The 112445-nt window shown below is 59.7% G+C and carries 102 protein-coding genes, 7 pseudogenes, 1 CRISPR repeat array and 1 riboswitch (1 of these 111 running past the window's edge); of the genes and pseudogenes, 60 read left to right on the top strand and 49 right to left on the bottom strand.

The features are described from left to right. A partial coding sequence (locus ACVWXC_RS03265) for a helix-turn-helix domain-containing protein (RefSeq protein ID WP_143597138.1) occupies positions 1-308 on the bottom strand: 308 nt, incomplete at its 3' end. A gap of 332 nt (positions 309-640) precedes the next feature. Here ACVWXC_RS03265 and ACVWXC_RS03270 point away from each other — a divergent pair. Further along, entirely contained in the window at positions 641-1018 is a 378-nt protein-coding gene (locus tag ACVWXC_RS03270) for a hypothetical protein (protein WP_457391150.1), read from the top strand. 14 nt (positions 1019-1032) lie between these two features. On the opposite strand, the gene ACVWXC_RS03275 is transcribed toward ACVWXC_RS03270, so the two are convergent. From ACVWXC_RS03275 to ACVWXC_RS03285, 3 genes are all read right to left on the bottom strand, one after another. After that, positions 1033-2157: an FtsW/RodA/SpoVE family cell cycle protein gene (locus ACVWXC_RS03275; RefSeq protein ID WP_049749724.1), complete on the bottom strand. Its 1125-nt coding sequence runs from the start codon at positions 2155-2157 to the stop codon at positions 1033-1035. Then, positions 2102-3511 carry a UDP-N-acetylmuramoyl-L-alanine--D-glutamate ligase gene (murD, locus tag ACVWXC_RS03280; protein ID WP_457391148.1) on the bottom strand — a complete coding sequence of 470 codons (1410 nt, stop codon included), beginning with the start codon at positions 3509-3511 and terminating at the stop codon, positions 2102-2104. The genes ACVWXC_RS03275 and murD overlap by 56 nt, the downstream gene beginning before the upstream one ends. Positions 3512-3587: 76 nt before the next feature. Continuing rightward, positions 3588-4283, bottom strand: coding sequence for a type 1 glutamine amidotransferase (locus ACVWXC_RS03285; protein ID WP_457391158.1), 696 nt, complete (start codon positions 4281-4283; stop codon positions 3588-3590). Positions 4284-5565: 1282 nt separating this feature from the next. On the opposite strand from ACVWXC_RS03285, the gene ACVWXC_RS03290 reads away from it, so the two are divergent. After that, the gene (locus ACVWXC_RS03290; RefSeq protein ID WP_346426103.1) at positions 5566-5769 is read left to right on the top strand and encodes a PD-(D/E)XK nuclease superfamily protein; all 204 of its coding nucleotides are present in this window, start codon (positions 5566-5568) and stop codon (positions 5767-5769) included. 73 nt (positions 5770-5842) lie between these two features. Then, the gene (locus tag ACVWXC_RS03295) at positions 5843-6793 is read left to right on the top strand and encodes a DNA adenine methylase (RefSeq protein WP_011429841.1); all 951 of its coding nucleotides are present in this window, start codon (positions 5843-5845) and stop codon (positions 6791-6793) included. Positions 6794-6802: 9 nt separating this feature from the next. On the opposite strand, the gene ACVWXC_RS03300 is transcribed toward ACVWXC_RS03295, so the two are convergent. Continuing rightward, a complete protein-coding gene (locus ACVWXC_RS03300; RefSeq protein ID WP_049749723.1) occupies positions 6803-7990 on the bottom strand; it encodes a glycosyltransferase family 2 protein in 1188 nt (395 codons plus the stop codon). 191 nt (positions 7991-8181) lie between these two features. On the opposite strand from ACVWXC_RS03300, the gene ACVWXC_RS03305 reads away from it, so the two are divergent. Further along, the gene (locus ACVWXC_RS03305; RefSeq protein ID WP_168174244.1) at positions 8182-8442 is read left to right on the top strand and encodes an STAS domain-containing protein; all 261 of its coding nucleotides are present in this window, start codon (positions 8182-8184) and stop codon (positions 8440-8442) included. A 15-nt stretch (positions 8443-8457) separates the two neighbouring features. On the opposite strand, the gene ACVWXC_RS03310 is transcribed toward ACVWXC_RS03305, so the two are convergent. The 5 genes from ACVWXC_RS03310 to ACVWXC_RS03330 all read right to left on the bottom strand — a co-directional run bounded on the left by ACVWXC_RS03310 (position 8458) and on the right by ACVWXC_RS03330 (position 15921). Then, entirely contained in the window at positions 8458-9279 is an 822-nt protein-coding gene (locus ACVWXC_RS03310) for a tetratricopeptide repeat protein (protein WP_099835590.1), read from the bottom strand. A 115-nt stretch (positions 9280-9394) separates the two neighbouring features. Beyond that, positions 9395-11173 (bottom strand): NADPH-dependent assimilatory sulfite reductase hemoprotein subunit, encoded by a 1779-nt coding sequence (locus ACVWXC_RS03315; RefSeq protein ID WP_457391144.1) that lies wholly within the window; start codon positions 11171-11173, stop codon positions 9395-9397. A gap of 168 nt (positions 11174-11341) precedes the next feature. Continuing rightward, entirely contained in the window at positions 11342-13336 is a 1995-nt protein-coding gene (locus tag ACVWXC_RS03320; RefSeq protein ID WP_457391142.1) for an ABC transporter ATP-binding protein/permease, read from the bottom strand. 211 nt (positions 13337-13547) lie between these two features. After that, on the bottom strand, positions 13548-14741 hold the full coding sequence (gene larC, locus ACVWXC_RS03325; protein ID WP_457391140.1) for a nickel pincer cofactor biosynthesis protein LarC: 1194 nt from the start codon (positions 14739-14741) through the stop codon (positions 13548-13550). A gap of 76 nt (positions 14742-14817) precedes the next feature. Then, complete coding sequence (locus ACVWXC_RS03330; RefSeq protein WP_099812285.1) at positions 14818-15921, bottom strand: RNA-guided endonuclease InsQ/TnpB family protein; 1104 nt, start codon at positions 15919-15921, stop codon at positions 14818-14820. Positions 15922-15956: 35 nt separating this feature from the next. Between ACVWXC_RS03330 and tnpA the strand changes: the two are divergent. From tnpA to ACVWXC_RS03350, 4 genes and pseudogenes are all read left to right on the top strand, one after another. Continuing rightward, a pseudogene (gene tnpA, locus ACVWXC_RS03335) lies at positions 15957-16351 on the top strand (IS200/IS605 family transposase). A gap of 94 nt (positions 16352-16445) precedes the next feature. Beyond that, on the top strand, positions 16446-16943 hold the full coding sequence (locus tag ACVWXC_RS03340; protein ID WP_457391138.1) for a pentapeptide repeat-containing protein: 498 nt from the start codon (positions 16446-16448) through the stop codon (positions 16941-16943). A gap of 92 nt (positions 16944-17035) precedes the next feature. Beyond that, complete coding sequence (gndA, locus tag ACVWXC_RS03345) at positions 17036-18454, top strand: NADP-dependent phosphogluconate dehydrogenase (protein ID WP_457391136.1); 1419 nt, start codon at positions 17036-17038, stop codon at positions 18452-18454. Positions 18455-18539: 85 nt separating this feature from the next. After that, positions 18540-18974, top strand: coding sequence for an allophanate hydrolase-related protein (locus ACVWXC_RS03350; protein ID WP_457391134.1), 435 nt, complete (start codon positions 18540-18542; stop codon positions 18972-18974). Here the strand turns inward: ACVWXC_RS03350 and ACVWXC_RS03355 are convergent. Further along, on the bottom strand, positions 18967-20202 hold the full coding sequence (locus tag ACVWXC_RS03355; protein WP_457391132.1) for an amidohydrolase family protein: 1236 nt from the start codon (positions 20200-20202) through the stop codon (positions 18967-18969). The genes ACVWXC_RS03350 and ACVWXC_RS03355 overlap by 8 nt on opposite strands. A 271-nt stretch (positions 20203-20473) precedes the next feature. On the opposite strand from ACVWXC_RS03355, the gene ACVWXC_RS03360 reads away from it, so the two are divergent. From ACVWXC_RS03360 to ACVWXC_RS03385, 6 genes and pseudogenes are all read left to right on the top strand, one after another. Further along, on the top strand, positions 20474-21628 hold the full coding sequence (locus ACVWXC_RS03360; RefSeq protein ID WP_457391130.1) for a BMP family ABC transporter substrate-binding protein: 1155 nt from the start codon (positions 20474-20476) through the stop codon (positions 21626-21628). After that, complete coding sequence (locus ACVWXC_RS03365) at positions 21628-22722, top strand: ABC transporter permease (RefSeq protein ID WP_457391128.1); 1095 nt, start codon at positions 21628-21630, stop codon at positions 22720-22722. The genes ACVWXC_RS03360 and ACVWXC_RS03365 overlap by 1 nt, the downstream gene beginning before the upstream one ends. A 68-nt stretch (positions 22723-22790) precedes the next feature. Then, positions 22791-23738: an ABC transporter permease gene (locus ACVWXC_RS03370; protein WP_457391126.1), complete on the top strand. Its 948-nt coding sequence runs from the start codon at positions 22791-22793 to the stop codon at positions 23736-23738. A 46-nt stretch (positions 23739-23784) separates the two neighbouring features. Further along, positions 23785-24426 carry a restriction endonuclease subunit R gene (locus ACVWXC_RS03375; protein ID WP_457391124.1) on the top strand — a complete coding sequence of 214 codons (642 nt, stop codon included), beginning with the start codon at positions 23785-23787 and terminating at the stop codon, positions 24424-24426. A 33-nt stretch (positions 24427-24459) separates the two neighbouring features. Further along, entirely contained in the window at positions 24460-25488 is a 1029-nt protein-coding gene (locus ACVWXC_RS03380) for a formamidase (protein WP_414357565.1), read from the top strand. Between the two features lie 51 nt (positions 25489-25539). Further along, positions 25540-25806, top strand: a pseudogene (locus ACVWXC_RS03385) (NADP-dependent phosphogluconate dehydrogenase); the annotation flags it as partial. Here ACVWXC_RS03385 and ACVWXC_RS03390 read toward each other — a convergent pair. The 3 genes from ACVWXC_RS03390 to nadC form a co-directional block, all read right to left on the bottom strand. Continuing rightward, a complete protein-coding gene (locus ACVWXC_RS03390; RefSeq protein WP_457391122.1) occupies positions 25803-27296 on the bottom strand; it encodes an L-aspartate oxidase in 1494 nt (497 codons plus the stop codon). The pseudogene ACVWXC_RS03385 and the gene ACVWXC_RS03390 sit on opposite strands and share 4 nt — an antisense overlap. A 29-nt stretch (positions 27297-27325) precedes the next feature. Then, the gene (gene nadA, locus ACVWXC_RS03395; protein WP_011429831.1) at positions 27326-28258 is read right to left on the bottom strand and encodes a quinolinate synthase NadA; all 933 of its coding nucleotides are present in this window, start codon (positions 28256-28258) and stop codon (positions 27326-27328) included. A 156-nt stretch (positions 28259-28414) separates the two neighbouring features. Continuing rightward, positions 28415-29257: a carboxylating nicotinate-nucleotide diphosphorylase gene (gene nadC / locus ACVWXC_RS03400; protein WP_011429830.1), complete on the bottom strand. Its 843-nt coding sequence runs from the start codon at positions 29255-29257 to the stop codon at positions 28415-28417. Between the two features lie 18 nt (positions 29258-29275). Between nadC and ACVWXC_RS03405 the strand changes: the two genes are divergently transcribed. Continuing rightward, complete coding sequence (locus ACVWXC_RS03405; RefSeq protein ID WP_099812296.1) at positions 29276-30352, top strand: ABC transporter substrate-binding protein; 1077 nt, start codon at positions 29276-29278, stop codon at positions 30350-30352. Positions 30353-30552: 200 nt separating this feature from the next. Here ACVWXC_RS03405 and ACVWXC_RS03410 read toward each other — a convergent pair whose 3' ends face one another. The 5 genes from ACVWXC_RS03410 to mrdA form a co-directional block, all read right to left on the bottom strand. After that, positions 30553-31317 (bottom strand): ECF transporter S component family protein, encoded by a 765-nt coding sequence (locus tag ACVWXC_RS03410; RefSeq protein WP_240527877.1) that lies wholly within the window; start codon positions 31315-31317, stop codon positions 30553-30555. Between the two features lie 380 nt (positions 31318-31697). Beyond that, positions 31698-32363 carry an RNA polymerase sigma factor gene (locus tag ACVWXC_RS03415; RefSeq protein ID WP_011429827.1) on the bottom strand — a complete coding sequence of 222 codons (666 nt, stop codon included), beginning with the start codon at positions 32361-32363 and terminating at the stop codon, positions 31698-31700. A 26-nt stretch (positions 32364-32389) separates the two neighbouring features. After that, complete coding sequence (locus ACVWXC_RS03420; RefSeq protein ID WP_011429826.1) at positions 32390-33535, bottom strand: pyridoxal phosphate-dependent aminotransferase; 1146 nt, start codon at positions 33533-33535, stop codon at positions 32390-32392. Positions 33536-33605: 70 nt separating this feature from the next. Further along, positions 33606-33923 carry an HU family DNA-binding protein gene (locus ACVWXC_RS03425; protein ID WP_011429825.1) on the bottom strand — a complete coding sequence of 106 codons (318 nt, stop codon included), beginning with the start codon at positions 33921-33923 and terminating at the stop codon, positions 33606-33608. A gap of 332 nt (positions 33924-34255) precedes the next feature. After that, a complete protein-coding gene (gene mrdA, locus ACVWXC_RS03430; protein ID WP_099884555.1) occupies positions 34256-36136 on the bottom strand; it encodes a penicillin-binding protein 2 in 1881 nt (626 codons plus the stop codon). A gap of 121 nt (positions 36137-36257) precedes the next feature. On the opposite strand from mrdA, the gene ACVWXC_RS03435 reads away from it, so the two are divergent. After that, positions 36258-37523 (top strand): lipopolysaccharide biosynthesis protein, encoded by a 1266-nt coding sequence (locus ACVWXC_RS03435; RefSeq protein ID WP_457391118.1) that lies wholly within the window; start codon positions 36258-36260, stop codon positions 37521-37523. On the opposite strand, the gene ACVWXC_RS03440 is transcribed toward ACVWXC_RS03435, so the two are convergent. Both ACVWXC_RS03440 and ACVWXC_RS03445 read right to left on the bottom strand, forming a co-directional pair. After that, a complete protein-coding gene (locus ACVWXC_RS03440) occupies positions 37520-37882 on the bottom strand; it encodes an FHA domain-containing protein (protein WP_011429822.1) in 363 nt (120 codons plus the stop codon). The genes ACVWXC_RS03435 and ACVWXC_RS03440 overlap by 4 nt on opposite strands. Before the next feature lie 112 nt (positions 37883-37994). Then, entirely contained in the window at positions 37995-38837 is an 843-nt protein-coding gene (locus ACVWXC_RS03445; RefSeq protein WP_011429821.1) for an SDR family oxidoreductase, read from the bottom strand. Between the two features lie 118 nt (positions 38838-38955). Between ACVWXC_RS03445 and ACVWXC_RS03450 the strand changes: the two genes are divergently transcribed. Continuing rightward, entirely contained in the window at positions 38956-39447 is a 492-nt protein-coding gene (locus tag ACVWXC_RS03450) for a YajQ family cyclic di-GMP-binding protein (protein WP_099884135.1), read from the top strand. 175 nt (positions 39448-39622) lie between these two features. Then, the gene (locus ACVWXC_RS03455) at positions 39623-40303 is read left to right on the top strand and encodes a DUF3318 domain-containing protein (protein ID WP_457391116.1); all 681 of its coding nucleotides are present in this window, start codon (positions 39623-39625) and stop codon (positions 40301-40303) included. Between the two features lie 33 nt (positions 40304-40336). Here the strand turns inward: ACVWXC_RS03455 and ACVWXC_RS03460 are convergent, their stop codons facing one another. The 4 genes from ACVWXC_RS03460 to ACVWXC_RS03475 form a co-directional block, all read right to left on the bottom strand. Then, positions 40337-41617 carry a BREX system ATP-binding domain-containing protein gene (locus ACVWXC_RS03460; protein ID WP_457391114.1) on the bottom strand — a complete coding sequence of 427 codons (1281 nt, stop codon included), beginning with the start codon at positions 41615-41617 and terminating at the stop codon, positions 40337-40339. After that, the gene (locus ACVWXC_RS03465; RefSeq protein ID WP_457391112.1) at positions 41590-42540 is read right to left on the bottom strand and encodes a hypothetical protein; all 951 of its coding nucleotides are present in this window, start codon (positions 42538-42540) and stop codon (positions 41590-41592) included. Before ACVWXC_RS03465 ends, ACVWXC_RS03460 begins: the two co-directional genes overlap by 28 nt. Beyond that, a complete protein-coding gene (locus ACVWXC_RS03470) occupies positions 42537-42806 on the bottom strand; it encodes a hypothetical protein (protein ID WP_238376915.1) in 270 nt (89 codons plus the stop codon). Before ACVWXC_RS03470 ends, ACVWXC_RS03465 begins: the two co-directional genes overlap by 4 nt. A gap of 574 nt (positions 42807-43380) precedes the next feature. Then, positions 43381-44334 (bottom strand): asparaginase, encoded by a 954-nt coding sequence (locus ACVWXC_RS03475; protein ID WP_457391110.1) that lies wholly within the window; start codon positions 44332-44334, stop codon positions 43381-43383. 142 nt (positions 44335-44476) lie between these two features. Between ACVWXC_RS03475 and ACVWXC_RS03480 the strand changes: the two genes are divergently transcribed. The 4 genes from ACVWXC_RS03480 to ACVWXC_RS03495 all read left to right on the top strand — a co-directional run bounded on the left by ACVWXC_RS03480 (position 44477) and on the right by ACVWXC_RS03495 (position 47698). Then, positions 44477-45232 carry a sirohydrochlorin chelatase gene (locus tag ACVWXC_RS03480; RefSeq protein ID WP_041438185.1) on the top strand — a complete coding sequence of 252 codons (756 nt, stop codon included), beginning with the start codon at positions 44477-44479 and terminating at the stop codon, positions 45230-45232. Between the two features lie 67 nt (positions 45233-45299). Beyond that, entirely contained in the window at positions 45300-46058 is a 759-nt protein-coding gene (gene cobA, locus ACVWXC_RS03485; protein ID WP_457391108.1) for a uroporphyrinogen-III C-methyltransferase, read from the top strand. Then, on the top strand, positions 46055-46843 hold the full coding sequence (locus tag ACVWXC_RS03490) for an ABC transporter permease (RefSeq protein WP_011429813.1): 789 nt from the start codon (positions 46055-46057) through the stop codon (positions 46841-46843). The genes cobA and ACVWXC_RS03490 overlap by 4 nt, the downstream gene beginning before the upstream one ends. A 183-nt stretch (positions 46844-47026) precedes the next feature. Beyond that, on the top strand, positions 47027-47698 hold the full coding sequence (locus tag ACVWXC_RS03495) for a response regulator transcription factor (protein ID WP_011429812.1): 672 nt from the start codon (positions 47027-47029) through the stop codon (positions 47696-47698). 21 nt (positions 47699-47719) lie between these two features. Here ACVWXC_RS03495 and ACVWXC_RS03500 read toward each other — a convergent pair whose 3' ends face one another. Beyond that, positions 47720-47983, bottom strand: coding sequence for a sulfiredoxin (locus tag ACVWXC_RS03500; protein ID WP_011429811.1), 264 nt, complete (start codon positions 47981-47983; stop codon positions 47720-47722). A gap of 294 nt (positions 47984-48277) precedes the next feature. After that, positions 48278-48475, bottom strand: coding sequence for a hypothetical protein (locus tag ACVWXC_RS03505; RefSeq protein WP_143597040.1), 198 nt, complete (start codon positions 48473-48475; stop codon positions 48278-48280). Between the two features lie 95 nt (positions 48476-48570). Here ACVWXC_RS03505 and ACVWXC_RS03510 point away from each other — a divergent pair. Then, positions 48571-48787, top strand: a pseudogene (locus tag ACVWXC_RS03510) (RNA-guided endonuclease TnpB family protein); the annotation flags it as partial. A 272-nt stretch (positions 48788-49059) separates the two neighbouring features. Here the strand turns inward: ACVWXC_RS03510 and rpsT are convergent. Beyond that, a complete protein-coding gene (rpsT, locus tag ACVWXC_RS03515) occupies positions 49060-49362 on the bottom strand; it encodes a 30S ribosomal protein S20 (protein ID WP_099812302.1) in 303 nt (100 codons plus the stop codon). 88 nt (positions 49363-49450) lie between these two features. Here rpsT and ACVWXC_RS03520 point away from each other — a divergent pair, with 88 nt between their 5' ends. Then, the gene (locus tag ACVWXC_RS03520; protein ID WP_011429809.1) at positions 49451-50815 is read left to right on the top strand and encodes a CRTAC1 family protein; all 1365 of its coding nucleotides are present in this window, start codon (positions 49451-49453) and stop codon (positions 50813-50815) included. Between the two features lie 27 nt (positions 50816-50842). On the opposite strand, the gene ACVWXC_RS03525 is transcribed toward ACVWXC_RS03520, so the two are convergent. Further along, positions 50843-52741 carry a cation:proton antiporter gene (locus tag ACVWXC_RS03525; protein ID WP_099812303.1) on the bottom strand — a complete coding sequence of 633 codons (1899 nt, stop codon included), beginning with the start codon at positions 52739-52741 and terminating at the stop codon, positions 50843-50845. Positions 52742-52996: 255 nt separating this feature from the next. Beyond that, positions 52997-53088, top strand: a riboswitch (Glutamine riboswitch). An 89-nt stretch (positions 53089-53177) separates the two neighbouring features. Here ACVWXC_RS03525 and ACVWXC_RS03530 point away from each other — a divergent pair. Together ACVWXC_RS03530 and raf1 are read left to right on the top strand one after the other, a co-directional pair. Then, complete coding sequence (locus tag ACVWXC_RS03530; RefSeq protein WP_011429807.1) at positions 53178-53618, top strand: DUF4278 domain-containing protein; 441 nt, start codon at positions 53178-53180, stop codon at positions 53616-53618. Positions 53619-54399: 781 nt separating this feature from the next. Next, a complete protein-coding gene (raf1, locus tag ACVWXC_RS03535) occupies positions 54400-55497 on the top strand; it encodes a RuBisCO accumulation factor 1 (protein ID WP_041438181.1) in 1098 nt (365 codons plus the stop codon). Positions 55498-55644: 147 nt separating this feature from the next. On the opposite strand, the gene sppA is transcribed toward raf1, so the two are convergent. The 5 genes from sppA to ACVWXC_RS03560 form a co-directional block, all read right to left on the bottom strand. Continuing rightward, positions 55645-56451 carry a signal peptide peptidase SppA gene (sppA, locus tag ACVWXC_RS03540; protein WP_457391101.1) on the bottom strand — a complete coding sequence of 269 codons (807 nt, stop codon included), beginning with the start codon at positions 56449-56451 and terminating at the stop codon, positions 55645-55647. A gap of 74 nt (positions 56452-56525) precedes the next feature. Further along, complete coding sequence (gene fabG, locus ACVWXC_RS03545) at positions 56526-57230, bottom strand: 3-oxoacyl-ACP reductase FabG (RefSeq protein ID WP_011429803.1); 705 nt, start codon at positions 57228-57230, stop codon at positions 56526-56528. A 48-nt stretch (positions 57231-57278) separates the two neighbouring features. Further along, positions 57279-58118 (bottom strand): 16S rRNA (adenine(1518)-N(6)/adenine(1519)-N(6))-dimethyltransferase RsmA, encoded by an 840-nt coding sequence (gene rsmA / locus ACVWXC_RS03550; RefSeq protein WP_457391099.1) that lies wholly within the window; start codon positions 58116-58118, stop codon positions 57279-57281. 7 nt (positions 58119-58125) lie between these two features. Then, positions 58126-59847, bottom strand: coding sequence for a sensor histidine kinase (locus ACVWXC_RS03555; protein WP_011429801.1), 1722 nt, complete (start codon positions 59845-59847; stop codon positions 58126-58128). 53 nt (positions 59848-59900) lie between these two features. Beyond that, complete coding sequence (locus tag ACVWXC_RS03560; RefSeq protein ID WP_457391096.1) at positions 59901-60995, bottom strand: PIN domain-containing protein; 1095 nt, start codon at positions 60993-60995, stop codon at positions 59901-59903. A gap of 233 nt (positions 60996-61228) precedes the next feature. Between ACVWXC_RS03560 and ACVWXC_RS03565 the strand changes: the two genes are divergently transcribed. The 6 genes from ACVWXC_RS03565 to ACVWXC_RS03590 all read left to right on the top strand — a co-directional run bounded on the left by ACVWXC_RS03565 (position 61229) and on the right by ACVWXC_RS03590 (position 66759). Next, positions 61229-61471 (top strand): NifU family protein, encoded by a 243-nt coding sequence (locus tag ACVWXC_RS03565; RefSeq protein WP_011429799.1) that lies wholly within the window; start codon positions 61229-61231, stop codon positions 61469-61471. Between the two features lie 112 nt (positions 61472-61583). Next, positions 61584-62684, top strand: a complete 1101-nt coding sequence (gene rseP / locus ACVWXC_RS03570; protein WP_011429798.1) for an RIP metalloprotease RseP — start codon at positions 61584-61586, stop codon at positions 62682-62684. A 6-nt stretch (positions 62685-62690) separates the two neighbouring features. After that, positions 62691-63386 carry an endonuclease III gene (gene nth / locus ACVWXC_RS03575; RefSeq protein WP_011429797.1) on the top strand — a complete coding sequence of 232 codons (696 nt, stop codon included), beginning with the start codon at positions 62691-62693 and terminating at the stop codon, positions 63384-63386. Between the two features lie 49 nt (positions 63387-63435). Further along, entirely contained in the window at positions 63436-64443 is a 1008-nt protein-coding gene (rapZ, locus tag ACVWXC_RS03580) for an RNase adapter RapZ (protein WP_011429796.1), read from the top strand. Continuing rightward, positions 64436-65794: a gluconeogenesis factor YvcK family protein gene (locus ACVWXC_RS03585; RefSeq protein WP_011429795.1), complete on the top strand. Its 1359-nt coding sequence runs from the start codon at positions 64436-64438 to the stop codon at positions 65792-65794. The genes rapZ and ACVWXC_RS03585 overlap by 8 nt, the downstream gene beginning before the upstream one ends. A 233-nt stretch (positions 65795-66027) precedes the next feature. Beyond that, on the top strand, positions 66028-66759 hold the full coding sequence (locus ACVWXC_RS03590) for a protein-L-isoaspartate(D-aspartate) O-methyltransferase (protein WP_457391093.1): 732 nt from the start codon (positions 66028-66030) through the stop codon (positions 66757-66759). On the opposite strand, the gene ACVWXC_RS03595 is transcribed toward ACVWXC_RS03590, so the two are convergent. Next, entirely contained in the window at positions 66756-67508 is a 753-nt protein-coding gene (locus tag ACVWXC_RS03595) for a glycerophosphodiester phosphodiesterase (RefSeq protein ID WP_011429793.1), read from the bottom strand. The two genes, ACVWXC_RS03590 and ACVWXC_RS03595, sit on opposite strands and share 4 nt — an antisense overlap. Between ACVWXC_RS03595 and ACVWXC_RS03600 the strand changes: the two genes are divergently transcribed. After that, positions 67507-67692 carry a hypothetical protein gene (locus ACVWXC_RS03600; RefSeq protein ID WP_011429792.1) on the top strand — a complete coding sequence of 62 codons (186 nt, stop codon included), beginning with the start codon at positions 67507-67509 and terminating at the stop codon, positions 67690-67692. The genes ACVWXC_RS03595 and ACVWXC_RS03600 overlap by 2 nt on opposite strands. On the opposite strand, the gene ACVWXC_RS03605 is transcribed toward ACVWXC_RS03600, so the two are convergent. From ACVWXC_RS03605 to ACVWXC_RS03625, 5 genes are all read right to left on the bottom strand, one after another. Further along, positions 67689-68222, bottom strand: a complete 534-nt coding sequence (locus tag ACVWXC_RS03605; RefSeq protein WP_011429791.1) for a peroxiredoxin — start codon at positions 68220-68222, stop codon at positions 67689-67691. The genes ACVWXC_RS03600 and ACVWXC_RS03605 overlap by 4 nt on opposite strands. Before the next feature lie 77 nt (positions 68223-68299). Further along, positions 68300-68830, bottom strand: coding sequence for a GNAT family N-acetyltransferase (locus ACVWXC_RS03610; protein WP_041438176.1), 531 nt, complete (start codon positions 68828-68830; stop codon positions 68300-68302). Positions 68831-69154: 324 nt separating this feature from the next. Then, positions 69155-69301 carry a hypothetical protein gene (locus ACVWXC_RS03615; protein ID WP_011429789.1) on the bottom strand — a complete coding sequence of 49 codons (147 nt, stop codon included), beginning with the start codon at positions 69299-69301 and terminating at the stop codon, positions 69155-69157. Positions 69302-70109: 808 nt separating this feature from the next. Then, positions 70110-70826, bottom strand: coding sequence for a precorrin-2 C(20)-methyltransferase (locus ACVWXC_RS03620; RefSeq protein ID WP_099812307.1), 717 nt, complete (start codon positions 70824-70826; stop codon positions 70110-70112). Between the two features lie 20 nt (positions 70827-70846). Beyond that, complete coding sequence (locus ACVWXC_RS03625; RefSeq protein ID WP_255322534.1) at positions 70847-71263, bottom strand: STAS domain-containing protein; 417 nt, start codon at positions 71261-71263, stop codon at positions 70847-70849. A 225-nt stretch (positions 71264-71488) separates the two neighbouring features. Between ACVWXC_RS03625 and ACVWXC_RS03630 the strand changes: the two genes are divergently transcribed. From ACVWXC_RS03630 to ACVWXC_RS03645, 4 genes and pseudogenes are all read left to right on the top strand, one after another. Continuing rightward, the gene (locus ACVWXC_RS03630; protein ID WP_457391089.1) at positions 71489-76387 is read left to right on the top strand and encodes a translocation/assembly module TamB domain-containing protein; all 4899 of its coding nucleotides are present in this window, start codon (positions 71489-71491) and stop codon (positions 76385-76387) included. 305 nt (positions 76388-76692) lie between these two features. Continuing rightward, the gene (locus ACVWXC_RS03635) at positions 76693-76986 is read left to right on the top strand and encodes a nucleotidyltransferase family protein (RefSeq protein ID WP_011429785.1); all 294 of its coding nucleotides are present in this window, start codon (positions 76693-76695) and stop codon (positions 76984-76986) included. Continuing rightward, positions 76976-77329, top strand: a complete 354-nt coding sequence (locus tag ACVWXC_RS03640) for a HepT-like ribonuclease domain-containing protein (protein ID WP_011429784.1) — start codon at positions 76976-76978, stop codon at positions 77327-77329. Before ACVWXC_RS03635 ends, ACVWXC_RS03640 begins: the two co-directional genes overlap by 11 nt. A gap of 284 nt (positions 77330-77613) precedes the next feature. Next, a pseudogene (locus ACVWXC_RS03645) lies at positions 77614-77832 on the top strand (nucleotidyltransferase family protein); the annotation flags it as partial. Between the two features lie 35 nt (positions 77833-77867). Here ACVWXC_RS03645 and ACVWXC_RS03650 read toward each other — a convergent pair. Further along, positions 77868-78170 (bottom strand): Mo-dependent nitrogenase C-terminal domain-containing protein, encoded by a 303-nt coding sequence (locus ACVWXC_RS03650; RefSeq protein ID WP_011429783.1) that lies wholly within the window; start codon positions 78168-78170, stop codon positions 77868-77870. A gap of 593 nt (positions 78171-78763) precedes the next feature. Here ACVWXC_RS03650 and bchB point away from each other — a divergent pair. Beyond that, entirely contained in the window at positions 78764-80296 is a 1533-nt protein-coding gene (gene bchB / locus ACVWXC_RS03655) for a ferredoxin:protochlorophyllide reductase (ATP-dependent) subunit B (protein ID WP_099887224.1), read from the top strand. On the opposite strand, the gene ACVWXC_RS03660 is transcribed toward bchB, so the two are convergent. After that, positions 80262-81203: a tocopherol cyclase family protein gene (locus ACVWXC_RS03660; protein WP_457391086.1), complete on the bottom strand. Its 942-nt coding sequence runs from the start codon at positions 81201-81203 to the stop codon at positions 80262-80264. The two genes, bchB and ACVWXC_RS03660, sit on opposite strands and share 35 nt — an antisense overlap. A 220-nt stretch (positions 81204-81423) precedes the next feature. Between ACVWXC_RS03660 and ACVWXC_RS03665 the strand changes: the two are divergent. From ACVWXC_RS03665 to ACVWXC_RS03680, 4 genes and pseudogenes are all read left to right on the top strand, one after another. Beyond that, a pseudogene (locus ACVWXC_RS03665) lies at positions 81424-82728 on the top strand (ABC transporter substrate-binding protein). Positions 82729-83195: 467 nt separating this feature from the next. Beyond that, on the top strand, positions 83196-84023 hold the full coding sequence (ntrB, locus tag ACVWXC_RS03670; protein WP_099834626.1) for a nitrate ABC transporter permease: 828 nt from the start codon (positions 83196-83198) through the stop codon (positions 84021-84023). Positions 84024-84182: 159 nt separating this feature from the next. After that, positions 84183-86180: an ABC transporter ATP-binding/substrate-binding protein gene (locus ACVWXC_RS03675; RefSeq protein ID WP_099812313.1), complete on the top strand. Its 1998-nt coding sequence runs from the start codon at positions 84183-84185 to the stop codon at positions 86178-86180. 62 nt (positions 86181-86242) lie between these two features. Next, on the top strand, positions 86243-87079 hold the full coding sequence (locus ACVWXC_RS03680; RefSeq protein ID WP_099812314.1) for an ABC transporter ATP-binding protein: 837 nt from the start codon (positions 86243-86245) through the stop codon (positions 87077-87079). A 37-nt stretch (positions 87080-87116) separates the two neighbouring features. Here the strand turns inward: ACVWXC_RS03680 and crn3 are convergent, their stop codons facing one another. Continuing rightward, on the bottom strand, positions 87117-88046 hold the full coding sequence (gene crn3 / locus ACVWXC_RS03685) for a CRISPR-associated ring nuclease Crn3/Csx3 (RefSeq protein ID WP_457391083.1): 930 nt from the start codon (positions 88044-88046) through the stop codon (positions 87117-87119). Positions 88047-88175: 129 nt separating this feature from the next. Here crn3 and ACVWXC_RS03690 point away from each other — a divergent pair, with 129 nt between their 5' ends. Both ACVWXC_RS03690 and ACVWXC_RS03695 read left to right on the top strand, forming a co-directional pair. Beyond that, the gene (locus ACVWXC_RS03690) at positions 88176-89567 is read left to right on the top strand and encodes a TIGR03985 family CRISPR-associated protein (protein WP_041438172.1); all 1392 of its coding nucleotides are present in this window, start codon (positions 88176-88178) and stop codon (positions 89565-89567) included. An 11-nt stretch (positions 89568-89578) separates the two neighbouring features. After that, positions 89579-89818, top strand: a pseudogene (locus ACVWXC_RS03695) (CRISPR-associated endonuclease Cas1); the annotation flags it as partial. Positions 89819-89830: 12 nt separating this feature from the next. On the opposite strand, the gene ACVWXC_RS03700 reads toward ACVWXC_RS03695, so the two are convergent. Further along, complete coding sequence (locus ACVWXC_RS03700) at positions 89831-91024, bottom strand: RNA-guided endonuclease InsQ/TnpB family protein (RefSeq protein ID WP_457391081.1); 1194 nt, start codon at positions 91022-91024, stop codon at positions 89831-89833. A 67-nt stretch (positions 91025-91091) separates the two neighbouring features. On the opposite strand from ACVWXC_RS03700, the pseudogene cas1 reads away from it, so the two are divergent. Together cas1 and cas2 are read left to right on the top strand one after the other, a co-directional pair. Beyond that, positions 91092-91577: pseudogene (gene cas1, locus ACVWXC_RS03705) on the top strand (CRISPR-associated endonuclease Cas1); the annotation flags it as partial. After that, entirely contained in the window at positions 91577-91855 is a 279-nt protein-coding gene (cas2, locus tag ACVWXC_RS03710; RefSeq protein ID WP_011429772.1) for a CRISPR-associated endonuclease Cas2, read from the top strand. The pseudogene cas1 and the gene cas2, both read left to right, overlap by 1 nt. 274 nt (positions 91856-92129) lie before the next feature. Then, positions 92130-93393: a CRISPR direct-repeat array (repeat unit 37 nt; unit sequence GTTGATCCCTACCTTTTCCCCGCAAGGGGACGGAAAC). Between the two features lie 355 nt (positions 93394-93748). Here the strand turns inward: cas2 and cas6 are convergent. Further along, positions 93749-94900 carry a CRISPR-associated endoribonuclease Cas6 gene (cas6, locus tag ACVWXC_RS03715; RefSeq protein WP_457391078.1) on the bottom strand — a complete coding sequence of 384 codons (1152 nt, stop codon included), beginning with the start codon at positions 94898-94900 and terminating at the stop codon, positions 93749-93751. 529 nt (positions 94901-95429) lie between these two features. Here cas6 and cas10 point away from each other — a divergent pair. The 11 genes from cas10 to ACVWXC_RS03770 are packed head-to-tail and all read left to right on the top strand — an operon-like array spanning position 95430 to position 105739. After that, positions 95430-97625, top strand: a complete 2196-nt coding sequence (gene cas10, locus ACVWXC_RS03720; RefSeq protein WP_457391155.1) for a type III-B CRISPR-associated protein Cas10/Cmr2 — start codon at positions 95430-95432, stop codon at positions 97623-97625. Beyond that, the gene (locus tag ACVWXC_RS03725; RefSeq protein WP_099812319.1) at positions 97625-98338 is read left to right on the top strand and encodes an RAMP superfamily CRISPR-associated protein; all 714 of its coding nucleotides are present in this window, start codon (positions 97625-97627) and stop codon (positions 98336-98338) included. Before cas10 ends, ACVWXC_RS03725 begins: the two co-directional genes overlap by 1 nt. Beyond that, on the top strand, positions 98338-99561 hold the full coding sequence (gene csx10 / locus ACVWXC_RS03730; RefSeq protein WP_457391076.1) for a type III-D CRISPR-associated RAMP protein Csx10: 1224 nt from the start codon (positions 98338-98340) through the stop codon (positions 99559-99561). Before ACVWXC_RS03725 ends, csx10 begins: the two co-directional genes overlap by 1 nt. Beyond that, positions 99558-99998: a hypothetical protein gene (locus ACVWXC_RS03735; RefSeq protein WP_457391074.1), complete on the top strand. Its 441-nt coding sequence runs from the start codon at positions 99558-99560 to the stop codon at positions 99996-99998. Before csx10 ends, ACVWXC_RS03735 begins: the two co-directional genes overlap by 4 nt. Before the next feature lie 3 nt (positions 99999-100001). Beyond that, positions 100002-100649 carry a hypothetical protein gene (locus ACVWXC_RS03740; RefSeq protein ID WP_414329367.1) on the top strand — a complete coding sequence of 216 codons (648 nt, stop codon included), beginning with the start codon at positions 100002-100004 and terminating at the stop codon, positions 100647-100649. Positions 100650-100668: 19 nt separating this feature from the next. Further along, complete coding sequence (csx7, locus tag ACVWXC_RS03745; RefSeq protein WP_457391072.1) at positions 100669-101511, top strand: type III CRISPR-associated RAMP protein Csx7; 843 nt, start codon at positions 100669-100671, stop codon at positions 101509-101511. A gap of 54 nt (positions 101512-101565) precedes the next feature. Then, positions 101566-102546 (top strand): RAMP superfamily CRISPR-associated protein, encoded by a 981-nt coding sequence (locus ACVWXC_RS03750; protein WP_099887204.1) that lies wholly within the window; start codon positions 101566-101568, stop codon positions 102544-102546. Then, positions 102543-103019, top strand: coding sequence for a hypothetical protein (locus tag ACVWXC_RS03755; RefSeq protein WP_099884153.1), 477 nt, complete (start codon positions 102543-102545; stop codon positions 103017-103019). Before ACVWXC_RS03750 ends, ACVWXC_RS03755 begins: the two co-directional genes overlap by 4 nt. Beyond that, complete coding sequence (locus ACVWXC_RS03760; protein WP_414401797.1) at positions 103016-104062, top strand: RAMP superfamily CRISPR-associated protein; 1047 nt, start codon at positions 103016-103018, stop codon at positions 104060-104062. The genes ACVWXC_RS03755 and ACVWXC_RS03760 overlap by 4 nt, the downstream gene beginning before the upstream one ends. A gap of 10 nt (positions 104063-104072) precedes the next feature. Beyond that, on the top strand, positions 104073-104789 hold the full coding sequence (locus tag ACVWXC_RS03765; protein WP_414388361.1) for a hypothetical protein: 717 nt from the start codon (positions 104073-104075) through the stop codon (positions 104787-104789). Between the two features lie 53 nt (positions 104790-104842). Next, positions 104843-105739, top strand: coding sequence for a putative CRISPR-associated protein (locus tag ACVWXC_RS03770; protein WP_099812327.1), 897 nt, complete (start codon positions 104843-104845; stop codon positions 105737-105739). Here the strand turns inward: ACVWXC_RS03770 and ACVWXC_RS03775 are convergent. From ACVWXC_RS03775 to ACVWXC_RS03790, 4 genes are all read right to left on the bottom strand, one after another. Beyond that, the gene (locus tag ACVWXC_RS03775) at positions 105736-107214 is read right to left on the bottom strand and encodes a hypothetical protein (protein WP_457391069.1); all 1479 of its coding nucleotides are present in this window, start codon (positions 107212-107214) and stop codon (positions 105736-105738) included. The two genes, ACVWXC_RS03770 and ACVWXC_RS03775, sit on opposite strands and share 4 nt — an antisense overlap. A 73-nt stretch (positions 107215-107287) precedes the next feature. After that, positions 107288-107983 (bottom strand): alpha/beta hydrolase, encoded by a 696-nt coding sequence (locus ACVWXC_RS03780; RefSeq protein WP_457391067.1) that lies wholly within the window; start codon positions 107981-107983, stop codon positions 107288-107290. 31 nt (positions 107984-108014) lie between these two features. Beyond that, positions 108015-109028, bottom strand: a complete 1014-nt coding sequence (gene hemF, locus ACVWXC_RS03785) for an oxygen-dependent coproporphyrinogen oxidase (protein ID WP_457391153.1) — start codon at positions 109026-109028, stop codon at positions 108015-108017. A gap of 121 nt (positions 109029-109149) precedes the next feature. Beyond that, positions 109150-109392: a Ycf34 family protein gene (locus tag ACVWXC_RS03790; RefSeq protein ID WP_011429756.1), complete on the bottom strand. Its 243-nt coding sequence runs from the start codon at positions 109390-109392 to the stop codon at positions 109150-109152. Positions 109393-109606: 214 nt separating this feature from the next. Here ACVWXC_RS03790 and ACVWXC_RS03795 point away from each other — a divergent pair, with 214 nt between their 5' ends. From ACVWXC_RS03795 to ACVWXC_RS03805, 3 genes are all read left to right on the top strand, one after another. After that, a complete protein-coding gene (locus ACVWXC_RS03795; protein ID WP_011429755.1) occupies positions 109607-109900 on the top strand; it encodes a hypothetical protein in 294 nt (97 codons plus the stop codon). Between the two features lie 445 nt (positions 109901-110345). Further along, entirely contained in the window at positions 110346-111596 is a 1251-nt protein-coding gene (locus tag ACVWXC_RS03800) for an MDR family MFS transporter (protein ID WP_457391064.1), read from the top strand. Positions 111597-111645: 49 nt separating this feature from the next. Further along, positions 111646-112445 carry the 5' portion of an NAD(P)/FAD-dependent oxidoreductase gene (locus ACVWXC_RS03805; RefSeq protein ID WP_011429751.1) on the top strand. The gene runs 415 nt beyond the window's last position, so the window shows 800 of its 1215 coding nt (coding positions 1-800); its start codon is at positions 111646-111648; its stop codon lies beyond the right edge, outside the window.

A 112445-nucleotide genomic window follows, 5' to 3' on the forward strand; every position in this document is an offset into this window, starting at 1 on the left:
TGTATCGTGACGATGCTTACATTGATTCCTAAGCGCTCGCGCAACAGTTCTTGATACTGCCACAGGTAGAAGTCTGGGTGTTCTGTAATAATTGCCATCACTTCCTGCCGATGTTGTTCCAAAATGCCCACTCGCTTGGTGCCTGCTTTCTTAGGGGCTAAATCTTGAGTTTGTTGGTACTGACGCACCCAGCGGTGTACTGTTCTTTTGGTAACCATGAAGCGTTTAGCTACCTGGCGGATGGAGGTGTTACCTGCCTGGTAGGCTGCTACAACTCTTTGCCGCAAATCCAAAGAATGAGTCGGCATTCCTTTCTCTCCTTCCTCTTGAATACCTGTACCCTATTTTAATTAAAAGGCTGTAAGGAGCTGAGGTCGTGGCTACTTAACCTCGAGAACAGCATCGAGGAAGGACAGGAAATATCCGAATTTTTTTCTCTGACCAAGCCCATCAGATCCCTGTTGAGCGCCAGGTCCACTGCCTATTGCTCAGCGATATTGCTCTCAAGGGTTGGGCGGTTTCCCTAGCGGCGGAATCCCAGCTTCTGCTTAAACATGGGTACCTTCAAGATGCTGTTGATGTCCTAAACTTCGAGGTCCCTCGTTTCCGGGAACTGAGCGAAAGGTGGTGTGCAGCTCTCTTGCCAGCAGATCGGCCTCAGCTCCGGACGGCCTATACGTACAAGGCTTCTGGCTTCGCTGGCCGCATCTCTAGCGAGCGCATCCAGCGCATTGCTCGTCTTTCTCCCTTCGACCGAGCCCTTACGCCGGAGCAGCGCTTCCTCAGAGAAAAGAACCTCTCCGTCGAGTTCCAGATGACCTATTTCCAGGAGCTGGACAAGTCTTGGCACCTTTCCCAAGCTGCTTTAGCCGAATACCTAGATACCCTCAGCGAGCTCACCGAGCGCCTTGAAGGTCTCCAGTCTTTTGCTCACCTCTGTCGAGAGCTTAACCAGGCGGATCCCTACCGATTGATCCCCTCTGAACCCCCAAGTCTTTATCTACTGGCTGCTGAGTGAGAAGCTTACAGGCCTTAGCCCACCTCGCGGGCGGCCCGGACCAACAGCCCCGCCATGATCAGCCCCGCCAGGATCGAGCTGCCGCCGTAGCTAAACAGGGGCAAGGGCACCCCTGTAGTCGGCAGTAGGCCGCTGACCACGCCGATATTCAGCAGTGCCTGCCCTACCAAAAACATCAGACAGCCGCAGACCACCAGCCGGGCAGGCAGGTCGAGACAGCGCCGCATAACCCGCAAGCTGACCCAGGTGTAGGCGCTCAATAGCCCCAGGAAGAAAAGGGATCCCACCAGGCCAAACTCTTCTGCATACACAGCAAAGATGAAGTCCGTGTACTGGATGGGCAGGTAGAACAGCTTTTGTAGGGAAAGACCATAGCCTTTGCCCCACCAGCCACCTGAGCCAATAGCCAAAAGGCTCTGCACCAACTGGTAGCCGTCCCCCTGAGCATTCCCCCAGGGATCCAAAAAGGCTAAGATGCGCCGCCGCTGGTAGTCTTTGCTGAGAATGCTCACCCCAGCCGCCAAGATCCCCAGTCCCGCGGTAGCCAAGAGGGTAAAAAGGGGGAGCCCAGCCGTCCAGGCCATGACCCAGAGGGTAAGGCCGCAGATGGCGGTGGTACCCAAGTTGGGCTGGATGAGGATCCCCAGCAGCGCTAAAGCAAAGAGCCCGACCCAGACGCCGCGAAACCAGAGGGGATGGTAAAACCAACGGCCAAACACCCAGGATCCCTGCAGCACCAACAGGGGCTTGAGCAATTCCGCAGGCTGAATAATCGGGATCACCTTTAGATCCAACCAGCGGCTGGCATCCAGGCGGGAAACCCCCAGCCCTGGCACGTGGGTGGCCCAGACCAAGCCAATGCCCAGCAGGCAGAGGATTCCGGCCCAGGGGAACCAGCGCTGCAAGGGGATGCGCACTAGGATGGTGAAGCAGACCAGCCCCAGCCCTGACCAGAGCACCTGGCGCTTAAAGAAATAGAGGCCATCGCCGGTAGTCTGCTGCGCCACCGGGTAGGAGGCGGAAAACAGCATCGCTAGTCCCATCCCCAACCAGACCAGCGTCAGCCAGCGCAGCCAGCGGGCTTCAGCATTCCAGGGATCCCACAAGGGCTTGGCAGCAGGCGCGGAAGTGGTGGCCACGGTGCTCAAAGCTGGAGTACTGGTCAAAGCTGGCACAAGCAGGCGAGAGCAAGACGGTGATGGGCTGGGCCGGATTGTCCAGGGCTTGCGCTAGGGAGCAAGCAGCTACAAAAGCCCTTTCCACCGCCACATCTAGCGTTGGCAGGATCTCGAGGTCAGTATAGCGGATCTCCTGGAGGGCCTGGGCCAGGGCAGGGGCAGCCTCCCCAATCAGCAACACGCGGGCCACCTTAGCCTGAATAAGCCGCAGCCAGGCTGAGGGGTCCCCCTGTTTGGCCCTTCCACCGGCAATGAGGATGATGGGCGGGGAGAGGGCGTTGAGGGCCACCCAGCCGGCCTCGTAGTTGGTGGCTTTGCTGTCGTTGACAAAGCGGATGGGGGTGGATCCCACCTGGATTTGGGCTACCCGCTCCAGGCGATGGGGCATGCCGGCAAAAGAGCGGATGGCTCCTTGAATGGCAGTGTTGGGGATCCCGGCCAGATGAGCAGCCGCTGCCGCTAGGAGCAGGTTCTGCAAGTTGTGCGAGCCTGGGCAGCGCTCGGCAAAATCCTCCAGCTCGGCTACCGCTTCTCCCTGGATGTAAAGAGTGCTCCCCCGCAGGAAAACATCCGCTTGCGGATCTTGCAGCGAAACCCAGTAGGTGTTTTCCCAGTCCTGCCGGCGGCGAAAGAGGTAGGGATCCTCGCCGTTGACCACCCGCCACTGGGCCCGCTGCAGCAGCCGCGCCTTAAAGCCGGCGTAGCGCTCCAGGGTGCCGTGCCGCTCTAGGTGATCGGGGGTGAAAGTTGTCCACACCCCAATGCGGGGCGGGCTGCCGGGGGAGCTCTGCATCAGGTGGTGGCTGGCTTCTAGTTGGTAGCTGCTCAGCTCTGCCACGATCCAAGCCGGCTGCCGCCGCCCTTGCCAGGTTTCTAGAGCCACTTGCGACAGAGGTAAGCCGATGTTGCCGCAGGGGATCCCTTCGAGCCCTGCCGCCTTGAACATCTCCGCCACCAGGGCCGTGGTGGTGCTTTTGCCGTTGGTGCCCGTGATCCCCACCCAAGGCAGGTGCTCAAGAAACGGCCAGGCCAGCTCCGCCTCTCCCACCACCTCGATCCCTTGCCGCCGCGCCTCTTGCAGCAGCGGGTGATCCCAGGCAATGCCCGGGCTGACCACCACCTGCTTCACTCCCGGCAGCAGTTGAAAAGGCTGGCCCAAGTGGACAGGGATCCCTTCCCGTTCCAGCTCCGCCTGCCGTTGCCGCAAGAGCTCCGAATCCTGCTCGTCCCAGACCCACACCTCTTTTCCCTGGGCCCGCAGCAGCCGTGCAGCCGACCAACCCGCGATCCCCAGTCCCAAAACCTGATGGCCCACGTCTATCCTCTTGGAACTTTGGCTTGCAGATCTGCATCTTACGGCTTTGGCCGCTCTCTAGAGCGCAGCGCGGGGCCTAGGGATCGGAGCGACAGAGAAAGGAGAGAACCTCGCCCATTAGACGGTTTATGGCTTGGTACTTCTCAGGGGAGGCTGAGAGGATCTCTGCTTCCGACTGCACATAGGTAGATGGCAACAGTTCGTTGCGGCAGTGGGAGACAAGCCCTTGCACCAATTCTGGCGTGGTTTCCAAGTGAAACTGGAGGCCGATCACTGAGCGTCCAAGCTGAAAGGCCTGGTTCTCACAGCCTTCGCTCTTGGCAAGGTGAATTGCACCAGAGGGCAGCTCGAAGGTTTCCCCGTGCCAGTGAAAAACCTCAATCGAGGGCGGGAAGCGAAAGGTTAGCTCATCAGGGGGCTGTACCCCTCGTACCGGCCACCAGCCTATTTCCTTAACACGATTTGGAAACACTCGGCTACCCATTGCGCTGGCAATCAGTTGCGCCCCCAGACAGATGCCCAAAATGGACTTGCCGGCCTCGATGGCATTGCGGATAAACTCCTTCTCCTGACCTAGCCAAGGAAATGCACTTTCGTCATTGGCACTCATGGGGCCACCCATGACGATGAGCATGTCAAATTCATCTAGGCTCGGCAATCTCGTCGATTCAAAAAACCTTGTGCCCGTTACAGGGTATTCCTTGGCTTTGAGCCAGGACTCTATATAGCCCAGACCTTCAAAGGGCACATGTTGTAAGTAATGGACACGCATGCTGATTTCGATGACTAACACCCCAGCATAGCATAGCTCCTGTAACTTCCCTGCTGATCGTAGCATTCCTAAGATATTCATGATAGGAAAATCAAAATTCTGTTCCGTTGTATAAGGAACAAAAAGAATGCACCTGACTGGCCACTCCTCTTCTCTTAACCTCTGGCTCACTTCTTCTAAATACGCCCTAACCTATTTACAGCAACGATAGTCCGACCCATCCCAAAAAATCGCTATCCTTTGTTCTTTTTTCTCAAGTCTTAAGTACTCTATAAACGCTCTCATGCTTTGAGAATCTGCCTTATTATATACTTGCAACAGAAACTCTCTCTTGTCATAATCTAATGCCCCAAAGTAACTTCGCCTCCCCCTGATATTCTTAATATCGGCCGCAATCTGTTCTCCTTTACCCCCCACCTCTATCCACAAAGGTAACCTCATAGCGGGTGACGCTCATCTACCATAAACACTGTTAGCTCCCCCTTGTCCATCAGGAGCTTCTACTCTTTTGCCTTATGCCGTATCTCTTTTTTTGAGCAACTGCTTCCTCATTCTTCTGGGACTGCCTCTTCTAAACTTTCCTTCAGCTCATCGCAATAGCAGCAGCTTTTTATTCGGGAGAGAGATAGGGCTTTGAGCCTCGATAAGCTAGAGCAAGTCCAGCAGCTCCTTGGTTTGGGAGTATAAGTTCCGGTTGCTGATAAAGCTTGGTGACACTTGCAACACGTCACAGACCTAGGGGTGAGTATGGCCTTGGAGTGTTGTTTTGACAGCTAAGGCTTGCCCCAGCTCTCGGAGATCGGGGTTGCTGTCTACGAAATCCACGAGCCCCTGCATTAAATCCATCTTGCCCCCGATCACTAATCTGTATTAAGGTTGCTATGTGCTTCTGCAACAGCAGATGAAAACCACTGCTACTGGACTCCGGAGATCGGCTGGTTCTTGAGGGTGTGGCACCGACAAAAAGTAGAAACCACAGCCACCTACTTGCAGTGGTGGACTGCCGACGGGAATTTGCTTCTGGGGGAATTGAACAAGTAGGGCAGGAGCGGCAGTAGCAGCCCTCGCCCAAGTCCGTCAGGAACAGCAGCGCCTAGCCGCAAAGCTTCGGGAGTTGGGTGGCGATGGGAGAGCGCAGGGGTGGTGAAAACAAACGAAGCTGATTGTCTGTGAGGAGTTTTCTCTATGTCAGGAAAAAGAACAGCGCCTAAAAGTGGTGACGAATTAAAGCAGCGAGTTGTTGCTCTGGCACAATCTCTTGGATTGAAGACCAGCACGAAGGCTGTGGGGGCAACAGCGGTATATTGATGTGGTCATTAGCGATGAAAAAAGCGGCAAGCGACTGGGAGTGGAGTGTAAGTTTCAGGCGACGTCAGGCACAGCGGAAGAGAAGATCCCTGCAACCATTCAAGATATGGAGCACTGGCCTATTCCAGGGATCGAGGTAATTGACGGCGAAGGGTTTTCAAAGAACATGCAAGGATAACTGATGTCTACTGAGAAAGTGGTTTGGTTCAGCGATTTAGAAGATTGGTTACGTTTGTATTTTGGATTGTAACATGAGCGATTTGCTTCTTCCGCGACCTTTTCTAAAATGGGCCGGTGGCAAGACACAACTGACAGACGCCCTATTAGAGCGGATGCCGGTCTATTTCAGAACTTACCACGAGCCTTTTGTTGGGAGTGGCGCGCTTTTCTTTCGCCTGTATAGAGAATGCAAAATCAAACAGGCGATCCTTTCCGATATCAACGCTGAGCTGATAGATACTTACCTGGCTATTCGCGATCATGTTTGGGAAGTTATTCAACTACTCTCCGAATTTCCACACAATGAAAGTTTTTATTACCAGATTCGAGAGAAAGATCCTTGGTCAATGGGTCTTGTAGGACGAGCAGCGCGCATGATTTACCTGAACAAGACAGGCTATAATGGTTTGTATCGCGTCAATCGGCAAGGAAAGTTCAATGTTCCTTTTGGGCGATATAAAGCTCCAAAGTATCTAGACAAGGACAATCTTTTAGCTGCATCCCTTGCTCTACAAAATGTTGAAATTTTGTGCGTGCCATTTGATACGGTTGTTGAGAGGGCCAAGCCAGGCGACTGGGTGTATTTCGACCCGCCTTACGTTCCTGTCTCGCAAACATCAAACTTTACCTCCTATCATGCCAGTGGCTTCGGCCTAGAGGATCAAGAGCGATTACGAGACATTTGCATTGACTTAAGCAAGAATAAGGTGTACATCATGCTTTCTAATTCTGACACCGCAATCATTCGCTCTTTGTACGCTATGCCCTTCTTTGCTATTGATGAAGTTCAAGCAAACCGGGCTATCAACTGCAAGGGGACAAAACGAGGCAAAATCACGGAGCTAGTGATCACAAACTACCCTGTTGAAAGAGCGGTGCAGCTAGGCTTACTCGATCAGGGGTTGCCTTATTTGAGGGCCACCCAACACTCGCTTGCGCCTGCTGTCACTCCGCTGCGCTTCGCGGGGCAGGTGAGATCCTGAGGCAGTCGACTAGTAGGTGCGCCCGCGCCAAGAGCGGGGGCGGCTGAGGGCTGACAAGATCACCCGCAGGACAGCCAAGGGATCCGCCAGCGGCGAAGCCCAAAACGTCCAGGGGGGATCCTGATAAGAGCCGCGAATGCCCATCAGCACCCCCAGTCGCAGGGCCAGCAAGCCCAGGTTGAGCCCCAACAACACTTGCTCTGTTAGGGAAAAGGGGAACCCCAGCCCGGCCTTGATCCCCAGCCCCCCCACTGCCAAGAGTGGGATCCCTTGGGTAAGCACCAGCAGGGCCATATCCCCCCACAGTTGGGCCCTGGGGGTGGCGTCTTTCAAATCCAGGGATCGGCCCCACTCCCGCCAAGTTTCGGCCAAAGAGGTGTACATGCGCACCTTGAGCAGGTGCCGACCGTCGCAAAAAGCTACTTTAAAGCCGGCTGCCGCGATCTGCCGCACCAGGGTGACATCGTCGCAAAAGGAGGCCCGCGCCAGGGTATAGCCGTTCATGGCTTCCAGCACCGAGCGGCGCACCAACATACACTGCCCATTGGCCATCGTCCGCTCCGGCAAGTGGGGAGTCTCCCCTGCCGCCCCATAGCGGTAGATCAGGGTTGTCAAAAGAGCTGGCTGCAGCCAGCCTTCCCCCCAGTGCTGCAGGATAAACTGCGGCGCCAGGGTGATGAGATCCAGCTTTTTGGCCTGGGCAGTTTCCAGCAGCCGCTCCACCAGGCCCGGCTGGGGGCGGGTGTCGGCATCAATGCCCAAGATCCACTCAGAGGCGGGATCCGACTGGAGAAATCCATAGTGCAACGCCCAAGGGCGACCGACCCAGCCGCTGGGCAGGGGATCGTCGGTAACGAGGCGAAAGCGGGGATCCCGCGCGGCCATTTGCAGCACTTTTTCGCGGGTGCCATCCTGGGAGCGGCTATCCACCACCAGAACTTCGCGCACAACCGCTCCCTGGCGGTGCAGCCCTTCCAGACAGGGATCCAGGCGCTCGGCCTCGTTGAGGGTGGGCAGCAAGACGCTGACCAGGCCCGTCGGGAAGGGGATCCCCGCTTGGCCAGGGGGCAGAGGGGAAGGGCGCCACAAAGAGGGCAGCAGCCGCGCCAGCAACACCGCCGCCATCGGCATCTGCAGGGCCAACAAACCCAGGGCAGCCGCATCCCCCAACCAATCCGGGATCCCGTGCGTATCCATTAGAGCTACCTTCCCACATCTCAAATAAAAGTTGCCCGGCGGAACCCAACCCGGCGGCTTTGGTTCAGAATCAATGTGGCTCCCGCCCTTGACTTTCTCAGCCTTTTGTTAATCTTTCCACCCGGCTCAGCCCCAAGGGATCCCTTGTTACCCTCGTCAAGCTTCCGCCAGGAAAGCTGGATCCGGTTCTGGTGCGCCAAGAGCTGGGCACGGTTCTCGCCGAGAAACCAAGACATCTCTTGCTGGATCTAAGTCAGGTTCCGCTGATCGACAGTAGGGGGGTGTCGGCTTTGGTGTGGGCAAGACGCCTCTGTTCCGCTGCCGGCTGTCCTCTCAAGCTCTGCAGCCTGGGAGAACAAGCGAAGCTGGTTCTCAAGGTTACCCACCTAGATTCCCTCTTCGAGATCTATCCCTCGGTGGAAGCGGCCCTCAAGGAGGTCTCCGAGTCTTGAGGGGGACGACTCTCCTCAGGGAGCAGTCTCCTGGCTCTCAACAGCCTGAGGCTGGTTTCTTTGGGCAGAGAGCTCGGCCTCTTGCCGGATCTGCTCCCGCAGCTTGGGTGGGGCCAGGCGGGCTGCTTGCTCAAATAGCTCCGGGGCTTTTGCCCGTAGGTTTTCATCGGTGGCGGAGCTAAGGGCTATTGCTTTGCCCAACACGGGCGCAAAGTCGCTGGGATCCGCCGCAATCATCTCGTCGTAGAGGGCGACAGCCTTTTCCGTCTGGTTATTGCGGACGTAGATAAAGGCCAAGCGCAGACGGACATCGTTATCTTCCGGGACTTCCTTCAGATAGTTCTCCAGTAGTTCAATGGCTTGAGAAGGGCGGCCCAGCGCTAGTTGAACGTCGGCCAGCTCCTGCAGGACTTGGCTATCTTTGGGATCCTTCTCGTGAAGGATCTGGAGCTGCTCTAATGCCCCTTCCAGATCCCCTGTATCTTGCTGAATCTGGGCCAAAAAAGCTCGCAGTTGCCGATTTTCCGGCTCCAGTTCCACCAGCTTCTTCAGCGGCTCGATGGCCCCTTGCGGCTCGTTGAGCTGCAGTTGCGTGTCGATCAACCCCCGCAGGGCGATGGGGTTATCCGGCTCCCGTTCCAGCACAGCCCGGTAGCCGTCCGCCTGGGCCCGCAGTTGCTCAGTAACCAAGTTGGCGGTGTCTTGCGAGTCCGAAGGCCCCAGCGCCTGGAGGATGGGGCCAAAGGAGAAGCTTAGGAACATCGCTGCGCCGACCACCAGCACCAGCGCTTTGAAGACCTTGCGGACGAAAGGTTCGTCAGGTTTGGACTGAGGCATGAAGGGGCTCGCACAAAACCTCTTTGTACTCTATCATTCGCTCCCCTGGAAGCCTAGCAGCCTCCTGAACCAGTGACCCACTTTGCCCTCAGTGAGGAAGGGAGGGGCAGTCCCCTTAGCTTTGAACCTGCTGGAGCCGCTGCACCTGGGCCTGTAGGTAGGGGATCCCCACCCGGTGGCAGTAGTCGCCAAAGCGCTCTTGGGGGTGGCGCTCCTGTTTGTAGAGCTGCAGGAGAATCCTCATCAAAGGCACAATTTGGCTGATGTGCACCCGATCCTGAAACGGCTGAGCCAGGCGATCCCCTTGCGGGCTGGCCCCCAGCCAAATCTGGTAGTGATCGGGAGCGGATCCCACCAGTCCCAGCTCTGCCAAGTAGGGGCGGGCACAGCCATTGGGACAGCCGGTCATGCGCACCAAAAAGGGCGAATCCTGCAGATCTAGCTCCCGCAACACCTGATCCAACTGGCGGATCAGGGTGGGCAGGGCCCGCTCCGACTCGGTAATGGCCAAGCCACAGGTGGGCAGCGCCGGACAGGCCATGGAAAGCCGCACCAGCTCCGGGATCTCCTCTTTGGAGAGCACCCCGTGGGACTTGAGGATCTGGTTAATGGCCTCTCGCTGGCCCTCCTCGATGTCGATGAAGATCACGTCCTGCGTGGGGGTAAGCCGCAGGTGCAGGGAAAATTCCTCCACAATCTTGCGCAGGGCCGTTTTCAGCTGCCGCTCCGGCGTATCCTGGATGCGGCCATTTTCAATGGAGAGGCCCAAAAACCAACGGCCATCCCCCTGCTCGTGCCAGCCCAGGTAGTCGTCGCTATTGGGGACAAACTTGGGCATCCGTCGGAAGGGCAATAGCTTTTCCCCCAGGTACTGCTCGACCACGCGGCGAAACTTGCGGATCCCCCAGTCGCGCACCAGATACTTCAGCCGCGCCTGCTTGCGGTCGTAGCGGTTGCCGTGATCCCGCTGCACCGCCAAAACCGCCTGGCAAATCCGGTACACCGCTTCCGGCGGGGCAAAGCAGAGTTTCTGGGCCAAAAGGGGTTGGGTCTCCTCCTTGCCGTGGGTGCGCCCCATGCCGCCGCCCACCACGATGTTGAAGCCCTTGAGGTTGCCCTTGCGGTCGGTGAGCACAATTAGGCCCAGATCCTGGGCGTAGATATCGACCGTGTTCTCTCCAGCCACGGTGATGGCGGTCTTGAACTTGCGGGGCAAGTAGACTGGGCCATACAGAGGCTCCGGCCCTTCCAGCCTTACCCCATTGCCGACAAACTGCTCGGCTTCCCGGACTTCCGGATCCACCGGCGGGATGGGAACTGGCTCCCCATCCACCCACAGCTCGTAGTAGGCAGAGGTCTTCGGCGCCAGGAGATCTGCCAGTTTGCGGGCATACTCCTGGGCATAGCGGTAGGCAGGCCGGTTCTTGTAGGGGGCAGCCGGCGCCGTGATGTTGCGGTTGACATCTCCACAGGCAGCCAGGGTGGATCCCATCTGCCGGATGATGCTGCCAATGGTGGCCTTGAGGTTTTGCTTCAAGATCCCGTGTAATTGAAAGGTCTGCCGGGTGGTGGCCCGCAAAGTGCCGTTGCCGTACTCCTCCGCCAGCCGATCCAGGGTCAAGTAAAGCTGTGGCGGCACATGCCCCCCTGGAATGCGGGTGCGCAACATCATCTGGTAGGCCCGCTCCAGACCTTCCTGCTTCCGCTGCTGCCGCAGATCCCGGTCGTCTTGCTGATAGGCGCCGTGAAACTTGAGCACCTGCACCGCCGCCTCGCTGAAGTGGGTGGTGTCCTGGGCCAGCTCCTGCCGCAAGGGATCCCGCAGGAAGTGGCTATCTGCTTTGATCTGCTCCACCTTGGAGCGCTTGGCCTCAGAGGCGGCAAAGGGAGTCATGTGATTCTCCAGTAATCCGGTCGGAATACCTGTGAAACAGGGTAGCATCTCCCCTGGGTCGCGTCCAGTTCTGTGGGTTGGGGTTAGAACAGCCTGCCCCCCTCTCCCAGAGGGAGAGAGGATGGGGGTGAGGGGTGCCGCCGCAGATTGAGAGCTGCGGCAGCATCTCTAGCCGGCCAGCGCCAGGCGGGCGCCGTAGTCTGCCGCCGACCAGAGCTTCCAAGCAGCGTTGCCCTGCAGCTCCAAGACCAGATCGTGGTAGGCCAGGAGAGTGGGTCGGTGGCCGACACTGACGTAGGTGGTGTTGAGGTGCTGCAGTTGCAGGTAGAGCAGCTTTTCGTTGGCCACATCCAGGGCGCTGGTGGCCTCGTCCAAAATGGCGTAGCGGGGCTGAGTAATCAAAATGCGGGCAAAGGCCAAGCGCTGCTGTTCGCCCAAAGAGAGGGTGCTAGCCCAATCTTTCTCCACGTCGAAGCCGCCCACCCGCTCCGGCAAATCGGCCAGGTTCACCTGGGCCAAAACCCGGAGGAGATCTGCGTCGCTAAGATCCCGGCGGCGGCCCGGGTAGAGCAGTTGATCCCGCAGGGATCCCAGCAGCATGTAGGGCTTTTGCGGCAGGAAGAGCATCTCGGTGGTATCGGGGCGGGCAATGGATCCCTGGCCGTTGTTCCACAGGCCGGCAATGGCCCGCAGGAGGGAGCTCTTGCCGCTGCCGCTGGCTCCCACAATCAGCAGCCGTTGGCCCGCCTCTAAAGTCAAGGACAAATCCCGCACCAGGGTTCGTTCCGAATTAGGCGTTAGCAAAGTCACCTGCTGCAGGGCCAGTTGGGGAGCAATGCGGGTTTGGATGGTACTTTCTCGAGGGCGCAGCTGGCGCAGGGCAGGATTCTCCAAAGCTTCGTAAAAGGATCCCAGGCGGTTGATCCCGGCGGCAAAGCTGGAGATGCTCTGGATCTGGTTGGCCACAATCGAAAGGGCGCTCAGCACCTGGCTAAAGGCGATGGTAGCCTGGGTAATGGTGCCGAAATCGCGCACGCCGCTAAAGTAAAGGGGGGCCACAATTACGTAGGGCACAATGCGAGTGAAATAGTTATAGGCGTACTGAAAAATGTCGATAATGGCCTGCCAGATGATCAGCAAATTAAAGTTGCGCAAGGCGGCAGCAAAGCGGTTCAAGATCTGTCTCAGCTCCAGGTCTTCCCCTTGGTAAAAAGCAATGGACTCGGCGTTGTCCCGCACGTGGACTAGGCTGTAGCGGAAGTCGGCCTCGTAGCGCAGTTGATCGAAGTTAATTTTAATCAGCTTGCGGCCGGCCAAAATGGCGATCCCGGTGCCGATGGTAGCATAGATAACCAGCCCCACCGCTAGGGGTCGGGAAATGCTGTAGAGAATCCCAGTAAAGGCGTAGAGGGTGAGGATGGAGTCAAGAATATCCAACAAAAAAGAAAGAGTGGTGCCGGTAAAGGAGCGTACATCTTCCGAGATGCGCTGGTCAGGGTTATCGATCTCTGTGTTAGCGGCGTTGGAATCCAGCTCGTAGTAGGCCCGCCGATCAAAGTAGCGATCCAGAAAGTAGTCGGTCAGCCATTCCCGCCAAAACAGGGCCAGCTTTAGCCGTGTATATCGGTAAATAACCAAAATGGGGATGGCGGAGATGATCAGCACGCCATAGATGATCAAAAATTGCCAGAAGGTGCTCTCTTCTTTTTGCTGCAGAGCCGTGTCGATAAACCGGAAGATAAAGCTGATCATCACGTTCAGCCGGTTTACCGTTAGCGACAGGAACAGCAAAAAGGTCAGCAGCACCCATTGCAGCCAACGGCGGCAAATCTGGCGCCACACCAGCCCAAAGGCCAGGCTGCTCAGGGCCAAACTGGCTGCGGCCACCCATAGCACCGGCGAGGCTAAATTCCTCTCTGTTTGCTCGACCAAGCCTGCTGCTAGGGTGCGGAAGAACTCTGGAAAAAGAGCCTGTCCAACCAGGGTTACCCCAATCTCGACAAAAAACATGAGGGCAACCACAAACACCATGGATGCTGCTAGCAAGCCGAAGAAGATCCAGCCCCCGTAGCGCACCGGCGGGTAGAAGTAGGGTTGCGCTACGCTGATAAAGCGATCCCAGAGTTGGCGGTCGAAGTTAAATTGGGCGGCTTGGGATTCCATGGTTGCGGTTGTCGGCAAGAGCGCGGGGTATTGATATTTTTCAGGCTAGCAGGTCAGGGATCCGCATCTCTGTCCAACAGGAGCCAATCCATCGGGAATCTGAGGAAGAGCCCCGTTGCCTACTCTGGAACATTTCCGATCTGGCTCCATAAATCCTTATATCCAGCCAGATCTTATGCACGAGCATGCGCTTGTCCAAGGCCCAACCTTCTTAGGCGGGATCCCCCTGCAGCCGCTTTTGCCAGGCCGCTTGGGCTGCCAGCCACACCGTCTGGACCGGCACGCGGAACTCTTGGGCGCGGGCCACACAGTCGCGAAACTCCGGCTGGGCGTTGACGATGTGGCCGTGGCGGCAGGCCACCTTGATGTCCACCAGGCCGTAGGGGGTTTCCACCCGCTCGATCCTTCGCTCCAGGACGGTGCGCTGCTGCTGGGAGTGGCGGATGCCCAGGGTGGTGGTTTCCCGGAAGATGAGATCTTGGCACTCCGGCACCCGCTCCGGCGGGCAGATCACCGTCAGTAACACTCCCGGCCGCCCTTGCTTCATGGTGATGGGCTGGGTAAACACGTCCCAGGCACCTAGGGCCAGCAACTGCTCGCAGGTATAGGCAATCACTTGAGGGTTGAGGTCGTCAATCTGAGTTTGCAACACCGAGACGATCTCGGTCGGCTCTTCCCCCTGGGACTGGCCAATCCAGAGACGAAAGATGTTGGGAATGGGCAGCTCGCGGCTGCCGGCCCCACGCCCCACTTTTTCCAACCGCAGCGGCGGACAGGGCCCAAACGCTTCTGCCAGCGCCACCGCCAAGGCCGCGCCGGTGGGGGTGACCAGCTCGGCTTCCACGCCGTTGCTGAACACTGGCACACGCCCCATTTCCCACAGCTCAATCACCGCCGGCACGGGCACCGCTAGCTGGCCGTGTTCGGTGCTGACCCAGCCGCCGCCAATGGGGTGGGGAGAAGAGATCACCTGCTCCACCTGCAGCCAATCGAGACCAACACAGGTGCCGACGATATCCACCAGGGCATCGACCGCCCCCACCTCGTGGAAATGCACTTTTTCCAGGGGAACCTGATGAACTTTTGCCTCCGCCTGGGCCAGCTTCTCAAAGACCTTGAGGCTGCGGGCCTTGACTGCGGGGGCCAGCCGGGATCCGGCAATCAAAGCCTGGATCTCCCTCCAGGGGCGGGCGGGCGGGGACTCGTCCAACACCTCCACCACCGCTTGCAGAGCCGGCTGGCCGCACCGCTGCACCCGGCATACTTGTAGGCTGTATTCTCCTTCGAGGCCCAGCGCCTGGAGCTGCTGGTTGAGATACTCCAGGGGCACCCCGCAATCCAGCAGCGCCCCCAGGCACATGTCGCCGGCAATGCCCGCTGCGCAGTCAAAGTAAGCTACTTTCATACCAAAGCATGTTGACTTGACATACTCCCCTCGCCTAAAGGCGAGAGATTCTTGACGCTTCACAAACTGCTGCTGGCTAGCCAGTCTTACGCAGTCTCCACGTCCGTTTTAGAGTCGGGCGATGCCCCATCCCGACTTGCTTTAGGTTGTTGGCAGCGTTGACGTCCCTGTCATGCACTGCCCCGCAACCGTCGCAGACCACCACACGGGTAGCCAAATCCAACTTGCCCCAGTGCCAGCCACAAGCCGAACAGTACTGGCTTGTAGCCTCCCACCGGTCGATTAGGCGCACTTCCCTCTGGTACTTCTCACCTTTGCCCTCACAGAGAGCCCGAAAGGTATGCCACCCCTGCTGACTAATCGCCTTGGACAACCGACGGTTTTTCAACATCCCGCTAACGTTGAGGTCTTCCAAGCACACGACTTGGTTTTCGACCGTGAGCTGGGTTGACAACTTGTGCAGGAAGTCGAGCCGCATGTCGGCAATGCGGTTGTGCAGCTTGGCAATCCTCAGCCGGGTTCGCTCCCACCGATGGGATCCCTTCACCCGCCTGGCAAGCTGCTTTTGCAGCTGGGCAATACGGTTGTACAGAGGCCTATAGTTGGGACTGGGGAACTTGGCCCCATCGCTTGTGGCGGCGAAGGTCTTAATCCCCAAATCCACTCCAATACTGGGTGAGCGAGCAGGGATGCTAACAGGTTCCGTCTCCACCACAAAGCTGACAAAGTAACGCTCGGCAGTGTCTTTAATTACAGTGACGGAACTAGGGGTACTCGGCAAAGGTCGGCTCCAAATAGGCTTAATGGCTCCCACCTTGGCCAAGTAAACCCGCTTACCGTTGATAGAAAAAGCTCCCCTAGTTAGCGTTGCTGACTGCTTGGCTGCTTTCTTTTTGAGCTGCGGCGCACCTCCTTCCTGGGCAAAGAAACGCTGGTAAGCTTTGTCCAAATGTCTGAGAGATTGCTGTAAAGCAACACTTGAAACTTCGCCCAACCACGGAATCGATTGCTTGAGCTCGGTTAGGCGCTTGGCCAAAGCGTTGTACCCTGGATACTTCCCAACGGCTTGGCAGTGGGCTAAGGCTTCATTCCAGACGTACCTGACACAGCCAAACAACTTGGCAAGCTTCTGCCGCTGTTGGTCTGTGGGGTAGAACCTATACCTGTATCGAGCTTTCATGGGCTAGAGTCAAGTTAGCATTTCCAAGATAGCACATGAAATTAAGGAGAGACCGCAACAGTGTTTCTAGCCTGCAGGCCCATTTGGTGTTTGTCACAAATCCAGGCGAAAGATATTCACTCAAGAGAGTTTGAACTTGATTGCGGAGGCGTTTAAGAGTGTTGCCCGAAAGATGGACTTTGAGGTCTTGGAGTTTAACGGCGAGGCAGACCACGTCCGCCTTCTAATTGCCTACCCGCCCAAGTGGTCTATCTCTCAAATGGTGAATGTGCTTAAGGGAGTTTCGAGTCGCAAGTACGGGCAAGCTAAACTACCTAAACCTTGCGGCAAGAATGCCTTGTGGAGTCCCAGCTACTTGGCTTCTAGTGTTGGGGGTGCTCCTCTGCAACTCTTAGTGGCCTACATCCAAAACCAAGAAAAGCTGCCCTAGAGGGCAGGGTTTTAGACCTAGATTTTCTGATAAGAACTTGCGGAAGGAGTTGAGCCCTTTGAAGCGTCCTGAGGTACTAAAGGGGGGATCCCAGATGCCGTCAACACTTTGCATCCTTCTAGGGATCCTGCTGGGGGCAACGCTGCTGCTGTGGGGCCTGTGGGGATCCCCGGCGGGTGGCCAGACCCGTCTCAACTTCAACAACGCCGATCTGCAGGGGCAGGATCTGTCGCGTCAGGACTGGCGGGGCAGTAGCTTTGTCAGCGCCAACCTGCAGGGCGCCGACTTGCAGGGGGCCAACCTGGCCGGCGTGGCCTTCACCAAGGCCAACCTGGCAGGAGCCAACCTGGCGGGGGCAGATCTCAGCAACAGCCTGCTGGATCTGGCCAACCTAGCGGGCGCCGATCTCAGGGGGGCCAACCTCAGGGGGGCAATCGCCGCGCGGGCCGTTTGGGATGGGGCGCAGATTGCCGGCGCCGACTTTAGCGACGCCTACGTGGATCGGGCAGCCCTGCGGCAACTGTGCCAGCGAGCAGAGGGATCCCATCCCATAACCGGGGTTTCCACCCGCGCGAGTCTGGGCTGTCCTTGAAAGCCGGCAAAAAAAGGTGAAGAAAACAGGATCCCTGAACCCTCTTGGCCGGATCGCCCCTTAGATTGGGGGAGGTGTTACCCTGCCCCACCATGAGCAAGCCCAGCTTCGCGGTCATTGGCCTAGCGGTAATGGGGGAAAACCTGGCCCTCAACGTCGAGCGCAATGGCTTTCCGGTTGTCGTCTACAACCGAACTCGCGCCAAAACCGAGCAGTTTATCCAAGGGAGGGCCCAAGGCAAGCAGATTACCCCCGCCTACAGCCTGCCGGAGTTGGTGCAACAAATGGAGCGGCCCCGTAAAATCTTGATCATGGTCAAGGCAGGCCCAGCGGTGGATGCTCTCATCGACGAGCTCAAACCGCTGCTGGAGCCGGGCGACATCCTCATCGATGGGGGCAATTCTCTCTACAGCGACACCGACCGGCGCGCCGCGGCCCTGGAGCCTACTGGGATCCACTTTGTCGGCATGGGGGTGAGCGGCGGGGAAGAAGGCGCCCTCAACGGCCCCAGCCTCATGCCTGGCGGCAGTCTGGAAGCCTATCGGCAACTGGAGCCCATCCTCACCAAAATTGCCGCCCAAGAGCCGGATGGCCCCTGCGTCACCTACCTGGGGCCCAAAGGGGGCGGGCACTACGTGAAGATGGTGCACAACGGCATCGAATACGGCGACATGCAACTGATTGCCGAGGCCTACGACCTCATGCGCAGGGGGCTGAAGCTGTCAGCCCCCCAGATGCAGGAGATCTTCCAGGCCTGGAACGAGACGGAGCTGGAGTCGTTTTTGATTGAGATTACCGCCAAGATCTTGGGGACGCTGGATCCGGAGACGGGCAAGCCGCTGGTGGATCTCATTTTGGACAAGGCGGGGCAGAAGGGCACGGGCCTGTGGACGGTCAAGGACGCCCTGGATCTTGGGGTGCCGGTGCCCACCATTGAGGCGGCAGTGCAGGCTCGCATCCTCTCGTCGATGAAAGAGGAACGGGTGGCCGCCTCCCAGCAGTTGCCAGGGCCAGGAACAACCTTGGAAGGGGATCCCGACAGCTTCCTTCAGGATCTGCGCGCCGCCCTCTACTGTTCCAAGATCTGCTCCTATGCCCAGGGGATGGCCCTGCTCAGGCAAGCCACCGTTGCCCACGGCTATGTGTACACCTTCAGCGAGATCCCTCGCATTTGGAAGGGGGGCTGTATCATCCGCGCCCGCCTCCTGGGCAAAATCCAGTCGGCCTACCAAAGGGATCCGGAGCTAGTCAACCTCCTTTTGGATGAGGAGTTTAAGCGGGCCATCCAGGAACGGCAGGGATCCTGGCGGCGAGTGGTGGCCACTGCAGCAGCCTTGGGGATCCCGATCCCGGCCATCAGCGCCTCCCTGGCCTACTACGACAGCTACCGCACCGCCGAGCTGCCCCAGAACCTCACCCAGGCCCAGCGGGATTTCTTCGGCGCCCACACCTTTGAGCGCATCGACAGGCCGGGCGTCTTTCACCATGAGTGGAGCACCTGTTCCCGTTAGCAACGGGTAGCATGAGGAGGTCTTGGGATCCCTCTCCGGCCGGGGATCCGGAGGCGAAGGAGAATCTGTTTGAGTTTGATTTGATATGGACATTAAATTGGCCGTGAATGGCACCCTGATGCGGGGGCTACCCCTCAATGAGAACCTACTGCAAATTGGGGGTCGCTTTGTGCGGGAAGCCCAAACAGCCGCTTGTTATCGGCTTTGGTCCATCGACGGTCTTTATCCAGGCATGGTACGGGTTTGCCAGGGCGGTTCTGCAATTGCTCTGGAGATTTGGGAAATCCCTGCCCATGGGTTGGGTCAACTCCTTTTGCAAGAGCCGCCAGGCTTGTCAGTGGGCCGCATTCTTTTGGCAGAAGGGGAGGAAGTGCTGGGGATCCTAGCCGAACCCTACCTGTGTGAGGGGCAATTGGACATCACCGCTTGGGGGGGTGGCGAGCCTACATCGCTTCCAGAAATAGACAGGAATAATCGCATTTCACCAGCTTTTCCCAGTCGCAGCTTCGACATCAGTTGACCCGCTGGGGATCCCGCCACAGTACCTGGCCCTGCCGCATCGTCAGCACCACATCTGCCGGGGTAACCCGAGTGAGAATCGACGCAATTAGATGACGACTGGCCCGCAAATGAGGACGGGTGAAGTCCAGCACCACCAAATCGGCGGGCAGCCCCACATCCAAATAGCCGTACACATCGGATCCCAGTAGAGGCCGTAAATGTCGGATGTTGCTGGTCACCATCTTCAAAATCTCGACTGGATCAGGGCGCACCGCATCTCCAAACTGGCTTTTGGCCACTTTGTAGGTGAAATCCAGCTCTGCCAAAAGGTTCGGGCTATTCAAAAGTCCGTTGTCGGTGCCTAGCAAGAGATTGGCCTCACTCTCCAGCAGGCGGGCAATCGGCGGGAGAGGCAGTCCCAAGTTGGCATTGGCCCGTGGGTTCAAAACGACATTCACCCGATGCCGGGAGAGCAATTGAATTTCCGCTGCGTTGGCCACCGTTGCGTGAATCACCAAATGGGGACGGTAAAAATCAAGAGCACGCTCCAAATCTCCCCGTCCGGCGATGGCCAGACTGACCTCTCGATACCCCTCATTTTCCAGACAGTGGATGGCCCGCAGCTTGCCTATTTTCTCGGTCAGGTCGTGGATCTGCCGCCAGGCGGGTTCCGTCAAATCGTTCAGGGTGCTCTCGGAAAATCCATCTGCTACTGCCAGAATCTCTTGCAATTCTTGATAGGCTTGGGGGTTTAAGGGATCCCGATTTTGCCGCAATTGCTCCTCACTGAAAGGGAGGCTCTCAAACTGGCCCAAGATCACTGAGTGGATCCCGGTTTGGGCTGCAGCTTCCCGCAACAGTTGGCAGCCGTAGACCCCCTGCTCGCGAAAATCGATGTGTCGGATGGTGCCCGTTGCCGCCATGTAGCGCAGGTGAGCGGCGATGTGTTCCAGGTGCTGTTGCGGCGACTGTTTGGCTAACTCTCGATATTTGTAGCCGTCAGGTCGGAAGAACCCCTCTTCCAAAGTCAGGCCTGTCGCCCCATCCGGCAGACAGCTATCCCCTATGTGGGTGTGGCTGTTGGTGAAAGCCGGCAAAATCACCCAGGATCTCTGTTCCAACCCAACAATGGGATCCCCCAGTTCCATGCAGGTAACGGTGTCTTGTTCTACCCCGAAGCGGGAGCAGCGATGGGGAACCAGATCCGGGCCGGCCAGAACAACAACCTCTTGCCATTGAAAACCCATAAAACCCACTCGCAAAACTCATCAGACTTGAGAATGTTATCAGTGCCAAAAACGGGCTAACCGAACTTTGGGTGAGCGGGAAGGACTTTTGCCAGCATAAAGTGAAGCATCAAAGAATCGAGAAAACCGTAATTTAGACTACCAAAACTTCTCGATAGAGGCTATATAAATCCAGTAGTTGGTGCCAGGGGTTCAGCAGAGGTTCAGAACCTCACCGAGTCTGCTGGGTCTCGTCTTTCCAGAAAGCTTATTCACGAATAGGATTCTCAACATGAGCCGGCCATTGTTTCGTCATCTGTACACTCGTAGGCAGCTCCTTCGCTCTGGTGCTGCCGCCGCTGCCATCACCTTGACCTCACAGTTGTGGCGTGCCCAGGCCCAGAACAAGAAAGAGATCACCATCGGCTTTATTTACGTTGGCCCCAAAGATGACTTTGGCTGGAACCAGGCCCATGCAGAGGGAAAAGTTGGCTTGTCCAGCCTACCTTGGGTGAAAACCGTTGAAGAAGAAAATGTGCCGGAAACGGTGGCCGTGGAAGAAACCATGCGGGCCATGATCGAGCAAGATGGGGCAACGGTACTCTTTCCCACTTCTTTTGGCTACTACGATCCCCATATCCTGCGGGTAGCCAAGGAATATCCAGAGGTACAATTCTTTCACGCCGGTGGACTTTACATTGAGGGAGTGCATCCGAAAAACGTCGGTAGCTACTTCGGCTACTTGGATGAAGGCCACTACATCAACGGGGTACTGGCCGGTTCCATGACCAAAAGCAACCGCCTTGGGTTTATCGCCGCCAAACCCATTCCCATTGTGTTGCGCAACATCAACAGCTTTACCTTAGGAGCCAAGAGTGTCAACCCCAACATCACCACTCAGGTGATCTTTACGGGAGATTGGGCTCTACCTGTCAAAGAGGCAGAAGCTGCCAACAGCATGGCCGACCAAGGCATCGATGTGCTCACCTGCCATGTGGACAGTCCCAAAATCGTTATCGAAACAGCAGAGCGGCGAGGTCTGATGAGCTGTGGTCACAACACCAGCCAAGCGGCGCTGGCTCCCAAGGGCTATTTGACGGGCGCTGAATACAACTGGACAACCGTCTATACCCAGCTTGCCGAAGCCATCCAGGCGGGCAAAACCCTGATGAACGGTGGGATCCCCCACCTCATTCGGGGGGGTATCAAAGAGAAATTCATTAAAACTTCTCCCTGGGGACCGGCAGCCAGCGATGAGGCCAAAAAAGCTGGAGAAGCGGCCCTTGCCCAGTTGCAAGCTGGCTCGTTGGTCATTTACAAAGGCCCTCTCAAAGACAATACCGGCAAAGAGGTGATCCCTGCCGGAGTGGAATACGGCCAGCGGGCAATCGAGCTGGAATCCATGGACTACCTGGTGGAAGGCGTGATCGGGAGTATCTCTAGCTGATGGCTACCACCTCTTCTGCTGTTTCCCGCTCGGTTCCGCTGCGGTGGCGCTCCAGCCTTGAGCCGATCCTACTGCCCTTTGGGGCTTTGTTGGCCTCGCTGTTGATCTTCGGCTTGTTTTGTGCCATGGCCGGCGCAAATCCCTTCGCCGTCTATGGCTCCATCTACAGAGCTGCCTTCGGCAGTTGGTTCTCTTGGCAAAATACTCTGCAACGGGCGGCTCCCCTGATGCTCACCTCCCTGTGTACCATCCTGCCGGCCCGCATGGGGCTGGTGATCATCGGCAATGAAGGAGCTCTGGTGATGGGGGGGGTGGCAGCTGTGGCGATGGGGCTGTGGGCGGGATCCCTGGCTCCACCCGTGGTCGTTTTCCTGATGGCCTTGGCGGGCATGGTGGCCGGTGGCCTGTGGATCATGGTGGTGGGGGCACTGCGCCACTACCGGGGTGTGAATGAAACCATCAGCAGCCTGTTGATGAACTACATTGCCATTGCCCTGATGAACCATTGGGTGGGGGGGCCGCTGCGGGATCCCAGTTTCTTGAGCAAGCCCTCCAGCTTTGCCATTGACGAGGCCAACATGTTGGGTCGGCTATGGGGCACCCGCATCCACTTCGGCTTGGTCTATGGCATCGTTGCCTGCCTGGTTGCCTATGTGTTGATTCAACACACCACGTTGGGTTTTTCGGTGCGCATAATAGGGGGTAACCCAAAGGTGGCCCGAATGGTGGGGATTGCTGTCGGTAAACTCACACTGTTAATCACCTTTCTGGCCGGCTCCTGTGCCGGCTTGGCGGGCATGGTAGAGGTGGCTGCCGTACACGGGCGGGTCAATGAGTCCTTGACTGTGGGCTATGGCTACAGCGGCGTTCTGGTGGCCTTTGTCGCTCGACAAAACCCAGCCGCAGCAGTGGCGATGGCTATCCTCCTGGGAGGGATCCTGGCCAGCGGCAGCATTTTGCAGCGCTCCCACAATTTGCCGGATGCTACTGTGTTGGTGTTTCAGGGCATTGTCTTTTTGCTGATTCTCTACAGCGAATCCCTCTACGGGCGCTTCGACTTTTTTCGGGATCGAGAACCCTCAGAACCAGCCTAGATAACTGGCCCCCGAAGTAGCAATGATTTGGTCAAGTAACCAATTCAGTGGTCAGGAGAAAAACTCAGATGGAAACAGAAGCCCTAGGATGGTGGGGGATCCCCTTGGCGGTGATCGCCGGAACCTTGCGGGGAAGTGCGCCTTTTTTGTTCGTCAGCTTGGGGGAGTGTCTGACGGAAAAAAGCGGCAAAATCAACCTCGGCCTAGAGGGATCCCTGTTGATGGGGGCAATGAGCGCCTACGCCATCTCCTTCCTCACCCAAAACACGGCAGGCAGTGTGGTCGCGCCTTGGTTAGGGGTATTGGTGGCCGGGTTTGCCGGTTTAGCCTTGGGAGGGATCCACGCCTTTTTGGCCCAACAACCTCGGGTTAACGATGTTGCGGTGGGCATTGCTATGATCATCTTTGGCAGTGGAATGGCCTTTTACCTGGGCAAACCCTTCATTCAGCCCGCAGCCCCCCGGCTACCTGCCTTTGAGTTGGGAAATTGGAGCAGCAGTCCTGCCATTCAAGCTGCCCTAAAAGTGAGCCCACTTCTGCTGCTGGGGATCCTCCTGGCCTTTGTCATGCACTGGTTCTTTCGCTCCACTCGTTGGGGCCTATTCGTGCGGGCTGTGGGCGACAACCCCGATGCAGCACGGGCCATGGGGATCTCGGTGCCCAAGGTAAGGGCTCTGTGCATCATGGCAGGCAGCTTCTTGGCAGCCGTGGGAGGAGCTTACCTGTCCCTATACTACCCCGGCAGTTGGACAGAACGCATTTCCAGCGGACAAGGCTTGATGGCCGTGGCCCTGGTGATCTTTGCCAAGTGGAACCCGTTGCAGTGTTTATTGGCTGCTTTTTTGTTCGGCGGAGCTCAGGCGATTGGGCCAGCCTTGCAGTCGGTGGGTGTGCAGTCCAACTACTACCTGTGGAATGCCGCTCCCTACGTGCTGACCTTGGGGATCATGATCCTGACCAGTTCTCCGCGGCGAACCCTGGCAGGCATGCCTGGGGCCTTGGGCACCGGGAAGTAGCCGACTGGCTATAGTCGAAGTGAACCCGATTTAGGAATCCCTGGTTATGACCGCTGTACAAACCCGACCTGCCAATACCCTGACTCTGAGAGAGGTTCACGAGCTCTTAGGGCTGTGTCGGGGAGATTCTTTAGAGTTCGAGGAAAAACTGGACTTACCCCCTTTGACTGAACGGGAGATTGAGGAGCTGACCCAACTCCAGGAATTGTATTTTAGCTATCTGGCCGATGACACTCTGAATGAAGGGCAAGTCAAATTTCTGTTTGTTTCTCCACTTCTCAAACTGGCAGGCTTTCTATCGAGCGACATCAAAATTAATCTAGAAGAAAATATTGCCGATATTATCGTTGAGGAGGAAGAAGGCCAAGTTGCCATCAAAGGTCGTGTAGACTTACTCGCCATTAGAAGAGGAGCAAGAGAGAGCTTTTGGATCCTCGTGATAGAAACCAAGGGAGGAACAGTAGCTACAAGCCTGGCCATTGCCCACTTATTGACCTATGCTTACAAAGGAATAAAAAATCAAGAATTTGTTTGGGGATTAGCTACAAATGGAGAAGACTACCAATTTATCTTGTTACAGCAAGGTTCACCCATTACCTACCATTATCTACCTAAGCTGGGATTGCTAGATAGCAAATCGATACATCGGCTTTTACAAGTTCTTAAATCCATTCGACTAACTCTCTAACCCATTCCATCTTCATCAGCAAAGGATTTGATCATGAGTGGACTCGGTGGCCTGAATAAAACTCCCAACGGTGTTGTATTGGGACTGGTGCAACTGCAGCTACCCAATGTGGTTACTCCCGATGATCTGGCGGCGCAAACCCAAAAGATAGTCAGTATGGTGGGGAAGGCTCGCCGCAGCATGCCCAGCATGGATTTGGTGGTCTTTCCGGAGTACTCTCTGCACGGCCTGTCGATGGACACTAATCCGGAGATCATGTGCCGACTGGATGGACCAGAGGTAGCTGCCTTCAGTGCCGCCTGCCGAGAGAACGATATTTGGGGCTGCTTCTCAATCATGGAATACAACCCGCAGGGTAATCCCTATAACAGCGGCATTATTCTCGACAATCGAGGGAACCTACAACTGTACTATCGCAAGCTGCATCCTTGGGTTCCCGTCGAACCTTGGGAGCCGGGAAATTTAGGGATCCCTGTCTGTGATGGCCCGAATGGCTCAAAGATTGCCCTGATCATTTGTCATGATGGCATGTTTCCAGAAATGGCCCGCGAGTGTGCCTACAAAGGGGCCGAGATTATGTTGCGCACTGCCGGATATACTGCCCCCATTCGCCACAGTTGGCAAATTACCAATCAGGCCAATGCCTTTTGCAATTTGATGGTGACGGCCTCGGTGTGTATGTGTGGGTCGGATGGCACGTTTGATTCTATGGGGGAGGGCATGATCTGCAACTTTGATGGCACCCCCCTGGTCATGGGATCCCATCGCCCTGATGAAATCATTACTGGCGAAGTGCGCCCAGATTTGGTGCGGGAAGCTCGCATCCATTGGGGTGTGGAAAACAACATTTATCAATTCGGACACCGTGGCTATGTGGCCGTCAAAGGCGGAGCCCAAGATTGCCCCTACACCTACATGCAGGATTTGGTGAATGGGGCCTATCGCCTGCCCTGGGAAGAGAAAGTGATCCACAAAGATGGCAGCGCCTGTGGATTTCCTCCTGCCACCCGCCTTTACCAGGAATCCTCCCTCACCGAGGCAGCTTATACTGGCTCTACTTGAAGATTTCGTCGATACTAGAAACACTACACCCGCGTAGACTGGGCAGATGAGGAGTTTAAGCAGGCCCTCCAGGAACGGCAGGGATCCTGGCGGCGGGTGGTGTCCACAGCGGCTGCCTTGGGAATCCCGTTCGCGTCAGTGGTGCGGAGCACTTTCCCGGCCATCAGCGCTTCTTTGGCCTACTACGACAGCTACCGTACCGCCAACCTGCCCCAGAACCTCACCCAAGCCCAGCGGGACTTCTTCGGGGCCCACACCTTCGAGCGCATCGACAGGCCGGGCGTCTTTCACCATGAGTGGAATGCCTGTTGCCGTTAGCAATGCGTAGCATCAAGAGGTCTCCGGAAAAAAGTTGAACCGCGCACCTCCGTATGGAAAGGCTCCCCTTCCTGAGGAAAATCCTCGCGGAAATGGGCCCCGCGGCTTTCCTCCCGCAGCAGCGCCCCCTGAGCTACCAGACGGGCCAGCAAAAGCAGACTGCCTGCCTCGGCCTCTTCCCGGGTGGCCCAAGGCTTTTCCTGCAGGGGAAGTGCCTTGACAAAGGTCAGAAAAGCCCGCAGCCGTGTTCCCTCCCGCACAACGCCCAAAGCTTCCCCAACTCGATGCCTGAGAGCCGGCAGGATGTCGGGAGACGTCGCCAGAACGGGTAGCCTCTGCAGCTGTCGGGGAAAGCTCACCTCTCCCAAATCTTGCAAGGCAGCCAAGGCGGCCCGCTTGCCCATGACCAGCCCTTCCAAGAGGCTGTTGGAAGCCAAGCGATTGGCCCCGTGCAGGCCCGTGGAAGCCACCTCCCCAGCAGCATAAAGGCCCGGCAGGCCGGTGAAGCCGAAAGTGTCCGTTCGGATCCCACCCATCACGTAGTGAGCCGCGGGAACAACTGAGAGCAGATCCTTCGTGGGATCCAGCCCCAAGGCGCGGGCAGAGGCAACAACGGTGGGAAAGCGCTCCTCCAGATGTTCGACGACCCGCAGATCCAGGTAGGTTCCCCCTGTCTGCTGCCGCTCCCAGAAAACGGCCCGAGCTACCACATCCCGCGGCGCCAGCTCTCCCAGCTCCGCATAGCGAGGCATAAAACGCTCCCCCAAGGCGTTGAGGAGAACAGCCCCTTCTCCTCTTACTGCCTCGCTCACCAGCGCTCCATTGGGCAAGGCCGTGGGGTGAAATTGCACAAACTCCAGATCCCTGAGAGTGGCCCCTGCCCGCCAGGCCAGCACCATTCCGTCGCCGGTGGCCCCCGGGGGAGCTGTCGAGACGGGGAAAAGGCTGCCAAATCCTCCCGTAGCCAGGAGAACTGCCCCGGCCCTCACCTCCACCGGCCCTTCAGGGCCAAGCAGCAAGGCCCCCCCTACCCTGTCCCCCGCCAGCAAAAGGCTTAGGGCTGTGTAGCCCTGCAAAGGCAGCCTGTTGAGGCGAGCCAGCAAACCTCTCAGAAGCCACAGTCCGCTCCGATCCCCCCCCAGATGGCGTACCCGCGCTTGGGAGTGGCCCCCTTCCCGGACAGGTTGGGGATGGAAAGGAAGGCCCCAGCGCAAAAGTCTCTCCAGGTGCAAGGGTGCTTCCTCCACAATGGAGCGAGCCACCTTTTCTTCCACCAGGCCGCGGCCCGCTTGCAAGGTGTCTTGGATATGGGCTTCTACGTCCGCCTCATCCACAGGAAAAGCCACCCCACCCTGCGCCCAAGGGGTAGAGCCAGAGGGAAGGGGATCCTTGCTTACCACCAGAGTTGTCGCCCCCTGGGCTTCGGCCCACAGGGCTGCGTACACCCCCGCCACCCCTGCTCCCAGGATCAACAGGTCTGTTTCTAACAAGGGCGGCGCCCCGTTCTTCCCCTCCACCTCTAGGCTCCGGCGGGCACTGACAGCATGGCCAGGATGGACTTGCGGGCTTTTTCGGCCACCGCCTCCGGCACCTGGATCACGTAGCGCATCTCCACTAGGGAGCGGTAGATCTTCTCCAGGGTAATTTTTTTCATATACTCGCAGACGGCGTCCGCCTTGACGGGGATAAAGGTCTTATCGGGGGCCTCTTTTTGCAGCCGGTGGAGAATGCCCACTTCGGTGGCGACCACAAACTCGCGGCTGGCCGAAGTTCTGGCATAACGCACCATCCCCTCGGTAGAAAGGAGCTTGGCGTCCGGCTTGAGAAATAGACAACTGGAGCCGCAACTGCACTCGGGGTGGATGAGGAACTCCGCCTCCGGGTGCTTCTCTGCCATTGCCTTGAGGTGCTCCTCGCGAATGCCCACATGGACGTGGCACTCGCCGGGGAATAGATCCAGCTCCCTCCCCGTTGTCTGGGCTACATAGGCCCCCAGGAACATATCCGGCACAAAGAAGATGGGGCGATCCGGCGGCAGGCTGGCCACCACCTGCACAGCGTTGGCGCTGGTAACGCAGACATCGGCCATGGCTTTAATCTCGGCGGCCGTGTTGACATAGGCCACCACCAGCCCCTCGGGGTTGGCCTCCTTCCAGCGCAGAACGTCCTCTGGGCGGATGCTGTCGGCCAGAGAGCAGCCCGCCTCCAGATCCGGCAGCAGCACCGTCTTTTCCGGGTTGAGGATAGCCGCTGTCTCGGCCATGAAGTGGACGCCAGCAAAGACAATGACCTGGGCATCTGTCTTTTGGGCCTCGCGGGCCAGGCCCAGGGAGTCTCCCACAAAGTCCGCCACTTCCTGCACCTCGGGGAGTTGGTAGGAGTGGGCTAGGATAACGGCCTGCCTTTCCTGCTTGAGTCGAGCAATTTCCTGGACAAGGGTTTCTTGGGTCATGGTGAACCTTCTGTTTTGGCTGGGCCGGCCACGGGTGCAGAGCTGGACTGGTGCGGGGCTAAGGAGAAGTTGCCAGCAGGCAGCAACTGGCCTTCCTGCTTTAGGCGGGATCGTTACCTAGCCTAGCATTAGAAACAGCGCTCCCTGGGGCAAACCTCAGGGCCGCACCACGAGCAAGGAGAGATCCAGGGCCTTGGCCGAGTGAGTCAGGGCCCCCACACTGATGTAGTCAACGCCTGCCTCCGCCGCTTTCCGGGCGCGCTCTAGGTTCATGTTGCCGCTGGCTTCTAGGGGAACTTTCCCCCCTACCCGTTGAACGGCAGCCCGGATCTGCTCCAAGGGGAAGTTATCGAGAAGGATGAGATCGGCGCCTGCCGCCAAAGCCTCCTCCAGCTCCTGGAGGTTGCGCACCTCAACCTCGACCTTGAGGTGGTGGGGGGCACCTGCTTTGGCCCGCTGGACGGCTGCCAAGATGCCGCCGGCACCGCGAATGTGGTTTTCCTTAATCAAGATGCCGTCGAAGAGGCCAAAGCGGTGGTTTTTGCCGCCCCCTACCCGCACGGCGTATTTCTCCAGGGCGCGCAAGCCGGGGGTAGTTTTGCGGGTGTCCAGAAGCTGGGTTGAGGTTCCCCGCAGCGCCTCTACGTAGGTGCGGGTGAGGGTGGCAATGCCGGAAAGCCTTTGGAGAAGGTTCAGCGCCAGCCGTTCTGCCGCCAGAATGCCCCGCAGGGATCCCTTGATCTGGACTACCTCCTGGCCAGCGACAACAGAGGCTCCCTCCTCTACCTGGGAGGCGAACGCTAGCTGGGGATCCACCAGCCGGAAAACCCGCCTGGCAATTTCCAGGCCAGCTAGGATCCCTGGCTCCTTGGCCAGGATCACCGCCTCCCCCTCAACGCTGGGGGGCAGGGTCAGCTCGCTGGTGAGATCGCCGTGGCCGAGATCTTCTTGTAGCCAGGCACACAGGGTCTCCTCCGGGATGTATAATGCTTGTGTCATCTTTCGCTTTAGTTACCTATGGCCTCGGTTGGATCCTCTAGACCCAAGGGCGGCACCTTCAGCCGTCGTCAGCTGCTCAAAGCAGGAGCTGCCGCTCTTGGAGGCAGTTGGCTGGCCGCAGCAGGGGCTCAGGCTCAACGACGGGCTTCCCCCACTCTGATAGTGGCCCAGAGATCCAAGCTCGAGCGAGTTTCCTATGCTACCAACTGGTATGCCCAGGCCGAGCATGGCGGCTTTTATCAGGCGGTGGCCACAGGCATTTACCGCGAGTATGGGCTAGACGTCACCATCAAAATGGGTGGCCCTGGCGTCAACATCACCCAGATTTTGGCTGGCCGAGCCGCCGACTTTGCCATGGGGGGAAGCGCAGGGGTCATCAACGCTGTGCGGGAAGGGATCCCGCTTATCTGCGTGGCGGCTATTTTCCAAAAAGACCCCCAGGTTCTCCTCGCCCATCCCGGCACCCAGCGCTTGGAGGAGCTCAAGGGCCGACCCATTTTCGTATCCAAGGGGGCCTTTACCACCTACTGGCCCTTCCTGAAAGCCAAGTACGGCTTTACTGACGACCAAACCCGCCCCTACAACTTCAACCCCGGTCCTTTCCTGGCGGATCCCAGCTCGGCCCAGCAGGGGTATCTCACCTCTGAGCCTTTTGCCATTGAAAAACAAGGAGGCTTTAAGCCAGTGGTCTTCCTCCTGGCCGACTACGGCTACAACCCCTATGCCACCACCATCGAGACGCGGCGCCAACTGGTGGAAAGCAAGCCTGACTTGGTGCAGCGGTTTGTGGATGCTTCTATCAAGGGCTGGTACAGCTTTTTGGAGGATCCCCGCCCCGCCTACCGCCTCATCAAGCAGGATAACCCGGAGATGACTGATGAGCAGTTGGCCTACAGCTTTGGGAAGCTGAAGGAGTACGGCATCATTTTGTCTGGCGATGCCCTGGAAAAGGGCATTGGCGCCATGACCCACGAGCGTTGGCAAAGCTTCTTCGAGAGCATGACAGTGGCGGGTGTCTTTGAGCCAACCATTAACTACCAAGCCGCCTACACGTTGGACTTTGTCAATAAAGGCACTGCCTATTACAAAAGCTAGGTCAGGTTGCAAAAAAGGGAAGGGGGAGGGGATTGCATCGGTTTGGAGGGTGCTGCCGACCGTTCCGCTCTGCCAAAGGCCCTCACCCCCAGACCCTCTCCCTTTGGGAGAGGGGGACTAGGCATCTCACTGCTCCACTGCTACTTGTCAATGAATGGCTGTAACTAACCTTCGGGTATCCTGCCGACCGCTGGCCAAAGCTACTGCTCGGCAATGGTGACGTTGAAGCCCTTGTTCTTCAAAGTTTCAGCGTGGTAGCGGGCATATTCCAGTTGTTCAAATGCTGCCAACTGCACGAACTTCTGGCCGTTCACATCTCTTACAAAAGCGTCATTGGCAACTTGCCGAGCTCGCGCCAAGCTTTCCTCTCCGGAGTAGGTGGTCAGCACCAAAAAAGTTCCTTCGCCGCGGTTAGGCCCCAAGGAATCGAGATCGTTGCTGTGCAGGGGCACCGTGAGCAAAGATTCTGAAACAGTGGCCACTTTGGGCTGAGAGGGGCGCTCCAGGCTGGCTGCCACTTTCTCCACTGTTTTCGGGCGGGAAGGAGCAGGTTTCTGTGCAGCCGCGGCCAAGTTGGTTTGTAGGCTGTCCAACAAGTTGGCGACATCCTGAAGGGGATCGACCCGCAGCTCCTCCAGATTGGGAGTGTTGGCCAACCCTAGCGCCAACTGACTGGGATCCAGCCCACCTGAATAGAACTCTTCCCCTACCTGTCCTGGCAGCGGCTCCAGGGGAAGCAAGGGCAACCGGGCCAAATCCACCTGGGCAGGGATCCCTTTTTCCGTCTTGTGGGCCAGGACAGCGGTTTGGGGAAGCGACAGCTCTTCCGGCCAGATCAGCCAGCGCACCCCAAAGCCGATCCCCGCGCAGGAGAGGGCCCACACCAGCAAGACCCAAAGAGGGGAGAGCACCCCCGCCGGCCGTGGCGTTTCTTCCTCCTCCAAGTCTTCCACGACTTCTTGCATCAGCACAGGTGAAGAGCGCTCCACGGGGATATCGCTTCCAAGGGGATCTGCCCACGGCAAGGGGACAGATGGCCTGCGCTGCAAACGTTGCCAGAGGCGAAATCGCTCCAATTCCTTGAGCTCATCCAGATGCAAGCAGCTCAGCGCTTCCTGAAGCGTCAGTTGAGGAGTCGGCTGGGCTTGCGGGGCCCTCGGTAGGGGTCGAGTAGCATCTGAGGGAAGTGGAGAAAAACTCATAGGCAACTCACCCTCGCTAGACTAAGAGCTAGGAAGCCAGCAGAACCGATCCGGTGCTGAACCCGAGAACCGCTTAACCACAGAGCCAACCCCAGGGACAAAGGCAAGCCATCACTACCATGCCACAAGCCGAAGGCCTTCTTCTAGGGATTGGCCGCAAGATAGAGGGCGCGCACATCTGCCGGCAGATGCTGAAGCAGGAGCTGGCGAGCGGAGGCAACAATGGCATCCACCTCCTCTGGGGCGAGGTAGTACCTGTCAGCTTTGAGCTGGGCAGCGATGCGCTCCGGCGACCAACCAAACCGATCCCGTAGCAGCAGAATAAAGCGCATATCTCCCGGCAAGTTGTCCAGAGCCGCGCTCAGGTAACAGGCCAATGCCGGCGAAAGAGGGGGCTTCGCTGCACCAGCGCTCGCAGTTTGAGGAGGGGCAGCCTCACCCTCAGCAGCGCCGTCAGACCGCCCCGCAAAAGGCCAGATCAGCTCGCGGATTTGCGCCGCCAGCCAGGGTGCCAGCACCGGATCCCCGCCCCCCTCGCTCTGGAGCGTGCGGACATCGAGATGCTGAAGGCGCGCATACAGGCGCAGCCAAACCTCCTCTCGCCAAGCAGCCCGCTGCTCCGGGGGCAGATGCTCGGCCAGGATCCCATCCACCCAGGCGCAGTAGCGGCAAAACAGGGCGATGAAGTAGCGCGCCGCCTGCGGCTGCCGTTGAAAGGCTCGCAGCAGTTCCAGATCGCTGTGGTGGGCCACCCCCTTCACGATAGAGGCCTCGCACTCCCGCCAAAGGGGAGTCACCACCTCAACCATAATCCCTCTCGCCAGAAAGAAGCTCTCTAGCTATTTTCCAAGATCTCTCGACAGGCCGATAGCAACTGCTCCTGCTCCGGCAGGGTTCTTAGGCCAATGCGCAGATAGCGATCCCCCAGCTCTGGAAAGCTCAGGCAATCCCGCACCAGGATGCGGTGCTGCCGCAACAGCTTTTCTTGAATCTGCGTAGCGGAGCCAGGGCAGCGCACCAGCACAAAGTTGGCTTGGCCGGGCCAGGGATCCCAGCCGGGTAGCCCCTGTAGACCTCTCAGCAAATGCTCCCGCGCCGTAGGCAGCCAGGCCAGGGTGCGCCGGCGAAAGTCTTCATCTGCCAGAGCCGCCGCCGCCGCCACCGCCGCCAATCCGTTGACGCTCCAGGGATCCCGCCACTGCCGCCAGCGCCGCCAGTGATCCGGATGCCCCACAGCAAAGCCGATGCGCAAGCCGGGCAAGGTAAAGAACTTGGTCAGCGAACGGATGACGATGGTGTTGGGGTGGGCCTCCAGGTGAGGGATCAAAGTCTGGCTGCGGGGCAGCTCTCCCACCTCTGAGCTGGCGTCCAGAGGGGGCAGCTCCTGCGGGGCGTCTCCTGGCAAAAAGTCCATAAAAGCCTCATCCACCACCACCTGCTCGAACTGGGGCAGAAGGGGCAAGATGTCTTGCCGGAGGAAAAGCCGGCCCGTCGGGTTGTGAGGATTGTTTAGCCAGAGCACCCGGCCTGTCTTGTCCGCCCGGATCTCTTTCTGCAGCAAGGCCAAGGGGGGGGATCCCTGAGAGGGCAAAAGATCCAAACCCCTGAGGGTTACACCCGCCGCCCGCAGGGCCCGCTCATAGTCCCCAAAAGCCGGCCGGGGCAGCCAAACCTCCCGTCCCTGGGCATCGCGGGCCGCCCAGGTGAGCAATTCCGCCGCCCCGTTGCCCACGAAGATCCACTCCGGATCGACCGCCCAGCGCTGCGCCAAACAGGCCCGCAGCTCGCGGTAGTCGGGATCCGGATAGCGGCTAATCGCAACTGGATCCGACGCCGACAGGGCCCGAGCCAGAGCTTGCAAAACCGACTGCGGCGGACCCAGGGGGTTGAGGCTGGCCGAAAAATCCAAAATAGCCTCGGCAGGGCAGCCGGCAATGGCTGCCCCCCAAGCGCGATTGCCACCATGCTGAGGCCGTTGCACGCCTGTCCATCCCAAAGCCCAGGTTCGCTGAGAGAACTCCGCCTGAGGAGCGCGAACGGCTGGGATCCCGTCAAACTCCCGAAGACTTGTGGCCACCTGCCACCGCATCGCGGAAAGTTTTGCCTGCAGTGAAAGTCGGGACAATGCTGGCTGGGATCACCATCTTCTCGTTGGTCTTCGGGTTGCGACCTTCCCGTTGTTTGCGCTTGCGGGCCTCAAAGGAGCCGAAGCCCACCAGGGTCACCTTTCCTTTGGGTTCACCGTTTTCATCGCGGGATGCGACCTCTTCGACAATGATCTCCAGCGCCGCCGTCAGGACAGCTTCAGCTTCTTTTTTGGTTACGTTGGCGCGATGAGCGACGGCATCCACAAGCTCTGCCTTGTTCATCCTGATCTCCTCGTGAGTTAGGCAATAGGGTTAAAACAGACTCTGGCCGCGTACTTGCGAGGTGCTGCGAAGCAACCACGGCCCAGAGTGTTCTCAGTTTTTAGGAGCGGGGCTTGCCCTGCACTGCGCCAAGGCGCCGCTGGCGCGAATGGCAGGATTGTGGCAGTTTGGCTCCAAATCACTGACATATTCTACAGCCAAGTTAGGGCAGAAGCCGGTTGGAGAAGGGATTTTAGGGGGGCTGAGTGGAATTTTTTGGGAACAAAGAGAGATCAACCGATAATCCTAATATCCACTCCCCTCGAATGCCGGGGCAAGTCGCGCCCAGGGCCTCACGAGTCACGTTGGAAGTAGGCCCGCATCACCTCGCGAAAGATCGGGGCGGCCCGGGATCCACCCCCGCCGCCACTGTTTTCCAGAAAGACCACGACTACCAATTCGGGCCGGTCGTAGGGGGCATAGCCGACAAACCAGGCGTGGGAGCGCCGCGGCGGATCCTCGGCGGTGCCGGTTTTGCCGGCGGTGGGGGGAAAGCCCGGCCCCAGGTTGGCGTTGCCGCCGGTGCCGTAGACCACCACATCCCGCAACCCCTGCTGCAGGATCTCCAGCGTGGCGGGGGAAAGACCCACCTTCTGCCGCAGGGGCACGGGGCTTTCCGGGATCACCTGCTGCGAGAGCAAGGGGCGAACCCGCCAGCCGCCGTTGGCCACCGCTGCTGTTACCACCGCCATCTGCAGCGGCGTGGCGGTGATAAATCCCTGGCCGATGGACATGTTGACCGTATCGCCCACGTACCAGGGCTCGCGCCAGTGGCGCTGTTTCCACTCGGCGTCGGGCACCAGCCCAGCAGCTTCCCCTTTGAGGCCGATCCCGGTCAATTGCCCCAGCCCGAAGCGGCGCGACCATTCTTGCAGGGGGGCGGCCTTGGTGCCCAGGGCAATTTGGTAGAAGAAGGTGTCGCTGCTGTAGGCCATCGCCTGGCGGTAGTTCAGCCGCCCGAAACCGGCCCGGTTCCAGTCCCAGAACCTCCACCCGCCCACCTGGATGTAGGGGCCGGTCTGCAGCACCGTATCCGGGGGAAAGGCTCCCGACTCGATCCCGGCGGCGGTGGTGATGATTTTGTAGGTGCTGGCGGGGGGATAGGGCCGCAGGGCGCGGTTGAGGAAGGGGAAGTCCCGCTGTTGCAGGCTCTCCCACTGGGCTTGGGTGATGCGGCTGGAAAAGAGGTTGGGATCAAAGGTGGGATAGCTGGCCATGGCCAGGATCGAGCCGTCGCGGGGATCCATGGCGACCACTGCTCCTTTCTGCTGGCCCAGGGCCTGCTCCGCTGCCTGCTGCAGGCGTACATCCAAAGTCAGCTGCAGGGTGTTGCCCGGTCGAGGCGCTTGCTCTCCCAGCACCCGCAGCACTTCTCCCATGGCGTCTACCTCCACCTGGCGCCCGCCCCATTGGCCGCGCAGATGGCTCTCGAACAATTCCTCCACGCCCATCAGGCCGACGATATCCCCCAGGCGATAGCTGGGATCGGCCCGCAGTTGTTCCTGCGAGATCTCGCCGGTATAGCCCAGCAGGTGGGCGGCCAGGTCGCCATGGGGATAAAACCGCACCGTCTCTGCCTCCACCATCACCCCCGGCAGCTCGCGGCTCATCTCTTCCAGTTGAGTGACCACCTGGGGGCTGGCGTTGCGCAGGATGCGCACCGGAAACGGGGAGCGATAGCCCGCCCGCTCCAGTTTTTGGGCAATCTCTTCGGGAGCCATGTTCAAGGACCGGGCCAGCTTGGGGATCGTCTCCTGCCAGCCCTGCCGCGATTGCACCAGCGGCCACAGGAAGACCGAGTGGGAGAGCTGGCTGCCCGCCAACAACACGCCGTTGCGATCCACAATGCGCCCCCGTTCCGGCGGCTGGGGCAAGAGACGAATGCGGTTGGTATCGGCCAACTGGCGGTAATACTGGGTGCGCACCAGTTGCAGGTAGGCCAGGCGGGATCCCAGCCCTCCAAACAGCAACACGCTGGCCAGCAGGAGCAAGACAACAGCTCGGTAGCCCTGGCCCACCGCTTTGGCTGGCGGGGATCCCAGCCAGCGAGGGCTCCTGGGCGGCGGGGGAAGGACGCGGCGCGGGTCGGGGGGCCTGGAGTGGAGAGAAAACAGGGTCTTCGGATCCCGTCCCGCCGATGAGGCGGGGCCGCCAACAGGGTAAAGTTTGGCCATGAAGAATTGCTGCAAAAGTTGCAACTCATCCACCCAGCGCACAACGTCACACGTCTGGGCGGGCCGTCTCGGCCTCCCTCCAGTATCCCCGGCTGCGGCAAGCTTCGTCCAGGAGGGCTGCGTGGATAGGGCAGGGCAACGACAACGGCTGCGCCAGGCTGCCTGGCTGATGGTGGGCAATGGCCTGCGCCTGGGGTTGTCCGGGGCCTATTTCATCCTGCTGGCGCGGCTGTTGGGGCCGGAAGCTTTTGGAGTGTTCTCCGCGATTTTGGCCTGCAGCAACCTAGCTGCCCCCTTTGGCTACTGGGGCCAATCGGAATTGCTGATCCAGCGCCTAAGCAACCGGAGATCTGCCGCGGTTGCCCCGGAGATCAGTCCCAGCCTGTGGCTGGCCGGACTGGGCTGCGGCGGGATGGCGCTGCTGTTGGCGCCCCTCCTGAGCCTCTGGCTGACGGAGACTTCTCCCCTGCTGGTAGGGATCCTGCTGGCCAGCGACCTGCTGTTTATCGCCATTCCTGAGGTGTACCGAGGGATCCTGATTGGGCAAGAGCAAGTTGCCGGCGTGGCCCTCATCGACACCGGCATGGCGCTGGGGCGATTGGGGGCTGTGCTGCTGGCGGTGGCCTTGGGCTGGGGATCCCTAACCCAATGGGCCATTCTCTACGGGCTGATGGTGCTGGCGGTGCTGCTGCTGATGGCGCGGGGGATGGGACGGTGGAGCAAGCCTTCTCCCCCCCTGGCCTGGAGAGATCTGGGGGAACGGCTGGTGGCGGGCTGGGACTTTGCCGTGGGGCTGGCGGCGGCCAAAACCTTCACCGACCTGGACAAGCTGCTTTTGCCCCGCCTGGCCTCGGCAGCAGCGGGGGGGCTCTACAGCGCTGCCTACCGGGTGATCAACTTTTCGCAAACGCCGATGATCGCTCTGCTCACCAGCCACTTTGCCGAGCTGTGCCGCCAAGGACAGAAAAGCCTGCCGCAGGGCTGCCGCTACGCCTGGCACCTTTCCCCTTGGGTGGCGGGCTACGGCAGTTTGGCCGCCTTGGGGGTGGCATTGGGCTCTTACGGGATCCCTTGGGTGCTGGGGTCGGCTTACCAAGAGACGGCCCTCATCCTGCGCTGGCTTAGCCCGGTGATCTTGCTGGAGGGGATCCACCTGCTGCTGTCTCACCTGCTCACCGGGTCAGGGTTGCAAAAGCCCCGCAGCCGCCTGCAACTGCTGGCTCTGGGGCTCAACGGGCTTTTGAATGCGGTTTGGATCCCGAGGTGGGGTTGGCGAGGGGCGGCTTCGGCCACCTTGCTCTCAGAAGTGGCGCTGGTGCTGGCCTTGCTGCTGCTAATTCGACAGCAATTGCGCTTTCCAGAGGGAGGCCAACCCAGCTCGAACTAGGAGGTCTTGACGATGTAGGTGGCCTTGGCGTCCGGACCAAAGCTGATGACATCCCCCGACTTAAGTTGGTGGGTAGAAATTTTCTGGCCGTTGATCAGCAGGCCGTTGGTGCTGGGCCTACCCTCCAGATCGCCATCGAGAATGCGGTAGTAGTACTCTCCCTCCTTCTCAGCAGGAACGCGCAGCAGCATGGCGTGGTAGCGGGAGGCGTACTGGGAGTTAAGGCAGATGTCGTTGGCCAGGTCGCGACCAATGAAGTATTTCGCAGAGGTCAGCACCTGGCTGCGGCGGCCATCTCGATCCTCCACGACCAAGATGTGCTGCTGAGCACTCGGAGGAGAAGGCGCAGAATCAACCATAATCCCTTCCGCTGCAACTGCCCGAATCTAACCTTAGCACCATACTATAGAATAGAAGCTCGACTCCAGAATTGGCAGAGCTGCAGAATCGCCTAAGATGACCTGCCAAATCTCAAGGTCGGCCAGCGGCCCTTTGCAGCAGCGGGCCCACCAGCTCTGGGAAAAGGGCATAGGCTCCTACTGCCCATTGGGCCATGCCCACCACCACCTCCGACTTGGACTGGCGAGCGGCGTCCCAAATGGCTGCGGCCACTTCTTCTGGCCGGCTGGCCCAAAAACTCTCCAGCGCCTGTTGCATTTGCTCGCGGGCTTTCCCACCTGAGGCTTGCGATTGGCCATCGGGAGAGGACTCCGGCCCCCCCTCATCCAAAAAAATGGCTCGCTTGAGAAAATTGCTGCTGACAATGCCCGGATGGACGCCGATCACCTGGATCCCGTGGGGTTGCAGTTCCAGCCGCAGCGCCTCCGTCAGCCCACTGACCGCGTACTTGCTGGCACAATAGGCGCTCATTTGGGGCAGGGGCATCTTGCCGCCGACCGATCCCACGTTGATGATCTGACCTTTTTTGCGCTTCAGCATATCGGGGAGCACGGCCCGGATGGTGTACAGGTAGCCCCAAAAATTGACCGCCATCAGCGCCTGCCAGTGTTCCAGGGTGGTTTGCAAAAAAGGGCCCTTCAGGCAGATGCCGGCGTTGTTGATCAGGCAATCGATGCGGCCATAGCGTTCTAGGGTTCTCTCCACCAGGTTTTGCACCTGTTCTGGCTGCGTGACATCGGTGGGAACGGCCAAGACCTCGGCGTTTAGGCTTTGCTCCAGCTCGATGGCGGTTTGTCTCAGGGTTTCGGCGGTACGGGCAGCCAGCGCCAAGCGGTAGCCGCCACGGGCAAAGGTAAAGGCCGTGGCCCTGCCGATGCCTTCGGAAGCGCCTGTAATTAAAACAACATCGGCCATCCTGCTTCTCCGCAAATCTGGACTGGGATCCCTTTACCTGTTGTAGCTTCTTTGGGGGTTGGGGATCCCTGCTTGGCCTGAGGGCTTAAGATACGGAGCGGTAGCGAAGATACAGTTTATGGCCTCTACCTACTCATTCGATATCGTCAGCGACTTCGACCGGCAGGAACTGGTGAATGCCGTGGATCAAGCCCGGCGGGAGATCAAACAGCGCTATGACCTCAAGGATACTCAGACAGAAATCGAGCTGGAGGAGGGATCCCTGACCATCACCACCGCCAGCGAGATGGCTCTCAACTCCATTCGCGATCTCCTCCTCACCAAGGCGGCCAAGCGGGGCCTCTCCCTAAAGATCTTCGACTTTCAACCTCCGGAGAGTGCCGGCGGCAACCGGGTGCGCCAGGTGGTTCGGCTGAAAAAGGGCATCGATGCGGCGCTGGCCAAGCAGATTGCCAAACAAATCCGCGACAACTTCAAAAAAGTGCAGCCCTCCATTCAAGGGGATCTGGTGCGGGTTTCCGGCAAAGACAAAGATGAGCTGCAGGCGGTCATTCAAATGCTCAAGCAGCAGGATTACCCGGTGGCGCTCCAATTTGTCAATTACCGATAGAGAGCCGATACAAAGTCGGGGGGATCCCTGGTTGATGATAAGGATTGGTGCAGAGCGATCCCGGCTCTCGCCATCCCATCGCCACAGCCTCTCTTGGAACCAGTCTGCAGAAAAAGCTAGGATCCCTTACTATGGGGATGATCTCCATCTCCAGCCGCGACTCTGCCGTGCCAGTATGTACACTATCTCTGAGTTCGATCGCCTGATCCAGTTTCTCCCGGTGGAGATCCGCCCCGAGGTGCAGATCGAGATCGGCACCCCTGACCAATCTCGGGTTGTGCAGCCGCTCTGGCGCTTCCCCTGGCAGAAGTACACCCGCTTCGCCATTGACCTCAGCCGCTGGCAGAAGCTGAGCCCTGACCAACAAAAGATCTACTTTTTGCGGGAAGCGGTGATGGCCACCGAGCTGGCCTTGGGGGATAACTGGTCGGCCCTGTTGCTGTATCCCGCGCTGATCGGGGCCGGCAGCATGGGCATTTTGGTGGAGTTGCAGATGGGGGATAACCTGGGCGTGGGCTTGGCAGCCGGCTTGGCGGCGTCGGCGGTGTTTCTTTTGCGCAAAGCAGAGAAAGGCCAGAAGGCCCAGGTGGCAGCCGACGAGTTTGCCGTGCGCTACGCCTCCCAAAATGGCTACACCTCCGAACAGGCGGCTGCCATTTTGCTAAGTGCGCTGCAGCAGGTGGCCATCCTCGAAGATCGCGTTAAAACTGACTACGACACCACCATGCGCCGCCGCAACCTGGAGTTTTTGGCGCAGCGAGGCCTGGGATCCGGCACTCTAACCATCAACCCCAAGTACCGCAACAAAGGCCAGAGCTCCAGCCCGAATCCTTTCCAAAACCCTTTCCAGCGCTGAGGCCTCTCAAAGCTAGTTAGGGATTGACTGGGCTTATTCTTCGTCCTCTTCCAACTCTGGAAGCTCCTCAGTTGGGGTAGACTTGATCGCCTCATCTTCTACAATCACAATTTCTGTATCGGGGCTGTAATACCGACGCACATCCCACTCCGTAATCCAGCGGCGAATAATTGACCGCACAGTGGTTGTGCTGTAGAGCTCAGGAAGCTGTGGCAGCGATGGGCGTACCCAATCGGGATAAGCTTTCTGGTAGAGATCCGCTACCCTATGCCACATGGATTGAATGGCCTCGCGGGCTTCTAAGCAGGAACTGAGAGGGGTAGCTTGGCTAATAGCCTCCATGCCGGCCTTTACGACTTCCTCAGACATATGCTTCTGGAGAGCTATCTTAGGTGCTTTCTCCCAATCTCCTTTTTCTTGTAGAATGACCCTCTCGAAATCGCGGGTTACTGCTCCTACGAAAACCAGCGGAGCTTTCTTTATTTCTTCAGGCAGGGTTGTTGTACCAAACAAGTGCCCAAGAACGCGGTACGACTTGACCCGCTGAAGAAGACTGTACTGGGCAATAAGCTCAATCTCATCCACCAAAACCACCAAGCCCCCAAACCCTATGGCCCGACATAGCTGGGCACAGAAGGCCAGGCGCTGCCAGTGTAGGCTTTCTGCAGGGGGTAGCTTGCCAATGGGATAAGCACCTGCCAAGCCGTGATCCCGTAGGCTTCGCCTTACCTCTGAGGACTTCAGAGTGGGCTCACCAGCCCAAAAGCGGACAATGGCGTCTAGCTTCTCGTCATCGCCTCCTAACCTTTGGTACAGAGCCAAGGTGGCCGGCCACCAGCCTGACCCAAACTGCCACTGGTTAACCCAAAGCTGGAACTTCTGGAAAGAAGGCGAGGAGTACTGTAAAGAAGGCGAGGAGTACTGTAGCCGGGCTGCCATGCCTTGGATCCCACGCTCAACCATGTCAGGGAGCTCGACCTGGGCAAGGAGGCGGGGAATCAGGCGATTGGGGTTACCGAGGGGCAACTCTTTGGAGACGACAACTAGGGAGGTGGCAAAATTATTCTTCCTTGCTCGCTCCTGCAGGGTTAGTAGAAGATGGGACTTGCCTGTCCCAAAATCCCCCTTTATCAGCATTCCTGCAGGGCCTGAACTAGCACCCTTGCACAGCTCTTGAAAACGCTCCTCAATCTGACACTGCCAAGAGCCAAGTTCTGCAACTGCGAACCGGTTAGGAACGCCATTTCGTAGGGCTTCAATGGCCCGCCTAGCTGCAATCGCTACATTCATAGAAGCTGCACCATAGCTGTGCATGGATTAGGCTTTTGAAGAGAAGAAACCTCATTCTCAATTCGAGTTTGCAAAGCTCGATATCTATGATAAGACAGACGCTCAGATTCAATAAACTCTGGAGGAGCTAAGAAAATTAACACAGTTTTTTCTAGTTCACTCTCCGCATCGATAAACTCACGCAAAGTCTCGTAGAGCTCAAGGATTTGTCGACTGGTAAAGTTAGGGCGTCCACTGGGGGTCCGCTCGTAGTAGTGAAGCAAGCTGACAAGGACTGCTACTAAGCCGGATCGTCGTGTAAATAGTCTTAAGAAAGAAAGTAGAATCTCTCGAGCATTTGTCCTGTCAATCTTTCGAAAAATAGCCGCTTCACGCACCCGGCTGATAGAGCTCAGCGTACCTTTAAGCCACTCTTGAATTGCAGAGCATAGACCTTCCAGAGTGCCTGGGCTTTGAAGGGGTTCGTAGACAAGTCGGACTATGGCTTTGCGAAAGTCAAGGGCTAGTGAGTAATCCAGAAAACTACCTCTCTTAATTTCCCGATGAAACTCTAGTTTGATCTCACGGGCTTCAATCTGATAGAATTCGGCCAACTGCTCTAAAGTGCAGTCCTGCAGATCTAGCCTGGGAGGGTATCCAATTTTTTGGAGAATGTTGAAGCGCAGATCTTTGGCAAAAGTCTCCCAATCTACTCTCTGAGCAAGGGCAAACCAAAGCTGTTCGACTGAATGCAGCTTTAAGCACTCCTCTGTCAAATCAAAAATATGAAAGGAATACTGGTTAAGCTTTTCCAGCAGCGCTTTCCGCACCCAAGAGTAGGAATCTTTCGGAACAACGGCCAGCTTGACAGTGGCACCACCTTCAGGGATAAAAGAACGCAAGTAGTCTTCTTCCAGACAGCGCAGCCACAAATCAGGCTCTAGCCGACCCTGGCCCTCTTCGCTCATAGCTTCTCAAACTCCAAAAGATAGTAGGCGTGCTCCACCCCAGCTTCGTCTCGAATGCGGTAGTAGCGACCCGAGCGCGTGCCTGTAGACGCGGAGAAGATCAAGCGGTAGCCCTCCACATGGTTGGTGCCATTTCGATCCAAGAGGTAAAGATGCCGCGTAAACTCCACTTCGGTGTAGTCTGGGTTGTTGAGGTGGAGCACCTCGAAGACATCGCGAGCAGGTACTTGAAGAGAACGAGGCAGCTCTGCGCTTGACTTTCTCAAGTAACCCGCTGCAATTTTTGCCGCTTTCCAGATGCGTTCAAGAACTACCTCTGGATTAGTTTCTTTCCCTTTGGTCATTCTTGCTCGGAGAATCTTCTCTGCAATGGCACTGGGCCGTTGAGAGCGTAGAAGCTTGCGATCTATGCGCACTCCCTCCCTGGAAAAGCGCACTAAGGCGGGGAAAGCTACAAAGACATGGGGGCTTTCCGTAGGCAGCCAAGGCTGGCCGACTCGTTCTCCTACCTCGCTAGCAAGTTCTTCAAGAGAAGTTCTCTCCAAAACCTGCTGGGTTTGTTCAAGGGCTTGTCTTACCGTCTCCACCTGGGAAAGAGCCTCGCTGAGGACAGAGCTACAGCCTTGTAGCTGGCGGCTCAGGGCTGGAACTTGCCCTCCTTTACAAGCGACTTGGGCTTTCCCTGCGGTCTCCTTTGCTTTCTTAGTCAGGGCAAATAGCTTGCCTAGCTCGTCGTCAAGAGTCTTGAAGAGGGCTTCAATCATTAGTTTTTGGGCCTTTTCTTCTAGAAAACTAGCATCACCAAGAGTTTGGGTGCAAGGCCTTCCCACCTCCGGCTCTTCAAGGCATACGCAGTTCCCCTTCCACCTCAAGGCGGGTGTAAGGGCCAATGGAGAGGAAGCGCTCCCCTAACATTTCGGCAGCAGCAGGCTGAATCCAGCCCATACGCTGCAGCAGGTGCAGGGCCAGGGCATATTTGGCCCGCGCGGCCCCGTCTTGTACCTTGATGGCCAGGCCCATCCCCTCTCCGACGCGCCCGATGCACTGGATCCCTTCGGCGCCGGACTTGCTGACCAACTCTCCCTGGGTGGCCCGCATCAATTCGGTGTCGAAACATCCCTCACCAGCCACCATTTCGGGGTGGTGGGTCATGGCGCGGGCGATGGCCTCCAAGTCCGGCCGCTCGCCGGCGGTCAGTTGGGCATATAGGGAAGCCAGGTGGTTGAGTTGTAGCTGGTAGGTGGGCACGCCACAGTCGTCACGAGCAAACAAAAACTCTTCTGAGGGCATTTGCAACAAGTCGGCCAACTTGGCCCGCACCAGGGCCTGGACGGGGTGTTGCCGCTGGGCGTAGTCCTGCAGAGTCCAGTTCTGAGCGCGGCTGGCCAGGAGCATGCCGGCATGTTTGCCGGAGCAGTTGTGGCAGAGGGGGCTGGGCTTGCCGGGTGGGGTGGGGCAGACCAGCAAATCGGGAGACAGATCGGCCCGCCAGAGCATGCTGAACACCTGCCGCGCATGGGCCGTGGTGCCCTGATGGGAGGCGCACATAATGGCGATGTCTTTCTCGCTGAGGCGATAGCGCTCGCGGATGCCGGTGGAGAGCATGGCCAGCGCTTGGAAGGGTTTGAGCGCAGAACGGGCAAAAACAGGGGTGGTGCTCTTGCCGGCCATGGCCAGGGATCGCCCGCGGCTATCGGCCACGACCGCTTGGCAATGATGGATGGATTCGGTCAACCCCTCCCGCAAGACATGGATCAACAGTTCGGGGGTGGTAGAACGATTCTCAAATGACATGAAATCCTGGGAAAGGGCCGACGAGTCTGAAAAGGAGGTGTGTACTTTATCAAATCATACGCGCAGATGCGGCGCGAGACGTTGCCGGAACCTTTCCAAGTAGCAAAATAGAACAGTTGCGTCTGGATCCCTGACTGCTGCCATGTCCTCAGCCCCGCTGGTGTTTTTGGTTTGTCACGGCAGCCGGGATCCCGAATACCAGCAAGCGGCGGCGGATTTGCTGGCCCGGGTGCGGCAGCGGCTGGCTCCTCAACCGGTGGAGCTGGCCCAGTTGGAAGGTCAGCCTCTGAGCCTGGCGGAGCAGATTCACAGACACCTGACAGCCCGCCTGGAGGGGCCGGTGGTGCTGCTGTCGCTGTTTATGGGCGGGGGATCCCATGTGGAGGAGGACTTGCCGGCTGCCCTGGAGCAGGTTCAAGCTCGCTGGCCGCACCTGAAGCTGCTGTTGACACCGCCGATTGGCCAGCATCCAGCCCTGCTTGATCTGGTGGCAGCGCGGGTGGCAGCGGCGCAGCGGTTGGGGGAACTGACCCACGGCTGGATCCTGTTTGGCCATGGCAGCCGCCTGCCGGGATTTGCCGCCCAGCTCCAGGCCGGGATCCAAGCTCTGGAACAGCGCTTGCCCGGAATCCGCTTGCATGTGGCTTTTGCCGCCCAGCCCCCCACACTGGAAGCGGCCGTAATCCATTGCCTGCGCCTCGGCCAGTATCGCCTGCGGGTGCTGCCGTTTTTTCTCTTTCCGGGCGGTCTGCTGCGCGCTTTACAGGAACAGGCTCAGCGGCTGCAGCGAGAATGGCCCTTGTTGCAGATCACGGTGGAGCCGCCCCTCTGGCGGGATCCCCAACTGGTGCAGGCCATTCAGGAGACCCTGCAGACGGCCTGTCTGACCTGGAAGTAGAGTTGGTTGGTCAAAACTGTCCTGTTCCAGCAGAATAGATATCTCCGGAAAACCATTGGGACTCGAGATGGGCAAAGTGTATCTGGTGGGGGCAGGACCTGGGGATCCGGGACTGCTGACGGTGAAGGGCAAGGCCCTGCTCGCCCATGCGGACGTGGTCATCTACGATGCCCTGGTGGGATCCCCCATTTTGGATTTGATCCCGCCCACAGCAGAGCGGATCTACGCCGGCAAACACTGCGGCGCCCACACCCTTCCTCAGGAACAGATCACCGCCTTGCTGATCGAGAAAGCCCAGACGGCAGCCGTGGTGGTGCGCCTCAAGGGCGGGGATCCCTTCATGTTTGGGCGGGGGGGAGAGGAGATGCTGGCCCTGGTGCAGGCCGGGATCCCGGTGGAGGTGGTGCCGGGAATTACAGCGGGCATGGCCGCCAGCGCCTATGCCGGGATCCCCCTCACCCATCGCGACCTCAGCTCCTCGGTTGCTTTTGTTACTGGCCACGAGGCGGCAGGCAAATACCGCCCCCAGGTCAATTGGCGTGCCCTAGCCGAGGCCGTAGAAACCTTGGTGATCTACATGGGCATGCACAACCTCGGCTACATCGCTGCCGAATTGTTAGCGGGAGGAAAAGATCCCGCTACCCCAGTCGCCTTGATCCGCTGGGGCACCACCCCGGAGCAAGAGATTCATCTGCTCCGTTTGGAGTCTCTGGCCGGTCAGCCCTCGCCTGCGGCGCCGCCCGCCATTGTCGTGGTGGGGGCGGTGGTCAATTTGGCCAGCCTGTTGCCCACCTTGTACCCCCTTGCCCCTTTAGAACCTCAATGAACGCCTTTTTTCGCAAGCTGAGCGCGCTCTTTGCCGCCTACTACGCCTACATGCTGGAGTACCGGGCGGAGCTGCTCCTGTGGGCCTTGGCCGGATCCCTGCCCTTGATCATGATGGGGCTCTGGAGCGAGGCGGCCCGTTCAGGAGATTTCTCGCTGTCTTCCCTAGAGTTCATCCGCTATTTCCTGGCCGTGTTCCTGGTGCGCCAGTTCAGCATCATCTGGGTAATCTGGGACTTTGAGCGGGAGGTGGTGGAGGGAAGACTCTCGCCCCTTCTGTTGCAGCCTCTGGATCCCGCTTGGCACCATGTGGCCAGCCACCTGATGGAACGCCTGGCCCGCCTCCCCTTTACCGTGGCTTTGATTGCCCTCTTTTTCCTGCTCTACCCCCGCGCTTTTTGGATCCCGTCTTGGCAACAAGTGGCGCTGGGATCCCTGGCCATTTTGTTGGCGTTTGCCCTGCGCTTTCTCATGCAGTACACCCTGGCGCTGCTGGCCTTTTGGGTGGAGCGAATATCGGCCTTGGAGCAATTCCACTTTTTGGTGTACCTATTTCTCTCAGGGGTGATCGCCCCTCTGGAGGTGTTTCCGCCGGCGGTGCGTCAGGCCTTGGCCTGGACGCCCTTTCCCTACTTGGTGCATTTTCCCGCCAGCCTCTGGGTGGGGATCCCGCAAGATATCCCGCGCGGTTTTGCCATGGGCCTGGCCTGGCTGGTTCTGTTTTGGCTGGTCAACCGCTGGCTGTGGCGCAAGGGTTTGCAACACTACTCCGGGATGGGAGCTTAGGCCCAGTCCGCCTGAGCCGGCAGCCAGACCGCTTCCGAAACTATCATGGGGCAAGGATCTATCTATAGTTGACTGCCAGTATCCCTGTCTAAACTTCAATCTTGCGGCAAGGGTTGAACACTGCCCTCAAGTCATCCCTCTGTTACGCCTCAACCATTCCTCAACAGCCTCTCCCCGGTCATCATGAAGCGCGTATTGGTCGTAGATGACGATCCCCTCTCCTTAAAGGTGCTGAGCCGCCACCTCACCCAGCACGGCTATCGGGTTTGTACAGGCGCTTCGGGTGTAGAAGGGTTGCGCCTGTTTGCCCAAGAGCAGCCGGATGTGGTGGTATCGGATGTGGTGATGCCGGAAATGGATGGCTTCGAGTTTTGCCGCCAACTGCGCCAACAGCGGGGCGGCGAACTCGTTCCTTTCATCTTCCTCTCCTCTCGCAGCGAGCTGGATGACCGCGTTCAGGGCTACGAGTGGGGAGCCGACGACTACATCATCAAGCCCTTCGAGCCGCTGGAGCTGGTGGCCAAGATCGAGGCGCAAATCGAACGAGCCCGCCGCACCCAGTTGGAGATTCTGCGCCTAATCCAGCAGCAGACCCAGGCCAAAGCTGAAGCTGCCCCCCGTCCCACCTTGGCAGATCTCCCCCTCACCCCTGCCGAAGAGCGGGTGTTCCGGGAAGTGATCCGCGGCCTCACCAACAAGCAAATTGGCGAGAAGCTGTTCATCAGTCCGCGTACCGTGCAGACCCACTTGACCAACATTCTCAGCAAGCTCTCTCTGGAAAATCGCTCCCAACTGGTGCGCTTTGCCTACGAACGGGGCTACATCCCCCGGGAAGAGTCGAGCGACAAAAAATAGGTTGGGAGAGAGGGATCCCTTCTAGGCTAGGTGGAGTCTTAAGACGGCAGGCGTTGCCTTGCGCACCCGGCAAGGAATCCGCTCCCTACCCAAGCGGACAAATGCCTCGTAGCGGTGGCAGCCCGAGAACCCGTAGTACTCTCCCTCCACTTCCAAAACCTCGATCGGCTCCTGCAGCCCGATTGCTTCGATGGAAGCCATCAGTGCCCGCACCTTCTCCGGATCCGTCTGCCGCGGCAAGGGGCGACGAATTTGGGCCAAGGGAATCTCGCGAATTTGCGCCATGGTGAATTCTCTCCCTAGGTAAGCTCCTTAATCATACTCGTTATGACTTTGCTCTAGCAAGGCTTGCAGAGGGGGTGGATTCTCAGGTCAGAGCATGGCAGGATAGCACCATCCCTCGCTGCCCTTTCGCTCAGGAGCCAACTTAGCCATGTGGCAACTCCTCCAGGCTTTATGGGGAAAGATCGCCGGCAAGGCTCCTCCCGTACCCCCTGCCGTCAGGACAGGCAAGGCCCCACAAACCTCCCCTGGCAAGAGGCCGCCGCAGTCATCTTTCACCTGCCCAGCAGAAGCCTCTCAGCCCACGCTGGAACCTTCCACTCCAGCGGTAGCCCGGCAGGGTGGGGAAGCGGCGGTGTTGATCGCTTCCCAGGAGAAATCCCCCGACTCTGAGACAGTAGAATCTCCCCTGGGCACCTCTACGGCCAAAAGCATCGGCAGCTTCTGGGCCATGGCCGATACAGGATCCCGGATTTCCCGCATTGCTTCCGCCACCGACAGTGGCCGCGCGGTCAGTTCTATTTCAAGAAAACGCGCGGGATTCCCCATCGTCTATACGGTGGGGAGGGATAGCGCCTAATATAACCTGCATGACCCAAGTCCTGACTGTCTTCTGCAAGCTCAAGGTATCTGCCTCGCAAGCCACAAAGCTGGATGCAACTTTGGATGCCTTTGCCCAGGCCTGCCAACCAAAACACGCCAGAGAAGATAACCAACGCTCTTCAGCTTCAGTCTCTGAGCGACCGCGAAATCCATGCACGGTTTGGGCTGTCCAGCAACTTGGCTGTGCAGGTATGTAGGTCCATCCCCCCGTATACGGGGGGTGTGGGGGCGGGGGATCCAGAAGCGTGTCAACCAACAGCGGCGCAACCAGACAGATCCGAAGCAAGCAGAACTTTGAGGTTATGCCTCAAAAGACTGTCTGGGGGCGTCTTGACAGCGCCTTTACGAGTTCATTTTGGGCTGCGTAAGAATCCCCTGGGTGGGAGTGTCAAACAAAAGCTCGGTAAGCAAATGCTCAAGCTTGCTTCCGGGGCAGCAGTAGAGACCTTTGGGCCCTGCCCGTCCAAGACCCTGTCTTAGGAGGCACTTGTGGCGGCCAGGGATCGTTGCACAATCCGAGACAAACGCGCCTTCCGACGGGCGGCTGTGTTTTTGTGGAGAACCCCTGTTTTGGCCGCTTTGTCGATGCGGCTAAAGGCAGCGCTCATCGCCGCTTGAATCTCCTGCAGGGTTTCCGGTTGGGGGTTGGCGGCGTAAGCAGAGGAGAGAGAAATGACTTTTTTCATCAGCGCGCGCACCATGGCTTTGGTAGCTTTGTTGCGCAGGCGATTTCGCTCCGCAATCTTGACGCGCTTGATGGCAGATTTGATGCGTGGCATGGTTGAAAGGGAAGCGACAGCGAGGATCTAGCATACCATTAGAGTCTGGAGCCCCACCAGTTCCTGCCTCTCCTACGACGGGATCCCCATGTTCCAAGATTGCAGCTCCCTCATCCAGTTCAACCCGCCTGCTTTTTCCTATGGAGTTGCCATTTGCGATGTGGATCGGGACGGGGCTTTTGAGCTGTTTGTGTGCGGCTTCCGCGGCCCGAATCGGGTTTTGAAGTGGAACGGCCAGGCGCTGGTGGATTTGGTGGACGATACTCTGGCCGATGCAGGGCGGATGGCCATTGGGGTGGCTGCCGGCGACTTCGACGGCGACGGGCAAGAAGAACTCTACGTCTTGAATACTGATACCTTCGGCGGGCGCAAGCGCTTTGGGGATCGCCTCTTCGACTGGCAGGGATCCCGTTGGGTGGATCTGTTCTCTCTGCCCCACAACCAAGATGCCCTCAACTTGACGGCAGGTCGCTCGGTGGCCTGCGTGGATCGCTTTGGCCAGGGGCGGTACGGGTTTTTCGTGGCCAACTATGGCGGCCCCATGCGCCTTTACGAGCTGTCCGCCGGCCAGATGATCGCCGATGTGGCGCCAGAGGCGGGGGTAAACCGGGTAACGGGAGGGCGGGGGCTGGTGGCCGTGCCCCTGGTTTCCCAGCGGATGGACATTTTTGCCGTCAACGAGCAGGGGCCCAACTTTTTGTTTCGCAACCGCGGGGATGGCACCTTTGAGGAAATTGCCGCCGAGGTGGGGTTGGCGGATCCCGGCGAGCACGGACGGGGGGTGGCAGCGGTGGATCTGGATGGGGACGGGCGGTTGGATCTGGTGTACGGCAACTGGGAAGGGCCGCATCGCCTCTGGATCCAAACTTCCAGCGGCGTCTTCAAAAATGTGGCCCCTCCCGAGCTGGCCAGGCCCTCCCGCATCCGCACGGTGATCGCTGCCGACTTCGACAACGACGGTTACCCAGAGCTGTTTTTTAACAACATCGGCGAGCCCAACCGGCTGTTTGGCTGGCGCTCCGGCTGCTGGCAGGCTATCGACATGGGAGATGCTGTCGAGCCGCAGGGACTGGGGACGGGAGCGGCGGTGGCGGATGTGGATGGGGACGGTTGCCTAGAGCTGCTCGTTGCCCACGGAGAATCGGGCGCCCAGCCCCTGAGCTTCTACCGTCCGCTGGCCCCTGGCAACAACTGGCTGAGAGTTCTGCCCCTCACCCGCCAGGGATCCCCAGCCCGCGGCGCCTTGGTACGCCTGGTTACCTCTACCCGCACGCAGATCCGACCCATCGACGCCGGCAGCGGCTACCTCTGCCAGATGGAGCCGGTGGCCCATTTTGGCCTGGGATCCGAGTCGGCAGTAGAAGCCATCCAGATCCAGTGGCCGGACGGCAAACAGGTGCAGGTGGCTCACCCACCGGTCAACCAGCTCCTGCGGATCCCCTATCCTGGTTAGCTCCCCTGAGAGGGGTTTTGTCTCTATCTACTCAGCCGAGCCCGAGATCCCTGCCCATTCCGGCTGTACAGGGCGCTGCCAGTGCTCCCACCAGGCGGTCGCAGGCTCGGGTGGGCCGCTGTCGCGGCTGCCGTTGGCATGGCCGAGGAGCGGCGGGGATGGGGGCTGCGCCGGCCAACTCACGGGGGTGGGGATCAGACAACTGGGGTAAGGAGGGCGCAAATCGCGGTAGTGGCTGCTGCGGATGGCCAGAATCTCCTGCTGGATGACCTCCAGGGGCTCGTCCAGCTTCAGCAGCACATGGCTGCACAAGCCCAGGCTGGCCTCAAATTCCGGGTGGACGACTTCCCTGGCCCCCAACTGATAGAGCTGTTCGATGTCCTCTTCATGGGTGGCCCGCACCACCACATCCAGGTGGGGCGCCAGTTCCAGCGCCCGTTTCAGGCAAAGGCGCATGCTCAGGCGATCCGGCAGGGCGATCACCAGGGCGCGGGCGCGGGGCAGGCCAGCTTTCTCCAGCACCGGGGCGCTGGCGGCATTGCCGTAGAGATAGGGGATCCCACGGGAGCGCAGGTGTTGGATGACCCGTTCCGACTGGTCGATCACCAAGACGGGATGGCGACGGGCTTCCAGGATGCGCACGATGTCCTGCCCCACCTGTCCATAGCCGCACACCACCACGTGATCCTGTTGGGGAGCGTCGGGGGACAGGGCGCGGGGCCGCTCGCTCGCTTCCAGCCAACGGGCAAAGAAAGGGATCCCTTGTAATTTTGCCAGCAGCCGCGGCGCGCCCCTGAGCAGAAGGGGAGTGACCAGCAGGGTAACGGCGGTGGTGCTGACGACGAGCAAATACAGTTGCCGCGACACCAGCCCCAGCGCTTGCCCTTCGCTGGCCAGGACAAAGGAGAACTCGCCGATCTGCGAGAGGCCCAGCCCCACCAACACCGCTGAGGGGAGCGGGTAGCCGAACAGACCGGCCAAAGGGGCCACCAGGCAAAACTTGCCCACCATCACCAGCCCCACTAACCCTAAGATTAAGGGCAGGTGGGCAGCGATAAAGCTGGGATCGATGAGCATGCCGATGGCGGCAAAAAAGAGGGCGGCAAACACATCCCGCAGCGGCTCCACATAGGCCAGGGTCTGGTCGGCGTATTCCACTTCTGAGATCATCAGCCCGGCCAGGAAGGCCCCGATCTCGCTGGAAATGCCCAGCCGCTCTGTCAACAGGGCAATCCCCACGCAGAGGCTGATCACCCCCAACAAAAACACCTCCTTGCTCTCCTGCTGCGCCAAAAGGCGCAGGAAAGCGGGCACCAGCCACATCCCGCCCACCACCGCCCCCAGCCCCACCAGGCCAATCTCCGCCAGCGCCTTGGCCAGGGATCCCGCCAGCTCCGGCAAAGGACAATCCAAAGCCGGCAACACCGCTAGCATCAGCCCCACCGCCAGATCCTGCACAATCAAGATCCCCAGCATGGCGTGAGCCTGGGGCGTGCCCATCTGGTTGGTCTCGGTGAGGCTTTTGAGCACCACCGCTGTGGAAGACAAAGAGAGCACTGCCCCCAGGAAGATCCCCTGCACCGGCGTCAGCCAGCCGCTGGCCACTGCCAGCGCCGCCGTGATCGCGATGGTCAGGCCGATCTGCAAAGCGCCGCCGCCAATGGCGATCCCCCGCACCTGGCGCAACTCTTTGAGGGAAAACTCCACTCCCAGGCTGAACAGCAAAAAGGTCACCCCAAACTGGGCCAGGGTTTCCACCTGCACCAACTCCTTGATCCACCCCAGCCCCGTTGGTCCCACCAGGATCCCTGCCAGCAGGTACCCAAGCAACACCGGCTGCCTCAGCAGCGCTGCCAGAAAACCACCCGCCGCCGCTGCCGCCAACACTGTCACGATGTCCAGAATCAGGCGAAAGTCTTCCTGCACAGAGACACCCCACCAGGAGTATGAACTTTTGTAGCCAATCCTGAGGATTCTTCCACGATAATGCTTTCTTCGGCCCTGCGGACAGAGTGGAAGGCTGGGCCCAACCCAAAGCGCTGCAAACCGGCTCCCGCAGGGGATCCCGCCTCATTCAGGCTGGGTTCTTGGCCAGCCAAAGGGAGGATCAGTGGAAATTTTCGTTAAAAGTTGGTGGCAATACCTCAAAACCGTAGCTTATAATACAAAATGTAGAAAGAAATCGTTCATCCTCTCGCCTGCTGTTTGGCTTATCGTGGAGCAAGACGGCAGCCGGAGGACGGAAGTAGGGAGCTATCCCGAAGGAACGCGCCTTAACCCTTGGGACTGTCCACGGGACATCTCGGGTCACTCCTCAGGAAGTGAAGTGGATACAGACCATATACGTTTGGAGGCGAAGATCATGGAACTCTCTTACCGTGGCGTTGGTTACACCCACTCGCCGGCGACGGTGACTGTTTCTCCGGGCAAAGTGGGGGGTCGCTATCGGGGGCTGGACTGGCGATTTCGCCACCTGAGCAAGCCGGTGGTTTTGCCCACCAAGCTTGACCTGCTCTATCGGGGCGCGGCCTATCGTTCCGAAGCTGCTGCAGCGCCGGCTCAAACCGTTCAGACAGCCGAGGCACCTGCTCCTGGCCGTTCTCACGTTCTGGATGAGCTGGCTCGCCGCCTGATGATGGGCCACCAACGGGCGATTCGGGTTCGTCAGCAAGCCATGTTGGTGCGTGGCACGGAGCGGGTTGGCCTGCAGGCCAATGTGCGCAACTTCTGGAACCGCATCCAAGGAAAGGTGCATCCCACCTTCCGTCTCACCTATGACCGCAGCCGGGTCAGCATGAGCTAGTTTGCTTTGCCCACCCCAGTTCATCTTCTGGTATGGCGGGAGAGGGATCCCTTTGGATCTGGATGGGGGGTCAGGGGAGGGGAAAAGGCGCGGCTACTTCATCGAATTCAGGTGACGGAGGGCGAGTGCCGAGAGAGCGCCGAGAGCAATTGACACTCCCTCCGCCGGAAGGCGGGGGATGCTTAACGTAGTTCACAAACGGGCTCGTAAAGGCGCTGCCAAAGCGCCTCTAGCTAGACAGTTCCTTGAGGCAAGGCCCCAAGGTTCTGCTGACTTTTCTGATCGCGTCAGGGGGCAGAGTCCTTGCAGGTTGGCTGAGACGTTGGCATCTCCCAGACGCTGGCCACCGGTCGAGTTTTTCATCGTGATGAGGTGCTTGCCTGGGAACGGCACGCCTCGGTAACAACGATACCATTATGAGCAACTCAAGTTGCCTACGGGCTTTTCCGCCCCGCCCTAAAGTACGAGGCTACCGAGCTATCCTTTTGTGTTTGCAGGTTGGCCAGCGGTTGCGGGGTCACTCTTGCACGTGGGCGGGAAGGGGATGCGAGCTCCAACGCTGCCCCCCGCGTTAGTGGGCCGTAGGCCTATGTTATTTGAGGCTGCCCTTATCAACCAGCCCAGGGATCCGCGGCTGGCTTGCCGGCTACAGGATTTCCCAAAGCCCCCGGCTACCGCTTCGCGGAAGCAAGCTATAGCCATGGGGTAGTTTACTGTATTGGATGGGTTGGTTCTGTATGCGTTCATTTTGGGCTATTGTCGTTGCGGAGGAAGCCTGGCCATGAGTCAGCATTTGCCGGAACCCACTGCCCCGGAGGAGGATCCCAGCCTGTTGATGGGCCGGCTGCAGCGCAAAGAGGGGGGGTGGCTGGATTGGGCAAAGGCCTGCCAAAGCTTGCAACGACAGAAAATGACTCCCCAGGCCATCTTCGAGGCGACCGGGTTTGAGCCCGCCCACCAAAACCAGATCGTTGTCGCCGCCCAGGTTTACGAAGGAATGGCGAAAGCAGGAGCCAGCTCAGCCGTTTTGGAGCACTTTGCCCACAAAGGCAGCGATATTCTCTACGAGTTGCGCATCCTCTCGCCTCAGGATCGCGTCCGGGTGGCGGAGCTGGTTGTCAGCCGCAACCTGGGTGCCGATGAGGCCCACGAGATCGCCCGGGCTGTGAAAAACTATGCCCAACTGCGGCAGCTCCCGGAAGGGTTCACGGATCACCCCGGCGATGCGGTGGCTTACCAAGCCTGGAAAACTGCCCAGGAAACCCGCGATCTCCAGGAGCGAACCCGGGCCATTGGCCGCGCCTTTCAGTATGCCCACAGCGAAACAGCCCGCCAACAGGTTGAGCGGCTCTTGTCGACGTTGGCTCCCGGCTCCCAACCCCAGCGCAAGCCGTTGCCCAGGCTTTCGGTGTTTCGCCCGGAAGAGGATCTGCCCCGTCTGCTGCCGGTGGCCGGATCCCTGCCTCTTTCTACCGCCACCTGGGAGCAGATCCCTGCCGTTGAGCCTCAAGGCCTTTTTGGTTGGGTCACCAGCGTGGCTGGGCAGACGTGGATGGCCTTGCCCGCTTGGCCGGCCATTCAAAGGGCCGCCGACCCAGTCGCCCTGCAGGTGGACAATGGTTTGCTGGGATCCCTGTTGGGCTGGCCGGTGGCCCCTGAAGAAGAACAGGATCCGATTTTGCTGGTGGCGGATCGCGCCGTTCGCACCTGGGAAGGGAGGGCAGGGGTTTTCCTGGTGGATCGAGGGGGAGCTGTGGCGGTGGAGTGGATAGAGGATTCGCCCCCCTCTCCCCTGCTGGGCCAAGTGCTGATGGCGGTGCGTCCCCCCCGCATCTTCGACGAGGAGTTGGCGCAGGATCCCTGGCAAATAGAGGAGTAACTCCGGCCAGCCAGACGCACCGCCGCAAGCCCCCGGCCAGGAGCAGGTGGCAAAGCGGCTTCTGGCTTTGCTTCCCAACTGCTCTCTTATGCCGGCATAAGGGTTGGGGGCGGGAGAACCAATCCTCACAGTTGTGGAGGCCGTCTCTCAAGAACCGGTGTAGAGCCACAGGGGCAGGCCTGAGGTGCTTACCTCAAATTGCAGACGCGCCAATGCCTCTGCCGCCGGTAGCAAGCGGGCCCAACCCCTGCGCCGTGGGAGCAGATCGCAGAACTTCGCATCGGGCGGCAACCCTGACAGCTCCGCGGCCCAGAGGCGGGCATCCTCTTCTGTGCCCAGGCGATCCACCACGCCCAGGTGCAGAGCTTGTTCGCCGCTGAAAATGCGGCCATCGGCAAAGGTTTTGACCACATTCACGCTTAGCCGGCGAGCGGCAGCAACGGTTTGCACAAATTGGTCGTAGGTGATGTCGATCAACTCTTGGAGGATGTTGCGCTCTTCTGGGGTCAGCTCGCGGTCAAAGGAAAGGATATCCTTGTAGGGGCCGGACTTGATGACCTTAAAGGAAATCCCTATCTTGTCCAGCAGCCGTTCGAGATTGTTGCCGCGGATAATGACGCCGATGCTGCCGGTGATGGTGCCGGGGTTGCTGACAATTTTCTCGGCTCCCATGGCAATGTAAACCCCTCCAGAGGCAGCGATGTTGCCAAAGCTGGCCACAATGCGCGTGCCCTTGCGTTCCCGCAGACGCGAGAGGGCATTGTAGATTTCCTGGGAGTCTGCCACTGTCCCACCGGGGCTCTCGATGCGCAACACCACGGCAGGGATCTGTCTTTCTTCCACCTCTTGCAAGGCTTTGAGAACCCGCTCTCGGGTTCTGCCATCGATCACCCCTGTTACCTCAATGCGGCCAATTTGCTGACGCCAGCCCCCCAAGAACCATCGCTTCAGCATAGGAAAACGGCACGAAAATAAGCCTCTACCCTCGTATCATGAAGGCCGTCTGGGGGCGCGGTCAACCAAGCAGCTCAGACATTGCCGTACACCGGGATCGCCGCCCCTCTCAGATCCCGCGCCGCTTCCGAGACCAAAAAGGCGATCACCTGCCCGATCGACTCGGGCTTTACCCACAGCTCCGCCTGCTCGGAGCCCATGGCAGCCCGGTTGGCCGGCGTGTCGATGATGCTGGGCAGGATGACGTTGGCGGTGATGTCGGTGCCTTTGGTTTCGGCGGCAATGGTGCGGGTCAGGGCCACCACCCCCGCTTTGGAAGCACAGTAGGCGGCCAGTTGGGATCCCGGCTCTACCGCCCCTCGGGAGGCCACCGTCACGATCCGTCCATAACCCTGTTGCCACATCTTGCGCAGGCTGTGCTTACAGGCCAGGAAGGTGGTGGTGAGGTTGAGGTCAAAATCGCGCCGCCAATCTTCTAGGCTGTACTCGTGAGTGGGGCCCATGGCAAAGCCGCCCACCAGGTGCACCAAACCATCGACGCGGGGCAGATCGTCGATGAGCCGTGCCACAGCGGCTTCGTTCAGCAAATCCACCTGCACAAAGCGCACCTGATCCAGGCTATTGGCCGGCAGGCGCTGCCGCAAAACAGCCAACTCCTCCTCTTGGCGGTAGGTCAAGGTCAACTCTGCCCCTGTGTCCAGGAGCACGGGGGTTACTCCCAACCCGAGCCCACCGGTACCGCCAGTTACAAGGATCTGTCTGCCTTGGTTGTTGAGCATAGGTTGTTTTGGGGTCTGGTGAAAAACCCTTGAGGACTTCCTCTCACCCTACCGCGGTTTTCCCTCGCCGGAAACGGCAGCCATCCTAGGTGTCTGCTCCAGCAGCAGATCGCTCAGGGCCAGCCAATCGGGCAGATCCAGCTCTTCGGCACGGGCCGTGGGGCTGAGGCGGAGCTGAGCCAGAGCGGCGGCCACGGTCTGGCGATCCACGAGGCCTCCCAGAGCATTGACAAGTTGCTTGCGGCGGGCGGAGAAGCCCTGGCAAACCAGTTGGGAGAACCAGCGGGGATCGCGGGCGGGGGTGGGGGCGGGGCGGGGAGTGAGGCGAACCACTGCCGATTCCACTTGGGGAGGAGGCCGGAAGGCGCTGGGGGGCACGCGGCAGATGAGCTCGCACTCGGCCAAGTAGCGCACCCGTACACTCAGAGCGCCGTAGGCTTTGCTGCCAGGGCCGGCCTGCAGGCGCTCGGCCAGCTCTTTTTGCACCATCAAGACGATGCGCTCAAACTGCCTCACCGGCTGGGCCGGGCATCCCAACACTTTCTCCAAAATTGGGCCAGTGAGGTTATAGGGGATATTGGCCACCAGCAGGCGGGGCTGAGGCGGCAGCGGCAGGCGAAGAAAATCTCCTTCCACCAAGTGAAAGCGGGGTTGGTCGGCGAAGCGCTTTTGCAGCAGCCGACACAGATCCCGATCGATCTCTACCGCCACCACATGTACGCCCTGGGCCAGCAACCGCTGCGTCAACTGCCCGGTGCCGGGGCCGATCTCCAGAACCCACGCAGGATCCCTCTGAGGAGGCGGCAACTGGGCGGCCCGCACAATCGCCTCATGAACCGCGGGATCCTTAAGCCAATGCTGGCCGAACCGTTTGCGGGGATAGGGCATCGGTGGATCAGCACTGGGCCGGATAGGGCATTAGGTTGGGATTCGTAGCCTCTGGGGGGCCTTCTTGAGCTGGGCTCGCCTCCCCCCCTGGGAGCGGCTGGCGGTAGAGGGGCACGGTAAAAGTGACGGTGGATCCCAGCCCTTCGCCCAGGCTATAGAAGTTGATCTCTCCCCCCATTGCCTCCACCAGCCGTTGGCTGATGGCTAGGCCCAAGCCGGTGCCGCCGTACTGGCGGGTGGTGGAGCCATCCACCTGGGTGAAGGCCTGAAACAGCTTCTGCTGCTTTTCCAGCGACACGCCGATCCCGGTATCGATGACGCGGATGCGGGCCATCCCCGGGTCGCCGGGAAGGAGGTCGGCTCGTACCGTCACCGAGCCTTTGGGGGTGAACTTGATGGCATTGCCCACCAGATTGAGCATCACCTGCAGCAGGCGTTGGTAATCTCCGTACAGCCAAATCCGATCCGGCGTGGGGGGCAGGTGGAAGCTAAGTTGCAATCCCTTCTGTTTGGCCTGCAGGCCGGTTTTGGCCTCCACATCCTTGAACAAGGCGCGCAGGTCGCAGGGCTCAAACTGCAACTGCATTTTGCCCGCCTCGATCTTGGCGATGTCCAGCACGTCGTTGATCAAGGCCAACAGGTGCAGGGCCGAGCGGTAGGCCTCCTGCAAAAAGTCCAGCTCCTCTTCTCGGCTTTCGGCCATCCCGTCCAGCACCAGCCTAATAAAGCCGATGATCCCGTTGAGAGGGGTGCGCAGCTCATGGGAAGTATTGGCCAAGAATTGACTTTTCAGTTGGTTGGCCGATTCTGCTTGGGCGCGGGCCTGCTCCAGCTCTTTGTTTTTCTGGCGCAGTGTCTGGTTGGCCAACTGCAGGCGAGTGGCCAGTTGGCGACTTTGATCCAGCAAAATGGCGTGGGCAATGGCGGTGCCCAGGTAGGTGGCGATGCTCTGCAGCACCTGAAGGTGGCCGGCCTGCCAGAGGGGGGCTTCGTTGGGGGGCAACACTTCCAGCCAGAGCAGGCTGTTGGCATAGCCCCGGTAAGACATGGCGATGGCCAGATGGCGTCCCATCACCACCGGCTCTTCTTGACGAAGGGCTTGCAGCAGAGGCGGGTGATCCGCCAGACGCAAGGTCTGGTTCAACAGCGAGGGATCCCCCGGGTTGCGGCGGTACTCAGCATTGACTGTGAGGGAGTCCTGCCCCATTTCGTAGAGGGCCAGCAGGCAGCGATCCGCCCCGAACAACTGGCCCAACTGCTCCACCGTCTGCTGGCACAGCTCGCGGATGCCGAGGGAGTGGCCGATGTTGCGCAGCAACTGCGCCGTGATCCCCGGCACCGGCTCGGTCAGGAGGGGATGGCGCTGGGCAGGGGGGCTGCCGGCTCCGCCGGCCAAGTTGAAAGGCGTCGCCCCCAACACCTTGCCCACTACCGACACGGCCACCACCTCCCCCTCCATGTCCCGCACCGGGTTGAGGCAAAGATGCAAGTGCAACTTGTAGCGGGGAGAAATCACCTGACACTGATGCTGCAAGGGATCCCCGCTCGCAAACACCTGCCTGAGCTTGGCTTCGTACTCCTCCGCATTGGCCACCTCCCAGCTTTGCTGTCCGCTCAGGATCTGCTGCGGGTAGATGGCGTAGTTCTCAGCACCCTCCCAATAAAAACTCCAGAAACGCTGCTGGCGATCCTGGGTGTAGAAAATCAGATCCGGTTGGAGGACGCCCATTGGGGGAGAGGCCATCATTGCGTCGGGAAAACAAAGCTCTTCGGCCTGAAGCCTCAGGTTTTCGCAGAGGAAGCTGGGCTGGAGTCCTTGTTGAGGCGGGCGAAGAGCATCCGGCCCGCCGAGGTTTGAATGGCGCTGGTCACCACAACCGAGCGAGTCTTGCCCAGAGAGCGCTGTCCCTCTTCCACCACCACCATCGTGCCATCCTCCAGATAGCCAACCCCCTGGCCCGGCTCCTTCCCTTCGCGGGTGATCTTGATATCGAAGCTGTCGCCGGCAATGTAGATGGGCCGCAAGGCTTCGGCCAGCTCGTTCACGTTGAGCACCTTGATCCCCTGCAGTGTGGCCACCTTCTTCAGGTTGTAATCGGTGGTCACCAGCGTTCCCCCCACATTCTGGGCCAGGCGCACCAGCTTCTCGTCCACGGTGGCCAGATCCGGGTAGTTGGCTTCGTGAATCACAAAGCGGTCGGGATAGGCCTGGCGCAGGGCTTGCAGCGTATCCAACCCTCTGCGGCCTCGCTCCCGTTTTTGCGGATCGGCTTTGTCGGCGATGGTTTGCAGCTCCGCGATAACAAAGCGAGGGATCACCAGCGTTCCCTCCAAAAAGCCTGTCTCGATCAACTGGGCCACGCGCCCGTCGATGATGGAGCTGGTGTCCAAAACCTTGGGGCTGGCCGCCACCACACTGCCCTCTGCGGCCGCCTGCAGGGCGTAGTTGGGGTTGAACAGGCGCAAGAGCGCAGGGCCATGGGTATCGGCCAAACTCACCCCCAAGTAGGCAAAGGACAAGCTAAAAAAGACGGAGGCCAGCGGCTCGATAAAGCTATTGAGCTGCTGAGGCAGGGGCAACAAATAGACAGGAACCATGGCCAAGTTGGCAATCACCAGGCCGATCACCAACCCCACCGAGCGGCTGATCAACACATCCGGCGGCAGCGAGCGTACATTGGCCTCGAAGCGGCGGTAGCCCCAGCGCACCAAGGATCCAAAAGCCAAACCCGCTAGGACACCAAAGCCGCTGGTAACCACGCGCGCCCCCTCCACATTGGCCCCCTGAATGGCGGCAGGAGGGAGCAGATCCAGGCCGTAGAATCCAAGACCCGCCCCGGCCAACATGAAGATCACAATCAGTAAGACATCTAACATGGCGAAGGAAGCGCCCCTGCTCAGAATAGGCTTGGGTCTGCTGCTCGCAACAGGCAAATCTGAGTCCTATTCTAGTCTTCTGGCTGAAGAGAGGGATCTCATCCCCCACCCCGAAAGAAGGAGACTATGCTGAAGAAGGGCGATCCCTCCCTGGCTTGAGGGGTCTGGCGAGAAATCGCTACAATCAACATCTCGACATCCCAGGCAAGGTCTTAGCAGAGCTGGAAGCAACTATGGCACAAGCACTGGAACTAACGGCCGAAAATGTGGAAAAAGTCCTCAACGAGCTGCGCCCCTACCTGCAAGCCGATGGCGGCAACGTAGAGCTGGTGGAAATCGACGGCCCGGTGGTGAAGCTGCGCCTACAGGGGGCCTGTGGCGCCTGCCCCAGCTCCACCCTGACCTTAAAAATGGGCATCGAGCGCAAGTTGCGGGAGAGCATTCCCGACATCCTGGAAGTAGAACAAGTGTTCTGAGGGCTCTGCCGCTTCTGGTCTGTTATCTTGGTTCCTTAAGGCGGCAGGTGCAGCCGTCGCTGTGGCTCTCTGCCTCTTGCTCTTTTTTTCCTTCTCTCCTTCAAGCCAGCCCATGCCTGTTCTCCTCTCCATCGCCATTCTCGCCCTGCTGATCCTGGTGCATGAGGCGGGACACTTCGCCGCAGCCAAACTCCAAGGGATCCACGTCAACCGCTTTTCGCTGGGATTTGGCCCGGTGCTGTGGCGCTACCAGGGCAAGGAGACGGAGTACGCCATTCGCGCCCTGCCGTTGGGGGGCTACGTGGGCTTTCCCGACGATGACGAGCGCTCTCCCTACCCGCCCGACGACCCGGATCTGCTGAAGAATCGCCCTGTCGCGGATCGCCTGGTGGTGATGAGCGCGGGGGTGATGGCCAACCTGGCCTTCGCCTATCTGGTGCTGGTGCTGATGTTTGCCACGCTGGGGATCCCATCGGTGACGCGCATCCATCCCGGCATTCTCATCGCCCAGGTGATGCCGGATAGCCCGGCGGAGCGGGCCGGCTTGCAGGCGGAAGATGTGGTGTTGCGGGCAGCCGACCACGATTACAGCACGGTTGCCGACGAGGCCTCGGCCTTGGCAGCTCTCAATGATTTTCAGGCGTTGATCCGCCGCAGCCAAAACCGGCCCGTCCCCCTGCAGGTGCAGCGAGGGGAGGGGGATCCCATTCTGGAGATCACGGTGACTCCCGAGATGCGGGGAGAGGTGGTGGCCATTGGGGTCAACCTGGCCCCCAACCAAGAGGTGACACTGCGCCCGGCTCAGAGCCCGGCAGAGATCTTTGCCGAAGCCGGGAACGCCTACCAGCGCTTGGTGATGATGAACCTCAGTGGCCTGCAGCAGCTCCTGCAGAACTTCCAAAACACCGCCACCCAGGTATCCGGCCCGGTGGGGATTGTCAAGCTCGGCGCGGATCTGGCGCGGGACGATGCTGCCAGCTTGTTTAATTTCACCGCCTTGATCAGCATCAACCTGGCTATTCTCAACCTGTTGCCCCTGCCCGCCTTGGATGGGGGACACATCGCCTTTTTGATCTTGGAAGCGATCCGCGGCAAGCGGCTGCCCAAAGAACTGGAGGAACGGGTGATGCAGACGGGCTTGGTGCTGCTGCTGGGGCTGGGGGTAGTGCTGATCTTCAAGGACACCCTTGCCATCGTCACCGGGTCGGGCTAGTTGCAGATGAGCGGCAAGCGGGCTTTGCGCCAGCGGGCTTTGGAGATCCTGATCCGGCTGAAGCGCCATTACCCCAACTCTACCTGTGCCCTCCACTACGAAACGCCGCTGCAACTGCTGGTGGCCACCATTTTGTCTGCACAGTGCACCGACGAGCGAGTCAACCAAGTTACGCCGGAGCTGTTTCGCCGCTTTCCCGATGCCCAGGCGCTGGCGGCGGCGCCGCGGGAGGAGATCGAGGCCCTGATCCGTCCCACCGGCTTCTACCGCAACAAGGCTAAACACATCCAAGAGGCCTGCCGCAAGATCGTGACGGACTTCGGCGGCCAGGTGCCCCGCACCATGCCGGAGCTGCTCACTCTGCCGGGGGTGGCCCGCAAGACGGCCAATGTGGTCCTGGCCCATGCCTTTGGCATCAACGCTGGCGTGACTGTCGATACCCACGTCAAGCGCCTCAGCCGTCGCCTCGGCCTCACCGAGCACGAGGATCCCGTGCGCATCGAGCGGGATCTGATGCAGTTGTTGCCGCAAGCCGACTGGGAAAATTGGTCCATTCGCCTGATCGAGCATGGGCGGGCCATTTGCACCGCCCGCAAGCCCCTTTGCGAACAGTGTTTTCTGGCCGATCTCTGCCCCAGCGCCCCCCTCCCGGGGCCGGCGGAGAAAACGGACAGAGAAGCCGCAACAGCCTCCCAGACTTGAGCGCCTGGCATCCGGTTTTTCGGCTCCCCCTCGCCCTAGAATAGGCTGCATGGACGATCAAGCGACTAGACCGACCGCCGCGACCTCGCCTGTTCTCGTTATTGCCGGGCTGACGGGATCCGGGAAAACCCTGGCCATCCAGCAATTGGAACAACTGGGCTACACCGGCTTGGAAGGGATCCCGCCTGACCAGGCCGTTTATTTAATCGAGGCAATCCGGCCTCGCCACCCTGCTCTAGCGGTGAGCCTAAACCTCCACACCCCGGAATATCGGGAGCAGTTCCTTGCCTTTGACCGCTGGCGGCAAGCGCAAGGGATCCCTTTCCTCTTTCTGGAGGCTCGTCCCCTGGTATTGCTCAACCGTCTCAGCGCCCACCGCCGCCCCCACCCTCACCGCCCTGGCCTTGGCCTGTTGGAGGCCATTGAGCAGGAAGTGCGCGATCTGGCCCCCGTGCGGGAGCGCTGCACCCACCTCCTGGATACGTCTGAGCTGAACAGCCAGCAACTGCGGCAGCAATTACAAGCCCTGGTCCACGGGATCCCACAGCCGCTCAACCTGAGGCTGGTCAGCTTCGGCTTCAAGTACGGTGCCCCCCCCGATGCCAACTTGCTGTTCGACGTGCGCTTTTTGCCCAATCCCTTCTTTCAGCCCCATCTGCGCCACTTGACCGGCCAGGATCCGCCTCTGCAGGAGTTCCTCTTTGCGGATCCAGTTACCCAATCCACCTACCGGCAGATCTTTTCTCTGGTGCAGGCGTTCTGGCCCCACTACCGAGCAGAACGACGGCCTCACCTGACCGTGGCCATCGGCTGCACCGGCGGGCAACACCGCTCTGTGGCTCTGGTGGAGCGCCTGGCTGAAGATCTGCGGCCCTGGGCTGTCCCCACCGACAACCCTGCCCTGCCTGCCCTGAACATCCAGGTGCAGCACCGCCATTTGCTGGATTCGCAGCGGGAGCTGGAGGCCCGCTTTGGCCCGCCACCCCCTGCCGCTGGCGTAGAACAGCAACAGGTTAGGATCCCTTTGGCCGGCGTTCCTGCACCTCCCCATGACTAAGCCCGCGCCCAGCAACAAGTCCACTGTGTGGGGGCCTCGCCGTCGCCAGGCCACTTGGCCGGGAAATGGCTGGAAATGGCTCTTCCCTGGTCTGGCGGTCAAGCGCTGGCTCACCCTAGCCGTGGGGGGCGTGCTGCTGATGGTGCTGGGCATCGCCATCTGGACAGAGCTGACCCCCATCTTTCGCCTCAAGCGATTAATCGACATCACCCTGCGCCTGATCACCACCTGGATCCCCAACAACATCAGCGGCCCCTTGGTGACCGGGATCGGCTTGGTGATGGTGGTGCTGGGCTTTCGCAGCGCCATGCGCTCCATCGAAGATGTGCTGATCCCAGAAGGAGACGAGGCGCTGGTGGATAAGCTCCTGTCGCGGCGACGTCTGAGTCGTGGCCCTCGCATCGTGGTGCTGGGGGGCGGCACCGGCCTTTCCAACCTGCTGCGGGGGTTGAAGCACTACAGCTCCAACATCACCGCCATTGTCACCGTGGCCGATGACGGCGGCTCCTCAGGGCGCTTGCGGCGGGAGATCGGCGTGTTGCCCCCTGGAGATATCCGCAACTGTCTCACCGCCTTGGCCAACGAAGAAAAGCTGCTCACGGAGCTGTTTCAATACCGCTTCCAGGCTGGGGAAGGTCTGAGCGGGCACAGCTTCGGCAACCTGTTCATCACCGCCCTCACCGCCGTAACCGGGGGCGACCTGATTCGGGCCATCACCGCCACCTCGCAGGTCTTGGCCATTCAGGGACGGGTGCTGCCGGCCACCCTGGCGGACGTCACCCTCTGGGCGGAGTTGAGCGATGGCCGCCGCGTGGTGGGCGAGTCCAACATCGCTAAAGCCAGGGGGCGCATTTGCCGCATTGGCTGCGACCCGCCCAACCCTCCTGCCTTGCCCGAGGCGATCGAGGCCATCGAGGCGGCAGAGTTTGTGGTGCTGGGGCCGGGTAGCCTCTACACCAGCATCATCCCTAACCTGTTGATCCCGGAGATTGTGGAAGCTCTGGCCAAGAACATGGCGCCCCACATCTACGTGTGCAACATTATGACCGAGCCAGGGGAAACCGACGGCTACACCGTTGGGGATCACGTCATGGCCCTGGATCGGGTGGCGGGCGTGCGCTTGTTCGATGGTGTCCTGGTACAGCGGGAGCCCCCTTCTCTCCGCGCCTTGGAGCATTACCGCCGCAATGGCTCTGAGTTTGTGGTGCTGGATCCGGATAAGCTGGCCTACCTAGGTTGCCGGGCAGTTCTGGCCAACGTCATGCAAGAGGATCCTGAGACCGGCTTGGTGCGTCACAACCCTGAGCGCCTAGCGGCGATGCTGATGCGCTGGTTTGACAGACACCGCTAAACCACCCCACGGCCCCACCTTGCTAAGGGCTAGCTGTAGCCGGTAGATCCTTGCGGCTAAGTCGTGCACAAGAGGAGTTTCCATCCCCTTGCGGGAAGGGGTAGGGGAAAAAGCCTGATTAAAGCTGGAAGTCTTTTGGAAAGTAGGCCAGGATCGAGTTGAGGGATCCCAAGTGACGGCGCAGCGTTCCCGGAAAATCCCGGCAAGCTGTTAGCTTTGGAGGTTGTGCGCCAATGGTAAAGTTGTTCTCGTCTCTTTTTAAGAGGACTTCTGACTCCTTGGCTGGGATCCCGGCTGCCGAGTTGGGCGCTCCTCAGTCCTGTGCCGGCGATAGTGGCATGGATCCCTGGGCTGGCCAACGGGAGCGGATGGTGAGGGAGCAGATCTTGCAGCGAGGGATCCGCGGTCCCCGGGTGCTGGAGGCAATGCGCAAGGTGCCGCGCCACCTTTTCGTTCCCCCGGAGCTGCGGGAGCGCGCCTACAGGGATTGCCCGCTGCCCATTGGCTACGGCCAGACGATTTCTCAGCCCTATATTGTCGCCTTTATGACTGAGGCGGCCCGCCTCACCCCTGAGTCGGTGGTGCTGGAAATCGGCACCGGATCCGGCTATCAGGCGGCCATTTTGGCCGAGCTGGCCCGGCAAGTATATAGCCTGGAGCGGCTGGCTCCCTTGGCCGCCCGCGCTCAGCAAACCCTGGCCTCCTTGGGCTACCGCAACGTGGAGGTGCGCCAGGGAGATGGCTATCAGGGTTGGCCGGAACACGCCCCCTACGACGCCATCGTGGTGACGGCAGCCCCCCCAACCCTGCCGACGCTGCTGCTGGATCAACTGGCGGTGGGAGGTACCCTGGTGGTGCCGGTGGGCGAAAGCCAGGGATTCCAATCCTTGCTGATCCTCCACAAAACCCCGGAGGGGGTGGTGCAAAAGGGGGCCTTCCCAGTGCAATTTGTGCCCATGGTTTAGTCTTCTGCGGCCAGCCAGAGCTGGCGGCGAATTTGCAGCGCCAACTGAGGGTGGTCGGTGATCAGCCCCCGCACCGGCGGCTCCTCCCCAGACGGGCGCAAACAGAAGGCCATGATCTCCGGATCGTTGACCGTCCAGACGTAGAGCGGGATCCTGGCTTGGGCCGCCGCCGCCAAAAACGGCAGGTCCAGCCAAGAGTAATGGGGGGCGAGAAAATCCGCTCCCACCTCGCGGCAGTAGGTCAAGAGGGATCCCTTCTCTCCCTCCGGCTGCGCCTCCACCAACAGGCCAACCTGGGGGGCAGCCCCTCCCAGAAGGGCTTTCACCCGTTGCGCCACCTGGGGCAAAAAAGAGGTGATCACACACTCTGCAGGGGTCAAGAGCTTGCCGATGAGGGCGAGGATCTGTTCTTCGTAGCCCGCCTCTTTCAGCTCGATATCGAGGGCAATCCTGCCCCTGACGTGGAGCAGCGCTTCTTCCAAGCTGGGGATCGTGGGCTTGCGGGCGCGGATCTCCGCCCAAGTGAGCGCCGCCAGCGGCTGCCCCTCCAGCTCGGCATCGTGAAAAACCAGCGGGATCCCGTCGCGGCTGCGGCGCACGTCCAGCTCGATCCCGTCGGCCCCGCCTTCGATGGCCGCCGCAAAAGCGGCCAGGGTATTCTCCTCGGCGTGGGTGTGATCCCCGCGGTGGGCGACAATCCGGGTGGGAAAGCGATAGTCTGGAGGAGTTGAAATAATCTCTCTAGCCATGGACACAGCTGCAATTGCCGCCTTCAAAGAGCGCATCAAGCGCATTCGCGAGCGCCGGCCCACCTTGGTCAAGCTTTTGGAAAAGCCAGACCTGGGCAGCTTGCGGGTCGATGTCAATCAAGCCTTGGAGGAGATCGACGAGCTGCTGCAGGAGTTCGAGCAGACCTTTGGCCCCCAGGACTAGCCAGCCTGGGCGAGCTCTTGCAGTTGGGCCAAGACCTCGGCACTGTGCCGAGAGGGGTTGACAATCGGGTCGATGGCCCGCAGGATCCCCTCAGGATCGATCAAAAAAGTGTTGCGCAGGGCCATCTCCCCCGTCCAGGAGCCGTAGGCGCGGCTAACCGTGCCCTCAGGATCCGAAAGCAGAGGAAATTGCAGCCCCTCTGCCGAGCAAAACCGTCGGTGCGAGTCCACCGAGTCGGCGCTCACGCCCACAATCTCCGCTCCCAGCGTCCGAAACTTGGGCAGATCCTGCTGGAAGCGGCGCGCCTCGATGGTACACCCGGCAGTGAAGTCGCGGGGATAGAAGTAGAGCACCACCCACTTGCCGCGAAAATCCGCCAGCCGCCGCACCTGGCCCGACTGATCCGGCAGCTCAAATTCCGGCGCCGGCGCCCCGATCTGCGGCAGGGGGGTGGTGCCCCACTGGGCCAAAGCGGGCTGAACCCCTGCCCAGCTCACCAGCAAAGCCGTAAACAACCCCACAAGGCCCAACCAGCGCCAGCTCCTGCCCCCTTCCTCGATAACCACTGCAACACCTCTCCAGCTTTCTAGCTCTAGTTTACATAACTTCACGGCAGCCACTTGCAGAGCAAAAGCTGGGGTGGGATCCCCAGCCAATGCCACAGTTGAGAGGTGCGCTGGATGGGAGTGTAGCGCAGTTGGGCGTAGAGCTGCCGGGCGGCCAGATTGTCTTCCACCACGTGCAGATACAACTGGTGATAGCCCCAACCTTGCACCACTCCTTCGGCGCTGAGCAAAAGCTGCCGCGCGATCCCGCGCCGCCGCCAAGGGGGCAACACCGCCAAGTTGGCCAGATAGGGATACTTCCCATGGGCCATCGCCCGCAAGGAGATCTCGGCAGTGGCCACCACCTCGCATCCCACCGCAGCCGCCAGGCAGCAGTAGTGCGGATCCCTGGCCGCCAGCTTGAGGCGCAAATCCTCGCGGATGCCCAACTTGTGAATCGGGTGGAGCCAGCGCTGCAGACCCAAGGGCGGGTAAAAGACCTGGGCGAGAACCTCCGCCACGGGCTCCAAATCACCTAGCGTGACGGGATAGACCACGAGGGAGGGCAACACAGAGGAAAACAGGGCGTTCAAGCATCTGTTGCAAGCGTCCTTGCTATTTTCGCAGAGAAGCGGCAAGCAGCTCGCAGCCAACAAGAAGTGGCGGCAACCCCACCGGCACCGCCACTGAACCGACAAAACTTGAGTGGAGGGGAAACCACCCACCCCCATGCACGTCACCTGCATCCAAACTTAGCTGTCTCTTCACTTATTCGATTGTTCTGAGCGATTGTTCTGAGCTCACCCCCCTCTGCTCAATTGACGGGGAGAGTAGAACAGCCACCTGACGAACCAACTTTTGAAGCTCTGCTCCCGAGGGTTGAAGTGCCAAAACCTGACCCGCTCTCGCACTGTGCCCTACAGCTCCCCAGCATAGCGAGCTGAGCCTTTGGCGCGATAGACATCATCGGTAATGGGCTGGTAACCTACTTCAACCAGATCAGACTTGGCAGGCGTGAACACGCGGATAACTGCTCTAGCAATTTTCGAGAGAAAGGCAAGCATAAAAACCTCCTCCAAGCGAGCGTGAAACTATGAACTGGGCGAACCCAAAATTGCTAAAGCCCGCAGCCCTTGCTCTACTGAGCAGAGTCCTGATTCGCCAGAGTCTGCAGGGGGGAGCACCTGAACCCGACCGAGCATCGGTTTTCCACCTCTTCCTTGATCCTAAACGGAGACTCGAAATAGCAGGCCGGCATCCCTTAAACGGGTAAGACCGCTCGCCATCTTGCCATCTCACCAGAGGTAAACGACCCCTTATCGTTGCAGCGGCTGACCTCAACAGACCCGACCGCTATTTGATTTAGCTCCCATGTCCCTTCTTCGGAAGAAAACCTGTCGTAGGTGCCAGGTGCTCCTCTGGGCAAGACAACCGCTTGCTATAGAAACCTGCCGGCGCAACGGATCGGAAGTTTGCACGAGATTGGATCAAAACGTTGACCGACAGGAAGCTTTGAGCTTGGGCAGATTGCAGGCTGGTGTCTCGCCTTTGAGATGAAGCTGAGATATTATCCTCCTTGCTTGAATCACTACATTTCTAATCTAGCTTGGGTCAAATCCCTCTACAATGGCTGGCAACTGTTCTTAACAGTCTAGGTCATTTCTTTAATCGTTCTTCCCATATTTCTTCAACATAGGTCTCCAGTAGATCTTGCAGTCGGATCCTCTGCCCTTTTCCAGAAGAAAGGTCTACTTTTTAGAAACTTTCCAGAAAGCAGGGGGGCTGGATCCCCAGCTCAGCCGAGGATTTGACCGAGACCACTCGACCCGGCCTCGGTGGGCCTCCCCCTTCAGGCGGGTGTCGGGGAGAACTTCAATTCCGGGGCCGAGAGCGCAGGATCAGCAGGGAAAAGTAGGGGGGGCGATAGTCGGCCAATCCTTCTAGGGTGGGGAAGAGAGCTTGCTGGGGCCAACCGGCCCAAACCACCAAGCTGGCCTGCTGTAGCCAACCTCTTGCCGCTAGCCACTGCCAAACCTGAGGATAGACGGGGGCCACTTTCATCAGCACAACCACGTCGGCCCAGGTGCAGGCCTTCTCCAGCTCCGTCAGGGCAAAAAGAGCAGGCAAAATCGCCAATTTCTCGGAGCCGAGCGCCAAAGGGGATCCCAGAGCGGCAGCGGCGGCAAGAGGAGAGCACACCCCCGGTATGGCCTGGATGGGCAAGTCGGGGATCCGCTGCCGCAGGGCTTGGGACAGGTAGGCAAAGGTGCTGTAGAGGCCCACATCCCCTTCGCAGACAAAGGCCACATCTTCTCCCCGCTCCAGAGGCGGGGCCAGTTGCTCGGCAGCCGCTTGCCAGGCCGCCTGCAGCAGCTCGACTTGGGTAACAAAGGGCAGATGCAGCGGCAACAGGGTTTGTTCCGGTCGCAGCCAAGGGCGCACGATTTGGTAAGCTAGGCCCGGCTGGCCGGCGGCGTTCTGGGGGCAGGCCACCCACCTGACGGCGCCGAGGATGCGGGCTGCTTTGAGGGTGAGCCACTCGGGATCCCCGGCCCCGGCGCTAATGCCCCAAAAAGTCCCCAGGCCCATGGTGGAGCTTGTCCGCCAGCTCAGGAAGCTTGGCCGTCTGGCCCCTCAGGCCTTGCCTCGGCGGCGTCGGGGCGAGTGTCAGGCTCTGGACGTCCCCCACCTTCTGCGGCCAGATGATCGAGGGCCTCTTGGAGCGAGTTGCGCAAGGACAAAAACTTCTCTAGCCGCACCAGTTTCACCGTTTGGGTGATGCGGGGGTTGCTCACCACCTGAAAGATGCCCCCACGGCTCTGGGCCAGCTTGGCCAATTGCACCAGGGCACCGACGCCAGAGCTATCGATGAAGTCGATCCCCGTCAAATCCAGGATGAGATTGGGGGATCCCTCTTCTAGGTATTTGGTGACCACCTTAACGAAGACCGGCTCAGAAAAGGCATCCAGAAGGCCCGTCAGGTAAAAGACCTGGCAGTTCTCCAGCGCTTCGTGGCTGCCGCGCAAGCTGACCGTCAGAGACAGAGGTTCCGGAATGGCTTTTCTCCTTTTATCTATCTCGACAGAGGGTTGAGGCCCGATCTCGGGCGTGGAGATAGCTTAGCATCCCTACTCCCTTGGCGAGACGGTATTTTTCCGCGGGCAGGGGATTGCGGCTGGGGGCAGGGATCCCTGCTTTTTGGCCCCTCGTGGCAAGGCGGGAGTCCTTGGGTAGGATGGGGGCAGTTTTTGATGTTCCCCAAGGAGGCCGGCCTGCGGGCCAGACAGGGCTTCTCAAGTGGGGTGGTTGGGATCCCTGAGGGGCGAGCGTTGGGAGAGGATCGGCAGGAGCAAGAGGGGCAGCGGCGACGCTTTTCCCTTCCCCCCGGCACCTGGATGGGGGCGGGGCTGGGTTTGGGCTTGACGGCTGCCGCTTTTGGGGCTGCCTGGGGAATCGGGGCCTACTTTCAAGATCGGGTGCTGCCCCAGGTGGAAGCTACCCTCTCGCAGGCGATGCGCCGGCAGGTGGAATTGGGGGAGGTAAGGTTTGTAGCCCCTTGGCAGGTGAGGCTAGGGGAAAGCCACATCGAACATCTGGCCAGCATCGGCTCCATCGACCTCAGCCCCGACTTCTGGACCTGGCTGCAGACGGGGGAGTGGGTGCTCAATATTACCCTGAATCAGCCGCAACTGCTGCTGATGGAGACGCTGGATCGCGGCTGGGCAGACGTGCAGTTTCAACTGCCAGAAGGCGAGGGATCCCTGCCCTTGCAGGGGCTGAACATCCGTTTGCAGGGGGGATCCCTGACGGCTATTCCCTTAGTGGGAGAGCGGCGCCGGTTTGAGCAGTTGCAGGGCCAGGCGCAGGTGTGGCTGAGTGCCCCGCCGGGGGAGGAGGGAGGGGGTCGGGCCAGTTTCCAGCTCTCGGCGGCGCTGCGCTCTCTGGAGGGGGAAGGGGGCTACCCCCTGCAGCTCCGGGGGGTGGCGGATTTCGCCCAGGCTTCTGGCTCGGTGACGCTGGCCGCTCGGCGCCTGCCTTTGGAGCTGCTGCCCAGCGTCTTGCCGGCGGCGCCCTTGACTGAGGTGGAAGGGGAAGCCAGTCTGGATCTGCAAGTCCTCTGGGGAGGAGAACGCCCTTGGGAGTTGACGGGGCAAGCCCAGGTTCAGCAGGCGCGGCTGGGGCTGGAGAGGTTGCCCCATCCTTTTGAAGAGGTGAAGGGCTCCGTTCGCTTTACCCTAGAGGAGCTGGAACTGCAGGGGGTGAGCGGTCGTTTTGGCCAGCTTGCTTTTGAAGATCTCAACGGCTCCATTGTCTTCGGCGACAAGGAGGGATTGGATCTGCAAGCCGCTATTGCCCCGGCCAGCCTGCAGCAGATCCAGGAGACTTTCAACGTTGAGCTGCCGGCGGAAGGGGTGGTGGCGGGATCCCTGAGGGTCACCGGGCCGCTGAATGGGCCGCAGATCCAAGGGCAGTTGCGAGGGATCTCGCCGGGGCGGGTGGATCGCCTGCCGGTGCCGGAATATGCTTTTGGCTTCCGCTTGGCCGATCAAACCTTGGCCTTTGAGGAAATCGACCTGAAGGCCGCCGGCGGGCGGATCCAGGGATCCGGACAACTGCAATGGGCTGCCGGCTTAGCAGGCCGGTTCGATCTCCAGGTCACCGGGGCCGATGTAGAGCAGGTGCTGGCTCTCTACGACCTCAACCTGCCGCGGCGGGGCGAGCTGGGGCCGGTAAGTGCCCAGGTGCAGGTGGCGCTGGCGGGATCCCGGCCCCAGGTGGAGGCCACCTGGACAACCCAAGGAGGAGAGATTGCCGGCAGAGGACAGCTGCAGATCTTGCCCGAGGCCGAGGGGTGGGCGGTACAGGTGCCGCAGGCGGTGTTGGAGCTGGGCGGGGGCCGGGCCCAGGTGGCGGGGCGGTGGGCGGGAGGGCAAGTCCAAGCCCAAGTGGCTCCCCAGGATCTGCCGCTGGCCTTTTTTAACCCGCAGTGGCCGGGATCCCTCTCTGGTGAGCTGATGGCGCAGGTGGACACAGGGGAGGCGGCGGAGGTGGGTTTCCTGGCGGCGTTGCGGGCGCAAGGGTCGCTAGCCCTGTCCCAGCCTTTGGGAGAGAGGGGAGTGCAATGGGTTGACGGCATCCGCGGCCAGGTAGCTTGGGAAGGATCTGGCTTGCGTATCCAGCAGACAGAGATCTTGGCCGACACCGCCCGCTTGGCCAGAGTAGAGGGAGAGATCCCGGTGGATCCCCAGACGCTGCAGGTGGGATCCCTGGACCTGAGCTTTGCCGCTGACGGGATCCCCCTGGCGGAAGTGCCCGGCCTGCCGCCACTGCTGCAGGGGGTGCTGCAGGGATCCGGGCAGATCCGCGGCTCTCCGGACAACCTGCAGGTGGCTGGCGAGGCGCAGTTGCGCGGCTTGCAGGTGGGGGAGGTGGCCTTTGCCGACTTGGCCGGGCCCTTTAGCTGGTCTGCCCAGGGGACGGCGGTGGAGCTAGTGGGGGCGCGGGAGCGGCTGGCGCTGCAGTTGGATCCCCAGTTTCGGCCTGTGCAATTCCAGGTGCGGCGGGGCGAGGCGGAAGTGCGCGGCCAACGCCAGCAAGATGAACTGCAGGTGACGGCAAGCCAGTTGCCGCTGGCTTTGCTGGGAGGGTTGGCTGCCGGGCCCTGGGCTGGCCTGGGCGGAACCCTCAATGGGGAGGTGGCGCTTGACCTGGCCAGTGGCGCCGCTCGAGGTCGAGCTGCGGTCGAGGGGCTGCGGCTAGGCGATCTCGCGGTGCAGGGCCTCTCAGTGGATTTCGATTATCGCCCCAGCGACGACTCCCGCCCCGCTCGCCTGACCCTTGCCCAAGCCCAACTGGAGCTGTTCGAGAGCCTCTACACCGCCAGCGGCACTTTGGAGCTGCCGGCAACCTCTCTCCAGGCTGCTTTGGATCCCACCTCGGAAGTCCCCATTCCCCAAATCGACCTGCAGATCAGCACCCGTCAAGGCCGCTTGGAAGATATCGTCTCTACTTTCAAGTGGCGGGAGTGGAGCGATATCACCAGCCGCGGTTTTCGGCTGCCACCTTTGGGCCCTGCCGCTGTGTTAGAGACAGAGCCGGTCGGCCTGCCCGGCTATCCGCTGCTGCAACAACTGGAGTACTACGCCCAGATCCTGGCCGCCCACCTGGGGGCCCTGGCCAGCCGTATGGATCCCCGCATCCCGCCGCCCACCAGCCTGCAGGGGGAATTTCAGGCCAGCGTCAGCCTGGTCGGCAACCTCAACCGGCCCAGCGTCAGCTTTCAGCTCGAGGGCCAGAATTGGCAGGCCCAGGAGTTCAGCATCGAGAGCCTCACCGCCAGCGGCAGCCTGGTCGAAGGGGCGGTGGTGCTGCAGCCGCTGCTGTTGCGCAGTGGCGAACGCCAGGCCCTGTTCTCTGGCAAGGTGGGCCTGGAGGAACAGTCGGGATCCCTGCAAATCCAAGCATTTCCTCTGGCTTTGCTGGATCGCTTCCTGCCGGACGAGCTGGAGCTGCAGGGAGATCTCAACCTGGATGTGGAACTGGCAGGCAACCTGCGGGATCCCCGGGCCCGCGGCTCCCTGACGGTGGTCAACGCCCAGATCAACCAGGTGCCGCTGCGGGAGGTGGGGGGACAATTTGACTACAACCAGGGTCAACTGCGCCTGGAGGGCGCCCTGCTGGCCAACGGCGACGAGCCGATCCGCCTTTCCGGCCTGGTGCCCTACACCCTGCCCTTTGCGGAGGTGCGGGCCGCATCGGATCAGATCGACCTCACCCTGCAAGCCGAGAATGGCGGCCTGCGCCTGATCAACCTCCTCACCGACCAGGTGCGCTGGGAAGGGGGCCAAAGCCAACTGGAGCTGGCCATCCGCGGCAGCTTGCGAGAGCCCAGCCTGCAGGGGAACCTCAGCCTTAGCTCCGGGATCCTCAAGTTGGCCGCCCTGCCGGAGCCCATCACCGACCTGACCGGCCAAATTTTCTTTAACCTCAACCAATTGGAGGTGCGGGAGCTGCAGGGCCAGTTGGGGGGCGGATCCCTCTTGGCCAACGGCTTTTTGCCCGTCAACTCCCGCGGCGCCCTGCAGATGGACGAGACCTCGCCACCCCTAACGCTGCAACTGCAAGGGATCCAGCTCACCCTGCCCAACCTCCACACAGGCCGCCTGCAGGGGGAGGTGGTGGTGGGCGGCCTGCTGCTGCGGCCTTTGCTCGAGGGGCGCCTGGAGGTCTCCCAAGGGATCGTAGATGCCAGCCCCCGCCCTGAAAAAGGGGAAGCGGCGGCAGCTCCCGCAGACTCGACTCAGGCGGATCCCTTTTGGCAGCCGCGGCTCAACGGCCTGGAGCTGGTTTTGGGGCCCGGGATCCGCGTGCAGCGGCCCAACCTGTTTGAATTCCACGCCAGCGGCAGCTTGCGCCTGTTCGGCACTCCCCAAGACCTGCGTCCGGCGGGCACCATCGCCCTGGAGCGAGGCCGCGTCAGCCTGCCCATTGCCAACTTTCGCCTGGATCGCTCCCGCCCCAACACCGCCACCTTTGACCTGGACAACCCCTTCGATCCTTTCTTAAACCTGCGCCTGGTGACCCAAGCCTTCGAGGTCTATCGCTTTCCCCAGGATCTGTCCCCCTTCGACACCAACCGCAACCTGCCGGGATCGCAGCAGAGCATCGAGATCTTTGCCAACGTCAACGGGCGGGCCAGCCAGCTTGCGGCTGCGGATCCCCGCAACGGCGTTCTGACCCTTTCCAGCAGCCCCAGCCGCTCCCCCCAAGAGATCGTCGCCCTGTTGGGGGGAACAGCTTTGGCCCAACTCAACCCCGAAGCAGGGGTGGCCGGGCTGGCGGGAACGGCTTTGCTTAACGATGTGTTGGAGACGCTGCGGGACACCCTCGGCTTGGATGAGGTTCGCCTCAGCCCCGTTCCCCAGGTCGATACCCGTGCCCCCAGACGCTCCTCAGTCGGCCTGGCGCTGGAGGTGGCCCGCGATCTGGGGCCGGCTACTTCCATCTCGGTGCAGCGCAACCTGACGGATCCCTTTCAGCCCACCCGCTACAGCGCCCGCTACCGCCTCAACGACCAAACCCTCACCCGTGCCACCACCGACCTCGAGGGCAACAACGTCCTTTCCCTGGAGTTCGAGACCCGCTTCTGACGGGATCCGCTCTGGCCAGACTACGGTTTGTTACATCGTTATTGCTACGCAACGCTGTCGCGAATGCGTCGGCGGCGCAGAGCGCTTGGGTAGTGGCGAGGATCCCTTGGAGAGTGTCTTATATCTGGTTTAAAGTGGCCATAGTTTCTCAACGGCTTTTGGACGGCCAGGGATCCCTTGAACCCGACTTCCTAAAGATAGCTAGAATAAACACCTGCCTGTGTGAGCCTGGAAGATCAAAACAAGCGGCCAACCTGTGTTCCCACTTGGAGAGTTGACAAGAGAATGATCCAATCTGACCAGCCATGAGGAAACAACAAGTATTGCAATTGCTCGGCGAGCAATTTGCCGAGATTCAAAAGCAATTTGGTGTGCGGCGACTGGCCCTGTTTGGCTCAACTGCTCGTGGCGAGGATCAAGCCGGCAGCGACATCGATATCCTAGTTGAATTTATTGGTAAAGCCGACTCCAAGCGTTACTTCGGTCTGCTCTTCTACTTGGAAGACAAACTTGGATGCCCCCTAGACCTTGTGACCGACAAGGCTCTACGCCCCGAACTTCGTCCATTGATAGAAAAAGAAGCAATCTATGTCCCGTGAATGGCGTTTCTACCTAGATGATATGATTGAATTTGCCAAGCGAGTCCTTGAATACACAGAGGGGTACACTCAAGAAGACTTTGAACGGGATCGCCGAACCTATGATGCGACCTTGAGAAACATCGAGTTGATTGGTGAGGCAGCCACTCACATTCCTGCAGAAGTCCGTAACCAGAACGAAAATATTCCTTGGCGACAACTCATTGCCACTCGTAACCGTATCATTCATGCTTATCTTGCTCTAGACAACGACGTTTTGTGGAGTATCATCCAAAGTGACATGCCCCAACTGCTTGACAATTTACAGAAACTAAAGCGTAGTCTCTCCGATTCTCCCTGCTAACCCTAACTTCAGGAGCAACGCCGCCGTTTTCATCCAGTTGGAAACCCCCTCTGACGGGATCCACTCTGGCCAGACTACGGCTTGTTACATCGTTATTGCTACGCAACACTGTCGCGAACGCGCCGGCGGCGCAGAGCGCTTGGGTAGTGGCGAGGATCCCTTGGAGAGTGTCTTATATCTGGTTTAAAGTGGCCATAGTTTCTCAACGGCTTTTGGACGGCCAGGGATCCCTTGAACCCGACTTCCTAAAGATAGCTAGAATAAACACCCGCCGTGTGCGGTGACTGGCCCTGTTTGGCTCAACTGCTCGTGGCGAGGATCAAGCCGGCAGCGACATCGATATCCTAGTTAAATTCATTGGTAAAGTCGACTCCAAGCGTTACTTCAATCTGCTCTTCTACTTGGAAGACAAACTTGGATGCCCCCTCGACCTTGTGGCCGACAAGGCTCTACGCCCCAAACTCCGTCCACTGATGAAAAAAGAAGCAATCTATGTTCCGTGAATACATGTGGAGTATCATCCAAACCGAAAGTCGATCTAGAGGTAGCGGCTGATGTCTTCTCCCTGTTCTGCCAAAAACGACAAAGCCCGGAAGCGCAGCCCTACTACTTGATCGTAGAAGGGGTTGAGCTTGCACATCGGTGGAATGTGCATCAGTTTGTGGCCAAACAACACCACATCTCGCTCGAAAGGACAGCGGGCCGGGATCCACCGACACAAAAAGTGGGCCAAGCGGGGATCCTGAACTTCAATGCTGTCAATTGCCGCTCGAATCGGTTGCAAGGGCGCCTGCAGCCAGTTGCGCAGGCAAGCCGCAGACTTAAGATATGTGACAGTCATGGAATCCATCTGCTCCTGAGGGGCTTTGCGATCACGTTGCCAAGAAATCGTGGTAGAGCCCATGGCCTTTCACCTCAACACCTCAAAGGGTGTTCGCTTTCTCCAGCAGCCACGCCCTTCTGCCCGGGTCTTTGCCCAGGTTTGTATCCAGGGAAACAGAAGAGCCTCTCTCCAGACTCAGTCTGCCTTGGCTGGCCAAAAACTTGCCTGGGTAACCCAAAATCTCTGCTCAAGTTTGTAGAGGTACACATTTTGTATTCAAAAGTTAATCTGTAACGAAAGCTACGGAAATTGGGTTCTTCGCCGGCAAGCTGCCAAGCGGAGTCCAGGGCTGCTGCCCCTATTTCCAGCATGGAACAGGCCTTGAAGTCAGGGTAGAGGGATCCCCGTAATTGTCGCTGTCTTGAAAGGGCCGTTTTGCTTTTGATCGATGATGTTTACAATCGCCGTGGCCGGGAGTTACGGAGGATAACGGCCAAGGGATCCCGGCTGCCGGGCGTTCTACAATGCCAGAAGAGATTTGCAGCGGGTGAGAAGTCGGCGGCGGATTGGGATCCCGGCTCTTGCCTCGGTTTTCATTTGAGAGGCTGTCCATGAAATTGGCCTATTGGATGTACGCTGGCCCCGCCCACATCGGCACGCTGCGGGTGGCCAGTTCTTTCAAAAACGTTCACAGCATCATGCACGCTCCCCTGGGGGACGACTATTTCAACGTGATGCGTTCCATGCTGGAGCGGGAGCGGGACTTTACCCCGGTAACCACCAGCGTCGTTGATCGGCAGGTGTTGGCGCGGGGATCGGACGAGAAGGTGATTCGCAACATCGTCCGCAAAGACGGCGAGGAGCAGCCTGATCTCATTGTGGTTACCCCCACCTGCACCTCCAGCATTTTGCAGGAGGATCTGCATCACTTTGTGCGGCAGGCGCAGTTGTCCAGCCGCTGTGACGTGCTGCTGGCCGATGTCAACCACTATCGGGTCAACGAGTTGCAGGCCGCCGAGCGCACCCTGCACCAGATTGTGGAGTTCTATATCAACAAAGCCCGCAAAAGTGGGGAGTTGAGCGGCCCGCCCCGGAGGACGGAGCGTCCTTCCTGCAACATCCTCGGCATCTCCAGCCTGGGCTTTCACCATGCCCACGATCTGCGGGAGTTGAAAAAGCTGCTCCAGGATCTGGGGATCGAGCTCAATTTGGTGATCCCGCAGGGGGCCAGCGTCCACGATCTCAAGCACCTGGGGCGGGCCTGGTTTAACGTGGTGCCCTACCGGGAACTGGGGCCGATGACGGCTCGCTACCTGCAGGAGCAGTTTGGCACACCTTATGTGGAGATCACCCCCATGGGGGTGGTGGAAACAGCCCGCTTCATCCGCCAGATCCAGCAGGTTCTCAACGAGCAAGGGATCCCGGTGGACTACGAGCCCTACATCCAGGAGCAGACCCTCTACGTTTCCCAGGCGGCTTGGTTCTCCCGCTCCATCGATTGCCAAAATCTGACCGGCAAAAAAGCCGTGGTCTTTGGGGATTGCACCCATGCGGCAGCCATCACCAAGATCCTGGCCCGCGAGATGGGGGTTCATGTGGTCTGGGCGGGCAGCTATTGCACCTACGATGGCGAGTGGTTCCAGGCAGAGGTGGGCGGGTATTGCGATCAGGTGCTGCTGACCGAAGATCACACCCGCGTAGCCGATGCCATTGCCCAGGTGGAGCCTGCCGCCATCTTCGGCACCCAGATGGAGCGGCATGTGGGCAAGCGGCTGCGGATCCCTTGTGGGGTAATCTCGGCGCCCATGCACGTGCAAGATTTTCCCATCGGCTACCGGCCCTTTTTGGGGTATGAGGGCGCCAACCAAATTGTGGACCTAATCTACAACTCCTTTACCCTGGGCATGGAGGATCACCTGCTGGAGGTCTTCGGCGGCCACGACACCAAAGAAGTGATCCACAAGAGCCTGAGCGCCGATTCCGATCTCATCTGGACGCGAGAAGCCCAGGCGGAGCTGAACAAAGTGCCCGGCTTTGTGCGCGGCAAGGTGAAACGCAACACCGAAAAATTTGCCCGCGAGCGTGGCCTGACCGAGATCACCCTAGAGGTTATGTATGCGGCCAAGGAGGCTCTCGGGGCTTGACGGGATCCATCCCAGGGGATGGCAGGTCTGGCCAGCCGATCCACAAATGGAACTCCTGTACAACGCCGCGCACCTGCCAGGATCCCCAGGGATCCACCTGCCAGGTTAGCCGAGCTTGGCCGGGCCGCCACTCCAAAAAAGGCTGGGATCCCCCGCCGTGCAGGCTGATCAGGGCGACTTCTTCGGGGCGGGTGAGCACCTGCCGCTCGGCTCCGGCGCAGGTGAGGCTGAGGCCGGAATGGTTGGGAAAGGCGTTGCACTGGATCCAAAACCAGCGGCGAGGGAAGCTTTGTCCCCAGTTTTTTTCGGCGTAGGCGGGGGCCTGCTCGAATTCGAAGCGCCTGCCCCGCCACTCCACCCAGCCGCTGGCCAGACCGTGGCTCATCAGGATCTGCCAGCCCGGCTCAAAGATGGGCAGATAAGACCAGGCTCCCATGGTGGCCCGCGGCGGGATCCCGTAGGCAGAGCAGAGTTGAATGCGATAGAGCCAGCGGATGGCCTCGCCTCTGACAGGATCTGGCAGGATCCCCTGGTTGAGGCGGGCGGTGTATTGGTAGCCGCTGGCGGTGCGCTGGAAGAAGGTGAAGGGATCCTGAAGGCCGCGACAGCCGGGGCCTGGGATCCCTGAGTGCCCCAAGGCCAGATGGGTTGAGCTGGCCCAAAAGCGGCGGGGATTGGGGAAGGTGCGCCAATGCAACTCCTCCTCCGGCCCCAACACCTGCGCCATGCCCCCGCGCTTGGGATCGATGGCGTACATGAAGGCAAAGCTGATGGGCGGATCCCCAGGTAAAGTGACCCGGCTGTACCAGCCCTCGAAAAACGGCTCGGCACAGCCATCCCAGTGATAGCCGCCATGGGGCAGGGATCCCCAGTCCGTTGAGCCGTTTTGCTTAAAGCACTCTGCCACCGGAGAGCAACTCCCTCGAGAATCGCCAGAAGATAGAAAAAAGTCTATAGCTACCAAAAGAGCAATTGTATTGTTTCTATGTCTGTCTGCTTTTAGGATATCAACCAGGCTGAGATTTAAGGATTTCTTGAGATTTTACGAGGGGAATCCGTCGGTCTAGCGGCTTGAACTGGAAAGGTTTCTCTTGGCGTTCACATATTTTTTCAAAGATGAGGTGATCATGACATCACGTCGCAACTTTTTATTGTCTGCGGGCGCGGCCACAGCAGGTGGGCTGCTCAGTGGCAGCATAGCACGGGCCGGCACAGGCTACTGGGTTGCCCAGGCCAGCGGCCCGGAAACCCCCAACCTTAGGCTGGGTTTTATTCCGATTGTGGAGTCTGCCCCCCTGATTGTCGCCAAGGAGAAGGGCTTTTTCGATAAGCACGGCATGACCGGTGTAGAGGTGTTGAAGCAGGCCAGTTGGCCGGCAGCCCGGGACAATGTGGTCATTGGCTCAGCGGGTGGGGGAATCGACGGCGGCATGTGGCAGATGCCGATGCCTCACATGATCCACATCGGCGCCATCACCAACAACCAGCCGGTGCGCATGGCGGTTCTGTGCCAGTTGATCACCCAAGGCAACGGGATTGCCATTGCCGGAATGCACACTGGCAAAGGCTTGGGGCTGGACATCTCTGGAGCCGCAGACTACATCAAAAATTTCAGCGCCAGCAACGGGCGCAAATTCAAGGCTGCCTAAACCTTCCCCAACGCCAATCAAGATTTTTGGATCCGCTACTGGCTGGCCGCCGGGGGTGTGGATCCGGATCAAGACATTGAGCTGCTGACGGTGCCCTCTGCCGAGACGGTGCAGGGGATGCGCAACGGCACCATGGATGCTTTTAGCACCGGGGATCCCTGGCCCTACCGGATTGTGGCCGATGGGATCGGCTTTATGGCGGCCCTTACCCAACAGATTTGGCCCTTTCACCCCGAAGAATACTTGGCCATTCGCGCCGATTGGGTAGAGCAAAACCCCAGGGCCACACAAGCCACTTTGATGGCGGTGATGGAAGCGCAGCAATGGTGCGACGATCCGGCCAACCGTGAAGAGCTGGCGCGCATCCTTTCGGGGCGCGCTTATCTGAATGTGCCGGTCGAGGTTCTCACGCCTCCCTTCCAGGGCAAGTACGAATTGGGAGATGGCAAGCCGGCTGTTCAAGATTTCAACGCCGGGCCTCTGTACTGGGAAGATGGCCGGGGCAGCGTCTCTTACCCCTATAAGAGCCATGACCTGTGGTTCTTGACCGAATCGCTGCGTTGGGGCTTCCACGCTCGCTTCCTCAAGGATTTGGATACTGCCCGCCGTCTGGTGGATGAGGTGAACCGCGAAGATCTCTGGCGGGAGGCTGCCCAAGCGCTGGGAGTGAAGAATATTCCCAACAACACTTCGCGGGGAACGGAGCGTTTCTTCGATGGTGTGGTGTTTGACCCCCAGGATCCCCAGGCCTACTTGAACAGCCTGAAAATCAAGAGGGCCTAGTCTCGGCTCAGGTCAACACAGACGTGTTTCTTGTGTAGCAGAAATCCTGCCCATTCGCGGGATCCCATCGAGTTAAAAAAGGCTGGGCCGAGCTTTCTGCTCACATCGGGTCGATAGAGACTGTCAGCCTTGCGCCTTTTGAATGGTTCTGAACACTATGTTGAGGATCGGCCATGTTAGCTCTGCTGCACGTTCCGCGAGAACACTCCAGGGATCCCTGCTTCGAGAGACCAGCCAAGCTTTACTGGGACAGGCTCATCCTTTCAATGGCAATGGGGGCGCTGATTTTGCTGATTGCTGTGAGAGTTTTGTCGAGTTTGCAGTCCCTGTGCTTGCCCGTCCAAGGAAAAGGCAAAGCTGATCCAAGTTCATGCTCTGATTCCAGAACTTTGTAGAACCCCTCAGTCGAGGTGTTTCGAAGGCGCAGAAACAGAGAACTTTGTAAAACTCTATCCTCTCTAGGAGCCATGACGACGACACTTTCTTCTCCGGCAAAGCCCTCGACAACCAAGTTCGACTTTGCCAAGTATCGAGATCAGATCCTCCCTCCCGTGGTTGGCATTGTGGGATTTTTGTTGATTTGGCAACTTTTGTCCGGCGCCAACCTGATTCGGCTGCCGGGGCCCTGGGATGTGTGGATGGATGAGCGCAGCCGCTACCTAATCCTGCATCCTCTGTACCGCAATAGCGACCTCGACCAAGGGCTGCTGCGCCAAACTTTGGCCAGCCTGCAAAGGGTGGTCATCGGCTACTGCAGTGCCGCTTTGGTGGGCATTGCCCTAGGGATCTTGGTGGGCAGCAGCATGTGGATCAACCGCGCTTTGGATCCCATCTTCCAGTTTTTGCGCATGGTGGCTCCCTTGGCTTGGGTGCCCATCTCCTTGGCTGCTTTGCAGCGCAATGAGCCGGCTGCTTTGTTTGTTATTTTCATCACCTCTATCTGGCCCATTTTGATCAACACGGCGGTGGGGGTGAGGCAGATCCCGGAAGACTACATCAACGTTTCTAGAGTGCTGAGGCTTTCTAAAGTTGACTTCTTTTTTAAGGTGCTGCTGCCCTCTGCTTTGCCCTACATGTTCACAGGTTTGCGGGTTGGCATTGGCCTATCCTGGCTGGCGATTATTGCTGCAGAAATTGTCATGTCCGGCGTGCCAGGGATCGGCTTTTTCATCTGGGATGCCTACCAGCAGAACTACGTGACTGAGATCATCGTTGCTGTCATCTACATTGGGGCGGTGGGCTTGCTTTTGGATCGACTGGTGGCTGCCCTGCAAAACAAAATAGCCAATCGCTAGCCTCGTTTGCAGATCTTTTCACTGCATGTCCATCCAATTGAGTTGGGATCCCTCTTACATTGTCTTTGAGTGTTAGCCCCAATCAGCTCTTCAAAAAGAGTAGAACTGAGGTCTGGGATCCGAGTTGCTGAGCAATATCTACAGGTGGGGAGGTCTTCTGTGTCTGTATTGGTCAGTGTAGAGCAAGTGGAAAAAGCGTTTGGTCTGCCTGGAGGCCAAGAATATCTAGCCCTCAAAGGGATCGATCTCCAAATTCACCGCGGGGAGTTTGTCTCCTTAATCGGCCACTCCGGCTGCGGCAAGTCCACCCTACTGAACATGGTGGCGGGGTTGTCTCTGCCTACCGGAGGGATCGTGGCTTTGGATGGACACACCATCACCGTTCCCGGCCCGGATCGCATGGTGGTGTTTCAGCATTACTCGCTTTTGCCTTGGCTAACGGTTCGACAAAACATTGCCCTGGCGGTAGACGCTGTGCTGAAAAACTACTCCCCGGCAGAGCGTCAGCAGATTGTCGAAGAACATATCGATCTGGTCGGCTTGCGGCAGGCGGCGGATAAGTTCCCGGCTCAACTGTCAGGGGGCATGAAGCAGCGGGTAGCCATCGCTCGCGCTTTGGCTGTGAGGCCCAAGGTGTTGTTGTTGGACGAGCCCTTTGGCGCTTTGGATGCCCTCACGCGCGGGAATTTGCAGGAGCAGTTGATGCGCATCTGCGAAGAACACCAGATGACCACTCTCATGGTCACCCACGATGTGGACGAAGCGGTTCTTCTGTCAGATCGTGTGGTCATGCTCACCAATGGGCCGGGATCCCGAATTGGGAACATTTTAACCATTGACATTCCTCGGCCCCGCCGTCGGCTGGAGGTGGTCAACCATCCCAGCTACTACAGCTACCGCAGCGAGATCATCTACTTTTTGAACCAACAAAAACGCATCAAGCAATGGCGTGCTCGCCGCAGCACTGTGGTGGCCAGGCATGGCTTGGAAAAGATCAACCTGGAGATTGGCTTTGTGCCCCTCACTGCTTGTGCTCCCTTGGCTGTAGCTAAAGAAAAAGGGTTTTTTGCCAAACACGGCTTGGAAGAAGTGAACTTGGTGCGGGAAACCAGTTGGCGAGGGATCCAAGACGGCATCCAGGGAGGTTACTTGGATGCGGCCCAAATGCCCGCCGGCATGCCGGTGTGGATGTCTCTGGGCGGCGGGGACAACCCACCCCAGCCGGTGGTGACTGCCCTCACCTTGACCCGCAACGGCAATGCCATTACCCTGCACAGGCGCTTCTACGAGCAAGGGATCCACACGCTGAGCCAGTTGAAGGCTTACATCCTGGATAGCCCCAGCCGTCGGCTGACCTTTGGGGTGGTGCATCCCAGCTCTATGCACAATTTGCTGTTGCGCTATTGGCTGGCAGCCGGCGGGATCCACCCGGATCACGATGTGGTACTGAAAACGCTGCCCCCGGCTCAGATGGTGGCCAACCTAACAGCCGGCAACATCGACGGCTACTGCGTGGGAGAGCCTTGGAATCTGCGGGCCGCCCTGGAGGGCAGCGGCTTTACGGTGGCTACGGATCTGGAGATTTGGCTGGGCCATCCCGGCAAGGTGTTGGGGGTGCGTGAAGATTGGGCCAGGGCCTATCCCAACACCCACATTGCCTTGGTGAAAGCGCTGCTGGAAGCCTGTCGCTACTGCGAAGATCCGGCCCACCACGACGAGATTCGCGAGCTGCTCAGCCGCCGCGCCTACCTGAGCACCGACCCATCCTACATTCACCTGGGGGATCCCCAGCGCCTGATCTGTGACCTAGACATGCCGATGCGGGAATATGCCCACCATCAGTTCTTTCTGGGCGCCGGCAACCGCCCCAGCCGCACCGAGCATCTGTGGATGATGACGCAAATGGCCCGCTGGGGGGATCTGCCCTTCCCCCGCAACTGGGTGGAGATCGTGGAGCGGGTGTGTCAGGTGGGGGTGTTCAGTACGGCGGCCCGCGAGCTGGGGCTGGATGTGTCTTACCAACGGCAGCCCATTCAATTGTTCGACGGGATCCCTTTCAATGGCGAGGATCCCTTGGCTTACCTCAACAGTTTGGCGATTAAGCACGACATTTACATAGCCGAGGTTGCTTTGGATCGTCGTCCTGTGTTGCTCTAGAGGTTCCCTTTGCAAAAGCACGTTCCCAGTTGTGAGAAAACGATGAATTGGAGCACCCCACGATGACTGCCCTCTTGACAACCTCTACCCCAGTAGCCACAGCCGCAGAACCCTACTTAACCCTTGAGAATGTCAGCAAGACTTACCCAACTCCTAAGGGGGAGTATCCCGTCTTGCGAGATATCAATCTTAGGGTCGATGCAGGAGAATTTGTCTGCATAGTTGGACATTCCGGCTGTGGCAAAACCACGCTGCTGAATATGGTTTCTGGCTTTACCCAGCCCACCAGCGGCTCGGTGAAGCTGAAAGGCCAGCCGATTACAGCTCCTGGCCCAGATCGCATGGTGGTGTTTCAGGGATATGCCTTGTTACCCTGGCTCACGGTCTATGAAAATGTTTACCTGGCCGTCCAGTCGGTCTTCCCTCAAAAGAGCCAGTCGGAAAAGCATCAAATTGTAGAGGAACACCTGAATTTGGTGGGGCTGGGGGAAGCTGCCCAAAAATATCCCCCGCAAATTTCCGGAGGGATGAAGCAGCGGGTGGCCATTGCCCGTGCCTTGGCGATTCGACCAGAAGTCCTGATTTTGGATGAACCCTTTGGGGCTTTGGATGCCATCACCAAAGAGGAACTGCAGGAGGAGCTGTTGCGCATTTGGGATGAACATCGCTGCACGGTTTTGATGATCACCCATGATATCGATGAGGCACTGTTTCTGGCCGACCGTTTGGTGTTAATGACCAACGGCCCTGCAGCTACCATTGGGCAGGTCATTTCTATTCCCTTCCCACGTCCTCGCGACCGCGAGCGCATTCTGGAGGATCCGCAGTACTATCGCCTGCGCAACTCTGTCCTCAGCTACCTCTACGGGCATGAGGCTAACCCTGAAGCGGTTAACTAAAAATCTCATCCGGCACGCCGCCGAAAGCTCCCTGCCATTATCCTGCCGAGCCGACCAAGCCGCGCACCACCCGCACCAGCTCGGCAGGCAGCGGAGAGCCGGGATCCCAGCACAGCTCCAGTTGGTTGGGATCCCTGGGTAGATCTTCCGGGCAGGGGCCGGTGTGCAGGACGGCCACACACCGCAAGTTGCCCCGATCCCGACAAAACTCATGCCAGAGGGGGATGGCCGCCGGATCCCGGCTGACCAAGAGATAATGGGAGCAGGCTTCCAGGATCGGCTGCTTGTGGGGATCCACCTTGCCGCCCACATCCACGATCACCAGGCTTTTTTGTTGGCGCAGGGCGAGGATGGCCTGGGCGTGAAAGCTGAAAAAATCGGGGGTCAGGCGGCCCCGGTAGCGGTGCTTGAGGATTTTGGCTTCTTCCGGCGGCAGATCCAACGTCCAATTGCCTTCCCCATCCCAATGGGCCCGTTGCAGATAAATATCGGGATGCTCCGGCAGCAGAGCTTCGAAGAGGGCGCGGGCAAGACGGCTTTTGCCACTGTCGGGGGGGCCCACCACCATCACCGCCGCCGCCAATTCTGTTCGCGTCAGCGGGCCGTAGGCCTTGCCTGGCCTGCCCTGCACCCAGGGAATGATCTCGCCCACCTGCACGTCTGGGCTATGGCTGGAGACCACCACTGCCCCCAAGCGTGGGTCATAGCAGGCCACCCAGCGGGTAAAGTGGCACTCGTGCACCAACCAGCCGTAGAGCCAGATGGGGGCGCGCCCGCTCAGCACCACTCCCAAGCGGGGGTCGATCCCCCCAGGCAGGCGCAGTTGGGCCAGATCTTCCGGGAAAACCAGCCGATCCGGTCGGGTCAGCTCGATTTCAATCACCTGAAACGGTAGCCCCCCAAGATGGGGTTTCTGCGGCCAATGGGCCAGATAGCCAGACCGCAACTGCAGCGCCACAGCAGACATGGAAATTGGGACAGAAAGACAACAGCCTGGCCCCAGTATGGGGAAGATTGGAAGCAAGATCTTCCAATTGTTGGCAGAGTAGGGGCGAAGGGATCCGACCTTGGTCTGTGCCTTGCCCTGGAGGGGGAGATGAACGGAGGGGAGTTGCCTTTGACGGTGGAGGTGTTGCGCTGGCTGGCAGGCGGGCAGTTGGCAGAGCGCCTGGAGCGGGCGGTGCGTCTCTGGGTGTTGCTCCAGGGTTTGTACAGCGAAAACCGTTGGCCGGATCTGCCAGAGACCTTTGGCTACACCCACATCCGCGATCGCCTCTTCTCGCCCAGCCACCCCCGGCAGGATTTGCCCCATGGGATCTCCTGCCCGGATCCCAGTTGCATTTGCCAGAAGCCTCTGAGCTTTTGGCTGGAGCATCCCGACCTGCTGGCCGCCTTAAAAGCCGAAGTTCCCCATCTGGAGACGCGGCTGGCCAGCCGGCCCTTTTTGAAGACCCACCGCACCCTGCGCAAAGAGCTGGACTACCTGGCCGCTCAGGGCTGGCTGCAGCCAATCGAGGCCAACTCCAGGCGAAGAGATAACTTTCGCTGCCGTGCCGCCGGGGATCGCCCCCCCTTGCCGACGCCCGCCTCGGCCTTGACGTTGTCGGGTAGCCAGCTTGAGCAGATCTACCACGTCCTCAGCGACGTGGCCTTTGTGCATCCCGATGTGCAGGTGTTGCTGGACGATATCTGGGGGGGGCATCAACACTCGCAGCGGCGGCTCTTTGTCTGGTTTGAGTACATCCTCTCCGACGAACAGCAGGAGCGGGTGGACGAATACCAAAACCAGCTAGAGGCTTTCTGGACAAAACCGGCAGCAGGGCTGATCCGCTTTGATTACGAAACTCGCCAGCACGGGATCCAAAAGGTCCTCACCTACCCGGTTTGCCTGTTTTATGCCCGCCGCGCCAAGTACTTGGCCGCCTTCGGCCAGCTCCCGCACGCTGCCAGATCCCTGGGCTGGCACAACTTTCGCCTGGATCGCATTCGCTCGCCTCGCCTGACGGTGGTGCCCTGGTCTGACCCTGCGGTGCCGGCGGAGCTCTTGGCCCGCCAGAGGCAGGGGAATCTGCCCACTCCTGAGGAGGTGCAAGCGGCCTGGGAAGAGGCCTGGGGATCCGATTTCTATCTGCCCAAGGCGCTCTTGATCCTGCGCTTTGCGCCGCAGTTTGCCCGCCGCTACGTGGACAACACAGTACGCCACCCCACCTTCCAGCCCATTGCCTACGAGCGGATCCCGGCTTTGGTGCGGCGGGAGATCGCCGATGCGGGGGAACGGGAAAAGATCTTGCACATTCTCCGGCAGAGGCCGGCCAGCGACCGCTACTTCTGCGCCTATGTGCGGGTGGGAGACACCAATTTCACCATGCGCCTGCGGGATTGGCGGCCCAACGGCGAGGTGATCGCTCCCCTGGCCTACCGGGAACAGATGGCTCGGGAAGCCCAGGCAGAGCTGCAGTTTTATCGCCCCGACCTGAAGCTTTCTTGACCTTCCTGCCCATGACCACCCTCTACCTAACCGAGCCGGGGACTGTGGTTCACTGCCAGAACCAAAGCTTGCTCATTCGCCGCCGTGGTCAAGAGCAACTTTGCCGCCTTGCGGAGGTGGAGCTGGTGGTGGTGTTGCCCGGGATCCAATTGACCAGCGCAGCTTTGGCCCAACTGCTGGATCGAGGCATCGAAACCATTTTTTTGCATGCGGATGGCGGTTTTCGCGGTCGCCTGCAGGGATCCTTCTCCACCAACTGTAAACTACCCGACCCTGACTGCTTCGCAGTACAGGGCGGGCTTTCGGTAGCCCTGCAGTTGGCAAGCCAACCACGAGCCTCTAGGCTGGTTTACGGCAGCCCCCAAAAGCGCAATCACATTCGCACCATTCAAATCCGCATCCCCTTCCCATCCACAGTGTCCACACTTAAACTTCTTTCCACTGCGGTAGGATTGCGCAGGGTCGGGATGAATGTGCAAACACCGGTGGCAGGTCTGCGACGTGTAGGCAGGCGGCACCAGAATCAAAGCAACCCCTGCACGCAGAGCCTTGTACTCCAAAAATTGACGGAGTTGATAAAACGCCCAACTGTTGGCCCTGCGCCGTTCGGCTTTGCTGCGGGGTTGTTGATTGACCCTTTCCCGGATCCCTGTCAGGTCTTCTAGGGCGATAGCGCTGTTGGTAGCTTTTGCCCTAGAGACAATAGCTTTGGAGATGCGATGATTGACCCACGCCTGAAAGCGCCTCTCCTTGCCAGACAGCCGTTGCAACAGTTGACGGCATCTGCGCCGCGAACTGCGTGTGCCCTTACTGGCTTTGCGTTGGAGTGCCGCCCTCAGCTTGGAGTAGTGGTCTCGGATTCGGTTCAACTGCTGTCCATTCCAATTGTCCCCCTCTGACGTATGGGCAATATCTGTCCTTCCCAAGTCCACCCCCAGCACTCTGCCCGTGCGTTGCGGTGGGGATGGCTCCGTTTCCACACAGATCTGAATAGAGTAGGAGCCGTCTTTATGCTTGACCAGAGTGGCAGATTTGGGATTGGAGCCCGCCAGCCGTTCTCTCTGGTAGCGGCCAATCGCCAGCTCAAAGCGCTCTCGACCCTCCACCGTGGTCAGCGACACCGTCCAGTCTTTCTCGCGAAACGAAAAGATACGGGCATCGTAGGTCGCAAAGCCTCTCTTGAACGCTTTGACCGGACGGTTTTTCTGTTGGGCAACTTTACGGGCGCCGGCCAGCCGTCTGCAGACCTGCTGAGCCAAGTTACTGGATAAGCCGAACCGGGCACGGATTTCGCGGTAGCACAGAGACTGGAGCTTAACGGCGTTGGCGACTTTCTCCGGCGTGTTCTGGTTGACCCAATTCAAGGCTTGGCCAAAAGCCTCCAAAGTCGCGTCCAATTTGGCGGCTTGCGACTGGGACGCCTTGAGCTTGCAGGATACGGTCAGGACTTGGGTCATGGTTCTATCATAACTTCCGCATTCCTCCCGACACTGACCCTACGGGTACAGTGCGGGGCTCCTGCGATTTCTAGCTGAGTGGAACTTCACTGGCCGCAACCGACAGCCGCCGCTCGACCCGATCAACGCTCTGCTCAGTTGGGGCTACGGGGTGCTGCTGGCCCGCGTGTTCTCGGCAGTGGTGATGGCCGGGTTGGATCCCTACCTGGGCTTTTTCCACGCCAATTTGCCCTATCGCCCCAACCTGGTGCTGGACATGATGGAGGAGTTTCGACCCTTGGTGGTGGATTGGGCTGTGCTCCAGCTTGTCAAGGCTGGCCTGCTCACGCCGGAAGACTTTGAGCCGTCGCCGGATGGGACAGGCATATGGCTGGGATCCCTGGCCAAAAAACTGTTTTTGGGAGAGCTGGAACGCCGCTTCCGCGAGCCATTGCTCTATCCTCCCCAATCTCGCCGCCTGCCCCTCAGTCAAATTGTGCTGGAGCAAGCCCGCCGGCTGAGCCGTTGCCTGGTGAGCGGTGACCTAGACTATGAGCCCATAGAGCTGCGCTGATGCTGTGGTTGGTTTGCTACGACGTGGTGGACGATAAGCGCCGACACCAGTTGGCCAAACGCCTGGAGCAGTGCTGCCAGCGAGTGCAATACTCCGTTTTTGAATGCCCCCTGGACACTGCCGAGCTGGAAGAGAAGCTGGAAAAGTCGTGGCTGCCTCTGCTCAACCTCCAGGAAGATAGCCTGCGGGCCTACCCTCTGGATGCCAGCGCCAAACAACGCACCAAGGTCTTCGGCGGGCCTCCCCCCTACGAGCCGCCGGACTACCTCATTTTTTGAGGTTCTCAGCTCGGCCAAAATTGTAAAGTTTTGTGCGCGATCCGTCGGGGCAAGCTATCGCTAGCCTTTCCTTACCGACGCCAGCCTTTAAGAGGAATCTAGTAGCTCTTGCCGGAATTGGCGCAACAATGCAGCATAACGTCTCTAAAAGAGCAAATTTCCCGACTTGCGCTTATCCGCCAAACCAATGTTAATATCTGTGTCGGGAAGTCTCCGTACTCCCTCGCAAGCGCACCTTGAAAACCTCATGAGTTCAGGCTTTTCCGGGGGTAGGGTTGATCCCTACCTTTTCCCCGCAAGGGGACGGAAACTATACCGAGCCTATTAACAAAGAGGTAGAGCAGGTATGTTGATCCCTACCTTTTCCCCGCAAGGGGACGGAAACCTTCTGCCAGGTACCCTTTGATGGGCCCTCCATCCGGAATCGTTGATCCCTACCTTTTCCCCGCAAGGGGACGGAAACCTCCAAATTCTGTAAGCACAGAAACGGGGGGTGGTACCTGTTGATCCCTACCTTTTCCCCGCAAGGGGACGGAAACGCCAGTGGTAAAGTGCTGGCCGTTGATTGTTAGCTCTGCTTCGTTGATCCCTACCTTTTCCCCGCAAGGGGACGGAAACGTCCATATGCTTGTCAATAAGACCCAGTTGAACGATGTTGATCCCTACCTTTTCCCCGCAAGGGGACGGAAACTTCATAGTGTACTTTACCCGGAATACGAGAGAAGATTGTGGAGTTGATCCCTACCTTTTCCCCGCAAGGGGACGGAAACGGGAACTAGATGGTGCTACCTGCTACTACCCATGAAGGGAGTTGATCCCTACCTTTTCCCCGCAAGGGGACGGAAACTGCCTAATCGGTAGCTCCCCTGGCGGCACGTTTAACCAGAGGGTTGATCCCTACCTTTTCCCCGCAAGGGGACGGAAACATTGGGTCATCCGCAGTGCTTCACGGATGGTAACTTCGTGTTGATCCCTACCTTTTCCCCGCAAGGGGACGGAAACCTTTCAGAATATTCTCTGAGCAGGCCCTAGAAGCCCCAGTAGTTGATCCCTACCTTTTCCCCGCAAGGGGACGGAAACTGCAATATCTAACAAGTCAGCAATCGTACCAAAAGGTTTCAAGTTGATCCCTACCTTTTCCCCGCAAGGGGACGGAAACAGAGTTAGTATCAACTGGGGTAAACTTATCTACAACTTCCGTTGATCCCTACCTTTTCCCCGCAAGGGGACGGAAACAATAAAAAGGCTACCACAGAGGTGGCAGCCTTTGAGGGGTTGATCCCTACCTTTTCCCCGCAAGGGGACGGAAACTTTACCCCATTGAGGGCAAGGCAAGACAGATTCAACCGTTGATCCCTACCTTTTCCCCGCAAGGGGACGGAAACGGTTTCAACCACTCACGGACGTTATTGTTGGAGACACGTTGATCCCTACCTTTTCCCCGCAAGGGGACGGAAACTTCTAGGCCTTTGGGTGTGTGTTGAACAAATTCCCCCTCATCGTTGATCCCTACCTTTTCCCCGCAAGGGGACGGAAACTAGAGAGAAGCGAGTAATGAGCAAAGAGAAGTGAGGTTGATCTCTACCTTCTCCCTGCAAGAGCATGCCTCTAACCCCCAAAACCCTGAACTTTGCTGAATTTACTGAGCTTTAGGCGGTTTGGCAAAAGTCATTGAGAGGGATATAGTAGACCAAGTTTCCCCCTGATCCTTGAGTCCACCGCAACGGTTGCCGGGAAGTGAAGGGGGAAAGCGCTCGGGGGGTATTCCTCAGGGCTTTGCGGGATACCGCCTTCCTGCTCAGAGATAGGCAGGATGCGATCGCTTCTTTCCTGAACCATGTTCAGGAGAGTTCAGCGTGAATGTATCAGGCTCAACAAAGTACCTCAAGTCATCTAGGGAAGACTGCTCGACGAGTAGTCCTGGGATCCAGACTGGAGAGAGCGGCGGGCCAGCTTGGCATAGGTCTTCACCGTCTCGTAGGGCATCTCCAAATCAGCGGCGATCTGTTGTAAGCTCTCTCCACCTTCGCGGCGGGCCAGGATCGTCGCCCACAGTTGGGCAGTTTTTTCGGCGCGGGATCCCCCTTGGCGCTGCCGCTGACTGAGGAAGAGGGCGCTCAGCTCCTCGATCCGCTGGGCCACCTGCTCTTCCCGGGAAGGGACAGGGGTGGCGGGCAGCTCTTCGGCCAGCCAACCCAGGCGGGTTTGCCCCAGCCCAAAGGGGGTTTTGTGGCCGGTGCCGCAGTAGGGGGCGAAGTGGATCAGGGCCTGGAGCTGCTGCTGCAACAGTTCAGACGCGCGGGTGGAGACCGCCAACTGTACACAGCCAACGAAGCCCGTCACGGATCCCTGGCGGCCGGCGGTGGTTTTGACCGATTCCAGCCGGTGCCGCTGGATGACCACTTCCCCATCCACCCAATCCAGAAAAGGTTCTACCTCGATGGGCAGGCCGGAAAAATCGTTCCAACGGCGCAAATAGCTGTGGAACAGGTTGCGAGGCACCGGCAGCGGCAAATGGTGGCCGCGGTGGCGAAAGCTGGTGGGCGAGATGAAAGAGAGGCTCCAGGAGCGACGGACAAGGGGCTGCTCCAGCAGTTGACGATAGGTGCGCGGGGGGGCTGAGACCTTCCATCCCAGAATCTGCAGCGGGGATCCGCGCAACTCCAGCCAGGGGGGCAGCCGTCGGCACCATTCCCGCAGCCACTCCACCACTTGGGGGTTGAGGGCGGTGATCGACCAGCGGAAGGGGATCTGGGGCGGGATCAGCAGTCGCCCCCCCTGCTCGCGGAAGGGCCCCATCAGCCGGGAGAGGGTAAAGGGTTTTTCCGATTCTCCATCGTGCAAATAGGCAGATAGCTGCGGGTCTGTCTCTTGCACCTGGCTCAAGAACCAGGCGTGCAGCCCTTTGGCATAGTGGGGATCCAGCAGGTAAGACCGAGGAGCCTGAACTTCCAAGGTGATCCCCACCAGCTCGGATCCCGCCGGCCACTTGCTGTTTTCTGCTCCGGCGACGGGTGGCTCTGAAAAACTCAACTTGGTCAGCATAGGCCCATCCCATTTCTGCTCATCCCCAGTCAATAGCAGCCCCTATCCAAAATCAACCTAGAGCCACTTTTCCTTTGAGAGGATTTGAGAAGGGATCCCTTCCAATTTGCTTTACCTTTAAATCGCTGGCTGGGCCAACCGAAAAAAGTCTTGAATCTGTTGGCAATGAATCCAAATCGGCCTATACTGTCTCCCAGTCTGGAACTGCAAAATGCAACCATCAGTCACTGCCATGGCCTCTCTCTGTCGGCTGCGATTCTCTGCCCGCGTGGCTGCTATTGCCGACGCCGTCTTTTTGAAGCGCCTTTGGTTTTGATGAAGGATTTGTGAAGTTCAAGGATCGCTCCAGTCAAAAGTCAGGGCCGGATTTGCCCGCCAGCACAGCAGCTGCGTTCTATATCTTCTTTTTTGCCAGGTGTTGCCCATGACCGCTACCTCCTCTGCCTCCCCCGTGCCCATCGCCTTGGCCTGGTGCCTGGCCTGGGGAGAAGGGCGGGATCCCCAATTTCCCTTGCCGATTCTGCAGCAGATGTGCGCAGCCATCCGCACCGACGACGCAGCCGGGATCCCGGAGGCGCTGCAGCCCCTCTGGGCGCAGGTGCGCCAATTTCAGGAAAGCGTGGCGGCCACAACCTTTCCCAAAACCTTGGCAGAGTTGCAATCGCGCTATCCGGAGCTGTGGCGGCAGACCAGCCGCATCGGCTTGGTTTACGGGGGGGCTACCAAGATCAAGGGCTACGTCTTCGAGTCCGCCAAACTGCCGGAAATTCGCGGCGCCTCGGCCCTGTTGGATCGCATTAACCTGGTGGATCTGCCCGCCTTTTTTGGGGATCCCGAGCAAACCTACTTGGGGTGGAAAGCCTTGGGGAAGGAGTCTCGAGCAGAGCTGGAGGCCTACGTGAACCGGCGGGTTCGGCCCTGGCTGCAGCAGCACTACCCGGCTTTGGCGCAGGCTCTCATTCCGGAGCTCCTCATCTACTCCACCGGCGGCAACCTCTTGGCCTTCTGTCCGGCGGCCTATGTGGACGACCTCTGCGAGGCCATCGAGCGGCGCTACACCGAAGAAACCCTCACCGCTAACGCCTGCGCCGTGGGATCCGCCTTTCGGCTGCTGGAACTGCGCTACGGCCTGTTGCGGGATCCCATCGAACGCACCCCCTGGCTGGATTGGCTGGCGCAACACAAAACCCATCCCCTGGTGAGAGCCTATTTTGGGGATGGCAGCGAAGCCAGATTTCAAGACCGCAAAAGTTTCAACGAGTTGGTGGGTTACCTGGCCGCCCGCTTCAACCACCGCCGCAACGGCAATCCGGATCCCGGTCGTCCCAGCCGCGCCCATCCCGCCTGTTTTGAAACCCACCCCTACCTGCGCCGCGACAGCACCGACCGCCGCCCGGCCCTGGCCAAAGCCGACCTGCCAGGTCAGCCCTGGCTATCGGAGGCCACAGCCCGCAAAGCGCTGGTGGGCCGCCAGGCCAAGCGCCTGGAGACAGGCCAGCAGGGGTGGTTCCGCAAATTCCCCGCCTGGGATCCCGGCTTTGTGGAAAGCTGGGTAACGCGATTTGCCCGCTTCCTTGACTCTCCCGCCGGCGAGCCCTACCGGGAGCGCTATTTGCAGCCCTGCGCGGGATCCGGCCAGGGGATCGGCGAGGCGCAATCGCTGCGGGAAGTGGCCAACGCCAGCCAGGGCTTTGTGGCCTACCTCTACGCCGACGGCAACAACATGGGCGGCTACGTGCAGCAGATCCAAACCCCAGAGGCCTACCGGCAATTTAGCCGCGACGTTTCCGAGGCCACGGAACAAGCCGTTTACCGCGCCCTTGCCCAGCACCTGCAGGCGCACCGGCTGCGGGGCCTGCCGCCGGATCCGGAAAGCGGCAGAGACCGCAACGGCGAGTGGATCCACCCCTTCGAGATCCTGACCATCGGCGGGGACGATGTGCTGATGGTGGTGCCAGCCCACAAGGCCCTGGACATTGCCGCCACCTTTTGTGAGCAGTTCGAGCAGATCCTGCTGGCCAAATCGGCCACCTACGCCGCCCGCTCCCTCGGCCAGGTGCCGCACCGCTACCCGGCCGACAGCCCAGACCAGCTCTGTCGGCTCTCCACCTCGGCAGGCGTGCTGTTTGCCTCGGAAGACACCCCCATTTACTACGCCGAAAAGCTCACCGAACAACTGTTGAAATCCGCCAAGAGCTACGCGAAAAAGCTGAAGCCCAAAGACAAGGACTGGTCTGTGGCCACCATCGACTTTCTCTCTTTGAAATCGGTGACTTTGATCGCCTCCAGCATCCAGGATTTTCGCCAGCAGGCCCTGGAGAATCGCCAGAACGGCCACCTCCTCAAGCTCTACGCCGGCCCCTACACCGTCCCGGAGATCCGTGGGCTGCTGAGAACGGTGCAAGCTTTGCAGGCGGCGGATTTTCCCCGCTCCCAGCTCTACCAAATCCGCGGCTTTTTGGAAAAAGGCAAGCGCACCGCCACCCTCAACTACCTCTACTTCCGCACCCGGCTGGGCCAAAAAGGGCAGCCGCTGATCGAGGCCTTTGAACGCACCTGGTGCAAGGCCAAAACCAACGACGGCCACCTTCCCCCCTGGATGTACGTGGCGGCGGAGGGGGAACCCACCTACGAGACCATCTGGCGGGATCTGGTGGATCTGTACGCTTTTGTCCAAAAACAGCCCCAGGCCGAGGGCCGGCCCGTTCCTGTGGAGGTGAAGTGATGGTTCGGCTGGCAGAGCTGCCCCAAACGAGCACCTCTATCCCTTTGAAGGCCACCCTCGCCTCGGCTCTGGCGGTGGGATCCGGCGGCTCCAGCGGCTCCCTGGCGGACAAGCCCCTGCTCAAGGATGCCTACGGCAGGCTGCTCATCCCCGGCTCCCAGTTGAAGGGAAGGCTGCGCCACGAGTGCGAAAAGCTGGCCCGCGGCCTCGGCTGGGCCATTTGCCGCTCCCCCGACCCGGAGCGCATGTGTCCCAAGCGGGAGGGGATCGACGGCCACTTCGACCGCCCCGAATACCAGGTCGAGGGCTACGCCGGATCCCATTGCCTGGTCTGCCAGATCTTCGGCAATCCGGCCCTGCCTTCCCGCCTGTGGGTGGCGGATCTCGTCTGTGAGGTGCCGCCGGCAGCGCTGGAAGCGACCCTCCGCCCAGGAGTCACCCTCAACCGCCGCCGCCGCACCGCCGAGGATCAGCGGCTCTACCTCATCGAGACCTCGCCGGCAGCCGAGCTGATCTTCTCCGGATCCCTGCAGCTTTTGCCCGACTGCCCTCCCTGGGGCAAGGCCCTGCTGCGGGTGGCCCTGCACCACATTGGGGCGCTGGGAGGCAGCAAATCTGCAGGCTTGGGTTGGTTGCACTGGGATCCCCAGTCTCTAGCTGCCCTGCAGCCGAATGACGCAGATTGGGCCTTTTTGGCCGGAGGAGGGAGCTGATGGAGGCCATTGAACTCACGCTCACTGCCGAGTCTCCCCTGGCCATCGGTCGGCAAAAGCCGGGCGGCTCCATCAGCGAGGCCCAGGACTTCATTCCCGGCAGCGTGATCCGGGGGGCCTTGGCCGACCTCCTGCTCCGCCAAAGCCGGCACCGCCCCGGCGAGGCCCTGACAGGAGATCTGGCCGCCCTGTTCACGGAGGCCCGTGCGGCGGTGTTTACCCATGCTTATCCGGGATCCGGCAGCCGGGTTTTGCCGGCCACGGCCTTTAGCTCCAAAAACAACGCCGGCTTCCGCTCAGAGGCGGGCAAAACGGGGGTGTTCGACACACTGCTGGATCGCTTCTGCTCGCAGCGGCTGGGGATCCCCTTTGATCCGGCAGAGCCGGATGGCTCCGGGGGCAGGGTGGAGCCCTTCGGCGGCTTTTACAGCCAGGAGGAGGGATCCCGCTACCGAAGGGTGGCCGTGTCCAAGCGCCTGCTCACGCGGGTGGGGATCAACCGCCGCCGCGCCACCGCCGCCGACCAGATCCTCTACAGCCTGGAGGTGATCAACGAGGGCCGGGCCGGGCGAGATGGGAGCTTGCAGCCTTCCCTCTTCAGCGGCCACATCTATCTGCAGGATCGCGAGCTGGCGGCAGCCCTCGCCGGCTACCTCAACACCCACGCCCGCCGCTTGTCCTTGGGAGGGGGGGTGTCGCGGGGGCTGGGCCGGGTCAGCCTTGCCGCTCGACACCTGAGGGCCCCGAAGCCCTCCCTGGCTGAGCGGGTGGCAGCCTTTAACCAAAAGCTGCGGCAGCGCTGGCAACAATGGCAGGTGTTTGGGGATCCCTGGCAGCCCTTGCCGCCGGAGCGGCAGTACTTCTCCATCGGGCTGCAGTCGGGGGCCATCCTCAAGGAGCGCTGGCAACGCACCACGGTGCTCACGCCGCCGATGCTCCAGGAAGAGGCCAACTGCGAAGATGGATCCCTGGCTTTGGAGCTGGCCTTCAGCAGCTACGCCTATGTCTCCGGCTGGAACGCTGCCTGGGGTCTGTTCAAAGATGTAGAATTGGTAACCACGCAGGGCAGCGTCTTTCTGCTGAGCACCACGCAACTGGAGCGTTGGATCCCGATTTTGGCGGAGATGGAATACTGGGGGATTGGCGAACGCACTGCTGAAGGATTCGGCCAAATCGAAGTTTGCAGTCCGTTCCATCATCATTTCTGGGAGAACCCGCTATGACCTTCGCCACCAGCGAGATCACATCGGAACAAGAGCTCAAGATCCAACGGCAAATCCGGCTGGCCGAAGATGATCTGGTCGCCAGAATTCAAGCCGCCTTGGATAACTTCAGAGGTCTCAACAGATTGGAAGAGGCCCAATATCGCAACCTATTGCACGTGGCAGCTTCCACCGAAAGCTCAGAGGTGATCAAGAACTTTTTGCGCTACCAGGTGGGGCGCGATGACAAGTGGGGGCGGGGCAGAGACTCTTTGGCAGAAGCCATCATCAAAGACATCGACAACTGGATTCATCAAAGGGCTATAGCCATCGCCAGGGAAGCCGGAATTGAAAGAGCATCCCCCAAAGTCAACGAGATCAAAATTGACTTGATTCGGCGCTACCTGGGCTATGGGGCCCGCTACCTCAAGTACAAGCGAGAGGGAGGAGGATCCTAGACCGTGACCTACAGCAGTTTTACCCTTGAGAGAGCCATTTCGACCTTTCAGCTCAGGTCAAGAATCATCCATGGCCTGTTTGCAGAGGTTCCACCGACTGAGTGCTCCGATTACTTGAAAATAACCCTAGATCGCTATCTCGGCTTGGCCACCTCGGTCAACAGCGAAAAAGCCCGCTCCGAGTTTATCATCGCCCCTGTGCTGGGAGAGGTGAAGTACCTATGTCGGGATCAAATCTCGCTGTTTTCCGGCAAGGAATTCAACGTGGATCCCGAGAGGGGGTTGGTGGGCCTATGCGACTACATCATTTGCCTATCCCCTCTCCAACTCTACATTCAAGATCCGGTGGTGATTATCGTTGAGGCCAAAAAAGAAGACTTGATCGGGGGTCTGGGCCAGTGCGTTGCCGGTATGGTGGGGGCACAGGTCTTTAACAAGAACTCCAATTCTCAAGTAGACAGTGTCTATGGAGCAGTAACCTCAGGAACCAACTGGCGATTTGCAAAACTCGAGGGTGACCAACTCTTTATCGATGACAGGGAGTACTTTATCTCAGAAATTGCTCAGATCCTAGGGATCCTCTTGAGTTTTATTAAGGGCTCCGTCTCGCTTCGGGAATGGCAAACCTCTGCAGTACAAGCCTTAACTTGAGCAGCCATTTGAGGGAACAATGTTCGACGTTTTCAAAAACCGCTTGGAAATCACCGGCACCCTCACCACCGTGACCGCTCTGCACATCGGGGTGGGCCGCTCCACCGAACCCATCGGCTCGGATTTGCCGGTTCTCAAGGATGCGCTGGGCCGTCCGCTCATTCCCGGCTCCAGTTTGAAGGGGGCGATGCGCTCTCGCCTGGAAAGTTTCTTGCGGGGCATCAACCCAGGGCTGGCCAGGGATCCCAGCGAGTTGACCGGCAGCGAGCAAGTCCGGGTGGTCAACCAAATTAAGAACACCTACAAAGACGACGACGCAACCCTGACGCAAAAGCTGATCGAGGCCACCGACTGGGTCTCGCAGGTGTTTGGATCCCCTTGGCTGGCGGGCAAAGTGCAGATTCGCGATTTGCCCGTGGTGCGGGAAGCCTGGTTTGGCCAATACCAAGAGCGGGATGGTGTGGCCATCGATCGGGATACGGAGACGGCGGCAGAGGGCAAGCTCTACGACTTTCAAGTGGTGCCGGCCAACACCCCCTTTCAGTTCCACGCCGTTGTCGAAAATGCCGAAGCATGGGAGCTGGGCCTGCTGGCCATCGGCTTGCACCAATTGGAAACGGAGCAGATACCCTTGGGAGGGGGGCGCTCCCGCGGCTTGGGGGTCGTCCGCCTGGAGATCGGGGCGGTCTATTGGTTTGACTCAGAAGGGGATCCGCGGCGGCTGCTGACCTATCTGCAAGAGCTGGTGGCCGGATCCCGGCAACCCCTTAGCCCGGAAGAGGCTGCCGCCTTGCGCCAAGACTGGGTGGAAGCCCTGGTTGCCAAACTAACCGCTGTCGCTCCCGTCGGCCCCCGCAGCTAGCGCAAGGGTTGGGCGAAAACCCTCTTGTTCCTCTTCAGTGAAGGATCCCAGGCCATGCACAAGCGCTACGTTAACCACTGCACCCTCTGCCTCACCCTCAAGCCAGATGGCCCTGTGCTCATCAAAGCTGGCAAACAAGGGGCAGATCCGACAAAGCCCGACATGGAGTTTGTGGAAACCTATCGCGGCGGCGGGCGGACAGTCTATTTTCCCGGCAGCTCCCTCAAAGGGGCCATTCGCGCCCACGCGGAGCGCATCGTCCGAACGGTGGGCGGCGACAGACGGCCTGAGGGGAACAAGTTGCAACTCTGGGCCAGCGATCCCCTCGACCAAAAGGCCAACCAGTGGCTGGAAAAAATTGCAGAGTCCCACCGGGTTTACGCCCTTTCTTCCTTTACGGATCAGATGTTCGGCAACACAGCCATCGCCAGCCGGGTCCGCATCGAAGATGCCTATCCCAAGCCGGGGACACCTCTGCGCCTGGAGGAACGTAATGGGGTGGCCATCGACCGCGTCTTCGGCTCAGTGGCGGTGGGGCTGGGGCCGTTCAGCTATCAAGTGTGCGTAGAGGGATCCTTTCAAACCAAGATCCACCTGAAAAACTTTACCCTGGCCCAACTGGGCCTGCTGGGGCTGGTGCTGCGGGATCTGGACGAAGGATGGTTTGGTATTGGCTTTGCCAAATCCCGCGGCATGGGCCGCGTTCGGGTGGAGTACGAGTGGGCGACGGTGGACTACCCGGGCTGCCTGGTGGAGGAGGGGAGCCAGGAGCTACGGCTGCTGGGATCCCAGCTTGCCTGGCCAAGGGGATCCCTGCTGGGGGCGAGCGAGTTTCTCAGTCCAGAAGAGGCGGGCAAATACGGCTTTGCCAAACCCGATCGCCAGTTAGTGCCGGTGGGGGCGGAGCCGATGCCCTTGGGCTTTGGGGCGCGGCTGACCTGGGAGCAAAGGTCTGAGGCCAAGGTGGAGCACCTGCTGGCCGCCGCCGTTAAAAGTTGGGCCCAGCTCTTGCAAACGGAGACCAAAGCGGTATGAAACCAGCCTACGTAGCCTCCCACAAGGTTCCGGATCTGGCCGCCGGCGACAGCGGGACGGCGTCCTTGTTGTTCCAAGTTCTCTCGGCCTGTTTTGCCGCTGCCGAGGAAACCTACACCTTTTTGCGCTGGCCCCACCGCGTCAGCGGCATTCAGGCGGGGATCCCACCAGATCTGGTCTGTCAAGAGGGGCAGGTTTTCTGCCAACAACGGGAGTTGCGCTGGAAAAGCACCCCCCGCGGCTGGGATCTGCTGTATCTGGGGATCCAACCTCCTCCCGACTTCTTTGTGCCGCTGGCCGGGGAGTGGCAGTGGGAGGATCGCGAGGCCGACCTGTACGGATCCCAAAGCCTGGAAACCCGCTTTCCCCAAGGTCTTAGCTATCCGAGGCATCTCAAGCTGGGCCAGCGCTACTTTCGCGATGGACGCACCGCCCGCGTTCACTTTGTTGCTCTCATCCCGAGGTCAAGATGACTCCCCAAGGCCCCCGACCCTTGCCCGCCGGCAACCCAGCTCGGGGCAGAGGTGAGCCAGCCGTCGCTCGCAAACCCTACGAGCTGATCCCCTTTCCCCAACAGCCTCCCAAGCTGGAGCATCCCGCCGGCCACGCCAAGTTCCATCCCGACAAGTTGCACGGCACCCTCTTTCTCACCCTGACGGTGCAGACCGCCCTCCACATTTCCACCGGCCACCTGGCCTTGGGCAGCGACGTCGGCGTCAACGGGATCCCGGTGCTCAAAACCATGACCACCACCCCCGACGGGCGGCTCAAGATCCAGGGCAGCTCCCTCAAGGGGGCCATCCGGGCCATGTACGAGGCGATCACCAACAGCACCCTTGCAGTGATCACCAGCCGCTACAAAGATCGGATCCCACCAGAGCGGCAGCCCTGCCGCCAGAAGGAGCGGCTATGTCCTGCCAGCCGCGTTTTTGGCGCCCTCAACTGGCAGGGACTGGTGGAGTTCAGGGATGCCGTTGCCACCGGCATCGGCTCCGGCGGCGGATCCCTGCCCCCGCTGTACCGTCCCCGACCCGACCAGCGCAGAGCCTACTTTGAAAACGGCAAGGCGGTTGGGCGCAAGTTTTATTACACGCACCGCAGGGCTTTGCAGGGCCATCAAAAGGGGACACCCACCCAGCAGGCGGCGCAAAATACGGTTTTCAAAACCCAGATCCACTTCAAAAACCTCACCCCTGCCGAGCTGGGCACCTTGTTCACGGTTTTGGGTCAGGATCCCGCGCATCCGCTGCTGCTGAAGGTGGGGGGCGGCAAGCCTGTAGGACTGGGATCCCTGCAGGTCACCCTGGACAAGATCGAGCAGCCCCGCAACCTGAAAGAGCGCTATAGCCGCTACGATCCCCCACAAGCCGATACCCTAGAAGGAGAAGCCCTCAAAGCCTTTGTGCAAAAGCAGATCCAAGCTGCCCAGGGCTACATCCTGCCCGATCAGCTTCGGCAGTTGGCCGCCATCCTGAGCCCCACCCATCTGCGCGAACCGCCCACCACCGCCTACTGAGGGTGCTCCGATGCTGTCAGACCCCGTCGATCTCAGCCCCCAATCTTGGGATCTCGCCCACGGCATCGCCATGACTTTGGCGAAGGAAGAGGTGGATGTCAACGAATTGAGCAAGTGCTTCGCCTACCTCCGCTCGGTGGTCCATCTCCCCGACGCGGGATCCCGTTTCTTCCGATTCACCGGCGAGCTGGTGCGAGAAACTGGCCTCCACCGCAGCAACGAAACCCCACGCTACTACCGGCTCATCGACCAAACCTGTAAAAAGTACTTGCAATCTCTGCAGGATAGGCCGGCTGAGATGCTGCAGATCCTGGGCTGGGCCGCCCGCCTGGCCCGCTACTACAAAGATGGGGGAGTGCCGATCGGCGAGATCCCGTCCCCTCCCGATCCCAATGGCGGTCGTCCGACCCATTCCCGCGGCGGCGAGGCCAAGCCCCAGCCAGAGGCACTGCGGCCCAAAGAGCAACCTGAACAAAAGCAGGCTCAGCCCCAAGTTGAAAATGCAGCAGCTTCTACCAAGGCCCGCTTCAAAATTGGGCAACACCTCAAGGCCAGCATCACGAATATCAAGGGCAACGAAGTTACCTTCCAAATCGTGAATACGAATATCAAGCTCACCCAAAAAGAGCCGAAACGGGCCGGATCCCTGACGGTGGGGCAAGAAGTGGAGGTAGAGGTACTCGACTTAAGGGAAGATGGCAGAGTTCGCAGAGTAAGGCTGCTCTGATTGCGAGAGGGGATAGAGCCCTTAAAAACTGCGAGAAAGTTAGGGGATAACTCATGCAGACCATCATCATGACGGTGGGCACCTCTTTGCTCACCAACCCGGACAAAAACCTGCAACCACAACGCCCTTGGGTCGGCCAAAAAACCATCGGGGATCCGGAACGGGCCTTGGCCTGGATGAAAAAGACAGATTTGGAACTAATCAGCGCCGAAACCAATACCTACTACCGGCTGGATCCCACTCCCCAGGATGCCTTGATTTTGCTTTACTCCGAAACCTCTGAAGGACTGGAGTGTGCCCAGATTTTGCAGCTCTTTTTTGAAGAAGCGCTGGGCCAACAACAGGTTTCGCTGGTGCCCCTCCCCGGCGTTAACTACGAGCTAGAGGGATCCTCCCTGGAGCGGATGGCCGAGCTGTTGCGCCAGTTGGCGGAAAGCGCTAAAGGGATCGTCACCTTCGCCGCCACCGGGGGCTTCAAAGCCCAGGCCATGATCATGGCCGTGGTGGGCAGTCAATTGGGGATCCCGGTCTGCTACATCCACGAGCAATATAAATCTCTGGTGTATTTACCTTACTTACAGCCGCAAGTCCAGCCGCGGATCCCGCGGGCGGCTCTCCCCGATTCCGGTCGAGATCGCTCCCAGGTCATCCAATTGCGGAGCGACAGCAGCCATCACCGTCCTCGCAGTTGGGTCAAGGTGGAAAAGCTCCTGCGCGACCTTCCCTGGGTAGATCTGGTTCGCTACGACTCAAACGCCTACGCTGCCCCCAAAAACGGCGTCAAAGCCGCCAACCGCAGAACCGAAGATGGTCGCCACATTTTGTGGGTTCATCTCCACGAGAGCCAGGACACCCATCTTGCGGTTCGGGTGGAGACCACCGGCTATACCCCCGACCACCTGGAGCAGGCTGCCGCCGAGTTGCGGGAGCGCCTTGGCCGTCTCCTTTAGCTTTTGCTCAACTGCTGGGCCACGAGTTGTACGATGGCCTGGGCCGCACCCGGACTGCCCCCTAGACGTTGCAATTCCCTCTGCATCTGCTGACGCCGCTCGGGATTAACCAACAGGGCTCGCATCTGTTCGGCCACCTGGGCTGGGCGCAAATGGCTTCGCAGCTCCGGCACCACCTCGTGTCCGGCCCAGATGTTTGGCCAAGCCAGGTGGCCCAACCACTGCAGGGCAATTCTGTTGATGAGGCGGGCTAGCCAGGTGCCCAGGCCAGGCAAGCGGGCCAACAGGCCAGGGATCCCGTCCCAGGCGCGCATAGCTTCTAGCTTGTTGGTGGGGATCGCCACCACCATCGGCACCCCTAAGTAGGCCAGCTCGGCGGTGTTGGCCCCAACTGTGGTTAGGCAGAGGTCGCAGTTGGCCAGCACCGAATAGGCAGGGAAACGGGTCCACAGCTGTACCGTGGTGCCAAAGGGGGTGACGAAGTGGGATCCAAGATTGGTTTGCTCCAGGGTGGCGGAGGTGCCGTAGATGATGGCCATATCGGGGTTAAGCCGGGGATGGGCATAGGCCGCCAGGGATTGTGGGGTCTGTCCAGGAGCCACCGGGATCACAAAGCGGACGTTGGGCAACAGCTGGCGCAATTCATCGGCCACCGCCAGCACCAGCGGCACCCCAAAGGAGAGCTTGGCCGGCTTGGAGCCGGGGAGCAGCCCCACCTGGTAGTGGGTGCGGATGCTATCGCCAAGACGTTGCCAGCCGCGCGGCAGCAAGGCTTCGTCGGCAGAGGTGGGTTCCACCTTTTCCGGTGCCGTTCGCAGCGATCCCAGCTCCTCGATGGGATCGGGGAGGGGCTGGAGGAGGGTGGAAAAGCCTGCCGTCGATTTGGGAGCAGCGCTAGGAGTCGGCGGGGGAAGGGAGCGGCTGCTGAGCCAGCCGGGAAGAGGTATCCCCGGCAAGTAGACAGCACTGGCCACGCCATCGGCCATCAGATCCCCGACCACGTGCATCTTGGCAGCCCAGCGGTGGCCCAGGAGGCGTCCCCCGTCGTAGCGACGTTTGATCTCCTCCGTCCGCACCGCAAAAACGTCTACCCAGGGTCGCCAGCGGGGCCGATGCTCGGCATACACCACCACGCGGTAGCCGAGACGACGGGCAATCCAGACAGCAAAAAACTGATCCCCCCCCAGAAACAGCACCACCCCCCGTTTGGCCCAGTCCCAAGCTTCTTCGGTTTGGCCAGTGAGCAAAAAAGCTAGAAAAAAATCGGGATCCTGAACCCGATCGACCTGGATAAATTCCTCCGCTATCTTCATCTCTTGCCCAGAAGCGTGCGGACAAGGAGAGAGGACCAGGGAAAGACGGGCCTGGGGCAGTTGCTGGCGCAACTCGAGGACAACTGGCCGCACCCAGGTGAGCAGCTCGCCGGGGCCGTTGGAGAGGATGAGGATGTCGTAGGGAGGCTGGCCGCCGTTCACTGAGACCCTCAGGGGGCAAAAACTTTGCCGCTATTGTAGGGGATCCCAACGGCTCCCAGCCCTTGCCCAGGGTTCAACTCCAAGGAGGGCCACAGCTTTTGTCCAGCTGACTTTGCAACCACCCTTGGATATCCCGCAAACTTTCTGGGGAAACCTCGTGGCCCATTGCGTACTCGCGATAAGTAAAGCTCAGGGGCAGCAAGGCAAAGTAGTCGCGGATCTGGCGGCCAAAGGCCACCGGTAAAACGGTATCGGCAGTGCCGTGAACCACCAGGATCTTCAGATGCTGCATCCGGGCTGGCTCTACCGCCTCGGCCAGGATCTCTGGCGAAAGACGACCGCTTATTGCCACCACGCCGGCTAGCTTCTCAGGCTGGGTTAGAGCCAGATATAAGCTCATGATTGCCCCTTGGCTAAACCCCAGCAAATAGACCTGGGCCGGATCCAAGGAAATGTCGGCCATTCCCTGGGACAAAGCCTGATCCAGAAAGCAGCTTAAAAGCTCCCGGCTGCGGCGGGCTTGCTCGGGATCCCCCACCAGCCCTTCCGGCGTCCAGGCCATTTCAAACCAGGCAAAGCCACCTGCCCCCCAGGGAAGCGGCGCCCTTAGGCTAATCACCGCCAAGCGGGGATCCAAGTAAGGGGCCAACTGGAGGAGATCCCCCTCATGACTGCCGATCCCGTGCAGCATCACCAACACCGGCGCCTTGCCGGGCCCGGCGTGGCGGGGGGGTTGAAAGCGGTAGGCAAGGGGCAGCGGGGAAGACACTGCAATCCTCAGAAATCGAGACCAATGCCGCCTAGACCCAATCCCGAGGCTGGCGCAGCACTTCGTAGAGCTTAGCTTCCCAGCTATCGGGCGGTGGCTCGTAGCCGTATTCCCAGCGCACCAAGGGCGGCAGCGACATCAGGATCGACTCGGTACGGCCTTGGGTCTGGAGACCAAAGACCGTGCCCCGGTCGTAGACTAGGTTGAACTCCACATAGCGGCCGCGCCGGTAGAGCTGGAACTGGCGTTCCCGCTCCCCCCATTCCATCCCCTGCCGCCGCTCTACAATCGGCACATAGGCGGGCAAGAACGCCTCGGCACAGGCTTGCACCAGCTCAAAGAGGTGTTCCCAACTGCGGGATCCCACCCGCACCTGGAGGGGCGGCGGCTCAGCGGCGAGCTGCTCGGGATCCGCTTCTGCCTCGCCCTCAGGACGGTAGAGCAGCCTAGGCCGGTCGTCTTGATAGTCAAAGAAAATGCCGCCCACGCCGCGGGCCTCGCCCCGATGGGGCAAGAAGAAGTAGCGGTCGCACCAGATCTTGAAAGCCGGGTAGTAGGCCGGATCCAGCCGGTCGCAGGCCGCCTTGGCAGTGCGGTGAAAATGGGCCGCATCCTCCTCAAACAGGTAGTAGGGGGTGAGATCCATGCCGCCGCCAAACCACCAAACCGGCCCCGCCTCAAAATAGCGGTAGTTGAGGTGAACCGTCGGCACGTAGGGGTTGCGGGGGTGCAACACCATCGAGGTGCCGGTGGCGTAGAAAGGATGCCCTGCTGCCTCTGGGCGCTGTTTGCAAATCGAAGGGGGCAGCTGGGATCCAAACACCTCGGAAAAATTGACCCCTCCTTGCTCGAACACCCCTCCCTGCTGGATAACCCGCGAGCGTCCACCCCCTCCTCCGGGACGCTCCCAACTGTCTTCCCGAAACTTGGCTTTGCCGTCCAGTGCTTCTAGGCGAGCGCAGATCTCGTCCTGGAGGTGCCGCATAAACTGGCTTACTCGTTGACGGGCATCTGTTGGCGGCGCTGTCGGGCTTGCGGTCAGCATCATCGTCTTTCCATCTCTTGAAACGGACAGAACAACCTCCCCCTGCTAAGGGCAGACCCAAGGCTCAAGCCCCGCAGGCGCGGAGAACCCTTTTTCGGCGATCTAGGCCACTCCTAGGATTTTAAGTGGGAACGACCTCCTGGGGGCGAAGCCGAGCCCACTTGTTCCGCTCCTCGCGAAAGCTCTGGCAGGCCACCACATCCCACTCCATCTCGGTGCCGCCGTTGCGGATGTTGACGTTGATCTGGGGTCCTTGCGGCTCAAAATCTGGCGTCAGGGTGAGGTGGGGCTGCTGGTGCTGCGCTTCCACAGCGTGATAGGTGGTGCAACGATCCACATAGTAGCAGTGAATACAAATGCACATGGCTGCTGCCTACCCGAAAGAGTCTGTGACCTCGACGATAGCATTCTCAGAGGCGGGGGATCCGGCTTGCTCAACCGACTCCTGAGGCATTTCTTAGGAAAGAGAGGCATCTCCCCTTCTCTCGTCTAAAATCTCAAGATACTCATCCACCCATGAGGCTAAGGTTTGGTTCCTAGTCAGGATCGAGTCAACCAGGCTATCCCGAGAAATTGCCATGAACACCCACACCCGCTACCGCTTTACCTGCACCCTCTCCTTTGGGGATATCTACGGCCAGATCATCGTTTGGCTAATCGTGATTTTTGCCGGCCTGGGTGCCGCCCTCTCTTTGATGAATAGCCCCCTCTACGCCTTTCTCACCATCGCGCTGATCTTGGTCATCTCCCTGCCTTTTCTGCTCTTTGCCTTCGTGACGACGCTGCTCAACCACATCGAGTTTGTGGCTGTTCCACCGGAAGAAGAGGAAGAGCGCGCTGCGGCAGCCGAGTCGCCGGTGACCGTCAGCTAGCAGCCATCTGAACCTGGCGGCCCCAGGGATCCCTGGGGGCGCGGGACAGGGGCACTTTCTCCTTAATACTTGTTTAAGCTTTGTCAAATTTTGTCTATAATCGGGGCTAGCAGCCCTGCTGGCTGGCCCCTTTGCCTTTGCGCTTCCTAGCTCAAGGAAACAGCCGGGGTTGGCTCAAGGAAGGGCTGCAGGAAAGCGTAGGAAAAGGTGTGTGCAAGGGTGATGAAGGCAATGGAAAATAGCTTGGCCCAGCTCGACTACCGAGTGTACCGGCTGGCGCGGCTGTTGAGCGAATACCTCAACTTGGGGAGTTAATTGCAGTTTCCGCCGGATCTTTGGAGGGTGAGCCGCTGGCTCCCCCTCAGTTTTCCGCCCGCTGAAGTGGATCTGGCGTCAGCGACCGGGATCCCGTAAGCTAGCTAACCTATCTCCCGTTGCATCCCCTATGCGGATCCCGTCCTGGTGGCCAAAGCTAAGTTTTCAGGTTTGGCTAATCTTTATCGGTCGGCTGCTCTCCCAAACCGGAACCGGCTTTACCCTGTTCTACGCCAGCCTCTTTTTCGTCAATCAGGTGGGGCTGACAGCTACCCAGGTGGGTTTGGGCCTGGGCTTGATGGCCTTTACTGGCGTATTTGGCCGCATCCTCGGAGGTTCGATGGCAGACGGAGCTTGGGGCCGCCGCTCCACTTTGATCCTCTCGCTGGCCATTTCCGCGCTGGGATCCTTCGGCTTTGCCCTTTCCCGTGGCTTCTGGAGCTTTGCCTTGGCCAACCTGGTGGCGGGGTTTGCGCAGGGCCTCTATTGGCCGCCGGCGGAAGCAATAGTAGCGGATCTAACCCCGCGCGAGCAGCGCAACGAAGCCTATGCCCTAAACCGCCTGGGGGATAACTTGGGCCTGAGCCTCGGCGTGGCCATGGCCAGCGCCCTGGTGGCTCTGACGAAGAACTACCGCCTCTTGTTTATTATCGACGGCCTCACGTACTTGATTTTTTTAGCCCTGCTCTGGCTTTGCATTCGGGAAACTCGGGTAGCTCCGTCGGCGGCAGAGTTCGCAGGCTGGAAAGCCGCCCTGAGGGATCGCCCCCTATTGGTGTTTGCCGCGGCCAACATTTTCTTCACCACCTACATTGCCCAACTCAGCAGCAGCTTGCCCCTTTACTTGCGCAAGGGGGCTGGGATGCCTGAGGTACAGATTGGCACGTTGTTTGCTCTGCACGGCGCCCTCGTTGCCCTGCTGCAGATGCCGGCAGCTCGTTGGCTCAATCGCTGGACGCGTGTCCGCACCCTCCGGGGATCCGCACTGATGTGGGGGCTGGGATTTGGTTTGGTTTGGCTCAGCGGCCTGGCGGCCCAGTTGGGAGCGATGCCGGCTATAGGGATGGCGGCCTTGGCCTTGGCAGTGCTCTCGTTGGCCTTGGTGAGCTACAATCCCTCCGCTTCGGCGCTGGTGGCAGATTTGGCCCCGGATCATCTGCGGGGGGTGTATCTGTCGGTCAACTCCCTCTGTTGGGCAGCAGGCTTTGCCGTTGGGCCGCTCATTGGGGGAGTGGCTCTGGATCTGCCGCCAGCGTGGGCAGGCGGGCTGTGGTTGTTTTGGGTGGCCAGCGTTAGTCTTGTCTGGGGGATCCTTAACGTTTTGGATGGCCTTCTGCCCCTTCGCGCCAAGGAGGCTGCTCCCCTGGCCAGCAAGCTCTAGGAGGAGATGGGCAGCTTGTTAAGCTAATGTTACCTTCAGCTTTCTGAACATGCGTCGTATTTGCATCCTTGGGGGCGGCTTTGGCGGGCTGTACACAGCCCTGGAGCTTATCTGCCGACCTTGGCCGGAGCCGCCCCAGATTACCCTGGTGGATCGTCAGGAGCGCTTTGTCTTTGCTCCTTTGCTCTACGAGCTGCTCACTGGTGAGATGGAAGAGTGGGAGGTGGCCCCCCGTTTTCAGGATCTGCTGCCGGAGGGGGTAGAGTTTCGCCGCGGCGCGGTGCAGTCGGTTGACCTCCAAGACCACCGCGTCTTTTTAGCAGAAGGGCAGACCTTGGAGTACGACGCCTTGGTGCTGGCCCTGGGAGGGGAAACTCCCCTGCAGGGCGTGCCAGGAGCAACAGAGTTGGCCTTTCCCTTCCGCACCCTGGCCGATGCCCAGCGGCTGCGGGCCCACCTGCAAACTCTAGAAGCCCGGGATCCGGCTCAGGCGATCCACCTGGCTATTGTGGGGGCGGGGGCCAGCGGCGTAGAGCTAGCCTGCAAATTGGCTGACCGGCTGGGATCGCGCGGCCGGATCCGTCTTATTGAGCTGGGATCCCAGATTTTGTCGGGGTTTGCCCCCTCCAGCCGGGAGGCGGCCCAGGCGGCGCTGGCCCAACGGCGGGTGCAGGTGGAGTTGCAAACCAAGGTCTTGGGCATCGAGGCCCTGGGCGAGAACGGCGCCCCTCCCTTCCGCCTGCAACTGCAGCGGCTGGCGGCCCAAGAGATGGCCACGGATCTTGTGGATGGCGTGCTGTGGACCGTCGGAACCCGACCGGCAGCGGTGATTGCCAACTTGGATCTGCC

This window comes from Thermostichus sp. OS-CIW-20, assembly GCF_054061455.1.

Bases quoted from the DNA above. Each gene is read 5' to 3' on its own strand.
- ACVWXC_RS03410 (WP_240527877.1), bottom strand. From the start codon at position 31,317: ATGCAAGAAGTCGTGGAAGACTTGGAGGAGGAAGAAACGCCACGGCCG.
- ACVWXC_RS03490 (WP_011429813.1), top strand. From the start codon at position 46,055: ATGAACGCCTTTTTTCGCAAGCTGAGCGCGCTCTTTGCCGCCTACTAC.
- ACVWXC_RS03620 (WP_099812307.1), bottom strand. From the start codon at position 70,826: ATGGGCCTGGGGACTTTTTGGGGCATTAGCGCCGGGGCCGGGGATCCC.
- ACVWXC_RS03355 (WP_457391132.1), bottom strand. From the start codon at position 20,202: ATGGGTTTTCAATGGCAAGAGGTTGTTGTTCTGGCCGGCCCGGATCTG.
- ACVWXC_RS03640 (WP_011429784.1), top strand. From the start codon at position 76,976: ATGTCCCGTGAATGGCGTTTCTACCTAGATGATATGATTGAATTTGCC.
- ACVWXC_RS03440 (WP_011429822.1), bottom strand. From the start codon at position 37,882: ATGGTTGATTCTGCGCCTTCTCCTCCGAGTGCTCAGCAGCACATCTTG.
- ACVWXC_RS03495 (WP_011429812.1), top strand. From the start codon at position 47,027: ATGAAGCGCGTATTGGTCGTAGATGACGATCCCCTCTCCTTAAAGGTG.
- ACVWXC_RS03565 (WP_011429799.1), top strand. From the start codon at position 61,229: ATGGCACAAGCACTGGAACTAACGGCCGAAAATGTGGAAAAAGTCCTC.
- ACVWXC_RS03365 (WP_457391128.1), top strand. From the start codon at position 21,628: ATGGCTACCACCTCTTCTGCTGTTTCCCGCTCGGTTCCGCTGCGGTGG.
- ACVWXC_RS03330 (WP_099812285.1), bottom strand. From the start codon at position 15,921: ATGAAAGCTCGATACAGGTATAGGTTCTACCCCACAGACCAACAGCGG.
- ACVWXC_RS03630 (WP_457391089.1), top strand. From the start codon at position 71,489: ATGTTCCCCAAGGAGGCCGGCCTGCGGGCCAGACAGGGCTTCTCAAGT.
- hemF (WP_457391153.1), bottom strand. From the start codon at position 109,028: ATGCTGACCGCAAGCCCGACAGCGCCGCCAACAGATGCCCGTCAACGA.
- rapZ (WP_011429796.1), top strand. From the start codon at position 63,436: ATGGACGATCAAGCGACTAGACCGACCGCCGCGACCTCGCCTGTTCTC.
- ACVWXC_RS03455 (WP_457391116.1), top strand. From the start codon at position 39,623: ATGTACACTATCTCTGAGTTCGATCGCCTGATCCAGTTTCTCCCGGTG.
- ACVWXC_RS03475 (WP_457391110.1), bottom strand. From the start codon at position 44,334: ATGTCATTTGAGAATCGTTCTACCACCCCCGAACTGTTGATCCATGTC.
- ACVWXC_RS03760 (WP_414401797.1), top strand. From the start codon at position 103,016: ATGACTCCCCAAGGCCCCCGACCCTTGCCCGCCGGCAACCCAGCTCGG.
- ACVWXC_RS03635 (WP_011429785.1), top strand. From the start codon at position 76,693: ATGAGGAAACAACAAGTATTGCAATTGCTCGGCGAGCAATTTGCCGAG.
- cas10 (WP_457391155.1), top strand. From the start codon at position 95,430: ATGTGCGCAGCCATCCGCACCGACGACGCAGCCGGGATCCCGGAGGCG.
- cas6 (WP_457391078.1), bottom strand. From the start codon at position 94,900: ATGCTGACCAAGTTGAGTTTTTCAGAGCCACCCGTCGCCGGAGCAGAA.
- ACVWXC_RS03725 (WP_099812319.1), top strand. From the start codon at position 97,625: ATGGTTCGGCTGGCAGAGCTGCCCCAAACGAGCACCTCTATCCCTTTG.
- ACVWXC_RS03465 (WP_457391112.1), bottom strand. From the start codon at position 42,540: ATGAGCGAAGAGGGCCAGGGTCGGCTAGAGCCTGATTTGTGGCTGCGC.
- ACVWXC_RS03700 (WP_457391081.1), bottom strand. From the start codon at position 91,024: ATGACCCAAGTCCTGACCGTATCCTGCAAGCTCAAGGCGTCCCAGTCG.
- larC (WP_457391140.1), bottom strand. From the start codon at position 14,741: ATGAAAGTAGCTTACTTTGACTGCGCAGCGGGCATTGCCGGCGACATG.
- raf1 (WP_041438181.1), top strand. From the start codon at position 54,400: ATGAGTCAGCATTTGCCGGAACCCACTGCCCCGGAGGAGGATCCCAGC.
- ACVWXC_RS03530 (WP_011429807.1), top strand. From the start codon at position 53,178: ATGGAACTCTCTTACCGTGGCGTTGGTTACACCCACTCGCCGGCGACG.
- ACVWXC_RS03615 (WP_011429789.1), bottom strand. From the start codon at position 69,301: ATGCTTGCCTTTCTCTCGAAAATTGCTAGAGCAGTTATCCGCGTGTTC.
- ACVWXC_RS03735 (WP_457391074.1), top strand. From the start codon at position 99,558: ATGACCTTCGCCACCAGCGAGATCACATCGGAACAAGAGCTCAAGATC.
- ACVWXC_RS03500 (WP_011429811.1), bottom strand. From the start codon at position 47,983: ATGGCGCAAATTCGCGAGATTCCCTTGGCCCAAATTCGTCGCCCCTTG.
- ACVWXC_RS03405 (WP_099812296.1), top strand. From the start codon at position 29,276: ATGGCCTCGGTTGGATCCTCTAGACCCAAGGGCGGCACCTTCAGCCGT.
- ACVWXC_RS03340 (WP_457391138.1), top strand. From the start codon at position 16,446: ATGCCGTCAACACTTTGCATCCTTCTAGGGATCCTGCTGGGGGCAACG.
- ACVWXC_RS03585 (WP_011429795.1), top strand. From the start codon at position 64,436: ATGACTAAGCCCGCGCCCAGCAACAAGTCCACTGTGTGGGGGCCTCGC.
- crn3 (WP_457391083.1), bottom strand. From the start codon at position 88,046: ATGTCTGCTGTGGCGCTGCAGTTGCGGTCTGGCTATCTGGCCCATTGG.
- ACVWXC_RS03415 (WP_011429827.1), bottom strand. From the start codon at position 32,363: ATGGTTGAGGTGGTGACTCCCCTTTGGCGGGAGTGCGAGGCCTCTATC.
- cas2 (WP_011429772.1), top strand. From the start codon at position 91,577: ATGCTGTGGTTGGTTTGCTACGACGTGGTGGACGATAAGCGCCGACAC.
- ACVWXC_RS03310 (WP_099835590.1), bottom strand. From the start codon at position 9,279: ATGCCTCAGTCCAAACCTGACGAACCTTTCGTCCGCAAGGTCTTCAAA.
- ACVWXC_RS03360 (WP_457391130.1), top strand. From the start codon at position 20,474: ATGAGCCGGCCATTGTTTCGTCATCTGTACACTCGTAGGCAGCTCCTT.
- ACVWXC_RS03350 (WP_457391134.1), top strand. From the start codon at position 18,540: ATGGACATTAAATTGGCCGTGAATGGCACCCTGATGCGGGGGCTACCC.
- nadC (WP_011429830.1), bottom strand. From the start codon at position 29,257: ATGACACAAGCATTATACATCCCGGAGGAGACCCTGTGTGCCTGGCTA.
- ACVWXC_RS03560 (WP_457391096.1), bottom strand. From the start codon at position 60,995: ATGTTAGATGTCTTACTGATTGTGATCTTCATGTTGGCCGGGGCGGGT.
- cobA (WP_457391108.1), top strand. From the start codon at position 45,300: ATGGGCAAAGTGTATCTGGTGGGGGCAGGACCTGGGGATCCGGGACTG.
- sppA (WP_457391101.1), bottom strand. From the start codon at position 56,451: ATGCTGAAGCGATGGTTCTTGGGGGGCTGGCGTCAGCAAATTGGCCGC.
- ACVWXC_RS03770 (WP_099812327.1), top strand. From the start codon at position 104,843: ATGCAGACCATCATCATGACGGTGGGCACCTCTTTGCTCACCAACCCG.
- ACVWXC_RS03425 (WP_011429825.1), bottom strand. From the start codon at position 33,923: ATGAACAAGGCAGAGCTTGTGGATGCCGTCGCTCATCGCGCCAACGTA.
- rseP (WP_011429798.1), top strand. From the start codon at position 61,584: ATGCCTGTTCTCCTCTCCATCGCCATTCTCGCCCTGCTGATCCTGGTG.
- ACVWXC_RS03315 (WP_457391144.1), bottom strand. From the start codon at position 11,173: ATGACTCCCTTTGCCGCCTCTGAGGCCAAGCGCTCCAAGGTGGAGCAG.
- ACVWXC_RS03590 (WP_457391093.1), top strand. From the start codon at position 66,028: ATGGTAAAGTTGTTCTCGTCTCTTTTTAAGAGGACTTCTGACTCCTTG.
- ACVWXC_RS03765 (WP_414388361.1), top strand. From the start codon at position 104,073: ATGCTGTCAGACCCCGTCGATCTCAGCCCCCAATCTTGGGATCTCGCC.
- ACVWXC_RS03480 (WP_041438185.1), top strand. From the start codon at position 44,477: ATGTCCTCAGCCCCGCTGGTGTTTTTGGTTTGTCACGGCAGCCGGGAT.
- ACVWXC_RS03445 (WP_011429821.1), bottom strand. From the start codon at position 38,837: ATGGCCGATGTTGTTTTAATTACAGGCGCTTCCGAAGGCATCGGCAGG.
- ACVWXC_RS03295 (WP_011429841.1), top strand. From the start codon at position 5,843: ATGAGCGATTTGCTTCTTCCGCGACCTTTTCTAAAATGGGCCGGTGGC.
- ACVWXC_RS03380 (WP_414357565.1), top strand. From the start codon at position 24,460: ATGAGTGGACTCGGTGGCCTGAATAAAACTCCCAACGGTGTTGTATTG.
- gndA (WP_457391136.1), top strand. From the start codon at position 17,036: ATGAGCAAGCCCAGCTTCGCGGTCATTGGCCTAGCGGTAATGGGGGAA.
- ACVWXC_RS03450 (WP_099884135.1), top strand. From the start codon at position 38,956: ATGGCCTCTACCTACTCATTCGATATCGTCAGCGACTTCGACCGGCAG.
- nth (WP_011429797.1), top strand. From the start codon at position 62,691: ATGAGCGGCAAGCGGGCTTTGCGCCAGCGGGCTTTGGAGATCCTGATC.
- csx10 (WP_457391076.1), top strand. From the start codon at position 98,338: ATGGAGGCCATTGAACTCACGCTCACTGCCGAGTCTCCCCTGGCCATC.
- ACVWXC_RS03520 (WP_011429809.1), top strand. From the start codon at position 49,451: ATGTTCCAAGATTGCAGCTCCCTCATCCAGTTCAACCCGCCTGCTTTT.
- ACVWXC_RS03375 (WP_457391124.1), top strand. From the start codon at position 23,785: ATGACCGCTGTACAAACCCGACCTGCCAATACCCTGACTCTGAGAGAG.
- ACVWXC_RS03750 (WP_099887204.1), top strand. From the start codon at position 101,566: ATGCACAAGCGCTACGTTAACCACTGCACCCTCTGCCTCACCCTCAAG.
- ACVWXC_RS03755 (WP_099884153.1), top strand. From the start codon at position 102,543: ATGAAACCAGCCTACGTAGCCTCCCACAAGGTTCCGGATCTGGCCGCC.
- fabG (WP_011429803.1), bottom strand. From the start codon at position 57,230: ATGCTCAACAACCAAGGCAGACAGATCCTTGTAACTGGCGGTACCGGT.
- bchB (WP_099887224.1), top strand. From the start codon at position 78,764: ATGAAATTGGCCTATTGGATGTACGCTGGCCCCGCCCACATCGGCACG.
- ntrB (WP_099834626.1), top strand. From the start codon at position 83,196: ATGACGACGACACTTTCTTCTCCGGCAAAGCCCTCGACAACCAAGTTC.
- ACVWXC_RS03460 (WP_457391114.1), bottom strand. From the start codon at position 41,617: ATGCACAGCTATGGTGCAGCTTCTATGAATGTAGCGATTGCAGCTAGG.
- ACVWXC_RS03285 (WP_457391158.1), bottom strand. From the start codon at position 4,283: ATGCGTGTCCATTACTTACAACATGTGCCCTTTGAAGGTCTGGGCTAT.
- ACVWXC_RS03680 (WP_099812314.1), top strand. From the start codon at position 86,243: ATGACTGCCCTCTTGACAACCTCTACCCCAGTAGCCACAGCCGCAGAA.
- ACVWXC_RS03790 (WP_011429756.1), bottom strand. From the start codon at position 109,392: ATGTGCATTTGTATTCACTGCTACTATGTGGATCGTTGCACCACCTAT.
- ACVWXC_RS03370 (WP_457391126.1), top strand. From the start codon at position 22,791: ATGGAAACAGAAGCCCTAGGATGGTGGGGGATCCCCTTGGCGGTGATC.
- ACVWXC_RS03690 (WP_041438172.1), top strand. From the start codon at position 88,176: ATGAACGGAGGGGAGTTGCCTTTGACGGTGGAGGTGTTGCGCTGGCTG.
- ACVWXC_RS03300 (WP_049749723.1), bottom strand. From the start codon at position 7,990: ATGGATACGCACGGGATCCCGGATTGGTTGGGGGATGCGGCTGCCCTG.
- rsmA (WP_457391099.1), bottom strand. From the start codon at position 58,118: ATGCCCTATCCCCGCAAACGGTTCGGCCAGCATTGGCTTAAGGATCCC.
- ACVWXC_RS03795 (WP_011429755.1), top strand. From the start codon at position 109,607: ATGAACACCCACACCCGCTACCGCTTTACCTGCACCCTCTCCTTTGGG.
- ACVWXC_RS03600 (WP_011429792.1), top strand. From the start codon at position 67,507: ATGGACACAGCTGCAATTGCCGCCTTCAAAGAGCGCATCAAGCGCATT.
- csx7 (WP_457391072.1), top strand. From the start codon at position 100,669: ATGTTCGACGTTTTCAAAAACCGCTTGGAAATCACCGGCACCCTCACC.
- mrdA (WP_099884555.1), bottom strand. From the start codon at position 36,136: ATGGCCAAACTTTACCCTGTTGGCGGCCCCGCCTCATCGGCGGGACGG.
- rpsT (WP_099812302.1), bottom strand. From the start codon at position 49,362: ATGCCACGCATCAAATCTGCCATCAAGCGCGTCAAGATTGCGGAGCGA.
- ACVWXC_RS03555 (WP_011429801.1), bottom strand. From the start codon at position 59,847: ATGGGCGTCCTCCAACCGGATCTGATTTTCTACACCCAGGATCGCCAG.
- nadA (WP_011429831.1), bottom strand. From the start codon at position 28,258: ATGACCCAAGAAACCCTTGTCCAGGAAATTGCTCGACTCAAGCAGGAA.
- ACVWXC_RS03595 (WP_011429793.1), bottom strand. From the start codon at position 67,508: ATGGCTAGAGAGATTATTTCAACTCCTCCAGACTATCGCTTTCCCACC.
- ACVWXC_RS03650 (WP_011429783.1), bottom strand. From the start codon at position 78,170: ATGACTGTCACATATCTTAAGTCTGCGGCTTGCCTGCGCAACTGGCTG.
- ACVWXC_RS03320 (WP_457391142.1), bottom strand. From the start codon at position 13,336: ATGGAATCCCAAGCCGCCCAATTTAACTTCGACCGCCAACTCTGGGAT.
- ACVWXC_RS03800 (WP_457391064.1), top strand. From the start codon at position 110,346: ATGCGGATCCCGTCCTGGTGGCCAAAGCTAAGTTTTCAGGTTTGGCTA.